The 115,343-nt window shown below is 70.9% G+C and carries 96 protein-coding genes, 3 tRNA genes and 2 pseudogenes; 46 read left to right on the top strand and 55 right to left on the bottom strand.

Annotation, left to right across the window (positions count from 1 at the left end; genetic code table 11):
• Nucleotides 1-117 precede the first annotated feature (117 nt).
• Together JW613_RS04495 and JW613_RS04490 are read left to right on the top strand one after the other, a co-directional pair.
• Nucleotides 118-1,416 carry a M18 family aminopeptidase gene (locus JW613_RS04495; protein WP_209209399.1) on the top strand — a complete coding sequence of 433 codons (1,299 nt, stop codon included), beginning with the start codon at nt 118-120 and terminating at the stop codon, nt 1,414-1,416.
• A gap of 118 nt (nt 1,417-1,534) precedes the next feature.
• Nucleotides 1,535-1,762 (top strand): hypothetical protein, encoded by a 228-nt coding sequence (locus JW613_RS04490; RefSeq protein ID WP_209209398.1) that lies wholly within the window; start codon nt 1,535-1,537, stop codon nt 1,760-1,762.
• 34 nt (nt 1,763-1,796) lie between these two features.
• Here JW613_RS04490 and JW613_RS04485 read toward each other — a convergent pair whose 3' ends face one another.
• Nucleotides 1,797-3,713 (bottom strand): NHL domain-containing thioredoxin family protein, encoded by a 1,917-nt coding sequence (locus JW613_RS04485; protein ID WP_209209397.1) that lies wholly within the window; start codon nt 3,711-3,713, stop codon nt 1,797-1,799.
• Nucleotides 3,714-3,799: 86 nt separating this feature from the next.
• Entirely contained in the window at nt 3,800-4,597 is a 798-nt protein-coding gene (locus tag JW613_RS04480) for a carbon-nitrogen family hydrolase (RefSeq protein ID WP_209209396.1), read from the bottom strand.
• 155 nt (nt 4,598-4,752) lie between these two features.
• On the opposite strand from JW613_RS04480, the gene JW613_RS04475 reads away from it, so the two are divergent.
• Complete coding sequence (locus JW613_RS04475) at nt 4,753-5,586, top strand: maleylpyruvate isomerase family mycothiol-dependent enzyme (RefSeq protein WP_209209395.1); 834 nt, start codon at nt 4,753-4,755, stop codon at nt 5,584-5,586.
• A 156-nt stretch (nt 5,587-5,742) separates the two neighbouring features.
• Here JW613_RS04475 and JW613_RS04470 read toward each other — a convergent pair whose 3' ends face one another.
• The 5 genes from JW613_RS04470 to pdhA (JW613_RS04450) all read right to left on the bottom strand — a co-directional run bounded on the left by JW613_RS04470 (nt 5,743) and on the right by pdhA (JW613_RS04450) (nt 12,036).
• Nucleotides 5,743-7,065, bottom strand: a complete 1,323-nt coding sequence (locus tag JW613_RS04470; protein ID WP_209209394.1) for an MFS transporter — start codon at nt 7,063-7,065, stop codon at nt 5,743-5,745.
• On the bottom strand, nt 7,062-7,772 hold the full coding sequence (locus tag JW613_RS04465; RefSeq protein ID WP_209209393.1) for a GntR family transcriptional regulator: 711 nt from the start codon (nt 7,770-7,772) through the stop codon (nt 7,062-7,064). Before JW613_RS04465 ends, JW613_RS04470 begins: the two co-directional genes overlap by 4 nt.
• A gap of 132 nt (nt 7,773-7,904) precedes the next feature.
• Complete coding sequence (locus JW613_RS04460; RefSeq protein WP_209209392.1) at nt 7,905-9,479, bottom strand: dihydrolipoamide acetyltransferase family protein; 1,575 nt, start codon at nt 9,477-9,479, stop codon at nt 7,905-7,907.
• Nucleotides 9,480-9,493: 14 nt separating this feature from the next.
• Nucleotides 9,494-10,501, bottom strand: a complete 1,008-nt coding sequence (locus JW613_RS04455; RefSeq protein WP_209209391.1) for an alpha-ketoacid dehydrogenase subunit beta — start codon at nt 10,499-10,501, stop codon at nt 9,494-9,496.
• Nucleotides 10,501-12,036, bottom strand: a complete 1,536-nt coding sequence (pdhA, locus tag JW613_RS04450) for a pyruvate dehydrogenase (acetyl-transferring) E1 component subunit alpha (protein ID WP_209209390.1) — start codon at nt 12,034-12,036, stop codon at nt 10,501-10,503. The genes JW613_RS04455 and pdhA (JW613_RS04450) overlap by 1 nt, the downstream gene beginning before the upstream one ends.
• A gap of 394 nt (nt 12,037-12,430) precedes the next feature.
• Here pdhA (JW613_RS04450) and JW613_RS04445 point away from each other — a divergent pair, with 394 nt between their 5' ends.
• Nucleotides 12,431-13,129, top strand: coding sequence for a response regulator (locus JW613_RS04445; RefSeq protein ID WP_209209389.1), 699 nt, complete (start codon nt 12,431-12,433; stop codon nt 13,127-13,129).
• Nucleotides 13,130-13,190: 61 nt separating this feature from the next.
• Here JW613_RS04445 and JW613_RS04440 read toward each other — a convergent pair whose 3' ends face one another.
• On the bottom strand, nt 13,191-14,222 hold the full coding sequence (locus JW613_RS04440; RefSeq protein ID WP_209209388.1) for a phosphotransferase: 1,032 nt from the start codon (nt 14,220-14,222) through the stop codon (nt 13,191-13,193).
• 219 nt (nt 14,223-14,441) lie between these two features.
• Nucleotides 14,442-16,064, bottom strand: a complete 1,623-nt coding sequence (locus JW613_RS04435) for a protein kinase domain-containing protein (protein WP_209209387.1) — start codon at nt 16,062-16,064, stop codon at nt 14,442-14,444.
• A gap of 401 nt (nt 16,065-16,465) precedes the next feature.
• Between JW613_RS04435 and JW613_RS04430 the strand changes: the two genes are divergently transcribed.
• The gene (locus tag JW613_RS04430) at nt 16,466-18,193 is read left to right on the top strand and encodes a protein kinase domain-containing protein (RefSeq protein WP_209209386.1); all 1,728 of its coding nucleotides are present in this window, start codon (nt 16,466-16,468) and stop codon (nt 18,191-18,193) included.
• A 115-nt stretch (nt 18,194-18,308) separates the two neighbouring features.
• Here JW613_RS04430 and paaN read toward each other — a convergent pair whose 3' ends face one another.
• The gene (gene paaN, locus JW613_RS04425; RefSeq protein WP_209209385.1) at nt 18,309-20,015 is read right to left on the bottom strand and encodes a phenylacetic acid degradation protein PaaN; all 1,707 of its coding nucleotides are present in this window, start codon (nt 20,013-20,015) and stop codon (nt 18,309-18,311) included.
• A 180-nt stretch (nt 20,016-20,195) separates the two neighbouring features.
• Here paaN and JW613_RS04420 point away from each other — a divergent pair, with 180 nt between their 5' ends.
• Nucleotides 20,196-20,828, top strand: a complete 633-nt coding sequence (locus JW613_RS04420; RefSeq protein ID WP_209209384.1) for a TetR/AcrR family transcriptional regulator — start codon at nt 20,196-20,198, stop codon at nt 20,826-20,828.
• Nucleotides 20,829-20,906: 78 nt separating this feature from the next.
• Here the strand turns inward: JW613_RS04420 and JW613_RS04415 are convergent, their stop codons facing one another.
• Complete coding sequence (locus tag JW613_RS04415) at nt 20,907-21,407, bottom strand: Lrp/AsnC family transcriptional regulator (RefSeq protein ID WP_209209383.1); 501 nt, start codon at nt 21,405-21,407, stop codon at nt 20,907-20,909.
• A gap of 264 nt (nt 21,408-21,671) precedes the next feature.
• On the opposite strand from JW613_RS04415, the gene pdhA (JW613_RS04410) reads away from it, so the two are divergent.
• The 10 genes from pdhA (JW613_RS04410) to JW613_RS04365 all read left to right on the top strand — a co-directional run bounded on the left by pdhA (JW613_RS04410) (nt 21,672) and on the right by JW613_RS04365 (nt 32,482).
• Entirely contained in the window at nt 21,672-22,817 is a 1,146-nt protein-coding gene (pdhA, locus tag JW613_RS04410; protein WP_209209649.1) for a pyruvate dehydrogenase (acetyl-transferring) E1 component subunit alpha, read from the top strand.
• On the top strand, nt 22,814-23,899 hold the full coding sequence (locus JW613_RS04405; protein ID WP_209209382.1) for an alpha-ketoacid dehydrogenase subunit beta: 1,086 nt from the start codon (nt 22,814-22,816) through the stop codon (nt 23,897-23,899). Before pdhA (JW613_RS04410) ends, JW613_RS04405 begins: the two co-directional genes overlap by 4 nt.
• On the top strand, nt 23,899-25,356 hold the full coding sequence (locus tag JW613_RS04400) for a dihydrolipoamide acetyltransferase family protein (RefSeq protein ID WP_209209381.1): 1,458 nt from the start codon (nt 23,899-23,901) through the stop codon (nt 25,354-25,356). Before JW613_RS04405 ends, JW613_RS04400 begins: the two co-directional genes overlap by 1 nt.
• 3 nt (nt 25,357-25,359) lie before the next feature.
• Complete coding sequence (locus JW613_RS04395; protein WP_209209380.1) at nt 25,360-26,397, top strand: DUF6457 domain-containing protein; 1,038 nt, start codon at nt 25,360-25,362, stop codon at nt 26,395-26,397.
• Entirely contained in the window at nt 26,394-28,070 is a 1,677-nt protein-coding gene (locus tag JW613_RS04390; protein WP_209209379.1) for a molybdopterin molybdotransferase MoeA, read from the top strand. The genes JW613_RS04395 and JW613_RS04390 overlap by 4 nt, the downstream gene beginning before the upstream one ends.
• A gap of 140 nt (nt 28,071-28,210) precedes the next feature.
• The gene (locus JW613_RS04385) at nt 28,211-29,239 is read left to right on the top strand and encodes a potassium channel family protein (RefSeq protein WP_209209648.1); all 1,029 of its coding nucleotides are present in this window, start codon (nt 28,211-28,213) and stop codon (nt 29,237-29,239) included.
• Nucleotides 29,240-29,325: 86 nt separating this feature from the next.
• A complete protein-coding gene (locus JW613_RS04380) occupies nt 29,326-29,493 on the top strand; it encodes a hypothetical protein (RefSeq protein ID WP_019356801.1) in 168 nt (55 codons plus the stop codon).
• Nucleotides 29,494-29,555: 62 nt separating this feature from the next.
• Nucleotides 29,556-30,539: an NAD(P)H-quinone oxidoreductase gene (locus JW613_RS04375; protein ID WP_209209378.1), complete on the top strand. Its 984-nt coding sequence runs from the start codon at nt 29,556-29,558 to the stop codon at nt 30,537-30,539.
• Between the two features lie 176 nt (nt 30,540-30,715).
• Nucleotides 30,716-31,870 carry a hypothetical protein gene (locus JW613_RS04370; protein ID WP_209209377.1) on the top strand — a complete coding sequence of 385 codons (1,155 nt, stop codon included), beginning with the start codon at nt 30,716-30,718 and terminating at the stop codon, nt 31,868-31,870.
• A gap of 48 nt (nt 31,871-31,918) precedes the next feature.
• Nucleotides 31,919-32,482 (top strand): bacterial proteasome activator family protein, encoded by a 564-nt coding sequence (locus JW613_RS04365; protein ID WP_209209376.1) that lies wholly within the window; start codon nt 31,919-31,921, stop codon nt 32,480-32,482.
• A gap of 27 nt (nt 32,483-32,509) precedes the next feature.
• Here the strand turns inward: JW613_RS04365 and JW613_RS04360 are convergent, their stop codons facing one another.
• The 3 genes from JW613_RS04360 to JW613_RS04350 are packed head-to-tail and all read right to left on the bottom strand — an operon-like array spanning nt 32,510 to nt 35,202.
• On the bottom strand, nt 32,510-33,244 hold the full coding sequence (locus JW613_RS04360; protein ID WP_209209375.1) for a TrmH family RNA methyltransferase: 735 nt from the start codon (nt 33,242-33,244) through the stop codon (nt 32,510-32,512).
• Between the two features lie 9 nt (nt 33,245-33,253).
• A complete protein-coding gene (locus JW613_RS04355; RefSeq protein WP_209209647.1) occupies nt 33,254-34,546 on the bottom strand; it encodes an HTTM domain-containing protein in 1,293 nt (430 codons plus the stop codon).
• A 17-nt stretch (nt 34,547-34,563) separates the two neighbouring features.
• Nucleotides 34,564-35,202: a DUF5819 family protein gene (locus tag JW613_RS04350; protein WP_245225008.1), complete on the bottom strand. Its 639-nt coding sequence runs from the start codon at nt 35,200-35,202 to the stop codon at nt 34,564-34,566.
• A gap of 234 nt (nt 35,203-35,436) precedes the next feature.
• Here JW613_RS04350 and paaA point away from each other — a divergent pair, with 234 nt between their 5' ends.
• From paaA to JW613_RS04320, 6 genes are all read left to right on the top strand, one after another.
• Entirely contained in the window at nt 35,437-36,492 is a 1,056-nt protein-coding gene (gene paaA / locus JW613_RS04345) for a 1,2-phenylacetyl-CoA epoxidase subunit PaaA (RefSeq protein ID WP_209209373.1), read from the top strand.
• Nucleotides 36,489-36,773, top strand: coding sequence for a 1,2-phenylacetyl-CoA epoxidase subunit PaaB (gene paaB, locus JW613_RS04340; RefSeq protein WP_209209372.1), 285 nt, complete (start codon nt 36,489-36,491; stop codon nt 36,771-36,773). The genes paaA and paaB overlap by 4 nt, the downstream gene beginning before the upstream one ends.
• Nucleotides 36,770-37,492 (top strand): 1,2-phenylacetyl-CoA epoxidase subunit PaaC, encoded by a 723-nt coding sequence (paaC, locus tag JW613_RS04335; protein ID WP_209209371.1) that lies wholly within the window; start codon nt 36,770-36,772, stop codon nt 37,490-37,492. The genes paaB and paaC overlap by 4 nt, the downstream gene beginning before the upstream one ends.
• Entirely contained in the window at nt 37,486-38,139 is a 654-nt protein-coding gene (gene paaD, locus JW613_RS04330; RefSeq protein ID WP_209209370.1) for a 1,2-phenylacetyl-CoA epoxidase subunit PaaD, read from the top strand. The genes paaC and paaD overlap by 7 nt, the downstream gene beginning before the upstream one ends.
• A 2-nt stretch (nt 38,140-38,141) precedes the next feature.
• Nucleotides 38,142-39,218: a 2Fe-2S iron-sulfur cluster-binding protein gene (locus JW613_RS04325; protein ID WP_209209369.1), complete on the top strand. Its 1,077-nt coding sequence runs from the start codon at nt 38,142-38,144 to the stop codon at nt 39,216-39,218.
• 157 nt (nt 39,219-39,375) lie between these two features.
• Nucleotides 39,376-40,482 (top strand): acyl-CoA dehydrogenase family protein, encoded by a 1,107-nt coding sequence (locus tag JW613_RS04320; protein ID WP_209209368.1) that lies wholly within the window; start codon nt 39,376-39,378, stop codon nt 40,480-40,482.
• A gap of 84 nt (nt 40,483-40,566) precedes the next feature.
• Here JW613_RS04320 and JW613_RS04315 read toward each other — a convergent pair whose 3' ends face one another.
• From JW613_RS04315 to JW613_RS04305, 3 genes are read right to left on the bottom strand one after another with little or no spacing between them, the layout of a single operon-like run.
• Nucleotides 40,567-40,914 carry a rhodanese-like domain-containing protein gene (locus tag JW613_RS04315; RefSeq protein WP_099882878.1) on the bottom strand — a complete coding sequence of 116 codons (348 nt, stop codon included), beginning with the start codon at nt 40,912-40,914 and terminating at the stop codon, nt 40,567-40,569.
• The gene (locus tag JW613_RS04310; protein ID WP_209209367.1) at nt 40,911-41,804 is read right to left on the bottom strand and encodes a J domain-containing protein; all 894 of its coding nucleotides are present in this window, start codon (nt 41,802-41,804) and stop codon (nt 40,911-40,913) included. Before JW613_RS04310 ends, JW613_RS04315 begins: the two co-directional genes overlap by 4 nt.
• A 31-nt stretch (nt 41,805-41,835) precedes the next feature.
• Nucleotides 41,836-42,237: a winged helix-turn-helix transcriptional regulator gene (locus tag JW613_RS04305; protein WP_245225007.1), complete on the bottom strand. Its 402-nt coding sequence runs from the start codon at nt 42,235-42,237 to the stop codon at nt 41,836-41,838.
• A 108-nt stretch (nt 42,238-42,345) separates the two neighbouring features.
• Between JW613_RS04305 and JW613_RS04300 the strand changes: the two genes are divergently transcribed.
• Nucleotides 42,346-43,002, top strand: coding sequence for an FMN-dependent NADH-azoreductase (locus JW613_RS04300; protein ID WP_209209366.1), 657 nt, complete (start codon nt 42,346-42,348; stop codon nt 43,000-43,002).
• Nucleotides 43,003-43,104: 102 nt separating this feature from the next.
• Here JW613_RS04300 and JW613_RS04295 read toward each other — a convergent pair.
• A tRNA-Leu gene (locus tag JW613_RS04295) sits at nt 43,105-43,188 on the bottom strand.
• Nucleotides 43,189-43,677: 489 nt separating this feature from the next.
• Between JW613_RS04295 and JW613_RS04290 the strand changes: the two genes are divergently transcribed.
• From JW613_RS04290 to pknB, 6 genes are all read left to right on the top strand, one after another.
• On the top strand, nt 43,678-44,496 hold the full coding sequence (locus JW613_RS04290; protein WP_209209365.1) for an FHA domain-containing protein: 819 nt from the start codon (nt 43,678-43,680) through the stop codon (nt 44,494-44,496).
• Between the two features lie 10 nt (nt 44,497-44,506).
• Entirely contained in the window at nt 44,507-45,013 is a 507-nt protein-coding gene (locus tag JW613_RS04285) for an FHA domain-containing protein FhaB/FipA (RefSeq protein WP_209209364.1), read from the top strand.
• A gap of 66 nt (nt 45,014-45,079) precedes the next feature.
• Nucleotides 45,080-46,738, top strand: coding sequence for a Stp1/IreP family PP2C-type Ser/Thr phosphatase (locus JW613_RS04280; RefSeq protein ID WP_245225006.1), 1,659 nt, complete (start codon nt 45,080-45,082; stop codon nt 46,736-46,738).
• A gap of 16 nt (nt 46,739-46,754) precedes the next feature.
• Nucleotides 46,755-48,179 carry an FtsW/RodA/SpoVE family cell cycle protein gene (locus tag JW613_RS04275; protein WP_099882864.1) on the top strand — a complete coding sequence of 475 codons (1,425 nt, stop codon included), beginning with the start codon at nt 46,755-46,757 and terminating at the stop codon, nt 48,177-48,179.
• Nucleotides 48,176-49,660 (top strand): peptidoglycan D,D-transpeptidase FtsI family protein, encoded by a 1,485-nt coding sequence (locus JW613_RS04270; protein WP_209209362.1) that lies wholly within the window; start codon nt 48,176-48,178, stop codon nt 49,658-49,660. Before JW613_RS04275 ends, JW613_RS04270 begins: the two co-directional genes overlap by 4 nt.
• Nucleotides 49,661-49,814: 154 nt before the next feature.
• A complete protein-coding gene (gene pknB / locus JW613_RS04265; RefSeq protein WP_209209361.1) occupies nt 49,815-51,788 on the top strand; it encodes a Stk1 family PASTA domain-containing Ser/Thr kinase in 1,974 nt (657 codons plus the stop codon).
• Between the two features lie 93 nt (nt 51,789-51,881).
• Here the strand turns inward: pknB and JW613_RS04260 are convergent, their stop codons facing one another.
• From JW613_RS04260 to JW613_RS04235, 6 genes are all read right to left on the bottom strand, one after another.
• Nucleotides 51,882-52,799 carry a class E sortase gene (locus tag JW613_RS04260; RefSeq protein WP_209209360.1) on the bottom strand — a complete coding sequence of 306 codons (918 nt, stop codon included), beginning with the start codon at nt 52,797-52,799 and terminating at the stop codon, nt 51,882-51,884.
• A 59-nt stretch (nt 52,800-52,858) separates the two neighbouring features.
• Entirely contained in the window at nt 52,859-54,130 is a 1,272-nt protein-coding gene (locus tag JW613_RS04255) for a class E sortase (protein ID WP_209209359.1), read from the bottom strand.
• Entirely contained in the window at nt 54,127-54,798 is a 672-nt protein-coding gene (locus JW613_RS04250; protein WP_209209358.1) for an aminodeoxychorismate/anthranilate synthase component II, read from the bottom strand. The genes JW613_RS04255 and JW613_RS04250 overlap by 4 nt, the downstream gene beginning before the upstream one ends.
• On the bottom strand, nt 54,795-55,010 hold the full coding sequence (locus tag JW613_RS04245; RefSeq protein WP_209209357.1) for a hypothetical protein: 216 nt from the start codon (nt 55,008-55,010) through the stop codon (nt 54,795-54,797). The genes JW613_RS04250 and JW613_RS04245 overlap by 4 nt, the downstream gene beginning before the upstream one ends.
• Nucleotides 55,011-55,098: 88 nt before the next feature.
• Nucleotides 55,099-55,896 (bottom strand): class E sortase, encoded by a 798-nt coding sequence (locus JW613_RS04240; protein ID WP_209209356.1) that lies wholly within the window; start codon nt 55,894-55,896, stop codon nt 55,099-55,101.
• Between the two features lie 27 nt (nt 55,897-55,923).
• Nucleotides 55,924-56,661, bottom strand: a complete 738-nt coding sequence (locus JW613_RS04235; protein WP_209209355.1) for a DUF881 domain-containing protein — start codon at nt 56,659-56,661, stop codon at nt 55,924-55,926.
• A gap of 102 nt (nt 56,662-56,763) precedes the next feature.
• On the opposite strand from JW613_RS04235, the gene crgA reads away from it, so the two are divergent.
• Nucleotides 56,764-57,027, top strand: coding sequence for a cell division protein CrgA (gene crgA, locus JW613_RS04230; protein WP_099882849.1), 264 nt, complete (start codon nt 56,764-56,766; stop codon nt 57,025-57,027).
• Nucleotides 57,028-57,385: 358 nt separating this feature from the next.
• On the opposite strand, the gene JW613_RS04225 is transcribed toward crgA, so the two are convergent.
• Together JW613_RS04225 and JW613_RS04220 are read right to left on the bottom strand one after the other, a co-directional pair.
• A complete protein-coding gene (locus JW613_RS04225) occupies nt 57,386-58,285 on the bottom strand; it encodes a rhomboid family intramembrane serine protease (RefSeq protein WP_209209354.1) in 900 nt (299 codons plus the stop codon).
• Between the two features lie 120 nt (nt 58,286-58,405).
• Nucleotides 58,406-58,933, bottom strand: coding sequence for a peptidylprolyl isomerase (locus JW613_RS04220; protein ID WP_209209353.1), 528 nt, complete (start codon nt 58,931-58,933; stop codon nt 58,406-58,408).
• 202 nt (nt 58,934-59,135) lie between these two features.
• Between JW613_RS04220 and JW613_RS04215 the strand changes: the two genes are divergently transcribed.
• A complete protein-coding gene (locus tag JW613_RS04215) occupies nt 59,136-59,876 on the top strand; it encodes a DUF5324 family protein (RefSeq protein ID WP_209209352.1) in 741 nt (246 codons plus the stop codon).
• Between the two features lie 49 nt (nt 59,877-59,925).
• Here the strand turns inward: JW613_RS04215 and JW613_RS04210 are convergent, their stop codons facing one another.
• Nucleotides 59,926-60,507: an STAS domain-containing protein gene (locus tag JW613_RS04210; RefSeq protein WP_209209351.1), complete on the bottom strand. Its 582-nt coding sequence runs from the start codon at nt 60,505-60,507 to the stop codon at nt 59,926-59,928.
• Nucleotides 60,508-60,735: 228 nt separating this feature from the next.
• On the opposite strand from JW613_RS04210, the gene JW613_RS04205 reads away from it, so the two are divergent.
• Together JW613_RS04205 and JW613_RS04200 are read left to right on the top strand one after the other, a co-directional pair.
• Nucleotides 60,736-62,811, top strand: coding sequence for an ATP-binding protein (locus JW613_RS04205; protein WP_307865787.1), 2,076 nt, complete (start codon nt 60,736-60,738; stop codon nt 62,809-62,811).
• Nucleotides 62,812-63,191: 380 nt separating this feature from the next.
• Nucleotides 63,192-64,115, top strand: coding sequence for an alpha/beta fold hydrolase (locus JW613_RS04200; protein ID WP_209209350.1), 924 nt, complete (start codon nt 63,192-63,194; stop codon nt 64,113-64,115).
• Between the two features lie 55 nt (nt 64,116-64,170).
• Here JW613_RS04200 and JW613_RS04195 read toward each other — a convergent pair whose 3' ends face one another.
• The 3 genes from JW613_RS04195 to JW613_RS04185 form a co-directional block, all read right to left on the bottom strand.
• Nucleotides 64,171-64,428, bottom strand: coding sequence for a hypothetical protein (locus tag JW613_RS04195; RefSeq protein ID WP_209209349.1), 258 nt, complete (start codon nt 64,426-64,428; stop codon nt 64,171-64,173).
• Between the two features lie 226 nt (nt 64,429-64,654).
• Entirely contained in the window at nt 64,655-65,314 is a 660-nt protein-coding gene (locus JW613_RS04190; protein ID WP_209209348.1) for a response regulator, read from the bottom strand.
• Nucleotides 65,311-66,543 carry a sensor histidine kinase gene (locus JW613_RS04185; protein WP_307865786.1) on the bottom strand — a complete coding sequence of 411 codons (1,233 nt, stop codon included), beginning with the start codon at nt 66,541-66,543 and terminating at the stop codon, nt 65,311-65,313. The genes JW613_RS04190 and JW613_RS04185 overlap by 4 nt, the downstream gene beginning before the upstream one ends.
• A 131-nt stretch (nt 66,544-66,674) precedes the next feature.
• On the opposite strand from JW613_RS04185, the gene JW613_RS04180 reads away from it, so the two are divergent.
• Nucleotides 66,675-67,577: a hypothetical protein gene (locus tag JW613_RS04180; RefSeq protein ID WP_209209347.1), complete on the top strand. Its 903-nt coding sequence runs from the start codon at nt 66,675-66,677 to the stop codon at nt 67,575-67,577.
• A gap of 293 nt (nt 67,578-67,870) precedes the next feature.
• Here the strand turns inward: JW613_RS04180 and JW613_RS04175 are convergent.
• Nucleotides 67,871-67,943: transfer RNA gene (locus JW613_RS04175), tRNA-Ala, on the bottom strand.
• A 130-nt stretch (nt 67,944-68,073) separates the two neighbouring features.
• On the opposite strand from JW613_RS04175, the gene JW613_RS04170 reads away from it, so the two are divergent.
• Complete coding sequence (locus JW613_RS04170; protein WP_099882832.1) at nt 68,074-68,625, top strand: helix-turn-helix domain-containing protein; 552 nt, start codon at nt 68,074-68,076, stop codon at nt 68,623-68,625.
• A 55-nt stretch (nt 68,626-68,680) separates the two neighbouring features.
• Complete coding sequence (locus JW613_RS04165) at nt 68,681-70,021, top strand: serine/threonine protein kinase (RefSeq protein WP_209209346.1); 1,341 nt, start codon at nt 68,681-68,683, stop codon at nt 70,019-70,021.
• Between the two features lie 61 nt (nt 70,022-70,082).
• Here JW613_RS04165 and JW613_RS04160 read toward each other — a convergent pair whose 3' ends face one another.
• From JW613_RS04160 to dnaA, 14 genes and pseudogenes are all read right to left on the bottom strand, one after another.
• Nucleotides 70,083-71,489, bottom strand: coding sequence for a hypothetical protein (locus JW613_RS04160; protein ID WP_209209345.1), 1,407 nt, complete (start codon nt 71,487-71,489; stop codon nt 70,083-70,085).
• Nucleotides 71,483-73,447 carry a vWA domain-containing protein gene (locus tag JW613_RS04155; RefSeq protein WP_209209344.1) on the bottom strand — a complete coding sequence of 655 codons (1,965 nt, stop codon included), beginning with the start codon at nt 73,445-73,447 and terminating at the stop codon, nt 71,483-71,485. Before JW613_RS04155 ends, JW613_RS04160 begins: the two co-directional genes overlap by 7 nt.
• Nucleotides 73,448-73,742: 295 nt before the next feature.
• Nucleotides 73,743-73,877 carry a DLW-39 family protein gene (locus JW613_RS04150; protein WP_019356762.1) on the bottom strand — a complete coding sequence of 45 codons (135 nt, stop codon included), beginning with the start codon at nt 73,875-73,877 and terminating at the stop codon, nt 73,743-73,745.
• Nucleotides 73,878-74,039: 162 nt separating this feature from the next.
• Complete coding sequence (locus JW613_RS04145; protein ID WP_209209343.1) at nt 74,040-75,152, bottom strand: YhjD/YihY/BrkB family envelope integrity protein; 1,113 nt, start codon at nt 75,150-75,152, stop codon at nt 74,040-74,042.
• A gap of 176 nt (nt 75,153-75,328) precedes the next feature.
• Nucleotides 75,329-76,225 carry a DUF5707 domain-containing protein gene (locus JW613_RS04140; protein ID WP_307865785.1) on the bottom strand — a complete coding sequence of 299 codons (897 nt, stop codon included), beginning with the start codon at nt 76,223-76,225 and terminating at the stop codon, nt 75,329-75,331.
• A 287-nt stretch (nt 76,226-76,512) separates the two neighbouring features.
• Nucleotides 76,513-76,586: transfer RNA gene (locus JW613_RS04135), tRNA-Ile, on the bottom strand.
• Between the two features lie 93 nt (nt 76,587-76,679).
• Nucleotides 76,680-77,252, bottom strand: a complete 573-nt coding sequence (locus JW613_RS04130; RefSeq protein WP_099882820.1) for a DUF3566 domain-containing protein — start codon at nt 77,250-77,252, stop codon at nt 76,680-76,682.
• A gap of 18 nt (nt 77,253-77,270) precedes the next feature.
• Complete coding sequence (gene gyrA / locus JW613_RS04125) at nt 77,271-79,883, bottom strand: DNA gyrase subunit A (protein WP_209209341.1); 2,613 nt, start codon at nt 79,881-79,883, stop codon at nt 77,271-77,273.
• 145 nt (nt 79,884-80,028) lie between these two features.
• Nucleotides 80,029-82,155, bottom strand: a complete 2,127-nt coding sequence (gyrB, locus tag JW613_RS04120; RefSeq protein WP_209209340.1) for a DNA topoisomerase (ATP-hydrolyzing) subunit B — start codon at nt 82,153-82,155, stop codon at nt 80,029-80,031.
• Nucleotides 82,156-82,417: 262 nt separating this feature from the next.
• The gene (locus JW613_RS04115; RefSeq protein ID WP_372447897.1) at nt 82,418-82,981 is read right to left on the bottom strand and encodes a DciA family protein; all 564 of its coding nucleotides are present in this window, start codon (nt 82,979-82,981) and stop codon (nt 82,418-82,420) included.
• Nucleotides 82,978-84,120 carry a DNA replication/repair protein RecF gene (gene recF / locus JW613_RS04110; protein WP_209209339.1) on the bottom strand — a complete coding sequence of 381 codons (1,143 nt, stop codon included), beginning with the start codon at nt 84,118-84,120 and terminating at the stop codon, nt 82,978-82,980. Before recF ends, JW613_RS04115 begins: the two co-directional genes overlap by 4 nt.
• Nucleotides 84,121-84,130: 10 nt before the next feature.
• The gene (gnd, locus tag JW613_RS04105; protein ID WP_209209338.1) at nt 84,131-85,069 is read right to left on the bottom strand and encodes a phosphogluconate dehydrogenase (NAD(+)-dependent, decarboxylating); all 939 of its coding nucleotides are present in this window, start codon (nt 85,067-85,069) and stop codon (nt 84,131-84,133) included.
• 76 nt (nt 85,070-85,145) lie between these two features.
• On the bottom strand, nt 85,146-86,276 hold the full coding sequence (dnaN, locus tag JW613_RS04100; protein ID WP_099882812.1) for a DNA polymerase III subunit beta: 1,131 nt from the start codon (nt 86,274-86,276) through the stop codon (nt 85,146-85,148).
• Nucleotides 86,277-87,178: 902 nt separating this feature from the next.
• Nucleotides 87,179-88,390: pseudogene (gene dnaA / locus JW613_RS37090) on the bottom strand (chromosomal replication initiator protein DnaA); the annotation flags it as partial.
• Nucleotides 88,391-89,825: 1,435 nt separating this feature from the next.
• On the opposite strand from dnaA, the gene rpmH reads away from it, so the two are divergent.
• From rpmH to JW613_RS04050, 9 genes and pseudogenes are all read left to right on the top strand, one after another.
• A complete protein-coding gene (gene rpmH / locus JW613_RS04090; RefSeq protein ID WP_099882808.1) occupies nt 89,826-89,963 on the top strand; it encodes a 50S ribosomal protein L34 in 138 nt (45 codons plus the stop codon).
• A 24-nt stretch (nt 89,964-89,987) separates the two neighbouring features.
• Nucleotides 89,988-90,353: pseudogene (gene rnpA / locus JW613_RS04085) on the top strand (ribonuclease P protein component); the annotation flags it as partial.
• 59 nt (nt 90,354-90,412) lie between these two features.
• Complete coding sequence (yidD, locus tag JW613_RS04080; RefSeq protein WP_099882804.1) at nt 90,413-90,703, top strand: membrane protein insertion efficiency factor YidD; 291 nt, start codon at nt 90,413-90,415, stop codon at nt 90,701-90,703.
• Between the two features lie 3 nt (nt 90,704-90,706).
• Complete coding sequence (yidC, locus tag JW613_RS04075; RefSeq protein WP_185017607.1) at nt 90,707-91,891, top strand: membrane protein insertase YidC; 1,185 nt, start codon at nt 90,707-90,709, stop codon at nt 91,889-91,891.
• 20 nt (nt 91,892-91,911) lie between these two features.
• Complete coding sequence (locus JW613_RS04070) at nt 91,912-92,424, top strand: Jag family protein (RefSeq protein WP_099882800.1); 513 nt, start codon at nt 91,912-91,914, stop codon at nt 92,422-92,424.
• Nucleotides 92,421-93,185, top strand: a complete 765-nt coding sequence (gene rsmG, locus JW613_RS04065; protein ID WP_307865784.1) for a 16S rRNA (guanine(527)-N(7))-methyltransferase RsmG — start codon at nt 92,421-92,423, stop codon at nt 93,183-93,185. The genes JW613_RS04070 and rsmG overlap by 4 nt, the downstream gene beginning before the upstream one ends.
• A gap of 301 nt (nt 93,186-93,486) precedes the next feature.
• A complete protein-coding gene (locus JW613_RS04060) occupies nt 93,487-94,689 on the top strand; it encodes a ParA family protein (protein ID WP_245225065.1) in 1,203 nt (400 codons plus the stop codon).
• Nucleotides 94,686-95,855 (top strand): ParB/RepB/Spo0J family partition protein, encoded by a 1,170-nt coding sequence (locus tag JW613_RS04055; protein ID WP_209209335.1) that lies wholly within the window; start codon nt 94,686-94,688, stop codon nt 95,853-95,855. The genes JW613_RS04060 and JW613_RS04055 overlap by 4 nt, the downstream gene beginning before the upstream one ends.
• Before the next feature lie 155 nt (nt 95,856-96,010).
• A complete protein-coding gene (locus JW613_RS04050; protein ID WP_209209334.1) occupies nt 96,011-96,631 on the top strand; it encodes a GNAT family N-acetyltransferase in 621 nt (206 codons plus the stop codon).
• A gap of 115 nt (nt 96,632-96,746) precedes the next feature.
• On the opposite strand, the gene trxA is transcribed toward JW613_RS04050, so the two are convergent.
• The 7 genes from trxA to JW613_RS04015 all read right to left on the bottom strand — a co-directional run bounded on the left by trxA (nt 96,747) and on the right by JW613_RS04015 (nt 107,482).
• Nucleotides 96,747-97,076 carry a thioredoxin gene (trxA, locus tag JW613_RS04045; RefSeq protein ID WP_209209333.1) on the bottom strand — a complete coding sequence of 110 codons (330 nt, stop codon included), beginning with the start codon at nt 97,074-97,076 and terminating at the stop codon, nt 96,747-96,749.
• An 82-nt stretch (nt 97,077-97,158) separates the two neighbouring features.
• A complete protein-coding gene (gene trxB / locus JW613_RS04040; RefSeq protein ID WP_209209332.1) occupies nt 97,159-98,145 on the bottom strand; it encodes a thioredoxin-disulfide reductase in 987 nt (328 codons plus the stop codon).
• Nucleotides 98,146-98,250: 105 nt separating this feature from the next.
• Nucleotides 98,251-99,357, bottom strand: coding sequence for an anti-sigma factor family protein (locus JW613_RS04035; RefSeq protein WP_209209331.1), 1,107 nt, complete (start codon nt 99,355-99,357; stop codon nt 98,251-98,253).
• Complete coding sequence (gene sigM / locus JW613_RS04030) at nt 99,354-100,163, bottom strand: RNA polymerase sigma factor SigM (protein WP_209209330.1); 810 nt, start codon at nt 100,161-100,163, stop codon at nt 99,354-99,356. Before sigM ends, JW613_RS04035 begins: the two co-directional genes overlap by 4 nt.
• Before the next feature lie 52 nt (nt 100,164-100,215).
• Complete coding sequence (locus JW613_RS04025) at nt 100,216-102,336, bottom strand: protein kinase family protein (RefSeq protein ID WP_209209329.1); 2,121 nt, start codon at nt 102,334-102,336, stop codon at nt 100,216-100,218.
• Between the two features lie 134 nt (nt 102,337-102,470).
• Nucleotides 102,471-104,876: a murein biosynthesis integral membrane protein MurJ gene (murJ, locus tag JW613_RS04020; protein ID WP_209209328.1), complete on the bottom strand. Its 2,406-nt coding sequence runs from the start codon at nt 104,874-104,876 to the stop codon at nt 102,471-102,473.
• A gap of 38 nt (nt 104,877-104,914) precedes the next feature.
• Complete coding sequence (locus JW613_RS04015; protein WP_209209327.1) at nt 104,915-107,482, bottom strand: DUF6049 family protein; 2,568 nt, start codon at nt 107,480-107,482, stop codon at nt 104,915-104,917.
• A gap of 227 nt (nt 107,483-107,709) precedes the next feature.
• Here JW613_RS04015 and JW613_RS04010 point away from each other — a divergent pair, with 227 nt between their 5' ends.
• The gene (locus JW613_RS04010; RefSeq protein WP_307865804.1) at nt 107,710-109,179 is read left to right on the top strand and encodes a CCA tRNA nucleotidyltransferase; all 1,470 of its coding nucleotides are present in this window, start codon (nt 107,710-107,712) and stop codon (nt 109,177-109,179) included.
• Here the strand turns inward: JW613_RS04010 and JW613_RS04005 are convergent.
• From JW613_RS04005 to JW613_RS03995, 3 genes are all read right to left on the bottom strand, one after another.
• Nucleotides 109,133-110,476 (bottom strand): MFS transporter, encoded by a 1,344-nt coding sequence (locus tag JW613_RS04005; RefSeq protein ID WP_209209326.1) that lies wholly within the window; start codon nt 110,474-110,476, stop codon nt 109,133-109,135. The genes JW613_RS04010 and JW613_RS04005 overlap by 47 nt on opposite strands.
• A gap of 80 nt (nt 110,477-110,556) precedes the next feature.
• Nucleotides 110,557-112,080, bottom strand: a complete 1,524-nt coding sequence (locus JW613_RS04000; RefSeq protein WP_209209325.1) for a glycosyltransferase family 87 protein — start codon at nt 112,078-112,080, stop codon at nt 110,557-110,559.
• 205 nt (nt 112,081-112,285) lie between these two features.
• On the bottom strand, nt 112,286-114,991 hold the full coding sequence (locus JW613_RS03995) for a transglycosylase domain-containing protein (RefSeq protein WP_209209324.1): 2,706 nt from the start codon (nt 114,989-114,991) through the stop codon (nt 112,286-112,288).
• Nucleotides 114,992-115,343: the final 352 nt, after the last annotated feature.

The following is a 115,343-nucleotide window of genomic DNA, read 5'->3' as shown; positions in this document are numbered from 1 at the left end:
CCGCAAGGGGCGCGGGGAACTGCGCGGCCAACCGTCGACGCAGCCGCAGAGCGACGGCGGGACAGGGGCAGCCCCTCACCGGGCGAGGCCCCACCAGGCGCACCGTAAAGTGGGGCCATGAGCACTGCCACGCCGTTCGACCGCGGTCACACCGACGGTCTGCTGTCCTTCCTCGCCGCCAGCCCCTCCCCGTACCACGCGGTGGCGAACGCGGCCGCGCGGCTGGAGAAGGCCGGTTTCCGCCAGGTCCTGGAGACCGAGGCCTGGGACGCGGCGCCCGGCGGCAGGTACGTACTGCGCGGCGGCGCGCTCATCGCGTGGTACGTCCCCGAGAACGCCACCCCCGGCACCCCCTTCCGCATCATCGGGGCCCACACCGACTCGCCCAACCTGCGCGTCAAGCCCGTCCCCGACACCGGCGCACACGGCTGGCGGCAGGTGGCCGTCGAGATCTACGGCGGCGCCCTCCTCAACACCTGGCTCGACCGCGACCTCGGTCTCAGCGGCAGGCTGACGCTCCGCGACCGCTCCACCCATCTGGTGAACGTGGACCGTGCCGTGCTGCGCGTACCGCAGCTGGCCATCCACCTCGACCGGCAGGTCAACGACGGACTCAAGCTGAACCGGCAGCGCCATATGACGCCGGTGTGGGGGCTCGGCCAGCCGCGGGAGGGCGATCTGCTGCGCTTCCTCGCCGAGGAGAGCGGGCTGTCGGCCGACGAGATCACCGGCTGGGACCTGATGGCGCACAGCGTCGAGCCCCCGGCCTATCTGGGGCGCGACCGCGAGCTGGTCGCCGGCCCCCGGATGGACAATCTGCTGTCGGTGCACGCGGGCGTCGCGGCGCTCACCGCCGTGGCGGCGCGTGGAGCCGACACGGAACTCGGCACGATCCCGGTACTGGCCGCCTTCGACCACGAGGAGAACGGCAGCCAGTCCGACACCGGCGCCGAGGGCCCGCTGCTGGGCTCGGTGCTGGAGCGCTCGGTCTACGCCCGGGGCGGCTCCTACGACGAGCGCGCCCGCGCCTGGGCGGGCACCGTCTGCCTGTCCTCCGACACCGGCCACGCCGTGCACCCCAACTACCCCGAGCGGCACGAGCCGGGCCACCACCCACTGCCCAACGGCGGTCCGATCCTCAAGGTCAACGTCAACCAGCGCTACTCCACCGACGGCAGCGGGCGCGCGCTCTTCGCCGCCGCCTGCGAGCGGGCGGGGGTGCCCTGGCAGAGCTTCGTCTCCAACAACGACGTGCCCTGCGGCACCACCATCGGCCCCATCACCGCGGCCCGGCACGGGATCACGACCGTCGACATCGGCGTGGCCATCCTCTCGATGCACTCCGCGCGGGAGTTGTGCGGCGCCGAGGACCCCTATCTGCTGGCCAACTGCCTTACGGCGTTCCTGGACGGGTGACGAACGGGCCCCGGCTGCCCGCTGATTGCCTCCCGGTGTGCCGGGTACCCGCGCTCGGTAAGCGAATGGGCTCGTCCCACGGAGCCGTTCGGCTCAATCGAGCTTGGAGGCAACACTCATGGGCATCGTCATCTGCATTGGCATGATGGCCGTGGGGGCAATCCTGGCGCTGGCAGTCAACCTCGACATCAGCGGGATCAACGTCGACCTGATGGGCATCATCCTGCTGATCGTCGGCACGATCGGGCTGTGCACCTACATCAGTATCCTCAAGCGCCGCCGCGTCCAGCCCCCGTCCCCCGGTGCGCCGGTCACCGAGGAGTACAACAGGCACCACCTGGAGTGAGCCGGAACGTCCGCCGCTCCGGGGGCCTCGGCCGTCAGCCCTCGGCCCTCTCGTCCAACCCCGCCAGCACCAGCGGCAGCCGGTCGGCGCCCCGTGCGCTCAGCCGCACCGGCACTCCCCAGTCCTGCTGGTGCATATGGCAGGCGGGGAACTCCCCCTCCTCGTCGCAGGAGGCGGCCATCGCCGAGACGTGCAGCACGCCCTCGGTACCCTCTTCGCCGCTCAGCCGGACCTCCCGGTGCAGATCGGTGCCCGTCCCCTCGCCGGCCGAGAGCAGGCCGGGCGGGGTCGAGCTGACGACCAGCCGGGTGGCGGGGCCGTAGCGGGTGTCGAGCTTCTGCCCGGCCGGCGGCTGGAAGACCACATCGAGCCGCAGCGTCCCCGCCGCCACCTCGGTGGCGGCGCGCTGCGTACGGTGCGCCACGCCCTCGACCCGTACGGCGTCCTCGGGCAGCCGCAGCCTGGTCAACCGGTGTCGCGCCGACTCGACGACGACGATCTCCGGCGCACCGCCCGCCTCCCCCGGGCCGTCGGGGGCCGGCACGGCGCCCGACGGCTCGCGCAGGTCCGTGGCCAGCGTGCTCACCTCACCCACCGCGCCGGTAGCCGGATCGTAGCGGCGCAGCGCGTGGTTGTAGGTGTCGCAGACGGCGACCGAGCCGTCGGGCAGCGCGGTGACACCCAGCGGGTGCTGGAACAGGGCCTGGTCGGCCGGGCCGTCGCGGAGGCCGAAGTCGAAGAGCCCGGTGCCCACGGCGGTCCGCACCGCGAAGGAGTCCCCGTCACACTCGACCCACCGCAGCGCACTGGTCTCGGAGTCGGCGACCCACAGCCGGCTGCCGTCCGCCGCGACGGCCAGCCCGGACGGCTGGGCGAACCACGCCTCGGCGGCGGGCCCGTCCACCAGCCCCTCGTTCGTCGTCCCCGCGGCGGCGGCCACGGTCCCGCTGACCGGGTCGTACGTCCACAGCTGGTGCACCCCGGCCATCGCGATCCACACCCGCTCGGCGAACCACGCCACATCCCACGGCGAGGAGAGCGCCACCTCCCGCGCGGGACCCTCCGTGGGGGCGCCCTGCCACCACTGTGCGCCGGTCCCCGCAACCGTCACCACCGCACCGGTGGCCGGATCGAGGCGGCGCAGCGCGTGGTTGACGGTGTCGGCGACCAGCACCGCACCGTCCGGCAGCAGCGCCAGTCCCTGCGGCTCGTTGAACCGCGCCGCCTCCGCGGCACCGTCCACCAGCCCCCGCTCACCGGCGCCGATACGCCGCAGCACGGTCTCCCCGTCCGCCGCCAGCTCCACCAGCTGGTGCCGCGTGGTGTCGGAGACCAGAAAGGTGCCCTGCGGCAGGGCCAGCACCTTGCCGGGGAAGCGCAGATCGGTGGCGACGGGCTCCGGCGGGCTGTACGGGCCCTCCCCGCGCCGCAGCGTCCCCTTGGCCTCGTGCTCCGCCTCCAGCTCGGTGACCAGCTTCTCGATCGCGTGCACATGCCCCTCACCGGCGTGCTGGGCGACGACGTACCCCTCCGGGTCGATCACCACCAGCGTCGGCCAGGCCCGCACCGCGTACTGCTTCCACGTCGCCAGCTCGGGGTCGTCCAGCACCGGGTGCGACACCCCGTACCGCTCCACGGCGTCCACCACGGCTGCGTGCTCGGCCTCGTGCACGAACTTGGGCGAGTGCACCCCGACGACGACCACCGTGTCCTGGTGCCGCTCCTCCATCTCCCGCAACTCGTCGATGACGTGCAGGCAGTTGATGCAGCAGAAGGTCCAGAAGTCGAGCACCACGATCCGGCCCCGCAGATCGGCCAGTGCCAGGTCCTTCCCGCCCGTGTTCAGCCAGCCACCCCGACCCACCAGCTCAGGCGCACGGACGCGAGCACGGCGCGGCACGGCGGATGCGGCGGCTGCAGGGGCAGGGGCAGAGGCAGCGGGGTCACTCATACCTCAAGCGTGCCACTATCCGCCGGCCGCGGGGCGCCCAGGTCCGGCGTCGGCGCCGAGGCCTTCGAGCATTCGGTCCCCGGGGCTCAGAGCACCCGGTCCTTGAGGACGGGGAAGGACTCGCGGACCTTGTCGACCTGGGAGAGGTCGAGGTCGGCGGTCACCACCGCCTCCTCGGTACCGGTGGACTCCGCCAGGACCTCGCCCCAGGGGTCGATGACGGCACTGCGGCCGGCCTGGGCGACGCCCGCGTGGCTGCCGGCCGTCCCGCAGGCCAGGACGAAGCACTGGTTCTCCACGGCGCGGGTGCGGGCGAAGAGGGTCCAGTGGTCGGCCCGCTTGGCGGGCCAGCCCGCGGGCACGACCAGGACGCGGGCGCCGTGCGGTTCGGCGTCGATCAGGGCGCGGAACAGTTCGGGGAAGCGCAGGTCGTAGCAGGTGGCCAGGCCGAGGGTGGCCTGCGGGTGCGGCACCGTGACGGGATCGGTGCCCGCGGACATCATGGTGGCTTCGCCGCGGTCGAAGCCGAAGCGGTGGACCTTGCGGTAGGTGGCGGCCAGTTCACCGGAGGGGGAGAAGACCAGCGAGGTGTTGTAGAGGGCGCCGCCCTCGGTGCCCTTCTCCACGATGGAGCCCGCGTGCAGCCATACGCCCGCGTCGCGGGCCGCCGCCGACATGGCGAGCGCCGTCGGCCCCGTGGCCGGATCCGCCTCCTCGGCCTCGGCGGCGAACCGCTCGTAGGCGAAGGCGCCGACGGGCCACAACTCGGGCAGTACCACCAAGTCGGCACCGGATTGAGCGCGTACGAGGGAAGACACCCGCTCCCGCCGGGAATCAACCGACTCGTCCGGGTCTACGTGAATCTGCAGAAGCGAAGCGCGCACCGTACCACCGTCCATGCGATCGAGGGGGGCGATTGGGCCTAGCATCGTCCCAAAAGCACTGCCGGGGTGCCCGGGCGCAGCGTAACTTGAGAGCACCCAGCATCAGCACCCTGCCCTGTCCAGCCCGCGAACGAACCGCAACGCCGAGGGGTCCCGTGACCGACCACCCAAGCCTTCAGCCCTACGTTGACGCCTGGACGCAGTCCATGGAAGCAATATCCGAGCTGGTCACTCCGCTTGTGGAAGGGGAGTGGAACGGGCGGACCGAGTGCCCGGGGTGGTCGGTCCGCGATGTGGTCTCCCACATCATCGGGATCGAGTGCGAGCTGCTGGGGGACCCCCGGCCGATCCACTCGCTGCCGCGCGACATCTACCACGTCCGGGACGAGGTCAGCCGCCATATGGAAGTTCAGGTGGATGTGCGGCGGCACCACACCGGCCCGGAGATGACCAGCGAATTCGAGTACACGCTCATCCGCCGCTCGCGGCAGTTGCGGAACGAGAAGCGTGGCCCGGAGGCCGAGGTCAGCAGCGTGCTGCCGTTCGGCCCCCGCAAACTGCCGCTGGAGCGCCAGCTGATGCTGCGCGCCTTCGACGTATGGGTGCACGAGCAGGACCTGCGGCGCGCGCTCGACAAGCCGGGCAACCTCGACTCCCCGGGCGCCCACGTGGCGCGGGACGTGTTCCTCGCCGGGCTGCCGAAGGTCGTCGCCAAGGACGCCGGGGCGCCGCCGAACAGCGCGGTGGTCTTCGATGTGAGCGGCCCGGTGGAGTTCATGCGCACCGTCCGGGTCGACCAGTCCGGCAACGGCAGCGTGGACGGCAGTGTATCGCTGGGCCCCGCCGCCACCCTCGCGATGGACTGGGAGATCTACTCCCGGCTCGCCGCGGGCCGCGTACGCGCTGAGGCTGTCGCGGAGCAGGTGAAGGTCGACGGGGACGCTGAGCTGGCCGCCGCCGTTCTGAGGCACTTTTCTGTGACGCCGTAAGCCCGTTAGGGGCGCGGGGAACTGCGCGCGCAACTGCGAACGCGCCGTTGGTCCGCAACGGAGGGACAGGGGCAGCCCCTTCCCGACTTCTGCCGACTGCGGGTCGGTTGTGGTTGGTCGCGCAGTTCCCCGCGCCCCTGAGGGGCACCCCGCGGGTCATACCGGAACGTGGACGGCCTCGACGCGGCTGGCCACAATCCGTTCGCGCTCCCGGCGCACCGCGCGCCCGCGCAGCCGGGCGAACTGCACCAGGCCGAGGGCCTGGAGGACGAAGACGCTGGCGAAGGCGATCCGGAAGTTGTCCCCCGTCAGATCGAGCAGTACGCCGACAGCGAACAGCGTCGTCATGGACGCGGTGAAGCCGCCCATGTTGACGATGCCGGAGGCGGTGCCGTGCCGCTCCGGCGGGTTGGCGGGGCGGGAGAAGTCGAAGCCGATCATGGAGCCGGGCCCGCACGCGCCGAGCACGACACACAGCAGCACCAGCAGCCACATCGGCGCCTGACCCGGCCAGGCCAGGGTCGCCGCCCACGCCGCCGCGGTGGCGGCGACGGTGCCGAGCACCAGCGGGGTGCGGGCGGCGTGGTGGCGGGCGATGACCTGCCCGTACACCAGCCCGCAGCACATGTTGGAGATCACGACGAGCGTCAGCAGCTCGCCGGCCGTCCCCTTGTCCAGCCCCTGGGCCTGCACCAGGAACGGCATGCCCCACAGCAGCAGGAAGACCATGCCAGGGAACTGGCAGGTGAAGTGCACCCACATACCGGCCCGGGTGCCCGGCTCCCGCCACGCCGCGGTGATCTGCCGCCGTACGAAGCCCGGCCCCGGGGCGCCGTCGCCGCCCTTGGGGACGGCCGGGGGCTCGAAACCCTCCGGGTGATCACGCAGGAAGAAGACCACCAGCAGCAGGACGACAAGGCCGCCCGCCGCACTGCCCGCGAACGTCGCCGTCCAGCCGAACGCCGCCAGGACCCGCGCCAGCACCAGCGTGGTGACGAGGTTGCCGGACATCCCGATCAACGCGGCGACCTGCGCTATCACCGGCCCCCGGCGCGCGGGGAACCAGCGTGCGCCCAGCCGCAGCACGGCGATGAACGTCATCGCGTCGCCGCATCCCAGCAGCGCGCGGAAGGCCAGCGCCGTCCCGTACGAGGACGAGAGGGCGAAGCCGAACTGGCCCGCGGTGAACAGCAGGATGCCGAGCAGCAGGACGCGGCGGGTCCCCCAGCGGTCCACCAGCAGGCCCACGGGTATCTGCATCCCCGCGTACACCAGCAACTGGAGGATCGAGAAGCTGGAGAGCGCGGAGGCGTTGATGTCGAAGCGGTGGGCCGCGTCGATGCCGGCGACCCCGAGGCTGGTACGGAAGGTGATGGCGACGAAGTAGACCGCGACGCCGATGCCCCACACCCACATCGCACGAGGGCCGCCCGGCGGATCACCGGGCAGCCGGACGGCCGCTGACGGTGTCGTGCTCATCGCGGATCACCGTGCCGGTCGAGGCCCCTGAGATCCTCGCCGCGCACCAGATGGCGTACGCGGCTCACATGCTGGTGCACCGCCTGCGCCGCCGCCTCGCTGTCACCCTCGCGCAGGGTGCGCAGGATGTCCGCGTGCTCGGTGATGTTCTTCGCGATCCGGTCCGGATGCGCGTGCATCACGGCGACACCCATCCGCAGTTGGCGGTCCCGGAGCTGGTCGTAGAGGCGGGTGAGGATCTGATTGCCGGTGGCCTCGACGATGGTGGCGTGGAAGCAGCGGTCGGCGGCCGAGACGGCGGCCAGGTCGCCTGCCTCGGCGTGAGCGATCTGCTCGGCCAGGGTCTCCTCCAGCCGGTCGACCAGCGCTCGGGAGACGGGGACCGCGCGGCGGACCGCGTGCTGCTCCACGAGCAGGCGGGTCTCCACGACGTCCTCGATCTCCTGTGCGGAGACCGGCAGCACCAGGGCGCCCTTCTTCGGGTACAGCCGGATGAGGCCCTCCACTTCGAGACGGAGCAGCCCTTCGCGCACCGGGGTGCGGGAGACTCCGACGGCCTCGGCGAGCTCGCCCTCGGTCAGCAGCAGGCCCCCTTCGTAGCGCCGTTCCAGTACGGCCTGCTTGACGTGGGCGTACACCCGCTCGGCGGCGGGCTGCCGCCGTACGTCCTTGGAACCTTGTGCGGTGACGGGCGTGGGGGAAGCCATGCGCACACCATAGATACAACAGGGATACGCACGGGACGGCTTCCGCCATGTGGACGGGGACGGAAACAGCACAGGGCTCCGCCCCTGGGACCGGACGGGGTCCCAGGGGCGGAGCCCACCAAGTGCGGGGGATCAGCCCCAGGTCATCAGCCTCTTGGGGCGCTCAAGGACGGCCGCGATGTCGGCCAGGACCTTGGAACCCAGCTCACCGTCGACCAGGCGGTGGTCGAAGGAGAGCGCCAGCGTGGTGACATGGCGCGGCTTGACCTTGCCCTTGTGCACCCACGGCTGCTCACGGATCTGACCGAAGGCCAGAATCGCGGACTCGCCGGGGTTGAGGATCGGCGTACCCGTGTCCACCCCGAAGACCCCGACATTGGTGATCGTCACCGTGCCCCCGCTCATCGCGGCGGGGCTGGTACGGCCCTCCCGCGCGGTGGTGACCAGCTCGCCGAGCGCGGACGCCAGTTCGGGCAGGGTCTTGTCCTGAGCGTCCTTGATGTTGGGGACGATCAGCCCACGCGGCGTGGCCGCCGCGATACCGAGATTGACGTAGTGCTTGCGGACGATCTCCTGGCGCTCCTCGTCCCAGGAGGCGTTGACCTCCGGGTTGCGGCGGATCGCCAGCAGGAACGCCTTGGCGACGAACAGCAGCGGGTTGACCCGCACCCCCGCCAGGTCCGGGTCCTGCTTGAGCTCGGAGACGAGCTTCATCGTCCGGGTGACGTCCACGGTCACGAACTCGGTGACGTGCGGCGCCGTGAACGCGCTGTCCACCATCGCCTGCGCCGTGGCCTTCCGTACGCCCTTGACGGGGATACGGGTCTCCCGGGCACCCGCACCGGCAGCGGTCGGCTCGGCCGCCGCCGCGGCCGCCGGGGCAGCCGTCGGCTCCGGTGCGATGGGGGCGGGACCGGTCTGCGGGGGAGCGGCGGCCGCGTGCACGTCGTCGCGGGTGATGATGCCGTCCGGGCCGGTCGGGGTGACGGCGCTCAGATCGACGCCCAGGTCCTTGGCCAGCTTGCGCACCGGAGGCTTGGCCAGCGGACGCGCCGCGCCGTGCCCGTTGCTGCCCGGCTCCGCGGCGGGAGCCGGAGCGGCAGGGGCCACAGCCGCAGGGGCCGAGGGCGCCTCCGGGCCGGAGGCCGGGGGAGTTCCGGTTCCGGGCGCCGGCTTGCGGGGGCGCCGCTTGGTGGAGCTGGTCCCGACGCCGTAGCCGACCAGCACGGGCTGCCGCCCCTCCGGCTCGGCCTCCGCCTCGGCCCCTGTGGCGCCGGTCTCCGTGGCGGCCCCTGTGGCGGCGGTCTCCGCGGCGGCGGTCTCCGTGGATGCGGCTGCCGCCTCCTCGGCGACCTGAGCAGCCGCGCCGGTCCCGGTCTCCATCGCGGGCTGGGCCGCGGAGGCGTCACCCGCGCCGGTGCCGGTGGCCGGGCCGCCGGTGTCGACCGTGATGATCGGGGTGCCGACGTCTACCGTCGTGCCCTCCTCGAACCGCAGCTCGTGCACGAGCCCGTTGAAGGGGATGGGCAGTTCGACCGCGGCCTTGGCCGTCTCCACCTCGCAGACGACCTGCCCGTCGGTGACGGTGTCACCGGGCCGGACGTACCACTTGAGGATCTCGGCCTCCGTCAGCCCCTCGCCCACGTCGGGCATCTTGAACTCACGGACACCGGCGGCCGTCTGCCCGGTCTGTGCGCTGTTTGTCATCGTCACGGCTCTCCTCAGTACGCCAGCGCGCGGTCGACGGCATCGAGCACCCGGTCCAGGTTCGGCAGGTACTCGTCCTCCAGCCGGGCCGGTGGGTACGGCGCGTGGAAACCGCCGACGCGCAGCACCGGTGCTTCAAGATGGTAGAAGCACCGCTCGGTGATGCGGGCCGCGATCTCCGCTCCGGTGCCGAGGAAGACCGGCGCCTCGTGGACGAGCACGAGGCGGCGGGTCTTCTCCACGGAGCGCTGCAGGGTGTCGAAGTCGATCGGGGACATCGAGCGCAGGTCCACGACCTCCAGCGAGTTGCCCTCCTCCTCGGCGGCTGCCGCCGCCTCCAGGCAGACCTTCACCATCGGGCCGTACGCGGCGAGCGTCGCCGCCGAGCCCTGGCGGGCGATCTTGGCGGAGTGCAGCGGGGCCGGGATGGCGGAGGGGTCGACCTCGCCCTTGTCCCAGTAGCGCCGCTTCGGCTCGAAGAAGATCACCGGGTCGTCGCTCTCGATGGCCTGCTGCATCATCCAGTAGGCGTCGGCCGCGTTCGAGGGAGAGACGCACTTGAGCCCGGCGACGTGCGCGAACAACGTCTCCGGCGACTCGCTGTGGTGTTCGACGGCGCCGATGCCGCCACCGTAGGGAATCCGGATGACGACCGGCAGCTTGATCTTGCCCAGCGCCCGCGCATGCATCTTGGCGAGCTGGGTGACGATCTGGTCGTAGGCGGGAAAGACGAAGCCGTCGAACTGGATCTCGACCACGGGGCGGTAGCCGCGCAGCGCGAGCCCGATCGCCGTGCCCACGATGCCCGACTCGGCGAGCGGGGTGTCGATGACGCGGTCCTCACCGAAGTCCTTCTGCAGACCGTCGGTGACCCGGAAGACGCCGCCGAGCTTGCCGACGTCCTCGCCCATGATCAGGACCTTGGGGTCGTTCTCCATCGCCGTACGCAGCGAGGCGTTGATCGCCTTGGCGACGGGAAGCTTCTGAACGGCCGCAACGGGGGCCGTACCGGTGGCGGCCATCAGCGGCCCTCCTCACGAGAGTCCGAGTCGGCGAACGAGGCGAGATACGTGGCGAACTGGGCACGCTCCTCGTCGACCAGCGCATGTCCGTCCGCGTAGACGTTCTCGAAGATCGCCATGGTGTCGGGATCGGGCATCGTACGGATCGCCTCGCGCACGTGCTGCCCCATCGCCTCGCTCTCCTCGTCGATACGGGCGAAGAAGGCGTCGTCGGCCAGACCCGCGTTCTCCAGGTGGACGCGGAGCCGCTGGATCGGGTCCTTGGCCTCCCACGCGACGCGCTCCTCGTCGGCGCGGTAGCGCGTGGGGTCGTCGGAGGTGGTGTGGGCGCCCATCCGGTAGGTGAACGCCTCGATCAGCATGGGACCCTCGCCCCCGCGGGCGCGCTCGACGGCGGCCTTGGTCACCGCGAGGCAGGCCAGCACGTCGTTGCCGTCCACCCGCACACCGGGGAAGCCGAAGCCCTGGGCGCGCTGGTAGATCGGCACCCGGGACTGGCGCTCGGTGGGCTCGGAGATCGCCCACTGGTTGTTCTGGCAGAAGAAGACGACCGGCGCGTTGTAGACGGCCGAGAACGTGAAGGCCTCGGCGACGTCGCCCTGGCTGGAGGCGCCGTCACCGAAGTAGGCGATGACCGCCGAGTCCGCGCCGTCCTTGGCCACGCCCATCGCGTACCCGGTCGCGTGCAGGACCTGGGAGCCGATGACGATCGTGTAGAGGTGGAAGTTGTTGCTGTTGGGATCCCAGCCGCCGTTGTTCACCCCGCGGAACATGCCCAACAGCATCGTCGGGTCCACGTCGCGGCACCAGGCGACGCCGTGCTCACGGTAGGTGGGGAAGACGTAGTCGTCCGCACGCAGCGCCCGGCCGGAGCCGATCTGCGCCGCCTCCTGGCCCAGCAGCGAGGCCCACAGACCGAGCTCGCCCTGCCGCTGCAGCGCGGTGGCCTCCGCGTCGAAGCGGCGGGTCAGCACCATGTCGCGGTAGAGCCCCTGGATCTCCTCGGCGCTCAGGTCGACGTCGTACTCCGGATGGGTGACGCGCTCGCCCTCCGGCGTCAGCAGCTGCACCAGCTCCGGCTCGCTCTGTCCACCGCCGCTGCCGCCCACTCCGCTGGCGGTGCCGGTGCCGGTACGGGCCTTCGCGGGGGCCTTGGCCTTGGCACCGGTCTTGGCGCCTGCCTTCGAGCCGGCTGCCTTCGAGCCGGCCGTCTTCGTCCCGCTCTTCGCGGGGCTCTTGGCAGCGCTCTTCGCCGTCGCCTTGGCGGGGGTCTTCGGTGCGGCCTTCGCGGCGGTCCCGGCCGCGGTCCCGGCCGCGGTCTTCCGGGCGCTCTTCGGCGCGGCCTTGCGGGGCTTCCCGGCGGCCTTCGCCGTGCCGTCGGCGGCGGCCGTGCCGTTCCTGGCAGCCGTGCCGCTGCCGGAAGCCTCGCCGTTCTCGGCGGCCTTGCCGCTGCCGGTGGCGGCCTGGGTGGCGCGCTTTCCTCCGGTGCCGCTGCGGCGCGCGGCGCTCCGCGCGGCAGTGCTCTCCACGGTCACGTGTGCTCCTCCGTCTGTCCGGCCCCCGGGATTGCCGGTGACCTGGGGCTCCCCCACCCACTGGCGGGGGGAGGCTCGCCCGGTCCCGTGCGGCGCACGGGGTGGGAGCGTCGCGGTCGGCACCGGGTGGTGACTGCTGTCCCGGTCGCGGCCCGCTGTCCCGACCCCGGTCGGGACGCCCCAGCCATGGCTGGCATCTCCATAGACGCACGAGGCGGCCCTGACCTGCAACTTTGCTCGGATATCCAAGTAAGAGCGAGGAAATCCAAGCAGTTGCGCAAGAAGTCGGGACATCACTGGTCACGGCCTCGCGAGCCGCGGACATCCGCACGGTAACCCGGGGTGCGGGAGCCCGGGAAGAGTGAAGGGCGGATCAATATGTGAGACTGGACAGGTGCCCGAAAACGGACGAACCCGGGTATACCTGGTCGACGATCATGAGGTCGTCCGCAGAGGCGTACGTGACATGCTCGCGGCCGACCCCGGCGTCGAGATCGCCGGCGAGGCCGCCACAGCGGCCGATGCGATCGGTGGAATCGCCGCCACCCGGCCCGACGTGGCCGTTTTGGACGTACGGCTTCCGGACGGCAGCGGCATCGAGGTCTGCCGCGAGGTGCGCTCACGCGACGAGACCGTCCGCTGTCTGATGCTCACCTCGTACGCGGACGACGAGGCGCTGCTGGCCTCCGTGGTGGCCGGTGCCTCCGGGTACGTGCTCAAGGGACTCACCAGCGGCGAGCTGGTACGGGCCGTGCACGAGGTGGCGGACGGCGCCACACTGCTGGATCCGGCCGACACCCGGCGCGTCCTGGACCGGCTGCACGGCCGGGGAACCGGCGCCCGGCAGCAGGACGGGGGCGCCCGGCAGGACCAGGACGGCAGGCTGGGTGCCCTCACCGAGCAGGAGCGCCGGATCCTGGGGCTGATCGGCGAGGGACTGACCAACCGGGCCATCGGTGAGCGGCTCCACCTCGCCGAGAAGACCGTCAAGAACTATGTCTCCGGGCTGCTGGCCAAGCTCGGCATGGAACGCCGCACCCAGGCCGCCGCCTACATCGCACGGGTCCGCGCCTCGGGCGACGATCCGCACTGAACCGGCCCGCACCACCCGGCCGGAGCCCGCCGCCCCGCCGCCGGACGCCGGCAGGGGCCTGTCAGTCGCAGAACGCGGCGCGTACGGCCTGGTAGTTGCTGCTCCACCACACGACCAGCGCCGCCGCCGCGGGGAACTGCGGATCGGCCCGTACGTCGCTCAACTGGTAGCGCCAGCGCAGCATCCAGAAGTCGTTCAGCCGCTCCCACCACACCCGGTGCACGGCGGCGGCCAACTCCTCGCGGGAGGCACCCGCACCACCCCGGTAGGCGCGCGCGAAGGCCCGCACCTTGCGCAGATCGAGCGTGCCGCCGGGACGCAGGAAGAAGATCGCCGCACCGCGCACCGCCTCCTCCGCCCGGGGATGTACCCCCAGCCGGTCCCAGTCCAGGATCGCCACCGGGCGCGGGCTGCGACCCGCGGGCGCGTAGAGCAGATTGAGCGGGTGGAAGTCCCCGTGCACCCAGCCGGTGAACCGGGCCGGAGCCGCGCCCGGCCGCTCCCCCGCGTACCGGCGCAGCAGCTCGCGGCGCTCGGTGAGCCGGTGTTCCGCCAGTTCGTCGAAGCTGTCCCGGTGCCGACGGGTCCTGATCCGCTCCAGCAGCGCACCGATCATCTCGTACGTGGCCGCCGGATCGGCGCTCTCATGACTGGTGCGCTGCGCCTCGGGCAGGGCCCGGTCCAGCCGCACATGGACCCGCCCCAGCAGCGCGCCCAGCCCTCGCGACTGGCCCGCGGTCAGCTCGCTGCCGTGCCGGTGGGTGCCCTCGATCCACGGGTGCAGGGCGAAACAGCGCCCCTCGGCCACCGCGACGGTACGCCCCTCGGCCGCAGGCACCACCGGCACCACCGGTAGCCCCAGCGCGCCCAGCCGGGCGGTGGCACTGTGCTGGCGCTCGATCCGGCCGAGCGAGGCCGGGCCGTCGAGGTGGTGTTTGAGGAAGTAGCAGCCGCGGGTGGTCGTCAGGCGATAGCCGCGGTTGAGCAGCCCGTGCGAGACCGGTGTGCACGAACGGGGCCGGCCGAGACCGTCGTACTGCCGCAGCAGAGAGTGGAGCGTGCCCTCCGTGAGGGCGGGGGAAGACGGCTGCACGGCCGCATCGTAGAGCCACGCGAGGGCTCGGCGCCGCCTCGTCAACCCCTGTGGACAACGGGTCAACACGGAGCTGACCCGCTGTCCCGACGCGTGGGGCTGCCGCGCTGTCCAGGCCCGCTGTCCGGACCTACCGGGGGACCCGCCGTCCGGACCCGCTGTCCCGACCGACGCCGGCCACCGGTTCCACCCGCCGTGCCGCCGGAGGCGGACCGCTGCCTACTCCTCGGTGCCGCTGTTGGCGCCGCCGTCTTCCGATCCGGCGTTGCCGCCCTGGTTGCCGCCGTTGCCGCCTTCGGTGTCGCCGGTGGGCGGGGACTGGCTGTTGGTCGGCTTGTTGCCGCTGCCGCCGGGGCCGGAGCCGCCCTGATTGCCGCCGCTGCCCGTCTGGCTGGGGTCACCGGTCTCGGACGGCTGGGTCTCGCTGGGCTGCGTCTGGCTCGGGAACGACTGGGACGGCTCGTCGCTCGGGGTCCAGTCCCCGTTGCCTTCCGTGGTGCCCGGCTGCTCCTCCTCGGTCTCCGTCGGGGTGGCCGACGGCTCCTTGGAGTCCTTGTGGCTCTTCGACTCGGACGTGCTCGGCCTCGTCTTGTCGGGCGTGTTGCCCTTGTCGTCGTTGGCGTTGAGGGCGAAGAAGATGCCGCCCGCTATGGCGATCACCGCCAGGAAGGCGACCAGCGCGTACCGGACGCCCTTGCCGCCACCACCACCGCGACCGCCGCGCCGGGGACCGCCGTCGAAGCCGCCGTCGTCGTCCCGGGCGCCTCCGAGCAGCGGGGCGCCCATCTGGGAGGTGTCCGAGTGCGAGGGGTGCGGACGCGCGCCGGCGTTCGGGACGCCCATCGCCGGGGTGGAGCCCCCGTGGTGCGCCGTCGGGCCGGTGTTCCACAGGCCGCCGGTGTGGCTGCCCTGCTCGTGCAGCATCTGCAGCGCGTACTGGGTGAGTCCGCGCATCTCCTCGGCCGTCTGGAACCGGTCGTCCGGATCCTTGGCCAGCGCCCGCATCACCAGGCCGTCCAGCTCCGGCGGTACGGCGTCCGAGATCTCGGACGGCAGCATCGGCTCGTCCTGGACGTGCTGGTAGACGACCGACAGCGGGGTCTCCCCGGTGAACGGGGGGCGCCGGGTCAGCAGCTCGTACAGCAGACAGCCGGTCGCATACAGGTCGGAGCGGGTGTCGACGGTCTTGCCGAGCGCCTGCTCGGGGGAGAGGTACTGCGGGGTGCCCATCACCATGCCGGTCTGCGTCATGGTGTTGGACGCGCCGTGCAGGGCGCGGGCGATACCGAAGTCCATCACCTTGACCGCGCCGCCCTGCGTGATGATCACGTTCGCGGGCTTGATGTCGCGGTGCACGATGCCGTGCTGGTGGCTGTAGGCGAGCGCGTCCAGCACCCCGGAGACGATGATCAACGCCTGGTCCGGCGGCGGCGCGTCCGCGTTCAGCAGCAGATCACGGATGGTGCTGCCCTCGACCAGCTCCATCACGATGTACGGCGTGACGTTGCCGCCGATGAACTCCTCGCCGGAGTCGTAGACCGCGACGACGGAGTGGTGGTTCAAACCCGCGACGGACTGGGCCTCGCGGGTGAAGCGCGCCTTGGAGATGGGGTCCTCGGCGAGGTCGGAGCGCAGCAGCTTGACCGCGACCGTACGGCCGAGGCGCAGGTCCTCGGCGCCGAACACCTCGGCCATGCCACCGCGGCCGAGGCGGTGCGTCAGGCGGTACCTGCCGTCGCCGACCAGGCCGTTGTTGCCCCACAATTCCGGCGAATCGGGCAGGGAGCCGCCGCCCGTCGCGTCGGGGTCCGAAGGGCCCCCGGCGGCTTGCGTCTGTGCCATCAGTCCTCGCCGTCGATTCGAATCCGCGGCATGCGCGCGCGGTGGATACTCCCCCCAAGGAGGCTACAGGCACGCGGGGGGTGGATTGGGTGGGACAAGTAGCGAAGCTACCGAAGCCAAGGCGTGGTCATCCAACAAGCTTCCGGTCCGAGGCTGCAAGTCGATCCCGGTAATCTCGCGCAGCCCCTGCACACACCCTGCGCACACCTGCTCAAAGGCACCCTCTAGGCTCGTGGAACCGTCCCGGGCGACGCTCGCGAAGGGCGTATGCGCATTCGGTCACGGAACGGGCAACGAACTTGACGTGACGGAACCCCTGGGCAAACTTGGGCCAGTATCAGGGACAAGGATCACTCAACGTACCTGCACGGGGGCAGCGCCGCCGAGGGGGAAGCAGTCAGATGAGCGACGACGGCGCACAGGCGGCCGGCAACTACTTGGGCCGCATGGTCGGCGGGGGGCGTTTCCAGCTCCGTTCACTGCTCGGCGCCGGTGGGATGGCCTCCGTCTATCTCGCCTACGACTCCGTGCTGGACCGGCAGGTCGCGGTCAAGACGCTGCACACCGAACTCGGCCGGGAGCAGTCCTTCCGCGAGCGGTTCCGCCGCGAGGCACAGTCGGTCGCCAAGCTGACCCACACCAACATCGTCTCCGTCTTCGACTCCGGCGAGGACGAGATCGACGGCGCTCTGGTGCCCTACATCGTCATGGAGTACGTCGAGGGCAAGCCGCTGCGCACGGTCCTGGACGAGGACATCGCGCAGTACGGTGCGATGCCCGCCGAGAAGGCGCTGAAGATCACCGGCGATGTGCTGGCAGCCCTCGAGGTCAGCCATGAGATGGGCCTCGTGCACCGGGACATCAAGCCCGGGAACGTGATGCTCACCAAGCGCGGCGTGGTCAAGGTCATGGACTTCGGCATCGCCCGCGCCATGCAGTCCGGTGTGACATCCATGACACAGACGGGCATGGTCGTCGGCACCCCGCAGTACCTCTCCCCGGAACAGGCCCTCGGCCGCGGGGTGGACGCCCGCTCCGACCTCTACTCGGTCGGCATCATGCTCTTCGAGCTGCTCACCGGGCGGCTGCCGTTCGACGCCGACTCGCCGCTGGCCATCGCCTACGCGCACGTCCAGGAGGAGCCGCCGACGCCCTCCTCCATCAACCAGTCCATCCCCCCGGCCGTGGACGCGCTGGTCGCCCGCACCCTGAAGAAGAACCCCAACGAGCGCTTCCCGTCCGCCGAGTCGATGCACGACGAGTGCAACCGCATCGGCGGCTCCGGAGTCGCCTCCGGGGCCTCGCCCATCATCATCAGCGGCGGTCCGCCCGCCAACAGCGGCGCGGGCGTGGGGCAGGCCGTCTTCCCACCGGTCGAGGCGGGCTCCCAGCCGCAGCACGGCGGGGTGCAGACCCCCTACCAGCCGCAGGGGCAGCCGGGGCCGTACAACAGCGGAGGGTTCGGGCCCTCCACCCCACCGCCGCCCACCCAGGCCTCCCCGGCACCCGCCCCCACCCCCGGCTACGGCTACCCGCAGTCGTCGTACGACGGCGGGGCCTCCACCCCGCCGCCCTACACGATCGGGGCCCCCGGCTCGGGTCCGGGCGGCGGCAACGGCGGCTCGGGCAAGAAGCCCTCGACCGGCGCCATGGTCGGTTACGGGCTGGCCGGCGTCGCGGTCATCGTCGCCCTGGTGTTCGTGATCATCGGGCTCACCAGCAGCGGGGACGACCCCGATCCCAAGCCCACCGCCAAGCCCAAGCCCACCCCCACCGCGGACGCCGGCGACGACGGAGGGGACAGCGGGGACGACGGCGGCTCGGACTCCGGCGGCTTCAAGGGCCCCGACAAGAGCCGCACCATCGACTCCACGAAGTGCACCGACGCCACCGAGTCCTACAGCGACAAGAGCAAGGTCATGGTCCCCGATCTGACGATCAAGGACCTCACCTCGGTGAAGGCCTGCCTGCGCGCCGCGGGGTGGAAGCTCGGTGAGGTGACCACGGAGGACGAGAACGTCTGGGGCAAGAACACCGTGCTGGAGCAGAGCCCCGACTCCCTCGACGACTTCGACCCCAAGAAGGACAAGATCGACCTGACCGTCTCCACCGGCCAGCCCGCCGACTGAGACCGGAGAGCGGCCCGTCGGCCCGATCCTGTCGGCCGCGGTCCCGCCGAAGGGGCGAGCCCCCTCCCACGAAGAGCTGTCTGCCCCCGGGCCCCGCCCGGGGGCAGCGTGCTGTTCAGTCCCGTGCCATCCGCCGCACCTCCACCACCCGGAACCGGCCGGAGACGAAGTCCCCGTCGCACAGCGTGCAGTTGGCCGCGGGATTGCCGCCCGAGCCGTGGAAATCGCTGAAGCCGGCCGTTTGATTGACGTAGACACCACCCGTCAGATTGAGCGAGAGCTGAGCGGGCTCGTCGAAGCACACCTCCTCCACCTGGCGCGCCACCTCCGCTGAGGTGGTGTACGCGGAGACCGTCATGGCGCCCTTGGCCTGCAAGGTGTTGCGCAGCAGCTCCAGCGCGTCCTCCGTGGAGCCGACGGCCACCGCGAAGGAGACCGGACCGAAGCACTCGTTCAGATACGCCGCCTCGGCCTCCGGCTTGGTGGCGTCCAGCTTGACCAGGGCGGGGGTGCGGACCGTGGCATCGGGGAACTCGGGGTTGGCCACCGCGCGGGAGGAGAGGGCCACCTCGCCCAGTGCGGGGGCCGCCTCCAGCCGCTCCCGCACCTGGTCGTTCACCAGGGCGCCCAGCAGCGCGTTGGCCCGTGCGTCGTCGCCGAGCAGCTTGTCGACCGCGCCGGCGAGGTCGGCCACCACCTCGTCGAAGGATTTGGGGCCGGACTCGGTGGTGATGCCGCCTGCCGGGATCAGCAGATTCTGCGGCGTCGTGCACATCTGGCCGCTGTAGAGGGACAGCGAGAAGGCGAGGTTGGCGAGCATGCCCTGGTAGTCGTCGGTGGAGTCGATGACGACCGTGTTGACCCCGGCCTTCTCGGTGTGCACCCGCGCCTGGCGGGCGTTGGCCTCCAGCCACTCACCGAAGGCGGAGCCCCCCGTGTAGTCGATCACGCGGATCTCCGGGCGGGTGGCCAGGTCCTTGGCGATGCCGTCGCCCTCCGCCTCGGCTGCCAGCGCCACCAGGTCAGCGTCGAAGCCGGCCTCCGCGAGCACCTCGCGGGCGATCCGGACCGTCAGGGCGAGCGGGAGCACCGCCCGTGGGTGCGGCTTGACCAGCACCGCGTTGCCGGTCGCGAGCGAGGCGAAGAAGCCGGGGAAGCCGTTCCAGGTGGGGAAGGTGTTGCAGCCGATCAGCAGGGCGATGCCGCGTCCGACCGGGGTGAACTCCTTGGTGACCCGCAGAGGTTCGCGCTTGCCCTGCGGCTTCTCCCAGTCGGTGCGCTCGGGGGTGCGCACCTGCTCCGCGTAGGCGTAGGCCACCGCTTCCATACCGCGGTCCTGCGCATGCGGGCCGCCCGCCTGGAAGGCCATCATGAAGGCCTGGCCGCTGGTGTGCATCACGGCCTGGGCGAACTCGTGGGTGCGGGCGCTGATCCGGGCCAGGATCTCCAGGCAGACCGCCGCGCGCGCCTCGGGTCCCGCCTTCCGCCAGGCCGGCAGGCCCCCGCGCATCACCGACAGCAGCGCGTCGACGGCGCCCTCGTCCGCGCGCGGGTAGGAGATGCCCAGCTCGAATCCGTACGGCGACACCTCGGTGGCCACCCATTCGCCGGAGACGGGCTGGCCGGGCAGCTCGAAGCGGCTGCCGCGCAGCGCGTCGAAGGCCGCCTTGCCCTCCTCGGCCGCCCCCTCGCCGTACGCCTTCGGGTGCTCGGGATGCGGGGTCCAGAACTCCCTGCTGCGGATCGCCTCCAGCGCGCGGTCCAGGGTGGGGCGGTGCTTGTCGATGAGCTGGGCAGTGGTCGTTCCGATGCCGGTGGTCACGCGGGACCAACTCCTCGCTGAGCTGGGACGGAATGCGGGTGGCGACGCCTTTGCCGCGGCCGCTCACCTGGTAGATACTGCTACCGAACGATCGGTCGGTGCAAGGGGGCCCGGAAACCTGTGGACAACTTCGACCGCCGCCCGGCGGACCCCGTCGGCGACCCGGCTAGCATCGGCCGCATGCCCACGGTCAAGCGCGACACCTACACGCCCGACTCGCTGCTCTCCGTCGCCGTGCGGGTGTTCAACGAGCGGGGCTACGACGGCACCTCGATGGAGCATCTGTCGCAGGCCGCCGGGATCTCCAAGTCCTCGATCTACCACCATGTACGGGGCAAGGAGGAGCTGCTGCGCCGGGGGATAAGCCGGGCGCTGGACGGACTGTTCGCGGTTCTGGAGGAGCCTCGGGCACGCGAGGGGCGCGCGGTGGAGCGGCTGGAGCACGTCACACGTCGCACCGTCGAGGTCCTGATGTCCGAGCTGCCGTATGTGACGCTCCTGCTGCGGGTGCGCGGCAACACCGAGACCGAGATCTGGGCGATGGCCCGGCGCCGCGAGTTCGACCAGCGGGTGGCCGAGCTGGTCAAGCAGGCGGCGGCCGACGGCGATCTGCGCTCCGACGTGGACGCGCGGCTCGCGACCCGGCTGCTGTTCGGCATGATCAATTCGATTGCCGAGTGGTACCGCCCCGACCGTGCCCCGCTCAACGGCGCCTCCGGCGGCAACTCCGCCGCCTCGACCGGTTCCGCCACCAGCGCCCAGGTCGCGGAGGCCGTCATCCGCACCGCCTTCGCCGGCCTGCGCACCCACTGACGCCTTCGCGGCGGCAGGAGTCTCACGGCTGCACGGCTTTTCGCGGCGGGACACTCGTGCCTTCGCGGCGCCGGGAGGCTACGGCGGCCCCGGCTCCAGGTCCGTCTCCTCGAACACCAGCAGCGTCCGGGTGCTCAGCACCTCCGGCATCGACTGGATGCGGGTGAGGACCAGATCCCGCAGCGCCCTGTTGTCGGAGGTGTGCACCAGCAGCAGCACATCGAAATCCCCGCTGACCAGCGCCATATGGGCCGCGCCCGGCAGCTCCTGGAGCTTCTCGCGGACGCTGCGCCACGAGTCCTGGACGATCTTGAGGGTGATGTACGCCGAGGCGCCGTGGCCCGCGCGCTCCTGGTCGATCCGGGCGCTGAAACCGCGAATCACCCCGTCGTCGATCAGCCGGTTGATGCGCGCGTAGGCATTGGCCCGGGAGACGTGCACACGTTCGGCGACGGAGCGGATGGAGGCCCGCCCGTCCGCGCGCAGCAACCGCAGGATGTCGCGGTCGATCGAGTCCAGCGGGCGGGCGGGAGACCGGTGCCCGGCCGGCTCCCCGACGGGCTCCGGCCCGCTGGCCATCTGTTCACCCCGCACGGTCCCTCGCCTCCCCTGGATGGACACTCTGCGGACATCGAACGGTTTTGCGGACCAGTTGTCCACAGGCGGAGGCCACCCGTAGCCAAAATGTGCCGGCGACCGAACAATCGGTAGGGGTGGCCGACTCGGTCACCGGCCCGGCCTGCCGGTGGTACGGCCATCGGCAGGCCGGTGCGCCAGGAGGCCGGTGTGTCAGGCGTACCCCGCCTGCCCGCGCCGCAGCCCACCCACGAGGAGGTGCTCGTCATGACGGTCCTAGAGCAGCCAGGTGCCTACGCCCCCGCCCCTCCCCCCTCGTGGCGCCCCCGTACGGACGCCGGGCCGCTGCTGCCCGACACCGAGCCGTACCGCGTCCTGGGGACCCGGGCGGCGGGCCGGCGGGAGGGCTCGGGCCCCGAAGCGGAGCTGCTGCGCCGGCTGTACGCGGCCGTGGTGCGCGGGCGGCGGTTCAACGAGCAGGCCACCGCGCTGACCCGGCAGGGCCGCCTGGCGGTCTATCCCTCGTCGCGGGGCCAGGAGGCGTGCCAGGTCGCCGCGGCGCTCGCGCTGCGCGAGCACGACTGGCTCTTCCCCAGCTACCGCGACACCCTCGCCGCCGTGGCACGCGGTCTGGACCCCGTGGAGGTGCTGTCCCTGCTGCGCGGCGACTGGCACCACGGCTACGACTCGCCCGGTACGCGGGTCGCGCCGCTGTGCACCCCGCTGGCCACCCAGCTGCCGCACGCGGTCGGGCTGGCCCACGCTGCCCGGCTCAAGGGGGACGAGGTGGCGGCGCTCGCGCTGGTCGGCGACGGCGGCACCAGCGAGGGCGACTTCCACGAGGCGCTCAACTTCGCCGCCGTCTGGCAGGCACCGGCCGTCTTCCTGGTGCAGAACAACGGCTTCGCGATCTCCGTGCCGCTGGCCAAGCAGACCGCGGCGCCCTCCCTGGCGCACAAGGCGGTCGGCTACGGCATGCCGGGACGGCTGGTGGACGGCAACGACGCGGTGGCGGTGCACGAGGTGCTGTGCGAGGCGCTGGACCGCGCCCGCGCGGGAGGCGGCCCCACCCTGGTGGAGGCGGTCACCTACCGGCTGGAGGCGCACACGAACGCCGACGACGCGACCCGCTACCGCACCGATGACGAGGTCGAGGCGTGGCGGGCGCACGATCCGGTGACGCTGTTGGAGCACGAGCTGCGCGGCCGCGGACTGCTGGATGAGGCGACCGTACGGGAAGCCGAGGAGGCGGCCGAGCAGCAGGCGGCGAAGCTGCGCGAGCGGATGCACCAGGACCCGTCCCTGGACCCGACCCAGCTGTTCGCGCACGTCTACGCGGAGCCGACACCGCAGCTGCGCGACCAGGCGGCTCGGCTGCGTGCCGAGCTCGCAGCGGGGGAGGAGACCCGATGAGCACAGCCACACGGCAGCCCGCGGCACAGCCGGTGGACCGCAAGCCCGCCACCATGGGGCAGGCGCTGGGCCGCGCCCTGCGGGACGCCATGGCCGACGATCCGGATGTGCACGTCTTCGGCGAGGACGTCGGCACCCTGGGGGGCGTCTTCCGGGTGACGGACGGGCTGGCCGCGCAGTTCGGTCCCGACAGGTGCACCGACACACCGTTGGCGGAGGCCGGGATCCTGGGCACGGCGGTCGGGATGGCGATGTACGGGCTGCGGCCGGTCGTGGAGATGCAGTTCGACGCGTTCGCCTATCCCGGGTTCGAGCAACTGGTCTCGCACGTCGCGCGGATGCGCAACCGCACGCGCGGCCGGATGCCGATGCCGCTGACGGTACGCGTCCCCTACGGCGGCGGCATCGGCGGCGTGGAGCACCACAGCGACTCCTCCGAGGCCTACTACATGGCCACCCCCGGACTGCACGTCGTCGCCCCGGCCACCGTCGCCGACGCCTACGGTCTGCTGCGCGCCGCCATCGCCTCCGACGACCCGGTCGTCTTCCTGGAACCGAAGCGGCTCTACTGGTCGAAGGCCGACTGGAACCCTCAGGAGCCGGACGCGGTGCCCGGCATCGGCAAGGCCGTCGTACGCCGGCGCGGCAGCTCCGCGACGCTGATCACCTACGGTCCGTCCGTACCGGTCTGTCTGGAGGCCGCCGAGGCGACGCGGGAGGACGGTGCGGAGGGCTGGGACCTGGAGGTGATCGACCTGCGCTCCCTGGTGCCGTTCGACGAGGAGACGGTCGCCGCCTCCGTACGGCGTACCGGGCGGGCAGTCGTGGTGCACGAGTCGCCCGGTTTCGCCGGTCCCGGCGGGGAGATCGCGGCCCGGATCACCGAGCGCTGCTTCCACCATCTGGAGGCGCCCGTGCTGCGCGTCGCCGGTTTCGACATCCCCTACCCGCCGCCGATGCTGGAGCAGCACCATCTGCCGGGAGTCGACCGGATCCTGGACGCCGTCGCCCGGCTCCAGTGGGAGAGCGACTACACCGAGAGCCCGGGCTCGGCCGAGGGCCGGGGCGGGGGTGTCGTGTGATGGGCGAGGTGCGCGAGTTCGCCCTGCCGGACCTGGGCGAGGGACTGACGGAGGCGACGGTCGTCAGGTGGCTGGTCGCCGTCGGTGACACCGTCCGGGTCGACGAGCCGGTCGTCGAGGTGGAGACGGCCAAGGCGCTCGTGGAGGTCCCCTGCCCCTACGCGGGGGTGGTGACCTCGCACGCCGCCGAGGAGGGCGCCGAGGTCGCCGTGGGAGCGCCGCTGGTCACCGTCGCGGTGAGCGCGGCCGACGGGACGCCCGTAGGCCGGGACCCGGATGCCGCCGGGCGGGCCACGGACGCCGCCGGGCGGGCCGAGCGATCCGGGCCCGGCCCCGCACCGGAGCCGGAGCACGTGGGCGGCTCGGGCAATGTGCTGGTCGGCTACGGGACGGCGCAGGCTCCGGGGCGGCGCCCCCGGGTCGCCCCCCGGCCACCCGGGGCGGGGGCAGGGGAGGAGCCCCGGTACGGCGCCGACCGGGGCACCCCCGCCCCCGGGGCGGGCCGAGCGGCCGCCGGGCACACCGTCCGGGGCGCGAACGGCGGCGCCGTCGGCCCCGTTCCCGTGATCTCTCCCCTGGTGCGCCGACTGGCCCGCGAACACGGCCTGGAGTTGCGCGGGATCGCGGGCAGCGGACCGGACGGGCTCATCCTGCGCGCCGACGTGGAGCGCGCCCTGCAGGCCGCACGGGAGAGCACCGCAGCCGGCACGCGGGAGGGGGCCGGCACCACGCAAAGGCCCGCCGCCCGGCGCGAGGAGCGCCGTATCCCGCTGCGCGGGATGCGCGGTACGGCGGCCGAACGGCTCTCGCGCAGCCGCGCCGAGATCCCGGACGCCAGCTGCTGGGTCGACGCGGACGCCACCGAACTCCTGGCCGCGCGCCGGGAGATGAACGCCGCCCCGGCCCACGGGCGGCCCGCGGCGCCCGTGTCGCTGCTCGCCCTGCTGGGCAGGGTGTGCACCGCTGCGCTGGCGCGCTTCCCGGAGCTGAACTCGACGGTGGACACCGGGACGCGCGAGATCGTGGTGCTGCCCGAGGTGCATCTGGGGTTCGCCGCGCAGACCGACAGAGGGCTCGTCGTCCCGGTCGTCCGCGACGCGCACACGTTGAGCGCCGAGCAGCTCACCACGGAGCTGGCCCGGCTCACCGAGGCGGCCCGTGCGGGCACTCTCACCCCGGCCGAGCTCACGGGCGGCACGTTCACCCTGAACAACTACGGCGTCTTCGGCGTGGACGGCTCGACCCCGATCATCAACCACCCTGAGGCCGCGATGCTCGGCGTCGGCCGCATCGCACGCAAGCCGTGGGTGGTCGACGACGAACTCGCCGTGCGCAGCGTCGTCCAGCTGTCCCTCACCTTCGACCACCGGGTGTGCGACGGGGGCGTCGCCGGCGGTTTCCTGCGCCATGTCGCGGACTGCGTGGAGCATCCGGCCAGACTGCTCCGTACGCTCTGAGGTGTGACGCAGGCTTCAGAACCGCCGCCGCCCGCCGCCGGGCCGCCCGACCGCCCGTACACCGCGCTCGTTCTCGCCGGTGGCGGGGCGAGGCGGCTGGGTGGGGCGGACAAACCGGCCGTCACGGTCGGCGGCAGGCCGCTGCTCGACCGCGTTCTGACGGCGTGTGCCGACGCGGCAGCCACAGTGGTGGTGGGCCCCCGCCGACCGACGTACCGCCCGGTGCTGTGGGCCCGCGAGGAGCCGCCCGGCGGTGGTCCGCTCGCGGCTGTCCAGGCGGGGCTGGACGCGCTGGCGTCGAGCGCGCGCCAGGGCGCGGCCCAGGCCGGTGCGGCGGCCGACAGCCCGGCCGTGGAACGGGACCCGGTACTCGTCGTCTCCGCGGATCTGCCCTTCCTGTCGCCGTCGGCGGTGCGTGCCCTGGTGGCCGTGCCGGACGGGTACGAAGGCACGATCGCGCACGACGGGCGCGACCAACCGCTGCTGGCCGCCTACCGCGTCGAACCGCTGCGCCGCGAACTCGCCCTGTTGCACATCGAGTACGGCACTGTGTCGAGTCTGCCGTTGCGCATGGTGCTGCAAGGGCTGATGCTGCACCGGGTGACCGCGCCCTCAGTCACCGCCGCCGCACTGGACTGCGACACCTGGGACGACATCGCCACAGCGAGGGCCCGCATCAGGGAGCATGAGACCGTGCTGGATGAATGGATCTCTGCGGTCAAGGCCGAACTCGGCGTCGAGCTCGACGTCGACACCTCAGGGCTGCTCGACCTCGCCCGGGACGCCGCACACGGTGTCGCCCGCCCCGCGGCGCCGCTCACCACCTTCCTGGTGGGTTACGCGGCGGCGCAGGCCGGCGGTTCGCCGCAGGACGTCGCGCGGGCCGCCGAGGCGGCGACCCGACTCGCCCGGCGCTGGGCCGACGAGACGGAGGCCCCGCCCGGCAACGGGACGGCGGACCCGCCCCGGAACACCCACGGCTTCGAGAACACCCACGGCTCTGAGAACACCGACCCGTCCGAGAACACCGACGACCGATGAGCGGCTCCGACGAACTCGATGAGGCCATCGCCCTCGCCAACAGCGGCCGTACCCGGCCCGAACCGCCCCCCGCACCGCGGCTGAAGCGCATCCGCCGCATCCAGTGGAGCGACAGCCCCGACAATGTCGGCAGCCCTGAGGACCCCGGAGACCCGGGCGGCCCCGGTGACGCGGTGGACGGCACAGCGCGGGCGCGGCAGGACCATCCCTCCGACCGGACGGCGGGCCCTGAAGGGCACGGCCGCCGCGGCGAAGGCGAACAGGCGGACGGCAGCGCACTGGGCGGCGGCGGCAGCGGCAGCGGCCGGGGCGGGCCCACTCCACCCGGGCACCCCGCCCAGGACCGCGGCCGGTCCCCGTACGACCCGCGGCAGCACTCCGCGCGGGCCTCGCAGCAGGAGTCGCAGCAGCAGCCGGAAAGCCCTACCCGCAGTGCGCACAAGCCGCCGCCCAGCTGGCCGGAGGCCGTCGCCGTGGCGTCCTCGGCCGCCACCGCGCTGCCCGCCGAGACCGTTCCCCTGCGGCACGCGCTGGGGCGCACTCTGGCGGCGCCGCTGCGTGCCCTGACCGATCTGCCGCCGTTCGACACCTCCGCGATGGACGGCTGGGCGGTGTCCGGGCCGGGGCCGTGGGAGCCGGCCCGTCGGCCGGACGGCACCGAGCGCCCCGGCATCCTGGCGGGCGACCGCAGCGAGCCGCCGCAGCTGGCCGACGGGGAGGCGGTCCGCATCGCGACCGGCGCCCGCATCCCGCCGGGCACCAGTGCCGTGCTGCGCTCGGAGGCGGCCGAGCGGACCGGTGCCCGGGTACGCACCGCCACTCCCCCGCAGCCCGGCACCGACATCCGCCCGCGCGGCCAGGAGTGCCGTACGGGCGACGAACTGCTCTCCTCCGGGCTGACCGTCACACCCGCCGTGCTCGGCCTGGCGGCGGCGGCCGGCTACGACGAACTGTCCGCCGTACCGCGCCCACGCACCGAGGTACTCGTCCTGGGGGACGAACTGCTGCACCGAGGTCTGCCGCACGACGGCCGCATCCGCGACGCGCTCGGACCGATGGTCGAGCCGTGGCTGACGGCCCTGGGCGCCGAGGTGACCGTCACCCGGCTGCTGGGGGACGACGCGGAAGCACTCCACGAGGCGGTGGCCACCACGACGGCCGATGTGGTCGTCACCACGGGCGGTACGGCGAGCGGGCCCGTCGACCACCTCCAGTCGACACTGCGCGACCTGGATGCCCGACTGCTGGTGCACGGTGTACGCGTCCGCCCGGGGCATCCGATGCTGCTGGCCGAACTGGGGCCCGTGGCAGCGCAGCAGAGCGCCGGAAAGCAGCCGCGGCACAGGTATCTGGTGGGGCTGCCCGGCAACCCGCTGGCGGCGCTCTCCGGGCTCGTCACGCTGGCCGCGCCGCTGCTGCGCGCGCTGGCGGGCCGCACCGGACCTCAGCCGCGGGAGGCCACGTTGGGTGCCGAGGTGTCCGGCCATCCGCAGGACACGCGACTGGTGCCCGTACGGTACGAGGGCTCCGGCATCCGGGCGCGTATCCGCCCGCTGCGGTACGCGGGCCCCGCCATGCTGCGCGGAGTGGCCTCCTGCCACGCGCTGGCCGTGGTGCCGCCCGGCGGCGGTGCGCCGGGCACGGACGTACCGGTGGTGGACCTGCCGTGGTGAAGCGCCCGAACGACCGTAGCCCGGACAACCGGCGCCGGGACGACCGGCGCCCGAACGACCGACGCCCGGACAGCCATCGGCCGGGCAGGCCCGGAAAGCGCCGCTCCTGGGCGGGCCGCGCGGGGGAGTCGCATGGTTCGGTGCTGCTGCCGCACGCCCACCTCAGCCCGCAGCGGCAGGTCGCCCGTCGGCTGCTGGCCGCACTCGTCGTCCTGTGGGTGACGGTGCTGCTGGTCTATCTGGACCGGGACGGCTATGCGGACAACGCCGACAACGACGTGTCGTTCCTGGACTGCGTCTACTACACCACCGTCACGCTCTCCACGACCGGCTACGGCGACATCACTCCGGCCTCCGACGGCGCGCGGCTGGTCAACGCTCTCGTCGTCACGCCGCTGCGCGTGCTGTTCCTGATCATCCTCATCGGCACCACGCTCGAAGCGCTGACGGACCGCACCCGTCAGCAGTGGCGCCTGAACCGCTGGAGGTCCGCGTTGCGCGACCACACTGTCGTCGTCGGATTCGGCACCAAGGGCCGCTCGGCCGTGCAGACCCTGCTGTCGACCGGATTGGGCCGCGCCCAGATCGTCGTCATCGACCCGCACTCGCAGGCCGTCAAGACGGCCACCGCGGAGGGGTTCGCCGGGATCGAGGGCGACGCGACCCGCAGCGAGGTGCTGATACGCGCCGAGGTGCAGCGGGCCAAGCAGATCGTGATCGCCCCGCAGCGGGACGACACCTCGGTGCTGGTGACGCTGACGGCACGGCAGCTCAACCCGCGCATCAACATCGTCGCTGCGGTACGGGAGGAGGAGAACGCGCCGCTGCTGCGGCAGTCGGGCGCCGACCAGGTGATCACCAGTGCCAGTGCCGCGGGCCGGCTGCTGGGCCTGGCGATGCTCAGTCCGAACGCCAGCTCGGTGATAGAAGACCTCATCCAGCAGGGCACCGGACTCGATCTCAAGGAGCGCCCCGTCACCAAGGCCGAGGCGGGGAACTCCCCGCGCGACTGCCCCGACCTGGTCGTCTCCGTCGTACGTGGTCACCGCATACTCGCCTTCGACGATCCCGAGGCCGCCACCCTGGAGCTCACCGACCGGCTGGTGGTCATCCACCGCGCCTCGCAACGGCGGCCCGAACCAGGCGCGGGGAGGGGCGAGTTGCGGTAGCGGACAGCAGCCCGCTTCTCACCCCTTCAGGTGACTGTGGTGCGCCTCGCGGGGCCGCGGCAGGGCCCAAACGTGACGATGACGCCATGGACCCGCCGCCCACCTGCCCCAACTGCCCCGAACGGCTCCTGTGGAAGGACACGCGCGAGACGGGGCCCGGCAAGGAGGACTCCTGGTTCTGGTTCTGCACGGGCTGCCACCAGGCGTATGTGCCGACCCCGGACCAGAAGCTCCGTTTCACCTACGCGGCTTGACCGGCTGCACCGGCTCGACCGGCTCGACCCGAGGCGCGGGCGGTGCGGGTAGCGTCGGCCGTATGCATGCGATCACGATTCCCGAACCCGGCGGCCCCGAGGCGCTGGTCTGGGCCGAGGTCCCGGACCCGGAGCCCGGAGAGGGCGAAGTCCTCGTCGATGTCGCGGCGAGCGCCGTCAACCGCGCCGACGTCCTGCAACGCCAGGGCTTCTACGACCCGCCGCCGGGCGCGAGCCCCTACCCCGGCCTGGAGTGTGCGGGCCGGATCTCGGCCGTCGGCCCCGGAGTGTCCGGCTGGTCGGTCGGGGACGCGGTCTGCGCGCTGCTGGGCGGTGGCGGCTACGCCGAGAAGGTCGTGGTGCCGTCCGGCCAGCTGCTGCCCGTGCCCGAGGGCGTGGACGTCACGCAGGCGGCCGGGCTGCCGGAGGTCACCTGCACGGTCTGGTCGAACGTCTTCATGGTGGCGCATCTGCGCCCCGGGGAGACACTGCTGGTGCACGGCGGCTCCAGCGGTATCGGCACCATGGCCATCCAGCTCGCCAAGTCGGTGGGCGCCCGGGTCGCGGTGACGGCGGGCACGCCGCAGAAGCTCCAGCGGTGCGCCGAACTGGGCGCCGATGTACTGATCAACTACCGCGAGCAGGACTTCGTCGAGGAGCTGCGCGCGGCGACCGACGGCGCGGGCGCCGACGTGATCCTCGACAACATGGGCGCCAAGTATCTGGAGCGGAACATCAAGGCTCTCGCGGTGAACGGCCGGCTGGCCGTCATCGGTATGCAGGGCGGCGCCAAGGGAGAGCTGAACCTGGGCGCGCTGCTGGCCAAGCGCGGGGCGGTGACGGCCACCTCGCTGCGGGCCCGGCCGCCGGCCGAGAAGGCGGCGATCGTGGCGGCCGTACGCGAACACGTATGGCCGCTGCTCTCGGACGGCCGGGTGCGCCCGGTGATCGACAGCACCGTGCCGATGCGCGAGGCGGCCCGCGCCCACCGCACGCTGGACGAGAGCACCCATATCGGCAAGATCCTGCTGACCACGGCGGGCTGAGGCCCGCACCGCGGCTCCACCCCACCCCTCGCCCGCCTGTCCCGTTCCGCGACGCGGGGGGCGGGGACCGGGGCGCTCGCTCCGTCACTCGATCCTCCTGTCCGAAATGCCGACTTTCACCCTTTATGTGACGCTGGTCTGGTCTGCGGACCATCCAGCTCGGAAGGGTCACGGTCGTGCGGCACACTCAGCGACGGAGCAGCACCCTCACCCTGTTGGCCTGCGCTTTTCTGGCTTTTCCCGCGCCTGTCGCCACCGCGGGGGACCACGCGGCACGCCAGCAGCCTCAGAAGCCCCGGGAGACCCGGGAGGCCGAAGCGGTGCCCGAGCGCACCTGGGCGCCCCTACCCGGAGCACCCGAGCCGCCCCGATCGCCCGACCACCCGCAGCTCTCCGAACTCGCCGGGCTCTCCGGGCGCTCCGGGCTCGCCGAGTCCCCGGGACTCCCCGGCAGCCCCGAGCCCCCCGAACTCCCCCAGCTCCCTGATCTCCCCGAGCTCCCCCAGGCGGGGTCGCAGCCCCCGCTGTCCGCCCCCGGACGCTCCTGGAGCCTCTCCAGCAGTTCGCTGCCCTTCCCCGACCGCCCCGGCTCCCGGGCACCCGGCGTCGGCCCCTGGCACAAGCCGCAGGTGAAGTGGGACATGCGCCAGGAGAAAGAGGACAGGGAGAAGGCCGAGCGGGAGGCCCAGCAGGAGCAGCGCGACGAGCGGGAGGCCCTGGAGCGCAAGGAGGAGCAGCGGGAGCGGCAGCGCCGGGAAGAGCGGCAGCTGGAGCAGCAAGCGCGGCAGGAGCAGCAGGAGCAGCGGCAGGGTCAGGAGGAGCGGGATCAGCAGCGGAAGCAGCAGAAGCGTGCCGAGGAGCGGCAACGGCGCGAACGGCAGGAAGCCCGCGAGGCCGACGAGGCTCGCCAAGCACGGGAAGACCGCGAGGCCCGCGAAGCACAGGAAGCCCGGGAAGCCCGGGAAGCCCGCGAAGCACAGGAGCGCAGGCAGCAGCAACGGGAGCGGCGGGAACGTGAGCGCCGGTCGGCCCAGACGCAGCAGCGGGAGAAGGAGCGCCGCGAGCGCATCCATCCCCCGAACGAGCAGTCCGGTCTGCGGCCCCCTTCCTCCTTCGGGAACCCGGTGGCTCCGCGCCCGTCCAGCCAGGCGATCGGCAAGCACGACCTGTACGCGTCCGACGAGACGGGACGGGGGGAGGCCGAGGGGCAGGGCGAACAGGTCGCAGCGCAGCCGTCCGGACAGGTGCTGCCCGTACTGCCGCTCGGAACGGGGCTGACGCTCATGGGGCTGGGGCTCGCCTTCCTCGCCCTGCGGCTGCGTCGCCACTGAGGTCCGCCCTGCTCGGCGTCGGCCGTCGGCTGGATGCAAAATGGGGGCATGACACAGCCGAGCAACGAGAAGTCGCAGGAGAGCCCGCAGGTCCTGGTCGTGGGCCCGGACGGGATGGCTCTCGGGGGTACCGGCGCCAAGGGTGGCGACGGCGAGGGCGATGAGCAGGCTGAGGTCCCCGTGACGGAAATGGTGGAACAGCCGGCGAAGGTCATGCGGATCGGCAGCATGATCAAGCAGCTGCTCGAGGAAGTGAAGGCGGCGCCGCTCGACGAGGCCAGCAGGGCGCGGCTGAAGGAGATCCACACCAGCTCGATCAAGGAGCTGGAGGACGGGCTCGCACCCGAACTGATCGAGGAGCTGGAGCGGCTCTCCCTCCCCTTCACGGAGGAGTCCACCCCCACCGACGCCGAGCTGCGCATCGCGCAGGCCCAGTTGGTCGGCTGGCTGGAGGGGCTCTTCCACGGCATCCAGACCGCGCTGTTCGCCCAGCAGATGGCGGCTCGCGCCCAGTTGGAGCAGATGCGCAGGGCGCTGCCGCCCGGTGTGGTGCCGGACGAGGGCGGTCAGCCCAACGAGGCGCATCACCGCACGGGTGGCCCCTATCTGTAGGCAGCTGCCGCAGGGCCCGGCCGTCCGTCAGCTCGGCCGGGCCAACCAGTGGTACAGCGCCATCGCCACGCTGGTGGCCAGGTTGTAGCTGGAGACCTGGGGGCGCATCGGGAGGGCCACCAGGCGGTCGGCACGGGCACGCAGCTGGTCGGAGAGCCCGCGCCGCTCCGAGCCGAAGGCCAGCATCGCCCCGGCGGGCACCGTCACCGAGCGCAGATCGGCACCCTCCGCGTCGAAGGCGAGCAGCGGACCGTCCGGCAGTTCTGCGACCGGGCGCCGCTCGACGTGTGTGGCGAAGTGCAGTCCGGCACCGGCCCGTACCGCCGCCGGGTGCCAAGGATCCACGTCACCGGTGGTGAGCACGCCGGCCGCGCCCGCACCGGCGGCCAGCCGGACGACGGCTCCCACGTTGCCGAGGTTGCGCGGATTGTCCAGGACGACGAGCGGCGCCTCCCGGTCGGGCGCCGCCGGTGAAGCGCCGATGTCCCGTAGCGCGAGCGCCGCGACTCCTGTGGGGTGCGGACGCGGCACCAGGGCACCCAGCGTCGTCCCGGGCACCTCGCGCAGCAGTCCTTCGAGCGTGCCGACCAGGTCGGGCGCCAGCTCAGCGGCCAGCGCGAGCGTGGCGCGGCGGTCGGTGGCGAGTGCGACCGGCACCCGGGCGCCGAACCGCAGCGCGTGTTTCAGCGCGTGGAAGCCGTCCAGCAGCACGCCCTCCGCCGCGTACCGCGCCCACTGGCCCTCCGCCGTCTCAGCCGTCACCCGGCCACCCTACGACCGCCAGGCGGGCCCGGACGCGGGGACCTTCGGGGCCTCGGCGGGCTGCTCGGGTGCGGGCTCGGGCGACCTGGGGCCGCCGCCGGGCATCAGGCGCCGCGCCCGGCCGCCGAGCGCGGTGGTGCGGCGGCCGAGCCACACCAGGAAGACCGTCGGGAGGAAGACCGCGTCGGCCGCGATCATCGCCAGCGAGAAGAACGGCAGTCCGAGCAGGACGGCGATGCTCAGATGCTCCAGGATCATGAAGGTCAGCAGCACGTTCTTCGCCCGCCGGTTGAGCAGGGTGAAGGGAAAAGCGACCTGGGTGGCGACGGTCCCGTAGGTGACCAGGAAGATCATCAGGCCGTTGCCCGCCAGCAGGTGGCTCAGCTCGGGCCAGGGCGTGAAGTAGTCCAGGTTCATCGGGTAGTAGACGGCTGTGCCGTCCTGCCAGCGGGTGCCCTGGATCTTGAACCAGCCCGCCGTCGAGTAGACCAGGCAGACCTCGATCATGATGACCAGCAGCACGCCGTTGTGCGCCAGGTTGGCGAGGATGTCGCACACGTCGCGCATCTCGCGCACCGCCGCGCCGCCGCGTACGGCTGCCCGGTTCACGGCCCACCACAGCCCGTGCACGGCCCACATCGCCCAGTAGAAGAGCGCCCAGCCGAGGCTGAAGCCACCGGCGACGGTGCTGCCCAGCAGTACGGCCCCGAAGACCGCCCACAGCACCACGCCCCCGGTGCCGCCGACGGTGCGCACCGGGCCGCTGCCGTCCCCGCTGCCGTCCCCGTCGGCGCCGCCGTCCCCATCGGCGCGCTTGGCCCGGCGCGCGTCCAGGGACCACACCTGCGCGCAGCGGGTGAAGACGAGGTACATCGCCATCAGATGGATGATGTTGTCCCCGCCGTCGCCCATGAAGACGCTGCGGTTCTGCAGCGAGAGCACCCCGACCATGAACAGCACGGTGGCGGCCCGGGTGTGCCAGCCGACCAGCACCGCCGCGGCAGCCGCCACGGCGACGAGGTAGACGAGCTGGAACCAGCTGTCGCTGCTGGACCACATCAGCACCGTGAAGGCGTCGTTGGTGTCGATCAGCTGCCGGGCCAGCCCCCAGGACCAGGGGCTGTCCGGACCGTAGAGCTCCTGCCGGTGCGGCCATTCGCGCAGCAGGAACAACAGCCACGCGGCGCCGAACCCGATCCGCACGATCGCCGTCTGGTACGGGCCGAGCGCCTGTGCGGTGACCCGGGACAGCCCACGCGAGACGCACCGCTCGATCCGCACCCGGGGGCCTTCCACTCCCATGTGCCGTCCCTCGTCCGTCACTTGCCGCCTCCCGGAAGGTCGGCGCTGGTGACCTGCCACCAGGGCTGCACGGCGTACCGGGGCTTCACATCGGCCCGCTCGTCACTCCACTCGGGCGGTGCGACCGGGGTGATGACGGAGCGCACCTGGATGCGCTCGACGCTGCCGCCGTTGAGTTCGGGTCCGAAGCGCAGCATCACGATGCGCTTGATGTACTGCTCGGAGAGCCGGCCGCGCAGTCCGAGGGGCTTGCCCTTCTCGTCGTGGTTGTCGACGTAGAACTCCCAGGCGCGGCGCAGTTCGTTCTGCTGGGTGTGGCTGGGGGCCGGATTGCCGTGGATGGCCTCGCCGTCCATCGCGGTGAGGTTGATCCAGCCGGTCGTCTCGGTGTCGCCGTCGGGCTTGGCGACGGTCGCCCGTGCGTGCACGGCGACGTTCTGCTGGAGAGGGTTGGGGGCGAACAGCTTCCAGTTGCGCTCGAACTCCGGGTAGACGTAGGAGTCGACGAGCTCCCCGTGCCGCTTGCTGATCGTGTTGTCCGGGGCCGTCTGCAGAAAGACCATCGCCACGTGGAACGCGATTCCGACCGTGACGACGGCCACGGATATCGCGACGAAGATCCGCGCGGGCAGCGAGAGCGCGGCGATCCCGCGCATGCCTTCCCCCCCGGGCGCCTGGTGCGCCGCTGGCTCCATGCCCTACCCCTGCTCCCCATGTTCTCCATGCCCATGACCGGGCCGGTCCGCCTCAGAGACTCTCAGAGGGTACTGGGGCCCGGGCGCCTGGCCCCGTCGGCCGGTGGTATTCGCTCTTGACAGCCCCGGAACCCGCACTCATCCTTGAACCGAACGATCGGTCGGTCGGTTGATGCCGAGGGATCAGGGGGCTTCATGACACCGGTGACATCGCCGCCGCACGGGCACGCGGCGGCTGCGGGAGCGAACGGGGCGCCCGGCGCCGACGGGCTCGACCCGGAGGCCGTGAGCGCCTTCCAGGCCGCCTTCGACACGGCCGTCGCCGCGGACGAGCGCATCGAGCCCCGGGACTGGATGCCGGACGCCTACCGCTCCACCCTCGTCCGCCAGATCGCCCAGCACGCACACTCCGAGATCATCGGAATGCAGCCGGAGGCCAACTGGATAGCCCGCGCCCCCTCGCTGCGCCGCAAGGCGATCCTGATGGCCAAGGTGCAGGACGAGGCAGGGCACGGCCTGTATCTCTACGGCGCGGCCGAAACGCTGGGCACCAGCCGCGAGGAGCTGCTCGACAAGCTGCACGCGGGCCGCCAGAAGTACTCCTCGATCTTCAACTACCCCACGCTGACCTGGGCGGACGTCGGGGCGATCGGCTGGCTGGTGGACGGCGCCGCCATCACCAACCAGGTGCCGCTGTGCCGCTGCTCCTACGGCCCCTATGCCCGCGCCATGGTCCGGATCTGCAAGGAGGAGTCCTTCCACCAGCGCCAGGGCTACGAACTGCTGCTGGCACTGACCCGGGGCACCGAGGCACAGCGTGCGATGGCACAGGACGCGGTGGACCGCTGGTGGTGGCCCTCGCTGATGATGTTCGGCCCCCCGGACGACGAGTCGGCACACAGCGCCCAGTCCATGGCGTGGAAGATCAAACGCCACTCCAACGACGAGTTGCGCCAGCGCTTCGTGGACATCTGCGTACCTCAGGCGGAGGCGCTGGGCCTCACCCTTCCCGACCCCGACCTGCGCTGGAACGAGGAGCGGGGCCACTGGGACTTCGGCGCCATCGACTGGCGGGAGTTCCGAGAGGTGCTCAAGGGCAACGGACCCTGCAACGAGCAACGGCTGGAACAGCGCCGCAGGGCACATGAGAACGGCGCCTGGGTCCGCGAGGCGGCCGCGGCCCACGCCGCCAAACAGTCGGCTCGCGCGTCCCAGGACGGCGCGTCCCGGACAGCGAGGAGTGAGCCATGAGCACCGACTGGCCCCTGTGGGAGGTCTTCGTCCGCAGCAGGCGCGGCCTCTCGCACACCCACGCGGGAAGCCTGCACGCCCCCGACGCCCAGATGGCCCTCCGCAACGCGCGGGACCTGTTCACCCGACGCAGCGAGGGCGTCTCCTTGTGGGTCGTCCCCTCCAGCGAGATCACCGCCTCCTCGCCGGACGAGAAGGACCCCTTCTTCGAGCCCGCCGCCGACAAGGCCTACCGCCACCCGACCTTCTACGAGGTCCCGGAGGGGGTGCGCAACCTGTGACGTCTACAGCACCGCCGACCCCGGCCACCCTCCCGCTCGGCGACGACGCGCTGATCCTCTCCCACCGCCTCGGCGAGTGGGCGGGCCACGCCCCGGTCCTGGAGGAGGAGGTGGCGCTGGCCAACATCGCGCTGGATCTGCTGGGCCAGGCCCGCGCGCTCTACACCGGGCTCGCGGACGTACTGGGCAGCGAGGACGAGATCGCCTTCCTACGGGAGGAGCGCGCCTTTCGCAACTGCCAGTTGGTGGAGCAGCCCAACGGGGACTTCGCCCACACCATCGTGCGGCAGCTGTTCTTCTCCACCTACCAACAGCCGCTCTACGCCCGGCTGTCCCCGGTGCTGCCCCTCGCGGCCAAGGCGGTCCGCGAGACGGCCTACCACCGCGACCACGCCGAGCAGTGGACCCTGCGGTTGGGTGATGGCACCGAGGAGAGCCACGGCCGTACGCAGCGTGCCGTCGACACGCTGTGGCGGTACACGGGTGAGCTGTTCCAGCCGATCGAGGGCCTGGAGGTGGACTGGCAGGAGCTGGCCGAGGAGTGGAGCGCAGGCGTCCGCGACGTCTTCGACCGCGCCGGGCTCACCGTCCCCGAGGGGCCACGCGAGGGCGCCTGGTCCGCCGGGGCGGGCCGCCAGGGGCTGCACACCGAACCGTTCGGCCGGCTGCTCGCCGAGATGCAGCATCTGCACCGCAGCCACCCGGGGGCGACATGGTGACCGCCTCCACCACCGCACGGGACAGCCGTGCACCGGACGGCTCCACGACGGACGGCTCCACGACGGACGGCTCCACGTCGGACGGCTCCGCGACGCAGGACGCCGCCCGGGTGGCGTCCCTCGCCGAGCTGGCCGGTTCCGTCCTCGATCCGGAGCTGCCGGTGATCACCCTCGCCGAGCTGGGGGTGCTGCGCGGGGTGGCGGAGCCGGAGCCCGGGCACGTGCTGGTCGAGCTGACCCCGACCTACACCGGCTGCCCCGCGATCGAGGCGATGGCGGCCGACATCGAGCGGGTGCTGCGCCAGGAGGCGGGCGCCGAGCAGGTCGAGGTCCGTACGGTCTTCTCCCCGCCCTGGTCGAGCGACGACATCAGCGAGGAGGGCCGCCGCAAGCTCGCGGAGCACGGTGTCGCGCCACCGCGTGCGGGAGCCGGTGCGGCCGCTCCTGTGCTGGTCGGCCTCTCCCCTACGCGCCATACGGCCTCGTCGCCGCAGCAGCCTCCCGCGCCGGAGCCGGAGCCGGTGCGCTGCCCGCACTGCGGGAGCGCGGAGACGGAGTTGCTCAGCCGGTTCTCCTCCACCGCCTGCAAGGCCCTGCGGCGCTGCACGACCTGCCGGGAGCCGTTCGACCACTTCAAGGAGGTCTGAGGGTGCCTGCCTTCCACCCGCTGCGCATCCGCTCGGTCGAGCGGCTGACCGACGACTCGGCCGCGCTCACCCTCGACGTCCCGCCCGAGCTGCGCGAGACCTTCGGCTACGCGCCCGGCCAGCACCTCACCCTGCGGCGGGTGGACGAACGCGGCGAAGAGGTCCGCCGGACCTACTCGCTGTGCGACCCGGCCCGGTCCCGCCCCGCGACGCTGCGGGTGGGGATCCGGCTGGTGGAGGGCGGCGAGTTCTCGACGTACGCGCTCAAGGAGCTGACCGAGGGCGGCACCGTCGAGGCGCTGCCCCCCATGGGCCGCTTCGTACTGGAGCCCCGCCCGGGCCGGTTCGCCGCCGTGGTGGGCGGCAGCGGCATCACGCCCGTGCTGTCCATGGCCGGCACGCTGCTGGCCCGGGAGCCCGAGACTCGCTTCTGCCTGATACGCAGCGACCGCACCACGGCCTCGACGATGTTCCTGGAGGAGGTCGCCGACCTCAAGGACCGCTGTCCCGACCGCTTCCACCTGGTGACGGCCCTCTCCCGCGAGGAGCAGCACGGCGGGCTGCCCTCCGGCCGGCTGGACGAGAAGCGGCTGACCGCGCTGCTGCCCGCTCTCCTGTCCGCGCCCGGGGTACGGGAGATGGACGGCTGGTATCTGTGCGGCCCGCTGGGGCTGGTGGAGGGCGCGGCCAAGGCGCTGCGGGTGCTGGGCGTGCCACGGGAGCGGATCCATCAGGAGATCTTCCACGCGGACGCGGCCATCGCGGCGCAGCCGCAGCCGCCGGGTGCCCGAGCGGTGTCCGGTTCCGCCACGGTGAGCGCCACTTTGAGCGGGCGTGGCGGGAGTTGGCCCGTGCGGGAGGGGGAGACCCTGCTGGAGACGGTGCTACGGAACAGGACCGACGCCCCGTACGCCTGCAAGGGCGGGGTGTGCGGCACCTGCCGGGCCCGGCTGCTGGGCGGGGAGGTCCATATGGACCGCAACTTCGCCCTGGAGCCGGAGGAGTTGGAGGCGGGGTACGTGTTGGCGTGCCAGTCGCACCCGCTCACCGAGAAGGTGGAGGTCGACTTCGACGCATGAGGGAGCTCCCGCAGCCCCCCGCAGCTCCCCCAGCCCGATGCCCGCACGCACCTGCCTCTGGCGAACTCCACCACGTCGCCCTAACCTGACGAGGCGTCAGTTCTCATTCCGTCCCACCACCCCCTTCCACTCAAGGGGCGACCCGGGGGAGAGCGCCATGGACTTCAGCTTCAGCGAAGAGCAGCAGGCGGCCCAGGAAGCCGCCGCAGCCGTCTTCTCGCAGGTGTCGCCCGACGCCGTACCGAGTCCGGCACTGACCCGGGGAGCGGTCGCCGAGGACTTCGACCGGCCGCTGTGGCAGCGGCTGGCGCGGGCCGACCTGCTCGGCCTCGCCGTGCCGCCCGAGCACGGTGGGCTGGGGCTCGACCCGGTGGCGCTGTGTCTGGTGCTGCGCGAGGCGGGCCGCGTGCTGGCGCGCGTACCGCTGCTGGAGACCAGCGCGGCAGCCTTCACCCTCGCCGCCCACGGCAGCGAGGAGTTGCGCTCCGCGCTGCTCGGGCGCATCGCGACGGGCGAGTTGGCCGTCACCGTCGCCGGACAGGGCCGCACGGGCCACGAGCCGGCCGATCACGCCGTGACGGCCCACGCGGCGCCCGGCGGGACCGGCTGGATCCTGGAGGGCGTACAGACCGCGGTGCCGTGGGCGGCGACGGCCGACCTCGCCATCGTCCCGGCGCGTACGGCCGAGGGCCGCCCGCTGCTGGCCTGCGTCTCCCCCACGGAGACCGCGGGCGTCTGTCTGGCCGAGCAGACGTCCACCAACGGTGAGCGCTACGCCGAGCTGCGGCTGGACGCGGTGCGCGTACCGCCGCACGAGGTCGTCGAAGCGCCGGAGGCACCGGGTCGACTGCACCGGCTGCTGGCCACCGGCACCTGTGCGCTTGCACTGGGCCTCGGCAGCCGGGTCCTGGAGATGACCAGCGAGTACGTCAGCCGTCGCGAGCAGTTCGGGTTCCCGATCGCCACGTTCCAGGCGGTCGCCGTCCAGGCGGCCGACCGCTACATCGACCTGCGCGCGATGGAGGCCACTCTCTGGCAGGCGGCCTGGCGGCTGGAGCCGGCCGATGTGGCGGTCGCCAAGATGTGGGCGGCCGACGGGGTACGCAGGGTGGTGCAGACGGCGCAGCATCTGCACGGCGGCATGGGCGCGGACACCGAGTATCCGCTGCACCGCTTCCACGCCTGGGCCAAACAGTGGGAGCTCTCTCATGGGTCGGCCGCAGCCCATGAGGAAGCCCTCGCGGACCTGCTGGCCACCGGTTGATTCCGCTGAGGGGGTGCCCCTGACGGGGCGCGTCCGCCTCCCCGGCCTCCGGCCTGGAGGCGCCCTCAAGGGGAAGGGCGGCTCCTAGCGCACGGATGCCGCGTCCGTGTCGCCCTCCAGGGGCCGTCCCGCGCTCTGCCAGGCGAGCATGCCGCCGTCGACGTTCACCGCGTCCACGCCCTGCTGGAGGAGGTAGGCCGCGACCTGGGCGGACCGGCCGCCGACCCGGCAGACGACGTACACCCGCTCGCCCTCGCCCAGCCGCTCGGTCAACTCGCCCTGCCGCGCGACGAACTCGCTCATCGGGATGTGCAGTGCGCCGGGAGCGCGCCCGGCGGCCCACTCGTCGTCCTCGCGTACGTCCAGCAGCAGCGCGTCGGCCGGTACGGAGGCGACGTCCGTCTGCGGCACCTGCCCGGGAAGGGCGTTCATCCTTGCTCTCCCTCTCTCAACCGGGCGAGCTCGCGCTCGCGCTCGGCCACCTGCCCGAGCAGTTGCTCGGCGATCTCTTCCAGCAGCGCGTCGGGGTCGTCGGGCGCCAGCTTCAGCATGGCTCCGATCGCGCTCTCCTCCAGCTCCGCGGCCATCTCCGCGAGCATCTCCTTGCGCTGCGCCAGCCACTCCAGCCGTGCGTACAGCTCCTCGCTACGCAGCAGTTCGGCCATGGGCTCGGGCAGCGGTCCCGCTTCCCACTCCTCGGCGAGCGCGGCGAGCGCGGGCGCGTCACCGTCCGCGTACGCCTTGTTCACCCGCACGAGAAACGCCTCCCGCCGCTCGCGCTCCGCGTCGTCCTGGGCGAGGTCGGGGTGGGCCTTGCGGACCAGGTCCCGGTAGGCCTTGCGGGCCTCCTCGCTGGGCCGTACCCGGCTCGGCGGGCTGACCGGCTGCTCGTTGAGCATCGCCTGGGCCTCGGGAAGCATGCCGTTGGAGTCGATCCAGCCGAAGAACAGCTCGTCGACCTTCGGCATCGGCAGCACGGCGCCGCGCGCCGCGTCGGCCTTGCGGATGTCCTCGGGGTCGCCGGTGCGGGCCGCGACCGCCTCCGCGATCTGCGCGTCCAGCTCGTCGAGCCGGGCGTAGACGGGGCCGAGCCGCTGGTGGTGCAGCCGGGAGAAGTTCTCCACCTCGACCCGGAAGGTCTCGACCGCGATCTCGTACTCGATCAGTGCGGCCTCCGCGGCCCGTACGGCCTTTTCGAGGCGCTCGGTACCGGGCTCTTCGCTCGCCTGCGGCCTTCCACTCGCCGGCGACTCTTCGCTCGCCTTCGGGTCTTCGCTCGCGCCCGGATCTTCGCTCGCCCGGGCGGGGGAGTTGGCGTTCATCGCCACCACCCTACGACCGCCGCGTCCCGACTCAATCCCGGAACGCCTCCGGGCAGGTGGCGGCGGACTCCGGCAGGTGGCCGTCCGCCCAGCGGGTGAGCTCGACCATGGCGGGCTTCAGCGCGTGCCCGGAGTCGGTGAGGCTGTAGCTGACCCGCAGCGGCGGGCCCTCTTCCACGGACCGGGTGACCAGGCCGAAGGAGGCCAGCTCGGTGAGCCGGTCGGAGAGCATCCGCTCGCTGATGCCCGGTACGGCACGGCGCAGCTCGGCGAAGTGACCCGGGCCGCTCATCAAGGCGGCCAGGATCAGTCCCGTCCACCGCTTTCCGAGCAGATGGAAGACGCGCGTGATGGCGCTCTCCGGCTCGGTGCAGGCCGCAGCGGCCGGGGCGCGCTCAGGCGGCAGGTCACGCCTCTCTCCAAGCTCTGACATGACACCAGGGTACTGCTCACTCGCAAGGAGGTGCAGAAAAGTAAGTGACTGTGCTACAAATAGCTACGTCGGAAAGTTCGACAACTAACGAATCCCTAGGAGCCCCGCATGGCCACCCTCCTGCACCTCGACACCTCCGTCCACCCGGACGGCGCTTCCGTCTCCCGCTCCGTCACCGCCTCCTTCCGCGAGGCATGGGAGGCCCAGCACCCGGACGGGAAGGTGATCTACCGCGACCTGAACGCCGACCCGATTCCGCATCTGCAGGGCGTCGCCGCGGCCGCCGGCTTCATACCGCCCCAGAACCACACCCCCGAGCAGGCCGCGGCCTTCGCGCTGCGCGACCAGCTGGCCACCGAGCTGGAGCAGGCGGACGCCGTGCTGATCGGCGCCCCGATGTACAACTACACGATTCCCTCGACCCTCAAGGCATGGCTCGACCACGTGATCATCATGGGTCGCACGACCGCCGCGGAGACCCCGTCGGCCGCCGGGAAGCCGGCCACGGTGGTCGCCAGCCGCGGTGGCGGTTACGGACCGGGCACTCCGCGTGAGAGCTTCGAGTTCGTGCTGCCCTACCTGGAGAAGGTGCTGGGCGCCGAGGGCTTCGGGCTGGATGTCGAGTTCATCGTGCCGGAGCTCACGCTGGCCGAGACGACGCCCGGCATGGAGCACCTCGTCGAGATGGCCAAGGCCTCCCGTACCCAGGCCCACGAAGCGGCCCAGTCCCGCGGCAAGGCCCTGGCGGCCCGCCTGGCCGCCTGATCCGGCAGCCACCCGCCGTCGGGGCGACAGCCGCTGCTGCGGCCCGACGGCGTACGGCACGACGAAGGCCCCCACCGGAACCCGGTGGGGGCCTTCTTCTTGTGCGCGAGGGGGGAGTTGAACCCCCACGTCCTTTCGGACACTGGAACCTGAATCCAGCGCGTCTGCCTATTCCGCCACCCGCGCATTGGGTGTTGTCGCTTCGCCCGGTGCGGGCGCCTGCCGACATCCAGAAGATTAGCACGCTGTCCGGGGTGGACTCACATCCGTATTCCGGCCCTCCCCCCGAGCGGCCACTCGGGCCGGACTCCGGGGGCCCGGCCGCCGGGCCGGTGCCTCCCGCCCGACGTCTTGCGCAGGTCGGCCGCCCGCTGCGGGACACTCGGTGCGGGACCCAGCGCGGGCGCTCTACTATCCATGCGAGGGTGTAGGGCGGTACGAGCGACTGTGGGCGGGGGCACGCGCGGACCACTGTGAGGGGCAACACTTGAGCACCGGGCCCCGGTGGGGAACCAGTCGTTTTCCCCGCGCGTGGATACGATCAGTAAGCAGTACCGCGGAAGCGTCGTGCCCGGAACCCGAGGACACTGGAGAGCAGGAACGGGTCCGGCACGAGGCAGGCGCCGGGCACGAAGCAGGCACTAGGTCGGAGAGCATCTGGGAAGGAGGTGCGTCGTGGGAGTACTGAAGCGGTTCGAGCAGCGACTCGAGGGTCTCGTGAACGGCACCTTCGCGAAGGTGTTCAAGTCCGAGGTGCAACCCGTGGAGATCGCGGGCGCCCTCCAGCGGGAGTGCGACAACAACGCGACGATCTGGAACCGCGAGCGGACGGTCGTCCCCAACGACTTCGTGGTCGAACTCAGCCCGCCCGACTACGAGCGGCTCAGCCCGTACTCGGGCCAGCTCGGCGATGAACTCGCCAGCATGGTGCGGGACTACGCCAAGCAGCAGCGCTACACGTTCATGGGCCCGATCAAGGTCCATCTGGAGAAGGCCGACGACCTCGACACCGGTCTGTACCGGGTGCGCAGCCGCACCCTGGCCTCCAGCACCTCCCAGCAGCAGCCCCCGCACGGGGGCCCGGCCGCGGCAGGCCCCGGGCCCGGCGGCGCCGGATACCCTCCGCGCCCCGCCGCCGCGCCGCCCGCCCCCACGGCCCCGCCCTCCTACGCGCCGGGCCCTGCGGGTTCCGCCGGCCCGCTGCCGGGCACCGAGACCCGGCGCTGGGTGGAGATCAACGGCAACCGCCACCAGATCTCCGGCCCGACACTGGTCCTCGGCCGCAGCACGGAGGCCGACGTGCGGATCGACGACCCGGGGGTCTCGCGTCGGCACTGCGAGATCCGCGCGGGAAGCCCCTCCTCGATCCAGGATCTGGGCTCCACAAACGGCATCGTGGTAGACGGACAGCACACCACGCGCGCTACGCTCCGCGACGGCTCACGCATCGTCGTGGGCAGTACCACGATCATTTACCGGCAAGCCGAAGGGTGAAGCGGGGGCAATGTCAGAGCTGACCCTCACGGTCATGCGGTTGGGGTTTCTCGCCGTACTGTGGCTGTTCGTCATCGTGTCCATCCAGGTCATCCGAAGTGACCTGTTCGGCACCAGGGTGACGCAGCGCACGGCGCGGCGTGCCGAAGCACAGCGACCCCCGCAGCGACCCCAGCCCCAGCAGCCCCCGCAGGGCGGCGGCAGGCGCGGGCGCGGGCGGAACGCCCCCACCAAGCTGGTCGTCACCGAGGGGTCGCTCACCGGCACCACCGTGGCCCTCCAGGGCCAGACCATCACCCTGGGCCGCGCGCACGACTCCACGATCGTGCTGGACGACGACTACGCGTCCAGCCGGCATGCCAGGATCTACCCGGACCGTGACGGAAAGTGGATCGTCGAGGATCTCGGGTCGACCAACGGCACCTATCTCGATCGGACCCGGCTCACCACACCGACGCCGATCCCGCTCGAAGCGCCGATCCGTATCGGCAAGACGGTCATCGAGCTGCGGAAGTAGTACCGACATGACGACCGGAGGGTGGGCACCGTGCGGATGTACCCGGAGCCGACGGGCGAGGTGCGCATGAGCCTGTCACTGCGCTTTGCCGCCGGATCACACGACGGCATGATCCGCGAGCACAACGAGGACTCCGGCTACGCCGGTCCCCGGCTGCTCGCGGTCGCCGACGGCATGGGCGGCCAGGCCGCCGGCGAGGTCGCCTCCTCCGAGGTGATCTCCGCGATGGTCCAGCTCGACGAGGACATCCCCGGCTCGGACATCCTCACCTCCCTCGGTACGACGGTGCAGCGCGCCAACGACCAGCTGCGCGTCATGGTCGAGGAGGACCCGCAGCTGGAGGGCATGGGCACGACGCTGACGGCGCTGCTGTGGACGGGCCAGCGGCTCGGATTGGTGCACGTCGGCGACTCCCGCGCCTATCTGCTGCGGGACGGCCAGCTCACCCAGATCACCCAGGACCACACCTGGGTGCAGCGGCTGGTGGACGAGGGCCGGATCACCGAGGAAGAGGCCACCACCCACCCGCAGCGCTCGCTGCTGATGCGGGCGCTGGGCAGCGGTGACCATGTGGAACCGGACCTGTCGATCCGCGAGGTGCGCGCGGGGGACCGCTATCTGCTGTGCTCGGACGGGCTCTCGGCGGTCGTCTCGCACCAGACGATCGAGGAGACGCTGGCCGGCTACCACGGCCCGCAGGACACCGTGCAGGAGCTGATCCAGCTCGCGCTGCGCGGCGGCGGCCCCGACAACATCACCTGCATCGTCGCCGATGTGCTGGACGTGGACACCCTCGGCCCCGAGGACACCCTGCACGGCCAGCTCAACGACACCCCTGTCATCGTCGGCGCGGTCGCCGAGAGCCAGCAGCCGCTGGGCGGCGACGGCGCCGCCCGCAGCACCCCCGCGGCCCGCGCCGCCGAGCTGGGGCGCGGCGGCGCGGTGCCGCCGCAGGGCCGATCCGGCGCCCCCGAGGGGTTCGGTCCCCCCACCGCCGACCCGGCGGCCCCGCCCGCCGGCACGTTCGGCCCCTACACGGACGAGGACTTCGCCAAGCCCGGCAAGGGCAAGGGCAGGTGGGTCAAGCGCTCGCTGTGGATCGCGCTGGCGCTGGCCGTGGCCGGCGGCGGGCTGTACGGGGGCTACCGGTGGACGCAGACGCAGTTCTACGTCGGCGCCAACGAGGACCATGTCGCCCTCTACCGGGGCATCAACCAGGAGTTGGCGGGCGTCAAGCTGCACAAGGTCGACGAGGACCACCCCGAGATCGAACTCAAGTACCTGCCCGGCTTCCAGCGCAAGGAGCTGCGCGAGACGATCGCGATGGGCAGCCGGGACGAGGCCCGCAGCAAGCTCGACGAGCTGGGCGAGCAGGCCAAGGTCTGCGAGATCGTCGCCAAGGAGAAGAAGCAGCCCAAGGACCCCGGGGACAAGGCCGACAAGGGCACCGGCGGGAGCAAGGACTCCGAGAAGCAGCGCAAGGACGAGCAGAACGCGCCCGGTGACGCGGCCACCAACGGCGGCACCGGCACCGGCACCGCCGGTACGGGCACGGGTACCGCCGGCGTCGGCGAGGCCACCGCCGGGGTGGGTACCGCCACCCACGCCGCCTTCACCTCCGGCTCCACCAACGACACGACTGCCGCCGCCTCCAGCACTCCCTCGCCGAGCCCCGAGCTCTCGGAGAAGCAGCAGGAGCTGGCCAAGCAGTGCACCGGGCCGTAGGGGGCGGCACAAGGCAATGAGCAACCTCACCACCACGGGCAGTAACACCACAGTGTCCTCGGGCGGACTGCCGAGCCGCCGCAACACCGAGCTGGCCATGCTCGTCTTCGCGGTGCTCGTCCCCGTCTTCGCGTACGCCAACGTGGGTCTGGCCATCAACGGCGAGCTGCCCTCCGGCATGCTCGGCTACGGCTGCGGGCTGGTGCTGCTGGCGGGCGTCGGCCACCTGGTGGTGCGCCGGTACGCGCCCTACGCCGACCCGCTGCTGCTGCCGCTGGCCACCATGCTCAACGGGCTGGGCCTGGTGCTGATCTGGCGGCTGGACCAGTCCGAGCGGCTGCGACAGCGTGCCGAGAGCGCCTTCGGGGCCTTCTCGCCGGACGCCCCCAAGCAGCTCCTCTACTCGGCGATCGGGCTGGCGCTGTTCGTGGCGATCCTGCTGTTCCTCAAGGACCACCGGGTGCTGCAGCGCTACACCTACATCTCCATGGCCGTCGGTCTGGTGCTGCTGGTCCTGCCCATGTTCTTCCCGGCCCGCAACGGCGCCAGGATCTGGGTGGACCTGGGCTTCATCAACCTCCAGCCCGGCGAGTTCGTGAAGATCATCCTCGCGGTCTTCTTCGCCGGCTATCTGATGGTGAAACGGGACGCGCTGGCGCTGGCCTCACGGCGCTTCATGGGGATGTATCTGCCGCGCGGCCGGGACCTGGGGCCGATCCTCGTCATCTGGGCGCTGAGCCTGATGATCCTGGTCTTCGAGACCGACCTGGGCACCTCGCTGCTCTTCTTCGGCCTCTTCGTGATCATGCTCTACGTCGCCACCGAGCGCACGAGCTGGATCGTCTTCGGTCTGCTCCTGTCGGCCGGCGGTGCCGCTGTCGTGGCCACGTTCGAGCCGCATGTGCAAGAGCGCGTCCAGGCGTGGCTGCACCCCTTCTCCGAAGAGGTCATCCAGTCCACCGGAAGCGACCAGATCGCCCAGTCGCTGTGGGCGTTCGGCTCCGGCGGGGTGCTCGGCACCGGCTGGGGCCAGGGCAACTCCGACCTGATCGGCTTCGCCGCCAACTCCGACTTCATCCTCGCCACGGTCGGCGAAGAACTCGGCCTGACCGGCATGATGGCGGTCCTCCTCATCTACGGGCTGATCGTCGAGCGCGGGGTACGCATCTCACTCGCCGCCCGTGACCCGTTCGGCAAGCTGCTGGCCGTCGGCCTCTCGGGCGCCTTCGGGCTCCAGGTCTTCGTCGTCGCGGGCGGCGTGATGGGCCTGATCCCGCTGACCGGTATGACCATGCCGTTCCTGGCCTCCGGCGGCTCCTCGGTGCTCGCCAACTGGGCACTGATCGGCATTCTGCTCAGGATCAGCGACACCGCCCGCCGCCCGGCGCCCGCACCCGCCCCCTCACCCGATGCCGAAATGACCCAGGTGGTCCGACCGTGAACAAGCCCCTGCGCCGAATCGCGATCTTCTGCGGTCTGTTGGTCCTGGCCCTGCTCGTACGGAGCAACTGGCTGCAGTTCGTCCAGGCCGACGAGCTCAAGAACGACCCGAAGAACAGACGCGTCGACATCGCCCGCTACGCCCAGCCGCGCGGCAACATCATCGTCGACGGCAAGGCGGTCACCGGCTCGACCGTCGTCAACGGCACCGACTTCAAGTACAAGCGCACCTACAAGAACGGCAAGCTGTGGTCGCCGGTCACCGGCTACGCCTCCCAGCGGATCGGCGCGAACCAGCTGGAGAAGCTCTACGACCCGTTCCTGACCGGCGACGACGACCGGCTGTTCTTCAACCGCACCATCGACATGATCACCGGCAAGCAGCAGAAGGGCGGCAACGTCGTCACCACGCTGAACGCCAAGGCGCAGAAGGCCGCCTACGACGGACTCGGTGACAAGAAGGGCGCGGTCGCGGCGATCAACCCGAAGACCGGCGCCATCCTCGCGCTGGCCAACAAGCCCTCCTACGACCCGTCCACGTTCGCCGGGGTCAGCGGCAAGGACGGTGAGCGGTTCAAGAAGCTGGACGACGACGAGGACCAGCCGATGCTCAACCGGGCGCTGCGGCAGACCTACCCGCCCGGCTCGACGTTCAAGGTCGTCACCGCGGCGGCGGGGCTGGAGAGCGGTGAGTACGACCTCGACCAGAAGACCGACACCGAGGACCCGTACCGGCTGCCGCAGACCACCAAGGACCTGGGCAACGAGGGCAACAACCCGGCCTGCAAGAACGCGTCCGTCCGAGTCGCGCTGCAGTGGTCCTGCAACACCGTCTTCGCCAAGATGAGCGACCAGCTCGGCAACGACGAGATGATCAAGATGGCCGAGAAGTTCGGCTTCGAGAAGGACGTCAAGGGCGGCACGCTGGACCCGGACCTGGACACCCCGGTGCGGCCCGCGAAGAGCATCTACCCCGAGGACAACCGCCCCCAGAACGCCATGGCGGGCATCGGTCAGGCGTCCAACCGCGCCACCCCGCTGCAGATGGCCATGGTCGCCGCGGCCGTGGCCAACGACGGCAAGCTGATGAAGCCCTACATGGTGGACCAGCTCGTGGCCCCGAACCTGAACGTGGTCGAGCAGACCAAGCCCAAGGAGCTGAGCCGGCCGGTATCGGCGGAGAACGCGCAGAAGCTCCAGTCGGCCATGGAGACGGTCGTGGAGAAGGGCACCGGAACGGCGGGCAAGATCCCCGGCGTCACGGTGGGTGGCAAGACCGGTACGGCACAGCACGGCGAGAACAACAAGGACAACCCGTACGCCTGGTTCATCTCGTACGCGAAGACGAGTGACGGGTCTCCCGTCGCCGTCGCTGTCGTGGTGGAGAGTTCCGACACACTCCGCAGCGACATCGCGGGCGGCAAGCTGGCAGCCCCGATCGCCAAGAGCGTGATGGAGGCCGTCCTCGACGGAAAGCAGTGACGCACACCAGCGCAGCCTCGGGTGAGCCCGGTCACCACGGCCACACCAGGCACGCACCCTGTGGCGGGTACCGTATGCCGAGCAGCACACCGCCGTGTCGCGCGCCGCACATTCCACGCGCGGCGGCACGGAAGACCGGAGAGGGCTGGAGACTATGGAAGAGCCGCGTCGCCTAGGCGGCCGGTACGAGCTGGGCTCGGTGCTCGGCCGCGGAGGCATGGCCGAGGTCTACCTCGCCCAGGACACCCGGCTGGGCCGTACGGTCGCGGTCAAGACGCTCCGCGTCGACCTCGCCCGCGATCCGTCGTTCCAAGCCCGCTTCCGCCGCGAAGCCCAGTCGGCCGCCTCGCTCAACCACCCGGCGATCGTCGCGGTGTACGACACGGGCGAGGACTACGTGGACGGGGTCTCCATCCCGTACATCGTCATGGAGTACGTGGACGGCTCCACGCTGCGTGAGCTGCTGCACTCCGGGCGCAAGCTGCTGCCCGAGCGGGCGATGGAGATGTGCGTCGGCATCCTCCAGGCCCTGGAGTACAGCCACCGCAACGGCATCGTCCACCGCGACATCAAGCCCGCCAACGTGATGCTGACCCGCAACGGCCAGGTCAAGGTCATGGACTTCGGCATCGCGCGCGCCATGGGCGACTCCGGCATGACGATGACCCAGACGGCCGCCGTGATCGGCACCGCCCAGTACCTCTCCCCCGAGCAGGCCAAGGGCGAGACCGTCGACTCCCGCTCCGACCTGTACTCCACCGGCTGCCTGCTGTACGAGCTGCTGACCGTACGGCCGCCCTTCGTCGGTGACTCCCCGGTCGCCGTCGCCTACCAGCACGTACGGGAGGAGCCGCAGCCGCCCAGCGCCTTCGACCCCGAGATCGCGCCCGCCATGGACGCGATCGTGATGAAGGCACTCGTCAAGGACCCGGACTACCGGTACCAGAGCGCCGACGAGATGCGCGCCGACATCGAGGCGTGCCTGGACGGCCAACCGGTCGCCGCCACCGCCATGGGCGCGGGCGGCTACCCCGAGGACCAGCCCACCACGGCGCTGCGCGCGCAGGAGCCGCAGACCTCCATGCTGCCGCCGATGCGCCCGGACGACGGCGGCTACTACGACGAGCAGCGCAGCCGCCGCAAGGGCAAGAATCCACTGTCCACCATCCTGCTGGCGCTCGCCGTGATCCTGGTGCTCGTCGGTGCGATCTTCGTCGGCAAGGCCCTGCTCGACTCCCCGAACAACGACGTCGACGTGCCCAACGTCACGGGGCTGTCCGCCTCGGAGGCGGAGGAGCAGCTCGGCAACTCCGGGCTGAAGGCCGCCAAGGGCGACAGCGTCTACTGCGACGAGAAGAAGGGCACCGTCTGCAAGACGGACCCCGGAGTCGGCGAGAGCGTCGAGCCCGACAGCACCGTCAGCCTGATCATGTCCAAGGGGCCCCGCGACAAGGCTCCCCGCAGCATCCCGGACGTCACCGGTGACGTCTACGCCGACGCCAAGCAGAAGCTCAACGAGGCGGGCTTCAAGGTCTCCAAGAAGCAGCAGGAGTCCGAGGAGCAGCAGGCCGGTACGGTCCTCAGCCAGGACCCCGGCGCCGGCGAGAAGGCCAAGAAGGGCTCCACGGTCACGCTGACCGTCGCCACCGAGTCCCGGCCGACCGTGCCCAACGTCGTCGACACCCCCTTCGACCAGGCCAAGACCCAGCTCGAAGCGCTCGGCTTCAAGGTCTCCAAGACCGAACAGGACGACGAGACCAAGGCCGCCGGCACGGTCATCAAGCAGAACCCGGGCCCCGGCAAGCAGCCCGAGGGCACCACGATCAATCTGACCGTCGCCAAGGCGCCCGACGACGCGCCCGCCACCGTGCCGGACGTCACCAACCAGAAGCTCAAGGACGCCAAGAAGGCCCTTCAGGACGCCGGTTTCACCATCGGCACCATCCGGGGCCCGCAGGGCGGCGACGCGGTGGTCGTCACCACCAACCCGCCGCCCAACACGCAGGGCAAGAAGGGCGACAAGGTCGACATCATGACCCGCCCGGGCGGAGGGAACGGCGGCAACGGTGGCAACGGCGGCGGAGACGACGACGACGGCGGTCTCTTCGGCGGCAACTGGGGCCACTGACGCGGCAAGCGGCGGCCGGGGCCACTCCGCCGGTGGCCTCGGCCCCGCGCGTTCGCCGGTGGCCTCAGCCCCGCCCGGCCGGAGTGCCGACTCTCACTTCAGCTCGGCGGGGGGTGTGCGGTCCTCGTCGACGTCTTCGGTGCGGACGAGTTCGCCCCAGACGATGTAGCGGTACTTCGAGGTGTAGACGGGAGTGCACGTCGTCAGCGTGATGTAGCGGCCACGCTGCTTCTTGCCCGAACCCTTCGGGATCGGGTCCAGCACGTCGACGTTGTACTTCGACGTCTGCGGCAGGGTCTTGAACACCTTGTAGACGTACCAGGTGTTCTTGGTCTCGAAGACGACCGGATCGCCCTCGTCGATCTTGTCGATGTTGTGGAACTTCGCACCGTGCCCGTCGCGGTGCGCGGCCAGCGCGAAGTTGCCCGACTGGTCCTGCGGGAGGCCCGACTTCACCGGCTCCGTGTAGTAGCCCGCGATGCCCTGGTTGAGCTCCTTGGGGTCCGTACCCTTCTTCACCAATATGTCGTCGGACGACATGGACGGCGCGTGCAGGAAGCCGATGCCGTCCCGGGTGTCCAGATTCCCCGGGCCGCGGTCGGCGGCCCAGTGCTCGCGGACCTTGTCGCTCTCCTTCTTCGCCTGCCGGTCGGCGAGGACGTTCGTCCACCACAGCGAGTAGACGACGAACAGGGCGAGCACCAGCCCCGCCGTGATGAGGAGTTCACCGAAGACGCCGACGGCAACGGCTATCGGCCCCCGCCGGGACGCGGGCCTTCCCTCCGCCGCGGAGTCCGGGGCACCCCCCGCGGAGGGCTCCGCGTCTGAGGCTTGCCTCGCCTGTGAGCTGTGCTCTGCCTCCGAGGCGTGCTCTGCCTCCGAGCCGGGGTCCGCCTCCGAGGCGTGGGGCGGCTCGGAGGTTCGGTTGGTGTTCGCCTCCGCTTCGGCCGAAGTGGTCTCCGTCTTGTCGACGGCCTCCCCCGCGGAAGCGTCCCGCTTGCCCTCGCTCACCTGTAGCCGCCTCCGCCGCTGTTTCGCTGGTCGTCACGCCGGGCTCCGCCCATCGGCCGTCAGTCGACGAGCGCGTCCGGCTTGCCCTTGCTGCGCGGACGTTCATCCACCATTTTGCCCCAGACGATCAGACGGTACTTCGAGGTGAATTCGGGGGTGCAGGTGGTCAGTGTGATGTAGCGACCGGGCTCGGTGAAGCCCGACTTCGGCGGTACCGGGTCGATCACCCCCGTATCGGACGGGGAGGTGGACGGGAGTTGGCGCGTCACCTTGTACGTGTAGAACTTCGACTGCGTCTCGACGACGACCTCGTCCCCGGCCTCCAGTCTGTTGATGTAGCGGAACGGTTCGCCGTGGGTGTTGCGGTGCCCGGCGAGCGCGAAGTTGCCCTTCTTGTCCCACGGCATGGCGGTCTTCAACGGCTTCTCGGCGTAGTGGCCGACCATGCCCCTGTCGAGGACCTTCGTCTTGGAGACGCCCTGGGCGATGGGTGCGGTGACGTCGATCCTGGGGATGTGGATGATCGCGAAGCCCTCGCCGGGCTTGAAGGCTCCGGCCTTGCGCTCGGGGTCCGGGCCGGCGCCGGGCTTGTGATCGTCCCACTGCTTCTGGAGCTTGTCGGTGGCACCGCCCGCCTGTTGGTCGGCGAGGACGTTCGTCCACCACAGCTGGTAGGCGACGAACAGCAGCATCAGCACGCCGCAGGTGATGAACACCTCGCCGATGGCCCGGCTGGCGATGATGCCGGGGCCGGGTCGCAGCGCACGCGCCGCCCTGCGCGCCTCCAACCGCGTGGGCCCCGGCGGGCGTTCGATACGCGACCGGGTGCGGGGCGGCTCGATGCCCTTCCGGCGCGCCAGCTCCTCCAGGTGCGGCCGCCGCAGCCCCACGGTGCTGCGGTCCTCCTCGGGCCCGGTGGCGGCCCCGGCACCCGGCCCGGTGGCGGGGCCGTGCGGTCCGGGGCCGCTCGCCGGTGCGTGCGGCTCGTGCCGGGGCTCCCCCGCGAGTTTCTGCGGCACCGCCTGCCGCTGCTGCGGCCGGGCGGGCTCCGCGGGCTGCACGGGCGGTGTCGGCTGCGCGTACGGCTCGTACGGGGCCGCCCCGTACCAGGCGGGCTCCCGGTCCGCCTCCGCCGCGTACGGGGCGTCAGCCGCCGTCTGCGGCCCGGGCTGCGCCGCAGACGCCGACGGCTGCGGCTCGGGCGGTTGCTGCCCCGGCAGCGGATCGTTGAGCGGGTCGGCGAGGGCGTCTACGGCCGCACGGTACGGGTCGTACTCCGGGTCGTTCCCGGAGCCGCCGGCCCCCCTGCCGTCACCGTGGCCCGTGGTCACCCGGTGACCGTCCCCAGACCGGCTCCGCGCGGCACCCCCAGCCCCGCGGAGCGCTCCACGGCCCCGGCGTCCCCGCACCGCACCAGCCAGTTGGCCAGCATCCGGTGGCCGCCCTCGGTGAGGACGGACTCGGGGTGGAACTGGACTCCCTCGACGGGCAGCTCGCGGTGGCGCAGCCCCATCACCAGGTCGGCGCCGTCCACTGCCTCACCGCCGGGTGCCGTCCAGGCGGTGACCTCCAGTTCGGCCGGGAGCGTGCCCCGTACGGCCAGCGAGTGGTAGCGGGTGGCGGTGAAGGGGGAGGGCAGTCCGGCGAAGACGCCCGCGCCCTCGTGGGAGACGACCGAGGTCTTGCCGTGCAGCAGTTCGGGGGCCCGGCCGACGACGCCGCCGTAGGCGACGGCCATCGACTGCATGCCCAGGCAGACGCCGAAGACCGGGATCTCGCGGGCCGCACAGTGCCGCACCATGTCGATGCAGACACCGGCCTCCTCCGGTGCGCCGGGGCCGGGGGAGAGGAGCACGCCGTCGAACCCGTCCTCGGCGTGACGCGTTTCGACCTCGTCGTTGCGGACCACCTCGCAGGTGGCGCCGAGCTGGTAGAGGTACTGGACGAGGTTGAAGACGAAGCTGTCGTAGTTGTCGACGACCAGGATGCGCGCGCTCACACCGCACCCCCGGCGATCTCGGCGACGGAACCGGCCGCACCGACGGAGCCGGCCGCACCGTCCACCGTCACATCGTTGAACGGCAGCAGCGGTTCCGCCCACGGAAAGACGTACTGGAACAGCAGAAAGACAACTCCGACCACCAGCACCAGCGAAATCAGTGCACGTACGTACACGTTGCCCGGCAGATGCCGCCAGATCCAGCCGTACATCCCGCGATGCCGTCCTCTCTCCTCCCGCGCCACATCGGGCACGCGTGCCGTTCGGCCCACCCAAAGAGTACGGCGTCAGAGTACGGCGTCAGCGGGTGAGCGCGTCCGGCTTCCCCTCGGTCGCGGGCCGGGTGGCGTCCAGCCGCGCCCAGGCGATCAGCCGGTGGCTGCTGCCCCACTCCGGATCGCAGGTGGTGAGGGTCAGATAGCGGCCGGGCCGGTCGAACGGGGTGGCGGCCTTGTTCACCGGCGCGGGCACGGGATCGAGCACTCCTGTGTCACCGGGAAGGGTGCGATAGGGGCGCCGGGTGAGGGTGTAGGTGTACCAGGTGTCGCCGTCCGTGACGAAGACGTGGTCGCCGGGGCGCAGCTTCGGGAAGTCCTTGAAGGGGTCGCCGTAGGTTCGGCGGTGTCCGGCGACGGCGAAGTTGCCCCGCTGTCCCGGTCCGGCGGTGCGGGAGTAGTGGCCGAGGCCCTTGCGCAGGGTCGCGGCGCGGGTGTTCTCCAGGACGGGGCGGGACCAGTCGCGGCCGAAGCGGGGGATGTACATCACGGCGAAGGACTTCCCGTCCCGGAATGCCTGCCCCGCCGAGCTGCGGCCGCGCGGATCCGCCCCGCTGCCGACACCCTCCCGGGGCTGTCCTTCGCCGTCGTCCCGGCCGCTGCCCGGGCTCGGGTCCGCGCCGCCCGCCTTCCCCGCGGGGCCGCCCTCACCTCGTACGGAACCGGACGACCACTCCTTCTGGAGCCGGGCGATCTCGTCGTCGGAGGCGTTGTCGGCCCGCACTCCCGTCCAGTACAGGAGGTGGACGACGAAGAGCACGATCAGGATGCCGACGGTGATGCACAGCTCGCTGAGGATTCGTACGACCGCTCGTAACGCCACGCCGTCCCACTCCCCGCACGGTCACGGTCACTCCAAGGGCTTGGCCTGCCGGAGATCCACTGTGCCCGAGTAGCCGGGAAGAGTCAGTGCCTTGTGCTCCTCGACTTTCCAGCCGAGGCCGTAGGCGTCCACGTATTCGAGGTAGTTGCGGATGGCCGGGGCCTTGTCGAGCGCGGTGCGCAGCTGCTCCCGGTCGCCGACGGCGCTGACCTTGTAGGGCGGGGAGTAGACGCGGCCCTGCAGGATGAGGGTGTTGCCGACGCAGCGCACGGCGCTGGTGGAGATCAGCCGCTGGTCCATCACCTTGATGCCCTTCGCCCCGCCCTGCCAGAGGGCGTTGACGACGGCCTGCAGATCCTGCTGGTGGATGACCAGGTCGTTGGGTTCGGGGTCGGGCAACCCGGGGACCTTGGCGGTGGCGTTGCTGGGGGCGTCGTCGAGGGTGACGCTCAGCCCCTGGCCGGAGATCTTCTTGAGGCCCGCCAGTTTCTCCAGCTCACCGAGCTTGCGGTCCTGGTCCCGGGTGCTGCCGTCGTCGCGCCGGGCGAGCCTGTCGACCTGGCGGCGGAGGGCCGCGGCCTGGCTGTCGAGCTCCGCGTTCTGTCTACTGCGCTCCTGGATGAGGTCGGAGAGCCGCAACATGGAACCGTCGCTGCGGATGTTCGTCCCTTGCGCAGTGTTGAAACTGACCCAGAAGATGAGGCCTGCGAGGGCGAAGACGCCTATGGCGGCCAGCCGTGCAGGCCGGATCAACGATCTGGTCACCGTACCCTTGTCTCCCTCCGCCCTGGGAAAGCACTACGCTAACGGACCACCGTCCCCGTGGGCCGTACGGCGGTCAGCAGAGCATCGACAGGAGAGTCTCTCGTGCCGAAGTCACGTACCCGGAAGAAAGCGGACTTCACGCCCCCGCCGGAGAAGAAGGCCACGACCATCGACCTGCGTGGAGGCGGCGGCCGCCGTTGGGTCGCCCCCCTGATGCTGGCGCTGTTCGGCATCGGCCTCGCCTGGATCGTGGTGTTCTACGTCACCGACACCTCGCTTCCCATCGAGTCGCTGGGTGACTGGAACATCCTGGTCGGGTTCGGCTTCATCGCAGCCGGCTTCGTCGTCTCCACCCAGTGGAAATAAGAGTTATCCACAGGCTGATCCACAGCCTTGGAAAACTCACAAGATCTGTGGATAACTTTCGGGGTGTTGACGCCGGTGTGACCGCACGCCCGGTGCGGTCGGCCCTGGTCGGCCGAGGAATCGCAAGGGAAACGCACACCTGAGCGAAGGTGGCCCCGTACGGGCCACGCCATGCACAAGATTCGGTACCCGCTGTGGACAACCCGGGTCCGGGCCCCTTTCCGAGCACCGGAAAGGGGACTCGCAGCCCGGTTGTCCACCGGGCTGCGAACGCCCTCGGCCGAGCCGCAGCGGTCCGCACCGGGGCACGCCTCAGGCGCAGCCGGAGCCAGCTCGGCCGAGCTGCATCGTGCGCCGCTCAGCCGAGTTGCATCGTGCGCACCACGATCAGCACCACGACGACCGCCAGCAGCAGCCCGAAGGCGCCGTACTGCACCAGCGCCCTCCTCTCGCGGGGCGCGTGCACCATCGCGTAGGCCAGCAGCACGCCCATGACCAGGCCGCCGACGTGCGCCTCCCAGGCGATGTTCTTCCAGGTGAAGGTGAAGACCAGGTTGATCGCCAGCAGGATGAGGATCGGCCGCATGTCGTAGCGCAGCCGCCGCATCAGCACGGCCGTCGCACCGAACAGGCCGAAGATCGCACCGGACGCGCCCAGCGACGCCTGCTGCGGCGCCACCAGGAGAAAGGTGAGCGCACCGCCGCCGAGCCCGGAGAGCAGATACAGGCCCAGGAAGCGCACCCGGCCCAGCGCCGCCTCCAGCGGCGGACCCAGGAACCACAGGCCGAGCATGTTCATCGCGATGTGCCAGAACTCCTGGTGCAGGAACATCGAGGTCAGCAGCCGGTACCACTGCCCCTCGGCGACGCCCTCCACCGGCCCGTACGGCTCGGTCACCGCCTGCCCGAACAGCAGCAGCTGATCCAGCAACCGGTCGCCGACCGAGAGCACCGCGATGAAGACGGCGACGTTGAGGCCCAGCAGCACCTTGGTGACCAGCCGGGGATCCTCCGTGACACGCCCGCCCGCTACCGTCCTGGGCCGATTCGCGTCCGGACGGTGTCCGGTCCCCGAACCCGACCGGACGCACTCGGGGCACTGGAACCCGACGGAGGCCGTCACCATGCACTCCGGGCAGATGGGTCGCTCGCACCGCGTGCACGAGATGCCGGTCTCCCGGTCGGGATGCCGGTAGCAATGTCTCGGCGCCCGCCCTTCGGCCCCGCCCCCGGGTTGTCCCTCCTGCTCCACGCTCACCCCTCCAGTGTCCCGTACGCACCCGCCCCACCCGCCCTGAATACGGACGGGTGGGGCGTGCGGTTCCCCGCCGATCGGCTCACTGCCGCTCGACGAGGGCCTGCTGCCGCTCGATGAGTCCTACTGGCGCTCGATGACGACGGACTCCAGCACGACGTCCTGCAGCGGGCGGTCGGTGCGGGGGTTGGTCTGCGTACCGCTGATCGCGTCGACCACCTCCTGGCCGGCCTTGTCGGCGACCTCGCCGAAGATGGTGTGCTTGCCCGTCAGCCAGTTCGTCGCGCCGACGGTGATGAAGAACTGCGAGCCGTTGGTGCCGGGCCCCGCGTTGGCCATGGCCAGCAGGTACGGCTTGGTGAAGGCCAGCTCGGGGTGGATCTCGTCGCCGAACTCGTATCCGGGTCCACCGGTGCCGTTGCCCAGCGGGTCCCCGCCCTGGATCATGAAGCCACTGATCACCCGGTGGAAGACGGTGCCGTCGTAGAGCTTGGCGGTGGTCTTCTCACCCGTCTCGGGGTGCGTCCATTCGCGGGAGCCCTCGGCGAGCTCGACGAAGTTCTTGACCGTCTTCGGCGCGTGGTTCGGGAAGAGCTGAACGCGGATGTCGCCGTGGTTGGTCTTCAGGGTGGCGTGGAGTTGCTCAGCCACGATCTACCTTCCATCTGTCTGCATTGACTCCCCCGATCCTCCCACGGACGCTGGACGGCAATGGCTGACCCGGATGCCCGACCGGGGGATGCCGGGCAGAGCATAGGCAGGCATGATCTTCGAAACAGGTGGAAAAACGACTTCCTGTCCTCCGTTGTCGGAGAGACTGACCTGAGTCATGAGCCACCGAGGAGGAGGAACCGTGACCGCCAAGGAAAGCGTGCGCGCTGCGACCGGCACGGCCAAGGAGAGCGTGCGCCACGCCGCGGAGGTGGTGAAGCCCCACGCGGGGCAAGCCAAGGACACCGCGGCGCGCTACGCCCATGAGGCGAGTGCGCGGCTCGGGCCGAAGGTCTCCAAGGCCGCCGAGCAGGCCCGCCACTCCGCCCGCGAAGGATACGAACACTACGTCGGCCCCCGGGTCGCGCAGGCTCGTGACGCCCTCCCTCCCGAGGTCGAGGTGGCGGCGGGCCGCGCCGCCGAGCGCACCCGCAAGGCCGCCCGCCAGGCGGCGGCCTACGCGGGGCCGCGCATCGAGAGCGCCGTGACGGAGGCCCGTGCCGCCACCGGCCCGGCCCGGGAGGAAGCGGCGCAGCGCGGGGCGGCCGCCGTGGCCGCGCTGCGCGGTCAGGTGACGGTCGAGGAGATCGAGAAGCTCTCGCGGCGCCGCCGCAGGCGCTCCCGCACCGGCCGGTTCGTCTGGCGTGCGGGCCTGGTCGGCCTCGTGGCGGGCGGCGCCTATCTCGCCTGGCGCTGGTGGGACCGGCAGGCGAACCCGGACTGGCTGGTCGAGCCGCCGGCCGCGACGGAGGTCGGCGACCGGGCGTCACTCTCCAGCGTGAACGGCTCCCCCGCCCGGAGCGGCGACGACACCGCGCTCGACCCGGAGGTCCAGGCCAAGCAGGACGACGCGGAGTCCGAGGACGGCGACAAGAAGAAGTAGCCGCCGCCCGGAGCGGTGGCGGCAGCGGTGACGCCAGGGGGCGGGAGACTCAGCTCTCCCGCCCCCTGACCGTGGCCTCGCCGTCCGCCGCGCCGTCCGCCGCCTGCCGCGGGCCGTCCGGTGACGGCACCGGAGTCAGTACGTCGTCCAGCCCTGTGATCCGCAGCAGCCGCAGCACCCGCGGGTCGGCGCACACCATCGTGAAACTTCCGCCGCTGGCCAGCACCCGGGAGCGGATGTCCACGAGGAGGGCCAGGCCGCTGCAGTCGATGAAGGTGACGGGCCGCAGGTCGGCGACGAGCTGCGGGGCGGGGGCCGTGGTCAGGGCGTACAGCTGGGGTGTGGTGTCCAGCACCACCGCGAGGTCGATCTCGCCCTGCAGTTCGACCACGGTACGGCCGTGCTCCGTGCGGGTCAGCACCGTGCCCGCGGGGCCCTCTTCCTCCTCCCCGTCCCACACCTCGTCCCCGGCCGCCCACGCCTCGTCCCCGCACAAGGGCGCGTCTCCGCCCGAGGGCACGCCCCCGAGCGAGGGCTCGTGCCCGGTCCTGGGCTCGTCAGCGGTGACGCAGGGCTCCTCTCGTTCGGTGGAGGACAGCCTGCGGCCGCTCTCGTCCGGGTGCGGTGCCATCGGTGCCCTCACGTATGACCTTGTGACCGTAGGAGTCCGGGAAATCGGCCCGTAAGCATAGGCAGGGCCTCTGGGGGTGGCGCTGCGCCACCCCTGCATCGTCACTCGAACGAGTGTAAAACCCTAATTCAGCTTGCGAGTTGGCGCTTCACTCTCACGAGTTCTCCTCATCCAGCAGAAACCCCGAAGTGGGCGACTACCGGTCGGCCCGGCGTGAAGACTGGACCTGTGCAGCAGCAGAACATCCCTGAGGAAACAACCTCCTTCGTCGGCAGGGCGCCCGAGCTGGCTCAGCTGACCGGAGCACTCGGGAAACAGCGGCTGGTGACCCTGGTGGGCGGAGCCGGAGTCGGGAAGTCCCGGCTCGCCCTGCACGCCCTGCACACCCAGGCAGCGAGCCCGCGCCAGGAGTACACCAACATCTACTGGGCCGACCTGTGGCCGCTGCGTGGCGACGATCTGCTCGCCGCCACGGTGGCCGACGCCCTCGGCCTCTCCGACCACACCCCCCGCATACCGCTGGACGCGCTGTGCGGCTGGGTGGCCGACCGCTCGGTGCTCCTCGTACTCGACTCGTGCGAACACCTGGTGCCGTACTGCCGCCATCTGATCGGCGAGTTGCTCACCGCCTGCCCGAACCTGACGGTGCTGACCACCAGCCGGGAGCCACTGGGCGCGGTCCGCGAGACCGTACTGCCCGTACCGCCGCTCGCCCCCGCCACCGAGGCCGTGACCCTCTTCCGGCAGCGCGCCGAAAGCGTCGGCAGACCCGTGCGCGAGGCCCGTGACCGACGGCTGGCGGCGCGACTGTGCGCCCGGCTGGACGGGGTGCCGCTCGCCCTGGAACTGGCCGCGGCGCAATTGCGCCATCACACGCTCGCCGAGACGGCCGACCGCATCCGCTCCGGGCTCGATCTGCCCGACGCCCCTGGACACCCCCGCCCCTGCGACAGCCCCCGGCGACCCGCACGGCACAGCGCCCTGCGGACAGCGGTGGGCTGGAGCCACGAGCTGTGCCGGCCCACCGAGCGGCTGCTGTGGGCCCGGCTGACCGTCTTCCCCGCGAGCTTCGACGCCGACCTCGCCGAACAGGTCTGCACCGGCGGGCCGCTGAACCCCAGGGAGCTGCGCACCTGCCTGGCCGCACTGGTGCACAAGTCGGTCGTCATGGCCGAGGGCGACCGCTTCCGGCTGCTGGACACCATCCGCGAGTACGGCCGGATGTGGCTGCGGGAACTGGGCGAGACCGAGCACCTCGCCGCCCGGCACGCCGCCGCGGTCCTGGAGCTGTCCCGGATGGCCCGCACCGAGTGGCTCGGAGCGCGCCAGCAGTGGTGGTACGGGCGGCTGGAGCAGCTCTACCACGATGTGCGGGAGGCGCTGCGGTTCCTGCTGGACTCCGACCCGGCGGCAGCCCTGGAGCTGGCCGGGAACGTGGCGTTCTTCTGGGTGTGCTGCGGCCACCTGTACGAGACCCACCACTACCTGGAGCTGGCGCTGGACTGCACCGACGGGTCGAGCGAGGCGCGGGCGCAGGGCATCTGGTCACTGGGGCTGGCCCGGCTGCTGCAGGGGGACCAGGAAGCGGGCCGTACGTTCGCCGAGCTGACCAGGCGGTCGGCCATCGCGGCGGGGGACAAGGAGCGGCTGTTCCAGGCCGCCCACCTGGAGGGTCTCACCGCGCTGCTGTTCGGCCGCCCACTTGCGGCCCTGGCGGCGGCGGAGACGGCACTGCGCGACGCCGGCACCTGTCAGGAGCCCACCTTCGGCAGCACCCTGTGCCGGCTGCTGCGGGTCTGCGCGCTCACCGCCGCCGGCCGGCTCAAGGAGGCCCGCCGCGACGCGGAAGTGCTGCGCCAGGAGTGCGTGCGGCTCGGGGAACTGTGGACCCGCTCCTACACCGACTACCAGCTGGCGCTGATCGCGCTGTTGGAGAACCGCGTCTGCGCGGCCGGTGCGCACGCACGGGACATGCTCCGCGCCAAGCAGCGCATCCGCGACCGCATGGGCATCGCGCTGGGGCTGGAGCTGCTGGCCACGGCCTGGGCCCTGCAGGGCGAGCCGGAACGTGCCGCCCTCGCGTACGGCGCCGGCGCCCAGCACTGGCAGATGGTGGGGCACCCGCAGCGCGGCACCCCCGAAATGGCCCCGCTGCGCGAGGAGGGCCAGGCGGCTGCCCGGGCCCGGCTCGGCGACGCCGGGTACGAGGCGCTCTTCCACAAGGCGCTGCACGCCGACCGCGACCAGGCACTGGCCTGGGTCACCGACCCGGACCCGGACCCGCCCCTGGAAGAGCCCCCATGAAAGGGACGAGGTGGCGTGGGACCGCACGGAGCACGGGCTCGTGGCCCCGGTCGCCCCGTTCACACCGCTGGAGCTGATGACCCGGCTGTCGGAGCACAGGAACCGCAACACCGTCCACACACAGTTCGCCCGGAACCAGGCTCTGTCCCCCGTGAGAGCTACGCATAAGTGTCCACCGCGTGGTGACGATTTCGGGCCGCCGAGTCCATAGCGTGCTGTGCAGCCGCAGCCGCTCGAACCCACCGGTGACGACGCCTCATGGCGCCGCGGGCGGCGTCTGGTGCGGTGCGGCGTCCACTGCTGCTCGCCGCAGGTGCGCCACTGCGTGATGCGGCTGTCTTCACGTCGATTCCCAGTAATTCCTTGTGCCAGGAGACACCATGACCCGCCTCACCACCCTCAAGGCTCCCGCTGTGATCGCGCTCTGCTGCTCTGTGGGCGGTATCGCACTCGTCGGTTGCGACGACTCGTCGAATGCGGACGCCAAGCCCTCCGAAAGCTCCTCCGCGGAGAGGAAAGCCGCCGACGCCGAGGGAAAGCTGCTGACCGGGACGGAGAAGATCACGGTGGCCGGCCACTCGGTGAACGTGTCCTGCTCGGGTACGCCGGCCGACGACAGGCCCGTCATCGTCCTGCTGTCCGGAGGCGGCGACGATCTCAAGAAGATGGCCGGTCTCCAGAAGACCTTGAGCAAGAAGGACCGCGTCTGTTCCTACGACCGGCTCGGCCAGGGGGCCAGCGACAAGCCGTCGGGTCCGCAGACCTTCAAGAGCACCGGGAAGATCCTCACCGGCGTGCTCCACCAGGTCGCCGGTGACCGCCCGGTCGTCCTGGCGGGCCACTCCCTGGGTGGCATCATCGCCGCCCGCTACGCACCCGACCACCAGGACAAGGTCAAGGGACTGGCCCTGCTGGACGCCACCTCGCCGACGAACACCGCCGATGTCACCCACGCCATTCCCGCCTCCGCCACCGGCGAAGCAGCGAAACTGCGCGCGCAGTCCCTCGCGATCTTCAAGGGCAAGAACCCGGAGCAGCTGCGGATACCTGACGGGGAGGTCCGCGCCGCCGGGGACATCCCGGTCGCGGTGGTCAAGCATGGGAAGCCGTACCTCGCGGCCGTCCCCGAGTACGGGCCGGCCCTGGAGCGGTCCTGGACCCAGGGCCAGCGCGAGTGGCTCAAGCTCTCCGGCAACAGCCGGCTGAGCGTCGCCGAGAAGAGCGGGCACTACATCTACGTCGATCAGCCCGATGTCGCCGTCAAGGCCGTTCAGCGCGTCGCCGCGCAGGCCACCACGCGCTGAACCGGAGGTGGACCTTCGCCGTCGGTCCGCCGCGGGTCCGGCTGATGGTGTGGTGTCAGGCGTCTTCGGGATCCAGCTCGAACCGGAAATAGATGGTCAGCCAGTAGGGCTCGTCCTCGTCGTGCAGGTAATCCCAGGACACGTCCACCAGGAAGACGTCTTGCTCCCCCACCCACTCATGGGCCTTCCTGAAGACTTCCGCGGCGGTTGTCCCATGGAAGAGCTTCCTGGCGATGGGATGCACCCCGGTCTCGGCGTCCGAATCGTCGAAACCCTCCGGAACTTCCAGGCAGAGGTCGGGATCGAGCTCCATGGGACACCACTTTCCAGTCGGTTTGCTGCTACGGGTCGGCGGAGACCGGCCCTGTGGGCACGACGCCCGGTAGGACAGCCACACACCCGGACGGGTTGCTTCCGCCGAACAACGGCGGGCAGTGGCGGACAACGGCGACGAACGCCGACGAACGGCGACCATGGGCAGTACAGCGGCGAGGTGCCGCATCCGGTGGAACGGCCCGCGGTCCTTTGAACGACACGGCTCAGGTCACCAGTCCTCGGCGGTAGGCGTAGACGACCGCCTGGACGCGGTCGCGGAGTTCGAGTTTGCCGAGGATGCGTGACACGAAGGTCTTGACGGTCTCCTGGCTGATCACCAGGGAGGCGGCGATCTCGCTGTTGGAGAGTCCGTCGGCGATGAGGCGGAGGACCTCCAACTCCCGGGGCGTCAGCGGAATGTCGTCCGGAGTGCCACCGACGGGCCGGATACGGGAGGCGTACGTGCCCACGAGCCGGCGCGTCACCTCAGGATCCAGCAGTGCCGCACCCGTGGCGACGGTGCGGATCCCGTGCAGCAGCTGGGCCGGCGGTGCGTCCTTGAGCAGAAACCCGCTCGCACCCGCGCGCAGCGCCTCATAGACGTACTTGTCCAGGTTGAACGTCGTCACCACGAGCACCTTGACGGGGTCGGGCACCCCGGCGCCGGCGATCAGGCGGGTGGCCTCGATACCGTCGAGCACCGGCATACGGACGTCCATCACCACGATGTCCGGGCGCAGTCGGTCGACCAGCTGGACGGCGGCCTGTCCGTCCGCACACTCGCCCGCCACCGTGAGGTCGGGTTGCGCGTCGATGATCGTCACCAGTCCGGTACGGACCAGCACTTGGTCGTCGCAGACCAGAACCCGGATCGGTGCGGTCACGACGCGCCGCCTCCCGTCGGCACCGGTATCCGTGCCCGCACGACGAAGCCGCCGCCCGTGCGCGGACCGGCGCTGAAGTCTCCGTCCAGCACGGACACCCGCTCGCGGAGCCCGGCAAGGCCCCGCCCACTCCCGCCTGTGGCCGCCCCCGTGGTTCCGTTCCGCGGCGGGCCGGAACCGTCGGTGTGCACCTCCACAGCGATGTCCCTCGCACCGTGGCGCACCCGAACCGATGTGCGGTCGCCGTCCGCGTACTTGAGGGCGTTCGTCAGGGCCTCCTGAACGACCCGGTAGGCCACGAGTTCGGCGCTGCCGGTCGACTCCGCCGGTGTGCCCTCCTCGGTGAAGTCCACCGGATGCCCGGCCCGCCGTGTCTGCTCCACGAGGCCGAGGAATCCATCGACGGGCGGCTCCCCGGACCCAGCCCCGGACCCGGCGCCGACCCCGGACCCGTCCCCGGTGCCGTGGCCGGGGTTGAGCAGGTCGAGCAGATGGCGGAGGTCGGTCAGGGCCCGTCGGCCGGTGTCGGTGACGCTGGCCAGTGACTGGTCCAGGCGGTCGGGTGCGGCAGTCAGACAGCGTGCCGCCTCGGTCTGCACCACCATCGCCGTCACATGGTGGGTCACCACGTCGTGAAGCTCCGCCGCGATGCGGGCGCGCTCGGCGGCGCGGGTTTCCTCGGCGACGCGACGGCGGCGTTCGGCCTCCGCGGCGCGGGTGGAGCGCAGCCACGCCCCGATCCCCCATACGAAGGCCGTCGCCAGGTAGAACGTCGCGTAGCCGTCCAGCCCCTCGGTCCCACCGAGCCGGTCGAACGCGAACACCAGCGCCGCATACGCCGTGGAGAGGACGAGCACGGTGACGCGACGGTGCCGCCCCAGGTGGGCCCCCGCGCTCAGCAGCGCGACGGAGAATCCGGTGCCCGCAAGCGAGTGGTAGCCGCGGAGCTGATCGGCGACGAAGCCGAGCGACGCCAGGGCGAGGCACACCAGCGGCCACCGCCGCCGCACGGCGAGCGGGAGGGATTCGAGGGCGACCGCGGCCACGGCCAGTGCGTCGAAGGAGCGGTGCGGCAGACCGCCGAGCTGGGTCCCGTGGCTGTGCAGCGCCGGCACGAACGACGTGGCGAGAAGCAGCAGCGCGAGGGGAAGATCCCGGACCGTGGGGTCCAGTCGGCGCCACAGCTCCGCCCCCCTCCGAAGCCCCACGCGCCTCCGAAGACTGATCACCGAGAAAGTGTAGTGACGGCGTCAACCGCCGACGTCGACCGTCTCCTCCGTCCGCAGCCGGTGGAACCCGTCCCGGGTGCGCCTCGTCTCAACAACCAGTCGGCTTGCCGCACCGTCCTTCCGGAGGTCATATGCGGGTCAGGTCAGCGCGCCCCGTCGAACTGGTCGTTGCGGCTGCCCTGGCCACCGCCCTGCTGATGGCCACCGGCTGCGGCAGCCGGCAGCCGGATGGCGGCGGCGAATCGCAGGAGCGGGACCACCGCGCACGGCAGGTCGCAGCAGCCTGGGACGGGTCAGCTGCAGCCGCCGCATGGCGCTCCGGCTACCACCCTTTGGGTGAGGTGACCCAGCTGCCACAGGGCGGCCTTCGAGGCAAGGCCGACAAACAGGCCTACCGGGCCCGAAGCTTCGTTCTGCGGGGCCAACTGCCGGGCAACGGGAGGAAGGACGGCCGGGTGACCTGGCGCGGGGATGGTTCGCTCACCCGGCCGCTGTTGGCGGCGAAGGAGGCGTACAAAACCCTGACGCCCCACCACACCGAGCCGCACCTGACCGTGACCGGGGCAAGGCTGGGCGCAATGAGCGTGACCACCAGCCGTGGCCCGGCGGTGGTCCCGGCCTGGCTGTTCAACCTGGAGGGCTACGACTCTCCGCTGAAACAGCCCGCTGTCACCCCGTCGAAACTCCCCAGGTCGCCGATCGAACGGACCACCGACGTCCCCGGACACCCGGTGAGACAGTTGCTCGCACTCTCCCCCGACGGGCGGTCGGTGACCGTGGCTGCCCAGCACGGCGCCTGCGACAAGGGGGTCGTGGTGGACGTACTGGAAACACGCGGCAGTGTGGTGCTGTCGGGCTCCGTGAAGCCCGACAAGGACCGCAAGCCTGGCGACCTGTGCACCAAAGAGGCAATCTTCGAGCGGGTCACGGTGAAACTGCAACGAGCCGTGGGCAATCGCCCTCTGCTCGACGCGCTCACCGGCCGACCCATCCCTTACAGGCCGCCGCTCGGGCTCCAGCCGAGCCGGAGCTGAGCCAGGACCAGGAAAGTCCCGGCCCGTGCCACGGGTTCCGCGAACCGGCCTTGCCCGCTCCGCGCGTGCTTCCCCGAAAGCCCTGCTCACAGCGGCTCTCTCCGCCTTCGCGACCTCACCCCGCCGGCCCGCAGCAGCACGGTGCAGCTCGCGCGCCGTCGCTTTTCTCCCGCTTTGTGATCGATGCCACGGTGCGCACCGTACGGCAGTCCGGCGTCGGCACCGTGTCGCCCTACGAACACGAAGGGGCCGTCCGGCCCGCATTCCTGCAGGCCGGACGGCCCCTCATGACGTGGAGCCAAGGGGAGTCGAACCCCTGACATCTGCCATGCAAAGACAGCGCTCTACCAACTGAGCTATGGCCCCGTCGGGCACCAGGGTACCGGCTCCGGCGGGCGAATTCCGACCGGGTATCGCCCCGCCCCTGTCACCGTCCGTAGGATGCACCGCAAGTTCGCGCGAGCGAAGTGAAACAGGGCAGCCCAGGGGAGACGCCATGGACGCAGCAGCACAGGACCCGACAGCGAAGGCGCGCGAGCTCCAGAGTCAGTGGTACGGCGAGCCGTTGGGGACTCTCTTCCGTCGGCTGATCGAGGATCTGGGACTCAACCAGGCACGCCTCGCGACGGTGCTGGGACTGTCCGCTCCTATGCTTTCGCAGCTCATGAGCGGGCAGCGGGCAAAGATCGGGAACCCGGCCGTCGTCCAGCGCGTCCAGGCCCTCCAGGAGCTGGCCGCCGAGGTGGCGCGCGGCGATGTCAGCGCGGCGGACGCGACGAACCGGATGGACGAGATCCGACGCACCGCGGGCGGCAGTGTGCTCAACAACACCGCCCAGACCTCCTCCTCCGGCGCCTCCCAGACCCCCGTCAAGCGCGTCGTACGCGAGATCCAGGCCCTGCTGCGCTCGGTCTCGGACGCCGCCGACATCATCGAGGCGTCGAACGCGCTCGCCCCCTCCCACCCGGAGCTGGCAGAGTTCCTCCGGGTCTACGGTGCGGGCCGCACCGCGGACGCCGTCAAGCACTACGAGGCGCACCAGAGCTGATCAGCACGGGACGCACGGAGCGGAAGCCGCGGAAGCAGGGGGCAGGCGCAGCACCATGGGAGAGATCTTCGCCGGCAGGTACGAGCTGATCGATCCGATCGGTCGCGGCGGCGTCGGCATGGTCTGGCGCGCCTGGGACCACCGGCGCAAGCGGTACGTGGCCGCCAAGGTGCTCCAGCAGTCCGACGCCCACACTCTGCTGCGCTTCGTGCGCGAGCAGTCGCTGCGCATCGACCACCCGCATGTGCTGGCCCCGGCGAGCTGGGCGGCCGACGACGAGAAGGTCCTGTTCACCATGGCCCTGGTCCGGGGCGGGTCGCTGGCCCATCTCGTGGGCGACTACGGGCCGTTGCCTCCCACGTTCGTGTGCACCTTGCTCGACCAGTTGCTCTCCGGTCTGGCCGCCGTGCACGCCGAGAACGTGGTGCACCGGGACATCAAACCGGCGAACATCCTGCTGGAACCCACCGGCACCGGCCGCCCGCACCTGCGGCTGTCGGACTTCGGGATCTCCGTACGCAAGGGCGAGCCCCGCCTGACCGAGACCGACTACGTCGTCGGTACGCCCGGTTACTTCGCGCCCGAGCAGCTGCTGAACGCCGAGGCCGACTTCCCCTCCGACCTGTACGCGGTCGGACTGGTGGGGCTCTATCTGCTCACCGGCCGGAAACCGGACTCGCAGGAGCTGTTCGAGCAGTACGAGAACGGTGTGCCCGCCGCTCCCGAGGGGGTGCCCGAACCGCTGTGGCAGGTGCTGGGCCAGCTGCTGCAGCCCGACCCCGCCGCGCGCTTCCGCACCGCGACAGGCGCGCGCAAGGCACTGCTGGGCGCGGTGGAGCTGCTGGACGGGGACGCGACGGTGGAGCAGGAGACGGTCGAGGTCTTCGATCATCTCGGCCCGCTGCCGGAGGGCTTCGGCCCGGACGGTCCGCTGGACGGTGCCTCCCCGCCGGACAGGGACGCCCCCGCATCGACCGCCGGCCCCGGCCTGCCGCAGGCGCCGCCGCAACCGTCCGACACCGGGAGCTTCCCGCTGCGACCACCCGCACCGACGCCCACGCCCGCGCCTGCCGCTTCCGTGGCCACCGCCGGGGCCGCCACCGGGGCCGCCGCTCCGCCACCGGTTGCGCCGTCACTGCCGGCGTCCGCGCAGCCGAGCACGCCGCCGACCCCCACGTCCCGGCAGCCCGACCCGTACCCGCCCGTCGCGGGCGGCGGGGGGCCGGCCCATCCCTACCCGGCGTACCAGCCCCTCCGGCCCCCGGCCGGGCAGCCCGCCGCCCCGGCTGCTCCCGTACGCAGGCCCGGCCCCCCGCCGAAGGTCGCCATACCGGTGCTGGTGGTCGCTCTGGCCTGCCTGGTCGCGGGCGTCTGGGCCCTCACCGTCGCCGGTTAGCCGCCCGCCGTGCCGAACCGTTCCGCCAGAGGCGACCGGGGGGCACAGCGGGGCGGCGGGTTCACCGCTGGGGGCGGTCCCACGGCTGGGCCGCGGGTGGCACCGGCGCCTGTGCCGGCATCTGCACCGGCACCTGCGCAGGCAGCTGCGCCTTCGCGCTGCGTCGGGCCAGCAGCAGCCACGCGGCGAGTACGAGCAGCAGCGCGGTGCCCGCGCCGACGCCGACCCACCCGAACGTCCGCAGCGTCGCGTTGTCGTCGGCCTGGGCCTCGGTCAGGCCCTTCTCGGCCATCTCCCGGTCCTGGCCGTCGACCCCGAACCCCGCCGCAGCGGCGTCCCCGTCGTAGGACGGAGCGGGCCTGGGGTGCCCCTTGACGGCGATCCGCAGGGTGACAGGGGTGCCGTCGGGGAACGGCTTGACCATGTCCGGGCCGACGGTGACGGCCACGTAGTACCAGCCGGCGAAGCGGGTCCCGGAGACGGTGTCGAGGTCGAGGAAGCGGTTCTCGTAGCGGACCGGGTTGCTGTACCGGTCGAACTCGGCGCCGTCCCCGTCGTAGCTTCGGAAGTCCTCGTTGTAGAGGGGGGAGCGCGCCGGGTTGTAGACGTTCATCCGGAAGCCGTGGGGCAGGAACGTGCTGCCGGTGTCGTCCTGCCGCGCCGAGTTGGGCACCTCCACGCGCGCGTACAGCCGCTGACCCCAGTCGACGGGCACCCGGAAGTAGCGGGTCTCGCCCGGCCGCAGGCGGTCCTTCCAGACACCGTCGCCGAGCGCGCGTGCGTCGTTGAAGCCGGTGCCGCCCTTGCGGGTCCGCGCCGCCGACGAGGGCACCGCCGGGCGGGTGTTGTTGTCGTCGGTCTCCTCCTCGGCGCCCGGCCGCGGGGCGGGGACGGCGCCCTTGAGCCCGGGCTCCTCCATGACCGACAGCTCCAGCGGCCATGAGCTCGGGTCGGAGTTGTCGCCCTCCTCGCGGACGACGTGCACGAGGTAGGGGCCCTTGGTGCGGCAGGTCTCGCCGGCGGGGTCGCCCATCAGCCGGGCGGCGTGGGCGGAGAGCGGGAAGGCGGTGTCGCCGGAGCCCTTGGTCGTGCCCTGGTCGCAGCGGTCGCCGTCGGTGTTCTGCAGCGTCACCTTCAGACCGTCCCGGAAGGTGATCCTGGTGCCGGGGTCCGGGATCCCGGTGGCGGTGATGTGGACGTCGGAGGAGGCGTCCAGGTCGAGGGCGTAGTACTTCTCCTCGCCCGGCTCGATGCGGTCGGTGAAAAGACCGGGCGCCACCTTGGGCGCGTCCGCGCTGCTGGAGGTGCCGGTCACCTTCTTGGCGTCCTCGGCCGTCCGGTAGGGGCGCGGTTCGCCCGCCGCCCACGCGCCCGGCGCTGCCGCGCCCAGGGCCGCCGCAGTCACACACAGCACGGCCGACAGCGCGCCCGCACGGCCCCTGAGCCGGTAGTTGTGCCGAGTCACCACGTTCCACCCCTCGTCGCGTTCACGCTCCGGACCCTGGCACGGCGGTGCAGCGCGTACCAGACCCCTCCTGCCAGCAGCAGCACGGCCGCGGCTCCGCCGCCCGCCGACACGGCCGGGTGCGGGCCGGAGTCCCCCGCCTGCTTCCCGTCCCCGCCACCGCCGCCGGTACCGGTACCGGCGGTGGCGGCGCCGTCGGCCGCTGCCTGCGCACCGGCGAACGGGGCGTCGTGCTCGGGCCCCTGCTTCGCCCGGCCCTTGACGTCGACGCGCAGCACGACACGGACGGCGGCGTTGTCGGCGATCCGGGCGGCTCCGGCGCCCAGCGTGACGGCGATGTAGTACTCGCCGCCGCGCCGCACGGGCTGCACGAAGCTCGACGGCTCCGCCCGGTTCTGCCAGGAGACGGGCACCGTACCCTGCGACACCTTCACCGGGTCACCCCGGTAGGGCCGCCGCGCGGTGAACTCCGGCCCGTCGCCGATCGGCAGCCGCCCGGGTGCGTACAGCCGGGTCCGCACGTACGAGAAAGAGGCGCCGTTCTTTCGGCGCTCCGGCTCGTTGGCGAACTCCACGTCGTAGCGCAGCTGCTGGTTCCAGCCCACCGGGACCCGGTACCAGCGGGTCTGGGCGGGCACCAGGGTGTCGCGCCAGACGCCCTTCTTCAGTTTCTCGGCGTCGTTGAAGCCGGTGCCGCCCTCGATGTCCCTGGGCGTTCCGGTCGGCAGCGTGGCGTCCTTGCCGCCACCCCGGTACCCGGTCTCCGCGCGGGCCGGCGTCGCCCCCGCGGGCAGCGGCCGCTCGGTGCCGAGCCGCAGCTCCACGGGCCAGCGCGCCCGGTCGGAGCCCTCGGCGGTCTCGCGGGTCAGCTCGAAGGTGAACCGGCCCGGCCGGTCGCAGTCGCGGCTGCCGTCCTTGCCGGGGATGCGGCTGACGGCCGCGGTGACCGGGGTGCCGCCCTCGTCCTGTTCGAACCAGGACCGGTCGCTGCCGCAGCTGCTGCCGTCGGCGCTGCGCAGCGTCAGCTCCAGCCCGTCCAGCCGGCCCACCCGCGACCCGGGCTGCGGGACGCCCGTGGCGGCGAAGTCCACGGCCTTCGCCGCCGCTGCGCCGTCCAGCTCGGTGGCGTACCAGCGGGTCTCGCCGGGCCCGATGGTGTCCAGGTACTGGCCGGGGGCGCGCAGCGTGGGGGCGTCGGCGGAGGAGCGGCTCCCGGCGACCCGCTCGCCCTCGAAGCGGTAGCCGTCGGCCGACTGCCGGCCGGCGCGTTCGAGTTCGCGGGCCAGGTCGTCGGCCTTCGGGGCGTCGTAGTACGTGCCGTGCCCGGCCCGGGCGATGCACTCCAGCTGCTCGCGGGCCTTGCCCCGCACCTGGAAGCCGATGGCGTCGATCCGCAGATCGAGCCCGTCCCTGGACAGCTCCTCGGCGACCTCGCAGGGCTTCGGCGTCCCGCAGGTGTCCTCGCCGTCGGAGACCAGCACGATGGTGCGGCGGCCGAACCCGTTCTCCGGCGCCTCGGGCAGGTCGGCGGCGGCCTTCCGCAGGGAGTGGCCGATGGGCGTCTCGCCCCTGGGCCGCACCTTCGCGACGGCCTTCTTGATGCGTTCCCGCTCCAGCGGCCCGACGGGTTCGGCGAGCCGGGTGTCGGTGCAGCTGTCGGTCTTGTCGGCACCGTAGACACGCAGCCCGGTCGGGTAGGCGTCGGGCAGGCTGTCGACGAGCGTGCCGACCGCCTTGCGCGCGGACTGCATCCGGGTCCGCCCCGAGTCGTCCCGCTCCGCCATGGAGCCCGAGGAGTCCAGCACGATCTCCAGCGAGTTCCGGGCGAGCGGGTCGGTGCCCGGGTCGGCCGGGGCCGCTACGGCGGGGTGGGTGGCGGCCCCCGCCAGGAGCCCGGTGATCAGGGCGAGCAGCGCCCCGCCCGTCACCCCTACGGCCAGGCGGTTTCGCACTGGTGGCATACCTTCGTCCCCCTCGGACCTCTGCTCGGTCTCCAGCTCGCCTGCGGCAGCTTTGCTTGAGCACGGTATTGCTTTGCAGGAGCAAGCAACAAGGGGGAATGTGTCACGGTACGGCAACAGCGCTCCCGCTGTACGCCGTCCTGCCCCCGCACCGCCCGCCACCCCGAAATCCCGCAGAACAGGGGCTGATTCAGGGCTTCCACCGCTGGCGGTCCGCTCACTCAGGGACGCCGACCATGACGGAGGCCCCGGTCGCCATGGGCGGCCGGGGCCTCTCGTTCACTGTTCGCTGGGGTTACACACCCGAACCTGCGGGCACGGAGTCGGTCGCCTCCGTCCACAGATCCTGCTCGGCGCGGTCCGCCTGGATCTGGCGGTACACGAGGAGACCGCCGATGGCGGCCAGTGCGACCAGGAAAAGCTTCTTCACCGCGCTACCTCGTCCTTCATAGACATTGGGACCTCTCTGGCGGCCGATGATACCCAACAGCCTCCCCGTACAGCCGGGTCGGCCCGGCGGCGCCCCGACGTGCCGTCTGCGGTTTTCCGGGCCGGACGCCGAGGTGCGGCACAGACCACCGCCGACGCCGCCTCACGCGGTCCGCGAGCGCTTCTTCCGCTTCGCACTGGAACGCTCCTCCAGCTGGATCTCCCGCTCGGCGCCGGGCACACCCTCGCCCAGCTGCCGGCCGCGCTCCCGCTCGGAGTTGAACTCGGCACCCAGCACGATGGCCAGATTGGTGATCCACAGCCACACCAGGAAGACCACGACCCCACCCAGCGTGCCGTACGTCTTGTTGTACGACCCGAAGTTCGCCACGTAGAACGCGAACCCCACCGAGGCGATCAGCCACACCAGCAGCGCCAGCGCGGCACCGGGCAGCACCGAGGTGAAACCACGGATGCGCACATTGGGCGAGGCGTAGTACAGCACCGCGATGATCAGGATGACCACGAGCACCATCACCGGCCATTTGGCCCAGTTCCACGCGGTCACCGCCGCGTCCCCGGCGCCCAGCGCGTCCCCGGCCTTCTTCGCCAGCGGCCCGCTGATCACCAGCGCGATCAGCACCAGCGCCTGGAGCAGCACCGCGATCAGCGTCACCAGCAGCTGCACGGGCCGCAGCTTGAAGACGGAGCGGCCCTCCTCCACCTCGTAGATCACGTTCGAGGCGCGGATGAAGGCTCCGACGTACCCGGAGGCCGTCCACAGCGCACCCAGAGCGCCGACGATCAGCAGCACGGTGGGGGTGCCGGAGCCGGAGGCCATGGACTCGATCGGCTTCTTGAACGTGTCGACGGCGGACGCCGGGCCGATCGAGCTGACCAGGTCGTTCAAGGTACTGATGATCTTCTTCGGGCTCATCACCAGGCTGACCAGCGAGAGCAGCGCGATCAGCGCGGGGAAGATCGACAACACCGAGTAGTAGGTGAGCGCCGCGGCCGTGTCGGAGAGGTTGTCCTCCTTGAACTCGGTCAGGGTGCGCTTGAGCGTCTGCCCGAGGGTGCCGCTGCGCGCGTGCGGTGGCCCCTCGGGCCGCCGGCCGGACGTCTTCTCCCGTTCGGGATCCCGCACGGCCGCGGGCTCTGGCTTCTCTGGCTCCCTCTCGGGCCCGCGCTCCGGTTCGTGCTCGGGGGCGCGCCCGGGCTCCTGCCCGTGCTCAGGCTCGTTCTCGGGCCGCGGCCCGGGATCGGGACCGGTCATCACAGCACTCCGCTCGCCGAGGAGGCGCTCGTCGGCGCCGACGGTCAGGACGCGCTACCGGTACCAGGGCCCGCAGTGGCGCAAACGTCGGCGGCGCCGGCGGGCCGGGACCGGGGCGGGCCGGCGGCTCGACGGCCGTGGCCCGCCCCGTCACTCCCCCATCCCTCGGGCGGCGCTCAGCGGACGTCCACGCAGTCGCCCTTCGAGGTGACCGACGGCGTGGTCGAGGTACCGGCGAAGGAGTAGCGCCAGCAGGTGTCCTTGCCCGCGGTACGGGTGGTCTTGACCTTCCCGGCGGACGAACCGCTGCCGCTGGTGTACGACTTGAGCGTGGCGTAGCTGCCGCCGCTCATCGGACGCGACTGGAGCTTCACCGCCTGCTTGGTGTAGCCCGCGTACTTGGAGGTGTCCCAGTTGGCCCGGGAGAGGTAGCCGGAGATGGTGATCGTCCGGCCCTTCTTCACCGGCTCCGGGGAAGCGTTCACGGTGAGCTTGGAGTAGCGCTTCATCGCGAACGTCTTCGCGACGTCCCGGTCCACCCAGTCCGCGTCGTTGCCCTGCGCGATGACCGCTACCTTCCAGGTGCCCGCAGCCGCGTTGAACAGATCCACCTGCGGGTCGATGGTGAAGGTCTGCTTGCAGGTGGCGGTGGTGGCCGAGGTCACCGTACAGGTGGCCTCGTCCTCGTTCGCCAGGACACCGGTATCGATGTCGTCCACGCTCGAACCGTGCCACAGCACGGAATCGGCCCAGGCGACACCGGAGTCGTCGGTCACCTTGTAGGAGACCGTCACCGTCTTGGTCTTGGTGGTGCCGAGCACCACGTCCTTGCCACCGTTGACCACGACGTCGGAGACCGTCGTGTCGCCGTAGCCGTCGTCGGGCGTGGTGGCGCGCATCCCGAACGGGGCGGCCTCACGCTGCGTGGAGGCGGCCTTGCGCACGTCGGCGTCGTGGGCGGCGCGGACCGCCGCACCCGCGTCCTTCGCCGGCGCCTCGGCAGCGAGGGCGGCCGGTATCGCGAGAGCGGACAGAGCCAGGGCACCGCTCACGGCGGCGGCAGTGGCACGCATACGCATGTGTTTCCCCAAGTGGAGAAGGGGCCCCGCGAGCCGGCTGCTCGTGGAAGGGCCCAAGTTTCGAAGGAGTCTGTTGACTCGGGGAAGGAGATCCTCGAAAGCCCCAGAAGGTTGCACGACAGTCGAGAAAGAGAGCTCTTTGCGGACAAGGACTCTTTTGTCTCCATCAGCAGCACCACACTCGCCCGCCACCCACCGTCACCGGGAACCACACACGGCACGCAGAAGGCCCGGTCCCTCTTCCGAGGGGCCGGGCCTTCCGTTCTTGCGTTTTGCCACTGTGCGGCTACCAGGACTTGAACCTGGGGCCTCTTCCTTATCAGGGAAGCGCTCTAACCGTCTGAGCTATAGCCGCGCGCTGCACAGAAAGGTTAGCGCACTTCAGCCGTGGTCCCAAATCGGTTCCACGGGGGCCCGGGGACGGCTCCCGCGGACCGGGGCGGGGCGCCTACTCGTCCTCGGCCAGCGTCAGCTCGACGCCGCCGACGAAGCCGGCCGAGAGGTTGTAGATGAAGGCACCCAGGGTGGCCAGCGCGGTGGCCAGCACCACGTTGATCACCGCGATGAGCGAGGTGAAGAGCAGGACGCGGGGCAGCGAGAGGAAGGTCTCCAGATCGAAACCGCCGTTGCCCTCGGCGCTGGTGGCCTCGCTGACGGTGCCGCCCAGGGTGGAGAAGACGCCCATCGCGTCCATCACCATCCACAGCACGGCGACCGCCACGACGGTGCACACCCCCAGCGCGACGGCCAGCAGGAAGCTGACCTTCATCACCGACCAGGGGTCGGCCTTCGCCACCCGCAGCCGGGCCTTGCGCGTCCGCGGAACCGTACGCGCCCCGGTGCGGGGCTTGCGTACGGCTTCCGGACCCGGCTCCGGCCGACCCGACCGCCCCGCCTGCCCGGGATCCGGCGACGGATAGGCCTGCGGCGGCCGGTGCGGCTGCTGCTCGGGCTGCGGCTGGGCCGGGGACGGGGGCTTCGCCTGCGGCTGAGCCTTCGGCTGCGGCTGAGCACCACTCACGCCCTGCTCCTAGTTGTCCTAGTCGTCGTCCGGGTCGGGCGCGTCCTGCTGCTCCCCCTCTTCGGGGATACCCGCCGCGGCCTCCACTTCCTCGGCCTCTCGACCGGCTTCGGCGTTACGTGCGACGCCGACAACCGCGTCCTTCTTGCCCAGGTTGATCAGTTGAACGCCCATGGTGTCACGGCCGGTCTCCCGCACCTCGTTGACCCGCGTACGGATCACACCGCCGCCGAGCGTGATGGCGAGGATCTCATCGGTCTCCTCGACCACCAGCGCGCCGACCAGTGACCCCCGGTCCTCCACGATCTTGGCGGCCTTGATGCCGAGACCGCCGCGTCCCTGGACCCGGTACTCGTCCACGTTGGTCCGCTTCGCGTACCCGCCGTCGGTCGCCGTGAACACGAACGTACCCGCCCGCACGACATTCATCGAGAGGAGTTCGTCGTCTTCGCGGAAACTCATCCCCTTGACACCGGAGGTGGCCCGGCCCATCGGACGCAGCGCCTCGTCGGTTGCGGTGAAGCGGATCGACTGCGCCTTCTTGCTGACCAGCAGCAGATCGTCGTCGGGAGAGACCAACTCGGCGCCGATCAGCTCGTCGTCGCGGCCGTCATCCATCTCGCGGAGGTTGATGGCGATGACGCCGCCGGAGCGGGGCGAGTCGTAGTCCTTCAGCGGCGTCTTCTTGACCAGGCCGGACTTGGTGGCCAGCACCAGATAGGGGGCCGCCTCGTAGTCCCGGATGGCGAGGATCTCGGCAATCTGCTCATCCGGTTGGAAGGCCAGCAGATTCGCCACATGCTGGCCGCGCGCGTCCCGCCCGGCGTCCGGCAACTCGTACGCCTTGGCCCGGTAGACGCGGCCCTTGTTGGTGAAGAACAGCAGCCAGTGGTGGGTGGTGGAGACGAAGAAGTGGTCGACGATGTCGTCTTCCTTCAACTTCGTGCCGCGCACCCCCTTGCCGCCGCGCTTCTGGGCCCGGTAGTCGTCCGTCTTGGTGCGCTTGACGTAGCCGCCACGGGTGATCGTGACGACGATGTCCTCCTCGGCGATCAGGTCCTCGATGGACATGTCGCCCTCGAAGGGGATCAGCTTGGTACGCCGGTCGTCGCCGAACTTGTCGACGATCGCGCGCAGCTCCTCGCCGATGATCTGACGCTGCCGCTCCGGGGAGGCGAGGATCGCGTTGTACTCGTTGATCTTCGCCTGCAGCTCGTCGTGCTCGGCGGTGATCTTCTGCCGCTCCAGTGCGGCCAGCCGGCGCAGCTGCATCTCCAGGATCGCGTTGGCCTGGATCTCGTCGATCGTCAGCAGCCCCATCAGCCCCTCGCGGGCCTCATCGACGGTCTGGCTGCGCCGGATCAGCGCGATGACCTCGTCGATCGCGTCCAGCGCCTTGAGCAGCCCGCGCAGGATGTGGGCGCGCTCCTCGGCCTTGCGCAGCCGGAAGCGGGTGCGGCGCACGATGACATCGATCTGGTGCGCGACCCAGTGCCGGATGAAGGCGTCCAGCGACAGGGTGCGCGGCACGCCTTCGACCAGTGCCAGCATGTTGGCACCGAAGTTGGTCTGCAGATCGGTGTGCTTGTAGAGGTTGTTGAGGACGACCTTGGCGACCGCGTCCCGCTTCAGGACGATGACGAGCCGCTGGCCCGTACGCGAGGACGTCTCGTCGCGGACGTCGGCGATGCCGCCGATCCGGCCGTCCTTGACCAGGTCGGCGATCTTCAGCGCGAGGTTGTCCGGGTTGACCTGGTAGGGCAGCTCGGTGACGACCAGGCACTGGCGGCCCTGGATCTCCTCGACCTCCACCACGGCCCGCATGGTGATCGAACCGCGCCCGGTGCGGTAGGCCTCCTCGATGCCCCTACGGCCCACGACCAGCGCGCCGCTGGGGAAGTCCGGGCCCTTGATCCGCTCGATGAGGGCATCCAGCAGTTCCTCGTTGGAGGCCTCGGGGTGGTCGAGGTACCACTGCGCACCGGCGGCCACCTCCCGCAGGTTGTGCGGAGGGATGTTGGTCGCCATACCGACGGCGATACCGGCCGAACCGTTGATCAGCAGGTTGGGGAAGCGGGACGGCAGGACCGTCGGCTCCTGGTTGCGGCCGTCGTAGTTGTCCTGGAAGTCGACGGTCTCCTCGTCGATGTCCCGGAGCATCTCCATGGCCAGCGGGGCCATCTTGCACTCGGTGTACCGCATGGCCGCCGCCGGGTCGTTGCCCGGCGAGCCGAAGTTGCCGTTGGAGTCCACCAGCGGCATCCGCATCGACCACGGCTGCGCCAGCCGCACCAGTGCGTCGTAGATGGAGGTGTCACCGTGCGGGTGGTAGGTGCCCATGACGTCGCCGACGACGCGGGCGCACTTGTAGTAGCCCTTCTCGGGGCGGTAGCCGCCGTCGTACATCGCGTACAGCACCCGGCGGTGCACCGGCTTGAGGCCGTCGCGGATGTCGGGCAGCGCCCGGCTCACGATCACGCTCATCGCGTAGTCGAGGTAGGAGCGCTGCATCTCCGTCTCGAGGCTGACGGGCTCGACGCGGGCACCCGCCTCGGTGTCCACCAGCGCGCTGTCGGGCGCGGGGGCGTTCTCGGGCGTCGGCTCTGGGGTGGTGGGGATCTCGTCGGCCATGCTCAGATCAGGTCCTTGGGGTATGCGCGGCAGTCGCGCGTTACGGCGAAAACTTTCCCGCCGCAACGGCGACAAGCCACGGCGGAGAGGGTCCGGCGGCTGTCAAACCGACTCGGCCGGCGCGTTCGGCTCATGGGGCAGCCGCCTAAATGTCCAGGAACCGGACATCCTTGGCATTGCGCTGGATGAACGAGCGGCGGGCCTCGACGTCCTCGCCCATGAGGATGGAGAACAGGTCGTCGGCGGCCGCGGCGTCGTCCAGGGTCACCTGGCGCAGGACACGGTGCTCGATGTCCATGGTGGTGACCCGCAGCTCGTCCGCGTTCATCTCGCCCAGGCCCTTGAAGCGCTGCACCGAGTCGTCCCTGATGCGCTTGCCCTGCTCGCGGCCGAGCTGGATGAGGCTGTCGCGCTCGGGGTCGGAGTAGGCGTACTGGTACTCGTCCCGGCTCCACTTGATCTTGTACAGCGGCGGCTGGGACAGGAAGACGTGACCGGCCTCCACCAGCGGCCGCATGAAGCGGAAGAGCAGGGTGAGCAGCAGGGTGTTGATGTGCTGGCCGTCGACATCGGCGTCCGCCATCAAGATGATCTTGTGATAGCGGAGCTTCTCGATGTCGAAGTCCTCGTGCACGCCCGTGCCGAACGCCGAGATCAGCGCCTGCACCTCGGCGTTCTGCAGGACCTTGTCGATCCGTGCCTTCTCGACGTTCAGGATCTTGCCGCGGATCGGCAGGATGGCCTGGTACTCGGGGTCACGGCCGGACTTGGCCGAACCGCCCGCCGAGTCGCCCTCCACGATGAAGATCTCGCACTTGACCGGGTCGTTGGACTGGCAGTCCGAGAGCTTGCCCGGCAGCGAAGCCGTCTCCAGCAGCCCCTTGCGCCGCGTCAGATCCCGCGCCTTGCGCGCGGCGACCCGCGCCGTGGCCGCCTGGATGCCCTTGCGGATGATGTCCGCGGCCTCGTTCGGGTTCCGGTCGAGCCAGTCGGTCAGCTGCTCGTGGACGATCTTCTGGACGAACGTCTTGGCCTCGGTGTTGCCCAGCTTCGTCTTCGTCTGGCCCTCGAACTGCGGCTCGCCGAGCTTGACGGAGATGATCGCGGTCAGACCCTCGCGGATGTCCTCACCCGTGAGGTTGTCGTCCTTCTCGCGCAGCAGCTTGCGGTCGCGCGCGTACCGGTTGATCAGCCCCGTCAGCGCGGCCCGGAAACCCTCCTCATGGGTGCCGCCCTCATGGGTGTGGATGGTGTTGGCGAAGGAGTAGACACCCTCGCTGTACTGGCTGTTCCACTGCATCGCGATCTCGACCGAGAGCATCCGCTCGGTGTCCTCCGACTCGAAGGAGATCACGCTGTCGTGGACCAGTTCACCCTTACGGGAGTTGAGATAGCGGACGAAGTCCGCGATACCGCCCTCGTAGTGGTACCGGACGGTGTTGGGGTTGCCGTCCTCGTCGACGTGCCCCTCGCGCTCGTCGGTCAGCGAGATGGTCAGCCCCTTGTTGAGGAACGCCATCTCCTGGAAGCGCCGCGACAGCGTCTCGAAGGAGTAGTCCGTCGTCTCGAAGATGTCGCTGTCCGCCCAGAACGTGACCACGGTGCCGGTCTCGTCCGTGGCCTCGTTCCGCGACAGCGGAGCCGTCGGCGCACCCAGCTTGTAGTCCTGCGTCCAGCGGTAGCCGTCGGTCTTGACCTCGACGGCGACCTTGGTGGACAGCGCGTTGACGACGGAGACACCGACGCCGTGCAGACCGCCGGAGACGGCGTACCCGCCGCCGCCGAACTTGCCGCCCGCGTGCAGCACGGTGAGCACGACCTCGACGGCCGGCTTCCCCTCGGACGGGATGATGCCCACCGGGATACCGCGTCCGTTGTCGGTGACCCGGACGCCACCGTCGGCGAGCAGCACCACCTCGATGGTGTCCGCGTGCCCGGCGAGCGCCTCGTCGACGGAGTTGTCGACCACCTCGTACACAAGGTGATGAAGGCCACGCTCACCGGTCGACCCGATGTACATGCCGGGCCGTTTGCGAACCGCGTCCAGTCCCTCCAGGACCGTGATCGCGCTCGCGTCGTACGACGGCACCTCGGTGCCGGCGCCCGCCTGCTGCGCGGACGCGGAAGCGCCGCCGCCCGCGGGGTCGGGCACGGCGGCACCGTCTTCAGCTACCCGTTCGGGGGTCACCTCCGCGGACTGCGGCGGAGTCGTCTTGTCGTTCTCGTTGAGATCGCCGGAATCGGCCACGAAGCGCCCTTTCTGGCACAGCACAGGCCGTCTCCAGGGCAAGGCGGAGCGGCTGCGTCGTTCGACATGTTCCGCAACGGTGCGGTAGTCCCCCAGTGTACCGGTGGCCGCGACACGAGTGGGGGTTTGCCGGTGCCTGAGTCCACATGTGGCGCCCTGAACTGGCGTCCGTCGACTCCCCATATCTGGACCGGGGGGCCAAGAGCCTCACAGTGGCACTGAGCGCTTCGATCCGTCTCCGGCTGTCCCGGCCCGCACACACACCGCGACCGAAGGGCTCCCAGCCTCACCCGTACGTGTCGCCCGGACCCTTGCTACCGGGTGCCCGCAGCGGTCCGTACCCCTTGCGCGGGGCCTCAGGACCCCGCACCTTGATCATCCGTACGGTGCCCTGGCCGAGGTCCTCGTTCAGCCGCGCCACCAGCCTCGGCGCCAGCAGCCGCAGCTGCGTCGCCCACGCCGTCGAGTCGCACCGCACCAGCAGCGTGCGCTCCTGTTCGTCGTACCGCTGCGGCTCGCAGTGCTGCGCCACCTCCGGCCCCACCAGCTGCGGCCAGCGCCCCATCACCCCGCCGACCGCCGCCGGGGTCTCCCAGCCCCGCTCCGCGATCAGCCTGCTGACGGCGGCGCCCAGCGGCAGCGGGTCCCGACCGTCGCGCCGGGCGCCCGAACGCAGCCCACCGCCCCGGCGGGCCTGCCGACGCTGCTGCGCCTCGGCCCCCCGCGCCCGCGCCTGCTCCTTGGCCGCACGCAGCGCGACCCGCGCCAGATCCACACCACTGGTCGCGGGCGGCTTCTGCGGCTCCCGCTCGGCCGGGGTGTCCTCCTGCCCGGACCCGGGATCGCTCACAGCCCGGTCACCTCCCCGTCCGCAACCGAGAACCGCGTCCCCGCCAGCACATCCGGCACATCGTCCGGCACCGCGGCGGTCACCAGCACCTGCTCGGCGGGTGCCACCAGCTCCGCGAGCCGGGTACGCCGTCTGGTGTCCAGCTCGGCGAAGACGTCGTCCAGGATCAGCACCGGCTCGTGCCCCTCGCTCTTGAGCAGCTCGTACGCGGCCAGCCGCAGCGCCAGCGCGTACGACCACGACTCGCCATGGCTGGCGTACCCCTTCGCGGGCAGCTCCCCCAGCCGCAGCAGCACATCGTCGCGATGCGGGCCGACCAGCGTCACGCCGCGCTCGATCTCCTGCTTACGGGCCTCGCCCAGCGCCGCGACCAGCCCCGCGTACAGCTCCTGCGTATAGCTCCCGCCCGCGGCCTGCGGCAGGGCCGCGCCGGACACCGGACCCCGGTACTCGAACGCGACCGGCCCGCCGCCCGGCGCCAGCCGCTCGTACGCCTTGTCAGCCAGCGGGCCCAGCACCGCCAGCAGATCCAGCCGCTGCGCCAGCAACTCCGCCCCCGCCCGCGCCAGATGCTGGTCCCACACGTCCAGCGTCGACAGATCCACGCCCCGACCGCCGTGCCGCCGCGCCATGGCTGCCGACTTCAGCAGGCTGTTGCGCTGCTTGAGCACCCGCTCGTAGTCCGAGCGCACCCCCGCCATCCGCGGGGCGCGGGCCGTCACCAACTCGTCCACGAACCGGCGCCGCTCACCAGGGTCGCCCTTGACCAGCGTCAGGTCCTCGGGCGCGAACAGCACCGTCCGCAGGATGCCCAGCACATCGCGCGGCCGCACCTGCGACGAGCGGTTGATCCGCGCCCGGTTGGCCCGGCCCGGATTCAGCTCCAGCTCGATCAGCTGCTCGCGCTCTCCCTGCCGCACCTGTGCACGCACGACGGCGCGCTCGGCGCCCTGCCGCACCAGCGGCGCGTCCGCCGACACCCGGTGGCTGCCCAGCGTGGCGAGATAGCCGACGGCCTCGACCAGATTCGTCTTGCCCTGGCCGTTCGGCCCGACAAACGCCGTCACGCCCGGACCGAGCGGCACCTCGGCCCGGGCGTACGAGCGGAAATCAGCGAGCGAGAGATGCGTGACGTGCATCGCCTGGCCGTCAGCCTCCGGTGGGCGGAGTGACGTCGGCCCCCGGGGCGTCGGCGCCCGGCTCCCCGGACTTCTCCGCGGCCGTCACCGCGTGCCCACCGAACTGGTTGCGCAACGCGGCGATCATCTTCATCTGCGGAGAGTCCTCCTGCCGGGAGGAGAACCGTGCGAACAGCGAAGCGGTGATCGCCGGCAGCGGCACCGCCTTGTCGATCGCGGCCTCCACCGTCCAGCGGCCCTCGCCCGAGTCCGCCGCGTAGCCGCGCAGCGCGTCCAGGTGCTCGTCGCTGTCCAGCGCCTTGACCGCCAGGTCCAGCAGCCAGGAGCGGATGACGGTGCCCTCCTGCCAGGAGCGGAAGACCTCGCGTACATCGGTCACCGAGTCGGCGGCCTCCAGCAGCTCCCAGCCCTCGGCGAAGGACTGCATCATCGCGTACTCGATGCCGTTGTGGACCATCTTGGCGAAGTGGCCGGCGCCGACCTTGCCCGCGTGGACGGAGCCGAACTCGCCCTCGGGCTTGAGCGCGTCGAAGATCGGCTGCACCTTCGCCACGTCCTCGGCCGAGCCGCCGTACATCAGCGCGTAGCCGTTCTCCAGGCCCCACACCCCACCGGAGACACCGCAGTCGACGAAGCCGACGCCCTTGGCCTTCAGCTCGTCGGCGTGCTTCTCGTCGTCGGTCCAGCGCGAGTTCCCGCCGTCGACCACCAGGTCACCGGGGGAGAGCAGCTCGCCGAGCTCGTCGATGGTCGACTGGGTGGCCGAACCCGCCGGCACCATCACCCACACCACGCGCGGCGCACTGAGCGACTCGACCAGTTCCTTGAGGCTGCCCACGTCGGCGACGTCCGGGTTCCGGTCATACCCGATGACCGTGTGGCCCCCGCGGCGGATGCGCTCACGCATGTTGCCGCCCATCTTCCCGAGACCGACCAGACCGAGCTCCATCACTGCCCCTTAGCTGTGCTTCTCACGTTGTCGCAGTTTCGTTCGCATTCGACCCTACGCCCAGCCGAATACGACCTCAGCCGGAGAGCCGGACGGGCATGATCAGGTACTTGTAGGCCTCGTCGGCCTCGGCGTCCTTGGCCGGCCGGCCGCTGAGCAGAGCCGGCTTGGTCGAGGTCGTGAACGACAGCTGCGCCACCGGCGAGTCGATGGCGCTCAGCCCCTCCAGCAGGAAGCCGGGGTTGAAGGCGATCGAGATGTCGTCGCCCTCCAGATCGGCGTCGACCCTCTCCACAGCCTGTGCATCGTCGCTGGAACCGGCCTCCAGGGTGAGCACCCCCTGCTCGAAGCTGAGCCGCACCGGGGTGTTGCGCTCGGCCACCAGTGCCACGCGCTTGACGGCCTCCACGAACGGCGCCGTCTCGATCACCGCCACGGAGTTGAACTCCGTCGGGAACAGCGTGCGGTACTTCGGCAGGTCGCCCTCCAGCAGCCGCGTCGTCGTCCGCCGCCCGGCGCCCTCGAAACCGATCAGCCCCTCACCGGAGCCGGAGCCGGACAGTGCCAGCGTCACGCTGTCGCCACCGCTGAGCGACTTCGCGGTCTCCAGCAGCGTCTTGGCGGGCACCAGGGCCACCGCCGAGGCGTCCGGGGTCTCCGGCTTCCACAGGAACTCGCGCACCGCGAAGCGGTACCGGTCGGTGGAGGCCAGCGTGACGGTGTCGCCCTCGATCTCGATCCGCACACCCGTCAGCACCGGCAGCGTGTCGTCCCGCCCGGCCGCGATGGCGACCTGCTGGGCAGCGGCGGCGAAGACCTCGCCGGGGACGGTGCCGGTGGCCGACGGCATCTCCGGCAGCGCCGGGTACTCCTCCACCGGCAGGGTGTGCAGGGTGAAGCGGGAGGAGCCGCACACGACGGTCGCCCGTACACCGTCTGTGGAGATCTCCACCGGGCGGTTGGGGAGGGCGCGGCAGATGTCGGCCAGCAGCCGGCCGGAGACCAGCACCGTGCCGTCCTCCTCGACCTCCGCCTCGACCGAGACCCGCGCCGAGACCTCGTAGTCGAAGCCGGAGAGGCTCAGGGTGCCGTCGTCCGCCTTCAACAGCAGGCCCGCGAGCACGGGCACCGGCGGGCGGGCGGGGAGGCTCTTGGCCGTCCAGGCCACCGCCTCCGCGAGCACATCGCGTTCAACCCGGATCTTCACGTTCAGCCGCCTCCTGCTGCTGCCTCTGCTCGTGCTTTGCCGGGCACCAGTCTGACGCACCGGACTGACAGCAGGTGCGGGCGCGGGTCAAGTCGACGCGATCCGGGTCGGGACCCGCGGCGCCGAGTTGTGCACAGCCCCCACTTCGAAGCGATTCCCGGGCTCTCTAGGTGTCGTCGTAGTAGTAGGGCTTGTGGAAACGGTGGAAAAGCACGTTTCCGCAGCTCAGGCCGGGATTTTTGTCCACCGCGCCTGTGGGTGGACCCGTGGAGGAAGCGGGGTTCTCTGTGGACGGCGAAAAGTTCTGCACACCCCGCCCACAGGCAGGGGTGGTTTCCCCACAGCCGCGCCCACAGTTTTCCCCGCCTTTCCCACAGCCCAAACCTCGGCCTCGATGTGACGGCTTTCACTCGGACCGGTGAGCGGGCGCGTTGCGTTGCCGAACAGTGGACAGCTCTGTGGAGAAGTGGCCGATCACTGGGGAAAAGAACCCCCATCCTGTGGGCGGCCGGTGGACAAGCCGCGGACCGTGCCGGCGCCCGAGCCGCCCTCCACATGCTGTGGACGCCGGGCGCCCACAAGTACACAGCCGAGTGACCTCGGCAAACCACCCTCCGACCGGGCCCGCTGTGGATGCCCTTGGGACAACGGGAAAGGTCCCCAGGGTGTGGAAGCGGTAAACCGCCGATTGCTGTGGACCGGGGCGCTCCGCGCCACCTGATTCGAACAGCCGGCACCCCCTCAGGGGCGCGGGGCTGTGTTCAATGTGCGGCTCCGCCGTGTGGGCGCGACAAGCCTGGGGCACCTCCGGGCCGGAGGCTGGGGGAACACCGGCAGCCTGCAACGCACAGCAAGGGGCGCCCCCTGCCCACGACCTGGGCAGGGGGCGCCCCAGAGTGCGCTCAGCCGTTCTTGATGCGGTTGGTCAGCTCGGTGACCTGGTTGTAGATGGAGCGCCGCTCCGCCATGAGAGCGCGGATCTTCCGGTCGGCGTGCATCACCGTCGTATGGTCGCGGCCGCCGAACTGGCCGCCGATCTTGGGGAGCGAGAGATCCGTCAGCTCCCGGCACAGATACATGGCGATCTGGCGTGCCGTGACCAGGACGCGGCTGCGCGAGGACCCGCACAGGTCGTCCACCGTCAGCCCGAAGTAGTCGGCCGTCGCGGCCATGATGGCGGGCGCGGTGATCTCCGGAGTGGCGTCCTCACCACCCGGGATCAGGTCCTTCAGCACGATCTCGGTCAGCCCGAGGTCGACCGGCTGCCGGTTGAGGCTGGCGAAGGCGGTCACCCGGATCAGGGCGCCCTCCAGCTCCCGGATGTTGCGCGAGATACGGGAGGCGATGAACTCCAGCACCTCCGGCGGCGCGTTCAACTGCTCCTGCACCGCTTTCTTGCGGAGGATCGCGATACGCGTCTCCAGCTCGGGCGGCTGGACGTCGGTGATCAGGCCCCACTCGAAGCGGTTGCGCAGCCGGTCCTCCAGCGTCTCCAGGGCCTTGGGCGGCCGGTCGCTGGAGAGGACGATCTGCTTGTTGGCGTTGTGCAGGGTGTTGAAGGTGTGGAAGAACTCCTCCTGCGTCGACTCCTTGTCCGCCAGGAACTGGACGTCGTCGACGAGCAGGATGTCCATGTCGCGGTAGCGCTTGCGGAACGCGTCCGCCTTGCCGTCGCGGATGGAGTTGATGAACTCGTTGGTGAACTCCTCCGAGCTGACGTAGCGCACCCGCGTGCCCGGGTAGAGGCTGCGCGCGTAGTGCCCGATCGCATGCAGCAGATGCGTTTTGCCGAGCCCGGACTCGCCGTAGATGAACAGCGGGTTGTACGCCTTGGCGGGCGCCTCTGCCACGGCGACGGCCGCCGCGTGCGCGAAGCGGTTCGAGGCGCCGATCACGAAGGTGTCGAAGAGGTACTTCGGGTTCAGCCGTGCCGTCGGCTCCCCCGGGCCCGTGGCCGGCGCGGGCTGCGCCGCCAGCGGACCCGGCGCACCGCTGGGCGCCGGAAGCTGCGCCGGGCTGTCGTAGTGCGGGGCGGGCGGCCGGCCCTGGGGCGGTACCTGCGGACGGGGGCGCTGCTGGTGCTGCGGCGCCTGCTGGTGCTGCTGTTCGTACGGCTCGAACGTCTGCTGGTCGTAGCCCTGGCTGCCCTGGCCGGTCTGGTAGCCCTGGCCGCCGTCGTAGTTCTGCCCGTGCTCGTAGCTCTGGCCGCCGCGTTCGTAGCCCTGGCCACCGGCGCGTTCGTAGCCCTGACCGGGGTCGTAGCCGCCGCCCTGCTGGTCGTAGCTCTGCTGCTCGTAGGACTGCTGCTGGTCGTACGGCTGCTGCTGGCGCTCGTAGGGCTGGCGCGACTGGTGCTGCTGCGGGGGGTACGGCTCGCGCGGCTGCTGCCAGGACGACGGCGCGGCCCCCGGGCCGCCGGGACCTCCGGGGGCTCCGGGGGCTCCGGGGGCTCCGGAGCCCCCGGAGGGGAGGGTGTTGTGGGGGTAGTCCGTCGGGTAGGCCGAGCGGGCGCCGGGGATGTCGCGGTTCTCGTACTGCTCGAACCGGTCCTGCTCGTACCTGTCCTCGCCGTACCGCTCCTGCTCGTAACGCTCCTGGTGCGCGTGCGGGTGGCCCTGCGACTGGCCGGGCGGCTGGCCCTGGGGCTGGCCTTGGGGTTGGCCCTGCGACTGGGGCGTCTGCTGGTGCTGAGGTGGCTGGTGCTGCTGCGGGGACTGCTGTCCCTGATGCTGCTGCGGCTGTGAGGGCTGCTGCTGCTCGGGGGGCTGCGTGGGCGAGGGAATGGCGGGGGCCGGGGCCTCGGGGGCCGGGCCCGTCACCGTGATCGCGAGCCGGATGGGCTGCTGGCACTCCCGGCTGAGCGCCTCGGTGATCAGCGGCGAGAGCCGGCCCTCCAGGACACCCTTCGCGTACTCGTTCGGGACGCCCAGCAGCGCCGTGCCCGAGACGAGGACAAGGGGCTGGCAGTCCCGCAGCCAGCGCTGGTCCTTCGCCTCGACACCCTGCCCCTCGCGCAGGAGCTGGTCCAGCACCCGTGGCCACACTGCGGCAAGATCGGCAGGTAGGTCAGCCACGGGGCACGCTCTCTCACTCGCTGGGTGACGGGTCACTCGCTGTGTGACGGTCGTCCGGTGATCGACCAGATCCCACGAATGCATGGTTCTCGGGACGGTCGGGAAGGAAAGGAAGTTCGGCCACGGTAGTCACGCGGACCTGCCCCGTTCAAGTCGTTGTCCACAGGCTGTGCACGAGTGCAGTAGCCGGGCAGCGGGCGGTTCGTCGTCGGGCAACCGCAGGGCGGCGGCCGGGGCCCCGTCGGTGCTGGTTTGACCGGATGGCGCGGGCCCGCGTACCGTAACCAGGTCGAGTGTCGACGGCTGCTGCCGCCTGCCTCCGATGGGCAAGATCACCCGGTGTTCCCGGACGATCATGAAGCGGTGCACACTCGGGCGTTGCGAGCTACTCGTGGGCGCACGGTGACAGCCGGTCGACTCCCCACACCCAGTCCCACGGTGACCGTGGGGCACGAAGCATCTCTGGAGCCCCCGAGTGAGCAAGCGCACCTTCCAGCCGAACACCCGCCGCCGCGCGAAGACCCACGGCTTCCGGCTGCGCATGCGGACCCGCGCCGGCCGCGCGATCATCGCGAACCGCCGCAGCAAGGGTCGCGCCCGCCTGTCGGCCTGAGCAGCCTGACCACAGGTCCATGACGTGCTGCCTACCGAGAACCGGCTGAGGCGGCGCGAGGACTTCGCGGCCGCGGTACGCCGAGGACGCAGGGCCGGTCGCCCGCTCCTCGTCGTACATCTACGCAGCCGAACGGACCCGCATGCGTCGGGGGGAGAGGTTCCCCCGGTGCGTGCGGGTTTCGTCGTGAGCAAGGCCGTCGGTAACGCGGTGGTCCGTAACCGTGTGAAGCGGCGGTTGCGGCATCTGCTACGGGACCGCCTGTCCCAGCTGCCCCCCGGTAGCCTGGTGGTCGTACGGGCGCAACCCGGTGCGGCGGACGCGGACCATGTGGAACTGGCCCGAGAGCTGGATGCCGCGCTGCGGAAGCTGCTCAAAGGGTCCCCTCGCTCAGCTGCCTCGGGGGACAGCCCCCGGGATCCCGGCCGCGAACCGGGAGGGAGAGCTCAGTGAAGTACCCGCTGCTGTGGTTGATCAAGCTGTACCAGTGGACCGTCAGTCCGATGCTCGGTCCGGTGTGCCGGTACTACCCGTCGTGCTCGCACTACGGCTACACGGCCATCGACCGCCATGGCGCCGTGAAGGGGACGGCGCTGACGGCCTGGCGCATTCTGCGCTGCAATCCGTGGTCGCCCGGTGGCGTCGACCATGTCCCCGCCCGGAAGCACCCGGTATGGCACCAGCGGATCCGCTCCCGCTGGCAGCAGCACCGGACCCAGTCCAACGCCCAAGGAGCCTGATACGTGGACACGATCCTGAGTCCTCTCTATACCGCTGTCTCCTGGATCATTGTCCAGTTCCATTCGCTGTTCAGCCTGGTCTTTGACGAGGACAGCGGCTGGGCCTGGGGTCTGTCCATCTTCTGCCTGGTGGTGCTGATCCGGATCTGCCTGATCCCGCTCTTCGTGAAGCAGATCAAGTCGACCCGGAACATGCAGGCGCTCCAGCCGAAGATGAAGGCGATCCAGGAGCGCTACAAGAGCGACAAGCAGCGCCAGAGCGAAGAGATGATGAAGCTCTACAAGGAGACGGGCACCAACCCGCTCTCCAGCTGCCTGCCGATCCTGGCGCAGTCGCCCTTCTTCATCGCCCTCTTCCAGGTGCTCAACCACATCGCCAACGACAAGGCGGTGGGTGTACTCACCGGTGACCAGGTCGACAGCGCGCGTAACGCCACCATCTTCGGCGCGCCGATCGCCGCGAAGTTCATGGACAGCGCCGGCGACGTGGCCAGCCTGGGGGACGCCTCGCTGACCACCGTCCGCATCGTCACGGTCATCATGATCGTCCTGATGTCGGCGTCGCAGTTCTACACGCAGCGCCAGCTGATGACCAAGAACGTCGACCTGACGGTGAAGACGCCGTTCATGCAGCAGCAGAAGATGCTGATGTACGTCTTCCCCATCATGTTCGCCGTCTTCGGTATCAACTTCCCCGTCGGTGTCCTCATCTACTGGCTGACCACCAACGTGTGGACGATGGGCCAGCAGATGTACGTCATCAAGCGCAACCCGACCCCCGGCTCGCGTGCCTTCGAGGAGCGCCAGGAGAAGCTGCGCGCCAAGGGCAAGCTCAAGGAGGACCCGAAGGAGGTCGAGGCGCGTGAGGCCGCCGAGGCCGCCCGGGTCCGGCGGCAGCAGCCGAAGCGGCAGCCCAAGGCGAAGCGCCAGAGCGGTGGCTCCGTCGCCACGAAGGACGACTCCGCCTCCGCAGCCACGTCCCTGCAGAAGACGGGCCCCAAGGGCAACCAGAAGCAGGGCGGCCAGTCCGGCCAGAAGAGCACTGGGCAGAAGGGCGCCGGCCAGAAGCAGGGCGGCGGGTCGAAGGCGGCAGGCCAGGCCAAGTCGGGCCAGCAGCAGAAGTCGGGCCAGAAGAAGTCCGGTCAGCGCAAGGGCCCGCAGCGTCCCAAGCACCCCTCCAAGAAGTGAGCACCGAAGGAGTCCCCGCCGTGACGGACACCACTGTCCCAGAAGGCACCGAAGCCGACACCGACACCCTGACCCGCCTCGAACAGGAGGGTGAGATCGCGGCCGACTACCTCGAGGGACTTCTCGATATCGCCGATCTGGACGGCGACATCGACATGGACGTCGAGGCCGATCGCGCCGCGGTGTCGGTGATCAGTGAGGGCTCGTCCCGCGATCTGCAGAAGCTGGTCGGCAGGGACGGGGAGGTCCTGGAGGCCCTCCAGGAGCTGACCCGGCTGGCGGTGCACCGGGAGACCGGTGACCGCAGCAGGCTGATGCTCGACATCGCCGGTTTCCGGGCCCGCAAGCGGGAGGAGCTGGCGGAGCTCGGCGACAAGGCGGCGCAGGAGGCGAAGAGCAGCGGCGAGCCGGTGAAGCTGCGCCCGATGACGCCCTTCGAGCGCAAGGTCGTACACGATGCGGTGAAGTCCGCCGGACTGCGCAGCGAGTCCGAGGGCGAGGAGCCGCAGCGCTGCGTGGTCGTCCTCCCGTGACACAGCGGTCGGGGGAGCCCCCGGAGGAGCAGGCGGTACTTCCGCCCGCACCGGAGGCGGCGCACAAGGCGTTCGGTGACAGCCTGCCTGCTGTCGAGCGGTATGCGGAGCTGCTGGCCGATGCCGGGGTACGGCGTGGACTGCTCGGTCCGCGCGAGGTGCCCCGGCTGTGGGAGCGGCACCTGCTGAACTGCGTGGTGCTGTCCGAGGTGGTGCCCGAGGGCGTCACGGTCTGCGATGTCGGTTCGGGGGCCGGGCTGCCGGGCATCCCGCTGGCGCTGGTCCGGCCGGATCTGGAGATCACGCTGCTGGAGCCGCTGCTGCGGCGGACGACCTTCCTCCAGGAGGTCGTGGAACTGCTCGGCCTCGACCATGTGACGGTGCTGCGAGGCCGTGCCGAGGAGATGCTGGGCACGCTGACGCCCGTCCATGTGGTGACGGCCCGTGCGGTGGCGCCGCTGGACCGGCTGGCCGGCTGGGGCGTCCCGCTGCTGCGGCCGTACGGCGAGATGGTGGCGCTCAAGGGCGACACCGCCGAGGACGAGGTCCGTGCCGCACGGGACGCGCTGCACAAGTTGGGTGTCGTGGAGACGACGGTGGAGCAGATCGGCCGTGAGCTGGTGGATCCGCCCTCGACGGTCGTCCGGGCGCGGGTCGGCGAGAGCCCCGGAGGGGTGCGCTTCGCGGCCCGGCGCGTCAAGGCGGAGAAGGCAGCCCGTGCGAGCGGTCGCTCGACGCGGGGTGGCCGGCGTCGGCGTTGAGATGCCGGGAGTGACCGAGCAGCGTTGAGGCGTCGGCCCGGTGGGTCGCCCGGTCGGCGCTGAAACGCTGATTCGGTTACTCCATAAAAACGCTTAAGGCCCCGCGGAGCGGAGTGTCGCGGCGGACACCGTCCGGTGCGTGTGCATCGTGTTTCACGTGAAACGCCGCTCTCTGTTGCACGGAATCATCAATCGAGGTCGCGCTGCCGCCAGTGCGCGCGGCCAGACCGCCCCTGAGCCCCGCTCTGAAGTGGAGTTGTCCACAACTGAGCGGGGCTCGCTGGTTCACGGGACCGAAAGCATGGGAGGCTCTGTTCATAGCGAGCCTGATGTTGAGGAGAGTGAACCGTTGCGGTCCGACGCCAACATCGCGGGACCGATGGCCGACCCGGTCCCCGGTCCCCGCACAGAACCAGGGGATACCAGCGCGGGTGGGGTCGCTCCCCGCGGTGACGCGGCACGTGAGACGCCACCGCCCATGGATGACACACCGATCGGTCGAGCGGCCCAGCAGGCGGTCGAGGCGATGAATCGAGCCGGGGAGGGCCTGCCCCGCCCCGCTCAGACCCGGATCATGGTCGTCGCCAACCAGAAGGGCGGCGTCGGCAAGACCACCACGACGGTGAACCTCGCCGCCTCACTGGCCTTGCACGGGGGCCGGGTTCTGGTCGTCGACCTCGATCCACAGGGCAACGCCTCCACTGCACTGGGAGTCGACCACCACGCCGAGGTTCCATCGATCTACGACGTTCTGGTGGAGAGCAAACCGCTCTCGGAAGTCGTCCAGCCGGTGCCGGACGTGGAGGGGCTCTTCTGCGCGCCAGCGACCATCGATCTCGCCGGTGCGGAGATCGAACTCGTGTCGCTGGTCGCGCGGGAGAGCCGCCTTCAGCGGGCCATCGAGGCGTACGAGCAGCCGTTGGACTACATCCTCATCGACTGCCCGCCCTCCCTGGGGCTGCTGACGGTCAACGCCCTTGTGGCCGGTGCCGAGGTGCTGATCCCTATTCAGTGCGAGTACTACGCGCTGGAGGGGCTCGGCCAACTGCTGCGCAACGTCGAACTGGTGCGGGGGCATCTCAACCCGCGGCTGCACGTCTCGACCATCATCCTCACCATGTACGACGGCCGGACCCGACTGGCGTCGCAGGTGGCGGAGGAGGTGCGAGGGCACTTCGGCAAGGAGGTCCTGCGTACCAACATCCCGCGGTCGGTGCGCATTTCGGAGGCGCCCAGCTATGGGCAGACGGTCCTCACCTATGACCCCGGCTCCAGCGGTTCGCTCTCCTATCTGGAGGCGGCGCGGGAAATCGCCATGCGAGATCCGCATGTTGAGCAGGCGCAGCAAGCGCAGCAGCAGCTCCAGGCTCAGCAGATCCAGGCAGAAAACGTACACACGCAACATGTGCAGGCGCATCAAGCGCAAGTACCGCAAGCACTGCAATCACAAGAACAGCAAGCACAGGCGCAACAGCACGGCAGCATGGCGGAGGGGACTCAGTGAGCGAGCGACGTAGGGGTCTGGGGCGGGGGCTCGGAGCACTGATCCCGGCGGCTCCAACGGGGACGGATTCTGCTGATGTCGCGGAGAGCGAGCAGCAGAGGCCGAACATGTCCGGGGGCTCCACCTCCCCCACTGCCGTTCCCGTCATCGCTCCCGAGCAGGGGATGCGGGGGGTGGCAGCAGCCAAGGTTGCCGCGCTCTCCCAACGGGAGAACGAGGACGAGGCGGCAGGAGACGCTGTTTCACGTGAAACGGCTCCTGCGGCTGCGGAGGACGAACTTCCCGGGGAGGCCGGGGGTGCGTTCTTCGCGGAGGTGCCGGTCGATGCCATCACCCCGAACCCGCGGCAGCCCCGTGAGGTCTTCGACGAGGATGCGCTCGCCGAACTGGTCACTTCCATCAAGGAAGTTGGCCTTCTGCAGCCGGTGGTGGTCCGGGAGCTCACGCCGGGCAGCTTTGAGCTCATCATGGGTGAGCGCCGCTGGCGTGCCTGTCGCGAGGCGGGGCTGGAGCAGATTCCGGCGATCGTCCGGGCCACCGAGGACGAGAAACTCCTTCTCGACGCGCTCCTGGAGAACCTGCATCGGGCGCAGCTCAACCCACTGGAAGAGGCGGCTGCCTACGACCAGCTTCTGAAGGACTTCAACTGCACCCACGATGAGCTGGCCGACCGTATCGGGCGCTCCCGACCGCAGGTGTCCAACACACTGCGGTTGCTGCGGCTCTCTCCGGCTGTGCAGCGTCGGGTGGCTGCCGGCGTGCTCTCGGCCGGACATGCGCGGGCGCTGCTGTCGGTCGAGGACGGGGACGAGCAGGACAAGCTCGCCCACCGCATCGTGGCCGAGGGCCTTTCGGTGCGTGCGGTGGAGGAGATCGTCACGCTGATGGGCGGCAAGCCGAAGGGCAGCACCAAGCCCAAGGGCCCCCGGGCCGGTGCTCGGGTCTCCCCCGCGCTGGACCACCTGGCCGGGCGGCTCTCAGATCGCTTCGAAACCCGGGTGAAGGTCGATCTCGGCCAGAAGAAGGGCAAGATCGTGGTCGAGTTCGCCTCCATGGAGGACTTGGAGCGCATCCTGGGGCAGCTCGCCCCGGGAGAGGGCCGGGTCCTGGAGCAGAAACTCGCCGAGGGAGACGGCGGCGAGGACGTCGATCCTGCCGAGAGCTGAACCCTGCCCCTCTGGAAGCAGCTGTCCTCCTGGAGGGCTGCCCCCTCGAAGGGCTGAACTGCTGGCAGCGGGAAGTCCTCGAAGACTCGGCTTCGTAGAGCCACAACAGAAGAAACTCACCGACGAGCTGTCGCCCCATGGATACGATGTCTGTCATGGGGCGACAGCTCGTTCCGCTCACGCTGGACAATCTCCCGGACCTTCCGAAGCGCTGCCGTGGCTGCGTCTTCTGGGAGTTGGACCCGGTCAGCGGTGAGGAAGCGAAGAGGTCGGGGCGGCCGGATCTGGAGAAGGAAGCCTGGATCTCGGCTGTGCTGCTGGAGTGGGGTTCCTGCGGCCGGGTCGTCTACGTCGACGACGTAGCGGTCGGCTATGTGCTCTACGCGCCCCCCGCATATGTGCCGCGCTCCTTCGCCTTCCCCACCAGCCCGGTCTCCCCGGATGCGGTGCAGCTGATGACAGCCTTTCTGCTGCCGGAGTTCCAGGGGCAGGGGCTCGGGAGGGTGATGGTGCAGACGGTGGCGAAGGATCTGCTGCAGCGGGGGTTCAAGGCGATAGAAGCCTTCGCGGACACGCAGTGGGTGGAGCCGGCCTGTCTGCTTCCAGCCGACCATCTGCTCGCTGTGGGCTTCAAAACTGTCCGCCCGCATCCCCGCCATCCCCGGCTGCGGTTGGAGCTGCGCTCCACCGTCTCGTGGCGCCATGACATGGAGCGGGCGCTGGACCAGTTGCTGGGCAAGGTCCATAGCAAGGAGCCGGCGCTTCGGCCGCTGTGATACCGGGTGCGGTCTTCGTGGCCGACTGGTACCGGCTGCCGACTGATACGCCGAGAACGACTGAGGGGCGCCGTTTCACGTGAAACAGCGCCCCTCAGGGATGGTGAAGCGGTCTTCAGCCGATGAAGTCCGCGAGGTCCTTCTCGATGGCGGCCTTCGGCTTGGCGCCGACGATGGTCTTCACGACCTCGCCGCCCTGGTAGACGTTCATGGTCGGGATCGACATGATGCCGTACTTGGCAGCGACGCCCGGGTTCTCATCGATGTTGAGCTTGACCACCGTCAACTTGTCGGCGTGCTCGGAGGCGATGGCTTCCAGCGACGGGGCGATCTGACGGCACGGACCGCACCAGGCTGCCCAGAAGTCGACCAGCACGGGCTTGTCGCTCTTCAGGACGACGTCGTCGAAGTCGGCGTCGGTCGCGGTCACGGTGGCACCGGCCATGGTGCTTCTCCTCATTCTCTGTGTACTGCGGGTGGGTGGGAGCCGGCGGGGGACGGGCCGGCCCCCTCGATGACTGGGGCCGTCAGACCGCTGCGGCGGTCTTCTCCGGCTCCGGGGTCTCCTCGGTGGCCACGTCGGTGAGCGCGGCCAGGTAGCGCTCGGCGTCCAGCGCCGCGGAGCAGCCGGTGCCCGCCGCGGTGATGGCCTGGCGGTAGGTGTGGTCCACCACATCGCCGGCTGCGAAGACCCCGGGCACATTGGTGCGGGTGGAGGGGGCGTCCACCTTGAGGTAGCCGTCCTCGTCCAGGGTCAGCTGGTCCTTGAACAGCTCCACACGCGGGTCGTGGCCGATGGCGACGAACAGGCCCGTCACATCCAGCTCGCGCGTCTCGCCGTTCTGGGTGTCGCGCAGCGTGAGGCCGGACAGCTTGCCGTCCTTGCTGTGGATCTCGGCGACCTCGCTGTCCCACGCGAAGGAGATCTTCGGGTCGGCGAAGGCACGCTCCTGCATCGCCTTGGAGGCGCGCAGTGTGTCCCGGCGGTGGATCACGGTGACCGAGGCCGCGAAGCGGGAGAGGAACGTGGCCTCCTCCATGGCGGTGTCGCCACCACCCACGACGGCGATGTGCTGCTCACGGAAGAAGAAGCCGTCACAGGTGGCGCAGTAGGAGACACCGCGACCGGAGAGCTCCTCCTCCAGCGGCAGACCCAGCGTGCGGTGCTGCGAGCCGGTGGAGACGATCACGGTCCGGGCACGGTGCACGGTGCCGTTGGAGTCTGTGACGCTCTTCACCGGGCCGGACAGATCGACAGCCGTGACGTCGTCCGGGACCAGCTCGGCGCCGAAGCGCTCGGCCTGGGCGCGCATGTTGTCCATGAGTTCCGGGCCCATGATGCCCTCCTGGAACCCGGGGAAGTTCTCGACCTCAGTGGTGTTCATCAGCGCCCCGCCTGCGGTGACGGAGCCCTCGAACACCAACGGCTTCAGCGACGCGCGGGCGGTGTAGAGCGCAGCCGTGTATCCGGCTGGGCCCGAGCCGATGATGATGACGTTACGGACGTCGCTCACGGGAGTCTTCCTTGTCTGCCGACTGCTTCCGGGATCTTCTGCCGAGGCTTGCACCCCGTCCAACGGATCCTACGGGGCAGACATTCCCGTGCCCGCGTCCCCGTGTCACCCGCGCGGGTAGGTCCCCTTGAACAGCACTTTCCCGGGTGCGGGCGGGTCGGCGCTGATACAGGAGGGGTCCACCAGATAGGCGTCCACCAGCTTCGGGTTGCCACCCTGGTGCGGCAGGACGACCAGATAGCCGGTGCGGTTCTCGAAGAGGGCATCGGGAGCAACGGCCAGCGGAGTCTCCGTACGGTTGATCCCGTCGCGTACGCAGGACGGTACGGACTGTCCGCCGCCGAGGGTGTCGTCGCGGAGCGTGTTGTCGTCGCTGCTGGGACTCTGCTTGGTGTCGACCGAGGGGGAGTCGCTGGGCGGTGCGGAGTTGCCGGGGGGCTTCTGCGAGGGGGACGGTGATCCTTCGCCCGAAAGCAGCCGCTGGACCCGCTTGCGCAGTTGCTGGTCGTCGCTGCTGCCGCCGGCATCCGTATCCGTGGAGGACGTGGAGCTCGGCGGATCCTTTGGGGCATGCTTGCCGGTCGCCGACTGCGCGGTCTCCGAACTCACCTCGCCGGGGGCCGGTTTGGTGAGCTCCCGCACGGTGATTCCGCCGAGCGTGAGTGCCGCCACGGAAGCCGCCGCGACAAGCAGCACCGTCCGCTTCCGGCGTCGCACATTGAGGGGGACGGGGGTGGCTGTTTCACGTGAAACCGGGTCTGCGGTCGGCTCCGATGCAGGTTCGACGGAAGGATCGGCAGCCGTTTCACGTGAAACGGCACCGCCCCGCGTACCGGTCCTGCTGTCCGGAGCGGCCTTGTCGCCAGGAGCGGCCTCGTTGTCCGGAGCTGTCTCGTCGTCCGAAGCTGCCTCTTCGGACGGAGCGGTTTCGGCTTCCTCCGGTGCTGTCGCCGACAGCAGCGCCTCCGCCGCGAGGGCCGCGTCGATGCGGTTCGCCACGTCCTCCGGCATGGGGGCGGGGCCGGGCAGGGCGCCGAGCGTCTCGCGGATCTCCTCCAGCGAGGCGTACACGTCGGCACACAGCTCGCACTCGACAAGGTGGGCGCGAAGGTCCGCCTGGCGCTCGACGGGCAGGATCCCCTCGCTGAGCGCGGAGATCTCGGGTACCTCCGGGTGCTCGCCGTGCGGGAAAGGGGTGGATGTGGAGGTCATGCCTGTCCCCCTCCTTTCACGGCCCCGGAGCCAGTGGTGTCCTGCTGGGCATTCCGCGCGGTCTTCGGCGGTACCCCTCTTGGTGGTGGGACGGATGCTCCCGAGGACGGGTTCCGTTCGGTGCTGCTGCCACCGTCCGCACTGCCCTTGTTCGGGCTGCTGCTCCTGTTCGTACCGCTGCCCCTGTCCGGGGCGGCGTCGCCGTTCGGGCCGCCGTCGCCGTCCCTGCGTAGGTGGGAGACGAGTGGGAGCAGCCGGGCGCGGCCACGGGCGCAGCGGCTCTTGACGGTACCCACGGCCACCTCCAGCACTTCGGCGGCCTCGGCGACGGGGTAACCCTGCATGTCGACCAGCACGAGCGCGGCCCGCTGCTCGACCGGCAGCTCGGAGAGGGCGGAGACCACCTGCCGCTGTACATCCTGGCGCTCGACGGGCGCGGCCGCGGACTCCTGCGGTTCCAGCAGCTGCTCCATGCGCTCGGTGTCGTCGGTGAGCGTCGAGCGGCGGGAGGCGGCCTTGCGGGCACGGTCCAGACAGGCGTTGACCGTGATGCGGTGCAGCCAGGTGGTGACGGCGGACTGGCCGCGGAAGGTGCGTGCGGCCCGGTAGGCGGAGATGAGGGCGTCCTGCACGGCGTCGGCGGCCTCCTCACGGTCTCCGAGCGTCCGCAGCGCCACGGCCCACAGGCGGTCCCGATGGCGACGGACGAGTTCGCCGAACGCATCCGGATCGCCCGCCACATGGCGGGCGAGCAGTTCCTTGTCGTCCGGCCCGGCTATCGCACCGGGCGCGTCCTCGCTCGCCATCAGCCCCTCCCCTCACCCTGCCGCGCCCAGGTCGGAAGCGGCGCCCGCGGCCTCAACTGAGGACCTGGACCTCCGTGACGCGACCACGGTAGTTGCCCTCGTCGGTGAGTGGGAGCTTGGTGAGCCACAGCAGTACGTAGCGGGTCTTGATGGGCTTCTTCGCCTTCAGCGTGAGGTGGGCGCCGGAGCCGTTGGCGACCTTGCTGAAGCTGCCCAGTGAGGAGGGCATGTTGGTGACGCTCTTCGGTGCCGCCAGGAAGCTCGCGGAGGTCTTGCCGATGAAGTCGACCTTGAGCTGGCTGACCTGCCGGGTCTTCCCCAGGTCGAGGATGAGGCCGGCGCCCGACTTGAGGTTGCCGAACGTGGCGTGTCCCAGGTACTTGTCCGTGAGCCAGTAGGTGTTCGGCTTGCCGTCCACGGCGTCGCCGGCCCGCTCCGGCTTCTCCCGGCCGTCCGAGCTCTCCGGGTCGAAGTCCTGTACGTCCTCGACCTTGACGGGCTTGCCGGTCTGCGCCGGCTTGTCCTCGCCCTTCGCCTGCTTGACGGGCTTCTTGGTGATCGGCTCGCCCTTGAGCAGCGCGTCGGCGACCTGCCAGCTGCCCAGCCCGAGCGCGGCGATCAGGAGCGCGGAGACTCCCCACTTGAGGACCTTGCCGGTACGCCCCGGCAGCGTGGGCGGGGCCGGGGGCTCCGCTCCCGCCCTGGCGGCCGGAGTGCCGGGGGCCGCGCCACCAGGTCCGCCCGGTCCCGCGTAGCCGCCCTTCTGGTAGCCGTTGTGCTGGTACGCCGGAGGGGCGGAGAAGGCCGGCTCCGGCGGACGGATGCGGGGCAGCGCGGAGACCGCCTTGGACAGCTCCTCCGGGGTGGTGCAGGGCTGCTCCTGCCGGGAAGCGGTGGCGCCGTCGTTGACCAGGGCGCGCATGGCCAGCGTGGACAGCCCGCGGTGGACGCCCGCCCGCAGCTGCTCGGGGGCCACCAGGGCACCGATGTCCAGCGAGCCGACTCCGGGCAGCCCGTGTGCGCCCTCCTCGTACGGCCAGCGCTGGGTGAGCGCCGCGTACAGCAGCGCGCCGATCGCCTCGGTGTCGTCCCGCTGCGGATGGTCGCTGGTGACGCCGCGCAGGGCGGCGTTCACGGCGAGCCCACGGATGCGGTACTGGCCCATGCCGGTGCGGAGCACACAGGACGGCGTCAGCCGCAGATGTGCGAGCCCCTCACGGTGCGCGGCGGCCAGTGCCTGGGCGAGCTGGCTGACGAGCTGGTAGGCCTCGTGCGGTTCCAGCGCGCCCGCGGCGAGCAGCTCGTTGAGCGGGACGGCGTCGGGCAGCCACTCGTGGACGACGTAGACCAGGTCGTCCTCCTCGACCGCGTCGAGGACCTGCACGAACCGGGGGTCGCCGAGCAGAGCGGCCGAGCGTGCCGCGGCGAGCACCTGCCGGGCCCGGGCGTGCCCTGCGGGCAGCACATGGACCCCGACGGCGCGGCGGAGCTTCTCGTCGACGGCACGCCAGCTGCTGAAGCCGTCGAGGCGGGTGACGCACTCTTCGAGGCGATAGCGCCGGGCGAGCTTGTGACCGCTGTGCAGCTCCGGCACCCGCCCCTCGGCGGGCTCCTTGGCGCTGTTCTTCTGCTCGTCCCTCGGGTCGTCCTTTGGGCCGCTCTTGGTCTTCGCCGCCGCCTTGCCCGCGGTTTCTTCGGCCGCAGTGTCAACCTCGGCAGCGGTTACGGCGTCTGGTTCGGTACCGGCTTCGTCGGCGGAGGTCTCGGCGGCGGACGTCTCTTCGGGGCCCGCAGGGTCCGCGGGGCCCGCGGGGTCTGCAGGGGAGGCGGCGGAGGTCTCAGCGGCGTCGGGGCCCGGTTCCGGGGCCGATTCCGAGGCGGCTCCCGGGTCTGCTGGGCCCGCTTCCGGGTCGGCGGGATCCGGCTCGGCGGCGCTGGTCCCTTCGGGGGACTCCGCGCCGGACGTGGCACCGGGGGATTCCGTCAGAGGTGCGGCGTCGGAGGGGTGGGTGGAGGCCTCCTTGTGCGGGGAAGCCCCGGCGTCGTGACTGTGTCCGTTCGTCGCGTCCGTCGCACCGTCGCCCGTGGCCCCGTCCTGCTGGGCGGTCAGCGGTTCGTCGTTCGCACCGCTGGTCTCGGCCACGCCGACAGCGGCTGTGCTCCGTTCCGCCACCGTCGTTCCTGCCTCCCCATCCGTTGTGGCCGTTTTCCTGGAAACGGCCAAAAACATTGTGCCTACACCTCGCCGCTATGCACGACACGCGGGGGCGAATGATGGTTGTATACGCCGGTTTCCGGCCGGGTTTTTCATCGGCCGAGCCTGGCGCGGACCATGCCGAGCATCGCCGTCATCTCCTCGATGCGCATGCGCTTCGCCGCTAGGACGAAAACCGCGCCCAAAACGATCCCTCCACCGACGAGGGCGGCGATCGAGCCGAGGGTGCCGACACCCAGCGCATGGGTGATGCCCCAGGCCGCGGCGCCCGCGGCGATGGTGGCCGGGACGCTGGCACCCGCCAGCCTGGTGTACGTACGGATCACATGCCGCCCGTCCAGATCGCCGCCCAGCCGGTTGCGGAGCCGGCGCCAGGCGATGCCGACACCGATGATGTAGGCGAGCCCGTAGGAGGCGGCCATCCCCACGACTGCCCAGCGGGCGGGAAGCAGCAGGAAGCACAGGGCGGAGGCGGCGGCGTTGACGGCGGCCACTATCACCGTGTTGAAGAACGGGGTGCGGGTGTCCTCGTAGGCGTAGAAGGCGCGCAGCACGACGTACTGCACCGAGTACGGGATCAGGCCGAGGCCGAAGGCCATCAGCATGTATCCCATGGAACGGGCCGCGTCCTCGCCCGCCGAGCCGTAGATCATGGTGCACATCGGGATGCCGAGCGCCACGAAGCCGAAGGCGATCGGGACGATGGCGACGGCCGAGTTGCGCAGCCCCTGGGAGATGTCGTCGCGCACCGCGCCGGTGTCACCGTCGGCGGCGGAGCGGGAGAGGCGGGGCAGCAGCGCCGCCATCACCGAGACGGTGATGATCGACTGCGGCATGGTCCAGATGAGCTGGGCGTTGGAGTAGGCGATGTAACCGGTGCCGGAGTGGCCGTCCTGGGCGGCGGTGGTGCCTGCCCAGGTGGACAGCTGGGAGACGACCAGTACGCCGGCCTGGTTGGCGAGCACGAACAGGATGGTCCACTTGGCCAGCTTGGCCGCCTTGCCCAGGCCGTGGCCGCGCCAATCGAAGCGGGGCCGGATACGGAACCCGGCGGCCCGCAGATAGGGGATCATCGCCAGCGCCTGGACGACCAGGCCCAGCAGGGTGCCGATGCCCAGCAGCCGTACGCCCTCGGGGGGGATGGTGTTGACGGTCAGGTCCGAGGTGTCGGCGGTGCCGTACACCCACAGAAACATGCTGATCGTCGTGATGATGACGATGTTGTTGAGGACCGGGGTCCACATCATGGCGCCGAAGCGGCCCCGCGCGTTGAGTACCTGGCCCATCACCACGTGGATGCCCATGAAGAAGATCGAGGGCAGGCAGTAGCGCACGAAGGTGGTGGTGACCTCGTTGGCGGCCGGGTTCTCGGCGAGCTTGACCGACATCAGCCGCACCAGCAGCGGTGCGGCGAAGACGGCGGCCACGGCCAGTCCGCCCAGGATCACGGCGACCAGCGTCAGCAGCCGGTTCGCATACGCCTGCCCACCGTCCTCGTCGTCCTTCATGGACCGGACGAGCTGCGGGACGAAGACGGAGTTGAGGCCGCCGCCGACGGTGAGGATGTAGAGCATCGTCGGAAGCGTGATGGCGAGCTGGTAGCTGTCACCGAGGGCCGAGGCGCCGAGCGCGGCGACGATCATCGCGGAGCGGACGAATCCGGTGAGCCGGGAGACCATCGTGCCCGCGGCCATGATGGCGCTGGACTTGAGGAGCCCTCCCCCGCCGCCGGTCTTGGCGGGCGCGGCGGCATCCCCTGCTGCTGGCGGGGCCGCCCTGGGAGCGACGGTGCCGAGGTTGACCGTCTGCGCGGAAGGCTCTTCGGCGGCGCCGGGCGCCCCGGGCTCGGGCGGGTAGGGCTGCGGCGGCTGGGTGGCTTCGGGGTGGAACGGAGGCTGCTGGCCATGGCCGGGCCCCTGGCCCTGGTTCCGGCCCTGGGGCGGGCCCTGGTACGGGGCCGGGGGCGGGCCGGTCTGCTGGGGCGGGGGCGGGGGCGGTGGCGAGTGAGGGTGCTGCGGTGGGGCGTGGCCCTGGTCGCGGTAGAGGTGCGCGAAGGCGTCGGCCGGCGCCGGCGACGGCTGTGGCGCCTGCGGGGACTGTGGCGCCTGCCCTCCCTGAGGCGCCTGCCCTCCCTGGTAGGCCTGCCCTCCCGGGTACGGCCGGCCCCCTTGGTACGGCTGGCTCTCCTGGTACGACTGGCCCTGGTACGGCTGCCCGCCCTGCTGGGGCTGCCCGCCCTGCTGGGGCTGCCCGCCCTGCTGGGGCTGCCCGCCCTGCTGGGGCTGCCCGCCCTGCTGGGGGTGCCGGTCGGGGAAAGGCTGCTGCTCCTGGTAGGGCTGCCGGTCGGGGGAAGGCTGCCAGGCGTGCGGGCCCTGGGCCGAGGGATCGCGCTCGTCGTACGGGTCGGGCCCGTACGCGTCCGGCACGTACGCGTCTTCCGGCTGGCCAGAGCCGTCACCGGGGGTCCGGCCCCGGTCGCCGCCATACGGCGCGTTCATCTTCGCTACCTACCCCTGCCCCTGCTCGCCCGGATGAGTCAACGGTCCACTTTCTCACCCGCGGCCGGGGGGTTGTCGCTTTCCCGTTCGGTGTCGTCCCCGTCACCGTGCGCGGCGTCCAGGACTCCTGCTGCCTCCCCGGTGGCGGTGGCCCCCGGCGCGTCGCCATCCGACCTGTCCTTCTCGGAGGCGTTCTCGAAGGCCTTCTCGGAAGCGTCCTCGGGGTCGTTCTCCGGGGCGTTCTCGGAGGCATCCGCCGAGGCGTCGTCGGAGCCGTCCGTGTCCCCGTCCGCGTCCGGCTGCTCCAGCGGTGCGTCCGGGTCGGGGGCCGGGCCGGAGCGCTTGCGCTGGGTGTACATCCGGATACCGGCCAGCACGATCAGCAGCACGCCGCCCGCGATCACCAGGAGCACGGTCGAGGTGATGGAGGTCACGTTGACCTGGAACTTCATCACCTTGCCGTAGCGGTCGCCGTCCTGGGTGTAGAGCTGGGCGTACACATAGGCGCGGCCGTTGTTCTTGGCGGTGGTGTCGAACTTGAGGGTCTGGGTGTGCTCCCCGTCGACCTTGACCCGCTTGGGGTCGCCCACATCCAGGCCGACCCGGCTGGAGCTCAGCTCCAGGACGAGCCCGTCCACGCCCTGGGCGAGGTTGTTCTGGACGGTGACCGGGATGGTGGCCTCGCGCCCGGAGAGGGTGATGTCCGACTTCTTGATGAGCTTGACCGCGCCGCGCAGTTCCAGCAGGTACTCCTCCACGTTGTCGCGGTAGCCCCGTGCGGCGCGGCGCTCGCCCCGCCAGGCGTTGGAGACCTCACGGTCTATGGCGGTGGTGAAGGGTGGCATGACGCGGTCGGCCTTGCTGAGGATCTGGGTGAAGTCCTCCAGCCCGTCCTTGGTCTTCCGTACCTGCTCGAAGGCGGCGGTGGGCAGCTCCGTCTTGCGCAGCGAGGAGGGGTAGGCGGAGGGGGCGGGCATCTTGCGCCGTGCGCCGGGGTCCGGCTTGGCCTTGGCGGCGTCGGCCAGGCTGCTGGTCTCGGCCCAGCCACTGCGGCCGAGTGCCTTGATGCCGGCCGCCATGGCCTGGGCCTGGGAGACGCTGGGCATGCGCTGCGGGGCGACGACGACGCTGCGGGTGCGGGAGGGAACCTGCCGGGCGAGCGCGAGGGACTGGGCGGTGAACCGCTGGACGGCCAGCGAGGAGGCTCCGGCGCGGGAGAGGTCGCCCTCGAAAGCGGTGGACAGCGGTGCGTCGGCGACCAGTGCGGTGTTGCCGCTGCCGATGGGGCGGGCGGCGGTGGGGCTGTAGGAGAGTCCGTGCTCGCGCACGCTGTCGCTGCGGGCGATGACGTTGTGTGCGCCCGCCGAGGTGGCGACGTCCACGATGGAGGAGTCCACGGCGCCCTTGTAGGGCCAGGCGAAGTCGGTGCTCGGTTTCACGTGGAGCACCACCTCGACCGTCTCCCTGGCCAGCCTGGTGGCCTGGCCCAGCGAGCTGAGCGCCCCGCGGACCTGTGTGCCGCGGTGGGCGAGCGAGGCCAGATCGGGGTCGGCGAACGGGAGGGCGACGACCTCCTTGCCGTCGACGGCCTCCTGGAGCTCGGCCAGCCACTGCTTGGCGTACTCCTGGCCCTTTCCTGCGACGGTGTCGTCCGGACCGCCGCCCGGCTTGTGCACCCGGTAGCGGCCCGCCATCATGTCGACGCTCGCGAGCAGATCGGGGTCGATGACCCAGGTGACGTTCAGGTCCTTGCCGAGCTCCAGCATCTGCTGGAGGCGGCCGCCGGGTGCCAGTTCCTTGGCGAGCGTGTCATCGCGGAAGACCGGGGTCTGCTGCCTGTCGGACTGGGTGCGCGCTGTGACGTGCGGAGTGGAGATCAGCGGCCACAGATAGGTGAACCGGGTCCGGTGGTCGGACGCCTCCTCCTGCCAGGGCAGGAAGGTACGGCCCATGCCGAGGATCTGGTCGTAGGGGCGGCTGCGGGTCTGCCCGGTGAGGGAGACGCCGAGCTGGTGGACGCCGTCGGTGCTCAGGCGGAGGTCGCTGACGGGGATCTTGAGCGTGAAGGAGCGGGTGACCCCGGAGGCGAGACCGCTGAGCTTCGCGCCGTGGTCGCCGGGGACCTCGGTGCCGTCGGCGCCGGGGAGATAACCCTTGCGGCGCGCGGCCTGCTCGATGCCGCTGCGGGAGGTGAGGGTGGGCCCGATGCGCGGGGTCAGGCGCAGCCGGGTCAGCGTCGTGTTGCTGGTGTTGGTGACGGTGCCGCTCAAGGTGAGGGTGTCGCCCTGCTCCGGGACGGAGGGGGTGACCTCGTTGAGGGAGATCCGTGCGCTGCGGGAGCCGGTGCCGGTGCGGGCCGACTCCTTCGCCGACGCCTTCGCCGGTGCTGCGGCCTGGGGGGCGGTGCCCGCAGGCGCCACGGAGGCGGCGGAAGCCGCGGGAGCCGCGGAAGCTGCCGTGGGGAGCACCCCTGTCAGCACGGGAAAGGCGGCGAGGAAGAGCACCGCGGCCCGTCGCCTCCAGCGGTTCGTCCCCCTTGGGCCAGCCGTTCCCCTTGGACCAGGGGGAGCCTGGCTCTCAGCCGCCTCGGCCACGCGCACGTCCATCCCGTCGTCGGTCGTCGTCCCGTTCGCCTGATGGTAACGATGCCTGGAGGGTGGAAGTGCCGCGCCGTCCACCACATGATCACCCGGCGTCGTATCGGCCTGGTAACCGTCGGCGCCGTGCCCCGGTGGGCGGGAGCCGGAACGGGGGCGCCTCGGGGCGGGGTGGCAACGTAACCTGTGCTGTTGTGCCGAACGCCAAGAGTGACAGCCAGGACCAGCCCACCGCCGTGCCCGGGGAGCCCGTAGTGGACCGACCGGCAGCCGAGCAGCTCAGTGAGGTGCAGCGGCGCGCCGTGAGCGAGCTGCTGCGGGTCTCACCGGTGGCGGACGAGCTAGCGCGCCGTTTCCGGGAGGCGGGTTTCCGTCTCGCTCTGGTCGGTGGATCGGTACGGGACGCACTGCTGGGCCGGCTCGGCAACGATCTGGACTTCACCACCGACGCGCGGCCCGAGGATGTGCTCACGATCGTGCGGCCCTGGGCGGATGCGGTTTGGGAGGTGGGCATCGCCTTCGGCACCGTGGGGATCAAGAAATCCGACTTTGTCCTCGAAGTGACGACGTATCGGTCGGAGGTCTACGACCGCACCTCCCGCAAGCCCGAGGTCTCCTACGGCGAGACCATTGAGGAAGACCTCGTCCGCCGTGATTTCACGGTGAACGCGATGGCCGTCGCCCTGCCGGAGAAGCAGTTCGTCGACCCGCACGGGGGACTGGAGGACCTGGCCGCCCGCCGGCTGCGTACGCCGGGCACCCCGCAGTCGTCCTTCTCCGACGATCCGCTGCGGATGATGCGTGCCGCGCGCTTCGCTGCTCAGCTCGACTTCGAGATCGCGCCGGAGGTCGTGGCCGCCATGAAGGAGATGGCGGGCCGGATGGAGATCGTCTCTGCGGAGCGGGTCCGGGACGAGCTGAACAAGCTGCTCGTCTCCCCGAACCCGCGCAAGGGGCTGCGGTTGCTGGTGGAGACCGGGCTCGCCGATCGGGTGCTGCCGGAGCTGCCCGCCCTGCGGCTGGAGCGCGACGAGCACCACCGGCACAAGGACGTCTACGAGCACTCGCTGACCGTGCTGGACCAGGCGATCGACCTGGAGGAGGACGGTCCCGATCTGACGCTGCGACTGGCGGCGCTGCTGCACGACATCGGCAAGCCGAGGACGCGGCGGTTCGAGAAGGACGGCCGGGTCTCCTTCCACCACCACGAGGTGGTGGGCGCCAAGATGACCAAGAAGCGGATGGCCGCGCTGAAGTACCCGGGGGAGATGATCAAGGACGTCTCGCGGCTGGTCGAGCTGCATCTGCGCTTCCACGGCTATGGCACGGGCGAGTGGACCGACTCGGCCGTGCGCCGCTATGTACGGGACGCCGGTCCGCTGCTGAGCCGGCTGCACAAGCTGACCCGCTCGGACTGCACCACCCGGAACAAGCGGAAGGCGCAGGCGCTCTCCCGCGCGTACGACAGCCTGGAGGAGCGCATCGCGCGGCTCCAGGAGCAGGAGGAGCTGGATGCCCTCCGGCCCGACCTGGACGGCAACGAGATCATGCAGGAGCTGGGTGTGCGGCCGGGCCCCGTGGTGGGGCGGGCCTACAAGCATCTGCTGGAGCTGCGACTGGAGCATGGACCGCTGGGCCGCGACGCGGCCGTCGCGGAGCTCAAGAAGTGGTGGGCCCAGCAGGAGGACGGCCGCCAGAAGGGCTGACCCGGTCCGTTCCACCGCGCTTCGTTTCACGTGAAACACGGAAGAGCGCGGCGGCGATGGCCGCATACAGCACCGCCACCCCGACCACGATGACCGTGGAGCGCCCGTCCGGCGGCAGAATGACGGCGGCCACTCCGGCAGCGCCGACGTAGGCGACGTTGTAGAGCATGTCGTAGAGGGAGAAGACCCGTCCACGAAAGGCGTCGTCGACGGAGATCTGTACGGCGGTGTCCGTGGCGATCTTTCCGGCCTGGGTGACGAGCGCCAGCACGAAGGCGGCCAGCAGTATCGGCACGGGCTGGAAGGACAGCCCCAGCGCGGGTTCCAGCACCGCGGCGACGGCCGCGCACAGTGCCATCCAGCCGAAGATGCCGACCCGCCGCACCGCCGAGGGCGTGATGACGGCGGCGACGAAGAAGCCCAGTCCCGACAGGCCCAGTGCGACCCCCAGCAGCTGCAGCCCGCCTTCGGTCCGGTTGCTCCCGCTCCATGCGTACCGGGCCAGCATCAGCACCGTGACCGTCAGCGCGCCGTAGCAGAACCGCATCAGTGCGGAGGCGGTCAGCGCATAGGCCGCCGTCGGGCGCGCACGGAGATGGCGCAGCCCGGCCAGCAGCCCCCGCGCGGTGCCGGCAACGGCGACCAGCACGCGGGGTTGCACCTCGGTGGGATCGGGGCCGAGCAGATCCTTGCCCATCCGCAGGGAGGCGAGGCCGGCCAGCAGATAGACCGCGGCCCCCGTCAGCAGCACGAGGGCATCCGCCTCGCGTCCCGTACCGGGGGCGAGATAGCGCACCACGAAGGCCACACCGCCGCCGAGGGTCGCAGCCAGCGTTCCCGCTGTCGGGGAGAGGGAGTTGGCGATGACAAGGCGCTCAGCGTCCACGACGCGGGGCAGCGCGGCCGAGAGCCCGGCGAGGACGAAGCGGTTGATCGCGGTGACGGTGAGCGCCGAGAGGTAGACCAGCCACTCGGGGACGGCCCCGAAGACGAGCGCGGCGGTGGCCGCAGCCAGCGCGGTGCGCAGGAGGTTGCCGAGGAAGAGAACCTGCCGCCGCCGCCAGCGGTCCAGCAGGACACCGACGAACGGTCCCAGGAGGGAGTAGGGCAGCAGCAGCACCGCCATCGCGGAGGCGATGGCGGCGGGGGAGGTCTCCTTCTCGGGGGAGAAGACTACGTATGCGGCCAGCGCGACCTGATAGATGCCGTCGGCGTGCTGAGAGAGCAGCCGGACCGTCAGCAGCTTCCGGAAGTCCGGAAAACGGAGCAGGGTGCGCAGGTCGCGGGCGACGGACATGGGGACAGCCTCACACAGTCGAAACGGAGTCCGGCGGTTTCACGTGAAACGGCGATGTTCGCCTCGCCCGTCGCCCTGTCTCACTCCCGCAGTGTCGCGCCCCAGCGCACGGCAGCTCGCTGCGCAGCGCCGGAAGAGCGCTGAGGTGCCGGCCGGTGGGCGAGGGAGCTCAGGGTGAACGCGTCGGGGGCCCGGTCCAGTACGCCGCCCCCGGGGTCGTCGGAGCCGTCGTCCCTGCGGACCGGGTCATGCTCGGGCCGCAGCACATCGCGCACCACCATGGCGCACAGATACGCCGTGCCGAGCAGGTGCGCGGCGATGACCAGTTGATAGCCGTCCTCGGGGAGCCCCTGGTGCTTGTCGGAGCCGGTGTAGGCGAGATACATCCAGATGCCGAGGAAGTAGAGCGCCTCGCAGCTCTGCCAGATGAGGAAGTCACGCCACCGGGGGCGGGCCAGCGCCGCCAGCGGGATCAGCCACAGCACATACTGCGGCGAGTAGACCTTGTTGGTCAGCACGAACAGCGCGACCACCAGGAAGGCGAGCTGGGCGAACCGGGGGCGGCGGGGCGCGCACAGCGCGAGCGCGGCGACGCCCGCACAGCCCAGAACCATCAGGAGAGTGGCATAGATATTGGCGTCATCGAACGTACGTCCGGTTCGCTGCTGGATGATCAGCCACAGTGAACCGAAGTCCACCGGCCGCTCCTGACTGAAGGTGTAGAACTTCGCCCAGCCGTCCCAGGACAGCAGCATCACCGGTACGTTCACCACGGCCCACGAGGCGGCGGCTCCCCCGGCCGCCCGGCCGAAGGCCCCCCAGCGTCCCGCCCGCCAGCACAGCACCAGCAGCGGGCCGAGCAGCAGCACGGGGTAGAGCTTCGCCGCCGTCGCCAGACCGAGCAGCACGCCCGCGGCCAACGGCCGCGAGCGGGCCCACAGCAGCATCCCCACCGCCGTCATCGCGACGGCCAGCAGATCCCAGTTGATGGTCGCCGTCAGCGCCAGCCCCGGCGCCAGTGCGACGAGCATGCCGTCCCAGGGGCGGTTGTGGTGCGTACGGACCACGCAGACGATCAGCACGGCGAGACAGACCATCAGCATGCCCGCGTTGATCACCCAGTAGAGCTGCTCGTCCTGCCGCAGCGAGTCCCCGCCGACCGTGAGCTTGGCCGCGATCTGCATGAACACCCCGGTCAGCACCGGGTATTCGAGGTACTCCATTCCGCCGGAGATCCGGTCGGGGATGCGGTCGAGATAGGGCACGAGCCCGTCGGCGAAGCCCCGGCCGTTGTAGAGGTGGGGGATGTCGGAGTAGCAGGCGTGGACGTACTGCGAGGTCTGTCCGGAGAACCAGGCACCGTCCAGGCACGGCAGCTTCTGCAGCATGCCGAGCGCGTACATCCCCAGCGCGACCGCCACCACGACGCGGACCGGGGTCCACCAGCCCGTCCCTTCCACGGCGCGCCGTCCCGCCGGGCCGCCGGCCACTTCGCTCGCGGCTGTCGCCACCTCGTCGTGGTCCGTGGGGCGGACGACGGGACGCGCGGCGGGTGGCCGGCCGGGTTGCGGAGCGGGAGTCCGTGCGGTGGGGGCGCTCGTCATGGACTTCATCCTGCCGCACACCGCCCATGACAACGGCCCCCGGCTCGGAGTCCGAGCCGGGGGCCGTTGTCATGGGCCGTTGTCGTAGGCCTTTGGAACCGGGCCGTTCGGGCGAGGGCCCTCGGGCCCTCGGCCCTCCCGTCAGGTCGCGGCCCTCCCGTCAAGGCCAGGGCCCTCCCGTCAGGTCAGGGACCGTGCCGTCCCCTCACTCTCTTCGGCTGCCGGCGGGGCCACCGAAGATCCCACCGGAGTCGTTGTCGCCGGTGTCGCCGGTATCACCCGTGTCACCGCCCGGTCCTCCGCCCGGGCCGTCCGTTCCGCCGTTGCCGTTGCCACCGTTGTTGTTCCCGCCGTTGTCCTGGTCGTCGTCACACCTCGGATCGAGCGGAGGGCAGGACGAGTTCGACGAGGACGGGGAGTTCGACGGCGATTCCGAGGGCTCGTCGGACGGCGTCTCGCTGGGCTTCTCGGACGGGGACGGCGGTGCCGAGGTCTCGGTCGGTGTCGGATCGGGGCTCGCGCCGTCGCCGTAGACCTTCTCGCCGATCGGCTCCGGCACCGGGAAGTCCTTGACCTCGGTGCCCTTCAGGGCCTCCTTCATGTACTTCGTCCAGATCTCGGCCGGGAAGGAGGCGCCGTGGATGGACTTCTGGCCGCCCACGCCATACATCTTCAGGAACTTCTGCGACTTGGCCTTGTCGTCGACCCGCCACATGCCGACCGAGGTGGACAGCTGCGGGGTGTAGCCGGTGAACCAGGCCGACCTGTTGTCGTCCGTGGTACCCGTCTTGCCCGCCGCCGGGCGGCCCAGGGCCCTCGCCGTGGTACCGGTGCCCTTCTGGACCACGGTCTCCAGCATGTTGGTGATGTTGTCGGCGACCGGCCGGTCGAAGGCCGGCTTGGTCTGCTTCTTGTGCTGGTACTCGACCTTGCCCTTCCGCTCGACCTTGGTGACCGAGTAGGGCTCGGCGTGCGTACCGCTGGTGGCGAAGGTGCCGTAGGCGCTGGCCATCCGGATGGCGCTCGGCGCCGAGGTGCCGAGGGAGAAGGTGGGGGTGGTCTTGGCGAGGCTGTCCTCGTTGACGCCCGCGTCCAGTGACGCCTGCTTCACCTTGTCGAGGCCGACGTCCATGCCCAGCTGGATGAAGGGGGTGTTCACCGAGAACTGCATGGCCGTCCGCAGGGTGATCATCCCGCGGCTCTCATTGCCGTCGTTCCTCTGGTGCCACTCCTTGCCGTCCTTGTCGTGCCAGACGCTGCCGTCGTAGTTCCGGAGTTTCACCTTGTTGTCGCCGTTGTAGATGCTCTTCGGCGAGACCTTGGTGCGCATGTCCGGGCCCTGCACCTCCGGGCCGTCCGGATCGCGCACCCCGTCCCGCATCGCCGCGGCCATCACGAACGGCTTGAACGTGGAGCCCACCTGGACACCGGTGTAGTCGGCGTTGTTCCTGAAGTGCGTGGTCGCGTCGGCGCCGCCGTAGATGGCCTCGATCGCGCCGTCATGCGGCCGTACGGAGGCCCCGCCGAACTGCACATACTTGTCGACATCGCGCTTGTCCGGGTCGATGTTCTCCTTCCGGACCTGCTCGACGGTCTTCCGCAGCTTGGTCACCTTCTTCTTGTCGAAGGTGGTGTGGATGCGGTAGCCGCCCTGCTTGAGCTGGCGCTCGGAGATGCCGCTGCCGGTGGAGTCGTTGGTGATGTAGTTGTTCGCCAGGTCCACCAGATAGCCGATCTGCCCCTTGAGCTGGGTCGACTTCTTCGGGTCCTTGGGCATCGGGAAGCCCTTGTCCTTGATCGCGTCGCGGGTGGACTTCTTCATCTTGCCGATGGCCACCTCGCGGTCCAGCGTCCAGGACCAGCGGGCCTCGGCCCGCTTGCGGTTCTTCTCCGGGGTGGCGGCCGAGCCGACACCGCCCGCCGGGTCGTAGAGGTTCGGCCCGTTCAGCGTGGCGGCCAGGAAGGCGCTCTGACTGGCGCTGAGCTGATTCGCGTCCACCCGGTAGTAGGCCTGCGCCGCGGCCTGGATGCCGTAGGCGCCGCGCCCGTAGTAGCCGGTGTTGAGATAGCCGGCGAGGATGTCCTTCTTCTCCATCTTCGCGCCGACCTTGACGGAGATCAGCAGCTCCTTGGCCTTACGCGCGATGGTCTGCGACTGATCCAGGTAGGTGTTCTTCACATACTGCTGGGTGATGGTGGAGCCGGACTGGGTCTCACCGCCCATCGCCATCCGGCCTATCGCCCGCGCGATACCCATCGGGTCGACGCCGCTGTCCTGGTAGAAGGACTCGTTCTCGGCGGCGATGACGGCCCACTGCATGGACTCGGGGATCTCGTTGATGCCGACGATCTGCCGGTTGTGGTCACCACCGCCGGCGACCACCATCTGGGTGCCGTCTTTCCAGTAGTAGACGTTCTTCTCCTGCTTGGCGGCCAGCTTCGGGTTCGGGATGTCCACGAGAGCCAGGGCGATCCCCGCCAGGCCCACCATCAGCGCGAAGAAGCCGAAGCACAGTCCCGTGACCAGCTTCCAGGACGGGATCCAGCGCCGTACGCCGTACTTGCCCGCGCGTGGGTAGTCGATGAAGCGCTTGCGCTCGGGTGCCCCGCGCCCGCGGCCCCGGCCGCCGCCACCGCGGCGGCCGCCCTGTGCGCCGGCCGCCGCCGCGGCGGCGCGCCGTCGTCCGCCGCCCTGTGCGGCTCTCCTGGCCTCCGCGCGGCCACCGTGTCCGGGCGCGCCCGACTCCGACCGGTGGCCTTGCGCAGCTCGGCGGCCGTACCCGTCGGGGCCCGGTGTGGAGGGCGGTGCCTGCCCGCCCCCGCGCGATGCTGCGCGACGACCGGGCGACGGTGGCGGCTGCGCCGCACGACGGCCGCGCCCCTGCGGCGGCTTTCGACGGTTTCCGCTCATTGGAACAGCTACTCCTCGGGCAGGCGGCCCTTGCGCCTGAAGGTGGCAGTTGGCATCTGGTCCCCCCGAGTGCGCCGGGATGGAAGGACCAGGCCCGGGCGCACTGCACCGGGGACGAGGACGCTCACTCGCATCGCATGGTTCCCGGTGGTCTGCACAGCGGACAGACTACGCAGCTCCAAAACCTTCCTTAGGCCGTATTCGCCTCAATCGACGCAAAGGTACTGCGGTGAATCGGTGATGTGAGTCCCTTCACCGACCCCCCTCTTGTCGCTTCCGAAGCAGCGTTCTATCGTCGAGATGTATCGAGTCGATACATCAGAGCGAGACACGTGCAACGACCCGCGCAGAG

The sequence above is a fragment of the Streptomyces smyrnaeus genome, from assembly GCF_017676345.1.
GTDB lineage: Bacteria > Actinomycetota > Actinomycetes > Streptomycetales > Streptomycetaceae > Streptomyces > Streptomyces smyrnaeus.
This window is presented reverse-complemented; position numbering and strand designations above follow the sequence as displayed.

What these genes read in the sequence shown, in the direction of transcription:
- JW613_RS04495 (WP_209209399.1), top strand. Translation starts at nt 118, where the DNA reads ATGAGCACTGCCACGCCGTTCGACCGCGGTCACACCGACGGTCTGCTG.
- JW613_RS04490 (WP_209209398.1), top strand. Translation starts at nt 1,535, where the DNA reads ATGGGCATCGTCATCTGCATTGGCATGATGGCCGTGGGGGCAATCCTG.
- JW613_RS04485 (WP_209209397.1), bottom strand. Translation starts at nt 3,713, where the DNA reads ATGAGTGACCCCGCTGCCTCTGCCCCTGCCCCTGCAGCCGCCGCATCC.
- JW613_RS04470 (WP_209209394.1), bottom strand. Translation starts at nt 7,065, where the DNA reads ATGAGCACGACACCGTCAGCGGCCGTCCGGCTGCCCGGTGATCCGCCG.
- JW613_RS04465 (WP_209209393.1), bottom strand. Translation starts at nt 7,772, where the DNA reads ATGGCTTCCCCCACGCCCGTCACCGCACAAGGTTCCAAGGACGTACGG.
- JW613_RS04460 (WP_209209392.1), bottom strand. Translation starts at nt 9,479, where the DNA reads ATGACAAACAGCGCACAGACCGGGCAGACGGCCGCCGGTGTCCGTGAG.
- JW613_RS04455 (WP_209209391.1), bottom strand. Translation starts at nt 10,501, where the DNA reads ATGGCCGCCACCGGTACGGCCCCCGTTGCGGCCGTTCAGAAGCTTCCC.
- JW613_RS04435 (WP_209209387.1), bottom strand. Translation starts at nt 16,064, where the DNA reads ATGGCACAGACGCAAGCCGCCGGGGGCCCTTCGGACCCCGACGCGACG.
- JW613_RS04430 (WP_209209386.1), top strand. Translation starts at nt 16,466, where the DNA reads ATGAGCGACGACGGCGCACAGGCGGCCGGCAACTACTTGGGCCGCATG.
- JW613_RS04420 (WP_209209384.1), top strand. Translation starts at nt 20,196, where the DNA reads ATGCCCACGGTCAAGCGCGACACCTACACGCCCGACTCGCTGCTCTCC.
- JW613_RS04415 (WP_209209383.1), bottom strand. Translation starts at nt 21,407, where the DNA reads ATGGCCAGCGGGCCGGAGCCCGTCGGGGAGCCGGCCGGGCACCGGTCT.
- pdhA (WP_209209649.1), top strand. Translation starts at nt 21,672, where the DNA reads ATGACGGTCCTAGAGCAGCCAGGTGCCTACGCCCCCGCCCCTCCCCCC.
- JW613_RS04405 (WP_209209382.1), top strand. Translation starts at nt 22,814, where the DNA reads ATGAGCACAGCCACACGGCAGCCCGCGGCACAGCCGGTGGACCGCAAG.
- JW613_RS04400 (WP_209209381.1), top strand. Translation starts at nt 23,899, where the DNA reads ATGGGCGAGGTGCGCGAGTTCGCCCTGCCGGACCTGGGCGAGGGACTG.
- JW613_RS04390 (WP_209209379.1), top strand. Translation starts at nt 26,394, where the DNA reads ATGAGCGGCTCCGACGAACTCGATGAGGCCATCGCCCTCGCCAACAGC.
- JW613_RS04380 (WP_019356801.1), top strand. Translation starts at nt 29,326, where the DNA reads ATGGACCCGCCGCCCACCTGCCCCAACTGCCCCGAACGGCTCCTGTGG.
- JW613_RS04375 (WP_209209378.1), top strand. Translation starts at nt 29,556, where the DNA reads ATGCATGCGATCACGATTCCCGAACCCGGCGGCCCCGAGGCGCTGGTC.
- JW613_RS04365 (WP_209209376.1), top strand. Translation starts at nt 31,919, where the DNA reads ATGACACAGCCGAGCAACGAGAAGTCGCAGGAGAGCCCGCAGGTCCTG.
- JW613_RS04355 (WP_209209647.1), bottom strand. Translation starts at nt 34,546, where the DNA reads ATGGGAGTGGAAGGCCCCCGGGTGCGGATCGAGCGGTGCGTCTCGCGT.
- JW613_RS04350 (WP_245225008.1), bottom strand. Translation starts at nt 35,202, where the DNA reads ATGCGCGGGATCGCCGCGCTCTCGCTGCCCGCGCGGATCTTCGTCGCG.
- paaA (WP_209209373.1), top strand. Translation starts at nt 35,437, where the DNA reads ATGACACCGGTGACATCGCCGCCGCACGGGCACGCGGCGGCTGCGGGA.
- paaB (WP_209209372.1), top strand. Translation starts at nt 36,489, where the DNA reads ATGAGCACCGACTGGCCCCTGTGGGAGGTCTTCGTCCGCAGCAGGCGC.
- paaD (WP_209209370.1), top strand. Translation starts at nt 37,486, where the DNA reads ATGGTGACCGCCTCCACCACCGCACGGGACAGCCGTGCACCGGACGGC.
- JW613_RS04320 (WP_209209368.1), top strand. Translation starts at nt 39,376, where the DNA reads ATGGACTTCAGCTTCAGCGAAGAGCAGCAGGCGGCCCAGGAAGCCGCC.
- JW613_RS04315 (WP_099882878.1), bottom strand. Translation starts at nt 40,914, where the DNA reads ATGAACGCCCTTCCCGGGCAGGTGCCGCAGACGGACGTCGCCTCCGTA.
- JW613_RS04310 (WP_209209367.1), bottom strand. Translation starts at nt 41,804, where the DNA reads ATGAACGCCAACTCCCCCGCCCGGGCGAGCGAAGATCCGGGCGCGAGC.
- JW613_RS04305 (WP_245225007.1), bottom strand. Translation starts at nt 42,237, where the DNA reads ATGTCAGAGCTTGGAGAGAGGCGTGACCTGCCGCCTGAGCGCGCCCCG.
- JW613_RS04300 (WP_209209366.1), top strand. Translation starts at nt 42,346, where the DNA reads ATGGCCACCCTCCTGCACCTCGACACCTCCGTCCACCCGGACGGCGCT.
- JW613_RS04285 (WP_209209364.1), top strand. Translation starts at nt 44,507, where the DNA reads ATGTCAGAGCTGACCCTCACGGTCATGCGGTTGGGGTTTCTCGCCGTA.
- JW613_RS04280 (WP_245225006.1), top strand. Translation starts at nt 45,080, where the DNA reads ATGAGCCTGTCACTGCGCTTTGCCGCCGGATCACACGACGGCATGATC.
- JW613_RS04275 (WP_099882864.1), top strand. Translation starts at nt 46,755, where the DNA reads ATGAGCAACCTCACCACCACGGGCAGTAACACCACAGTGTCCTCGGGC.
- pknB (WP_209209361.1), top strand. Translation starts at nt 49,815, where the DNA reads ATGGAAGAGCCGCGTCGCCTAGGCGGCCGGTACGAGCTGGGCTCGGTG.
- JW613_RS04245 (WP_209209357.1), bottom strand. Translation starts at nt 55,010, where the DNA reads ATGTACGGCTGGATCTGGCGGCATCTGCCGGGCAACGTGTACGTACGT.
- JW613_RS04210 (WP_209209351.1), bottom strand. Translation starts at nt 60,507, where the DNA reads ATGGCACCGCACCCGGACGAGAGCGGCCGCAGGCTGTCCTCCACCGAA.
- JW613_RS04200 (WP_209209350.1), top strand. Translation starts at nt 63,192, where the DNA reads ATGACCCGCCTCACCACCCTCAAGGCTCCCGCTGTGATCGCGCTCTGC.
- JW613_RS04195 (WP_209209349.1), bottom strand. Translation starts at nt 64,428, where the DNA reads ATGGAGCTCGATCCCGACCTCTGCCTGGAAGTTCCGGAGGGTTTCGAC.
- JW613_RS04180 (WP_209209347.1), top strand. Translation starts at nt 66,675, where the DNA reads ATGCGGGTCAGGTCAGCGCGCCCCGTCGAACTGGTCGTTGCGGCTGCC.
- JW613_RS04170 (WP_099882832.1), top strand. Translation starts at nt 68,074, where the DNA reads ATGGACGCAGCAGCACAGGACCCGACAGCGAAGGCGCGCGAGCTCCAG.
- JW613_RS04165 (WP_209209346.1), top strand. Translation starts at nt 68,681, where the DNA reads ATGGGAGAGATCTTCGCCGGCAGGTACGAGCTGATCGATCCGATCGGT.
- JW613_RS04155 (WP_209209344.1), bottom strand. Translation starts at nt 73,447, where the DNA reads ATGCCACCAGTGCGAAACCGCCTGGCCGTAGGGGTGACGGGCGGGGCG.
- JW613_RS04145 (WP_209209343.1), bottom strand. Translation starts at nt 75,152, where the DNA reads ATGACCGGTCCCGATCCCGGGCCGCGGCCCGAGAACGAGCCTGAGCAC.
- JW613_RS04140 (WP_307865785.1), bottom strand. Translation starts at nt 76,225, where the DNA reads ATGCGTGCCACTGCCGCCGCCGTGAGCGGTGCCCTGGCTCTGTCCGCT.
- gyrA (WP_209209341.1), bottom strand. Translation starts at nt 79,883, where the DNA reads ATGGCCGACGAGATCCCCACCACCCCAGAGCCGACGCCCGAGAACGCC.
- recF (WP_209209339.1), bottom strand. Translation starts at nt 84,120, where the DNA reads ATGCACGTCACGCATCTCTCGCTCGCTGATTTCCGCTCGTACGCCCGG.
- gnd (WP_209209338.1), bottom strand. Translation starts at nt 85,069, where the DNA reads ATGGAGCTCGGTCTGGTCGGTCTCGGGAAGATGGGCGGCAACATGCGT.
- JW613_RS04060 (WP_245225065.1), top strand. Translation starts at nt 93,487, where the DNA reads ATGGGAGGCTCTGTTCATAGCGAGCCTGATGTTGAGGAGAGTGAACCG.
- JW613_RS04050 (WP_209209334.1), top strand. Translation starts at nt 96,011, where the DNA reads ATGGGGCGACAGCTCGTTCCGCTCACGCTGGACAATCTCCCGGACCTT.
- trxA (WP_209209333.1), bottom strand. Translation starts at nt 97,076, where the DNA reads ATGGCCGGTGCCACCGTGACCGCGACCGACGCCGACTTCGACGACGTC.
- JW613_RS04035 (WP_209209331.1), bottom strand. Translation starts at nt 99,357, where the DNA reads ATGACCTCCACATCCACCCCTTTCCCGCACGGCGAGCACCCGGAGGTA.
- sigM (WP_209209330.1), bottom strand. Translation starts at nt 100,163, where the DNA reads ATGGCGAGCGAGGACGCGCCCGGTGCGATAGCCGGGCCGGACGACAAG.
- murJ (WP_209209328.1), bottom strand. Translation starts at nt 104,876, where the DNA reads ATGAACGCGCCGTATGGCGGCGACCGGGGCCGGACCCCCGGTGACGGC.
- JW613_RS04015 (WP_209209327.1), bottom strand. Translation starts at nt 107,482, where the DNA reads ATGGACGTGCGCGTGGCCGAGGCGGCTGAGAGCCAGGCTCCCCCTGGT.
- JW613_RS04005 (WP_209209326.1), bottom strand. Translation starts at nt 110,476, where the DNA reads ATGTCCGTCGCCCGCGACCTGCGCACCCTGCTCCGTTTTCCGGACTTC.
- JW613_RS04000 (WP_209209325.1), bottom strand. Translation starts at nt 112,080, where the DNA reads ATGACGAGCGCCCCCACCGCACGGACTCCCGCTCCGCAACCCGGCCGG.
- JW613_RS03995 (WP_209209324.1), bottom strand. Translation starts at nt 114,991, where the DNA reads ATGAGCGGAAACCGTCGAAAGCCGCCGCAGGGGCGCGGCCGTCGTGCG.